Annotated in this window: 114 protein-coding genes, 3 tRNA genes and 1 other RNA gene (2 of these 118 only partly in view); 69 read left to right on the top strand and 49 right to left on the bottom strand. The window is 69.5% G+C overall.

The features are described from left to right. From ABD798_RS32530 to ABD798_RS32515, 4 genes are all read left to right on the top strand, one after another. A protein-coding gene (locus ABD798_RS32530; RefSeq protein WP_344883722.1) for a WhiB family transcriptional regulator crosses the window boundary here: on the top strand, positions 1–45 show its end. Its footprint begins 285 nt before the window's first position; the window shows 45 of its 330 coding nt (coding positions 286–330); its start codon lies beyond the left edge, outside the window; it ends in the stop codon at positions 43–45. A 95-nt stretch (positions 46–140) separates the two neighbouring features. Beyond that, the gene (locus ABD798_RS32525) at positions 141–266 is read left to right on the top strand and encodes a hypothetical protein (protein ID WP_344883557.1); all 126 of its coding nucleotides are present in this window, start codon (positions 141–143) and stop codon (positions 264–266) included. 440 nt (positions 267–706) lie between these two features. After that, positions 707–1,591, top strand: coding sequence for a class I SAM-dependent methyltransferase (locus tag ABD798_RS32520; RefSeq protein ID WP_344883554.1), 885 nt, complete (start codon positions 707–709; stop codon positions 1,589–1,591). Between the two features lie 9 nt (positions 1,592–1,600). Next, the gene (locus ABD798_RS32515; RefSeq protein ID WP_344883551.1) at positions 1,601–1,783 is read left to right on the top strand and encodes a hypothetical protein; all 183 of its coding nucleotides are present in this window, start codon (positions 1,601–1,603) and stop codon (positions 1,781–1,783) included. A 20-nt stretch (positions 1,784–1,803) separates the two neighbouring features. Here ABD798_RS32515 and ABD798_RS32510 read toward each other — a convergent pair whose 3' ends face one another. From ABD798_RS32510 to ABD798_RS32500, 3 genes are all read right to left on the bottom strand, one after another. After that, positions 1,804–3,120 (bottom strand): ABC1 kinase family protein, encoded by a 1,317-nt coding sequence (locus ABD798_RS32510; protein WP_344883548.1) that lies wholly within the window; start codon positions 3,118–3,120, stop codon positions 1,804–1,806. 97 nt (positions 3,121–3,217) lie between these two features. Then, positions 3,218–4,240, bottom strand: coding sequence for a hypothetical protein (locus ABD798_RS32505; protein WP_344883545.1), 1,023 nt, complete (start codon positions 4,238–4,240; stop codon positions 3,218–3,220). A 173-nt stretch (positions 4,241–4,413) separates the two neighbouring features. Further along, entirely contained in the window at positions 4,414–4,566 is a 153-nt protein-coding gene (locus ABD798_RS32500; protein ID WP_246843059.1) for a DUF5679 domain-containing protein, read from the bottom strand. A 202-nt stretch (positions 4,567–4,768) separates the two neighbouring features. Between ABD798_RS32500 and ABD798_RS32495 the strand changes: the two genes are divergently transcribed. Continuing rightward, positions 4,769–5,299 carry a M48 metallopeptidase family protein gene (locus ABD798_RS32495; protein ID WP_344883543.1) on the top strand — a complete coding sequence of 177 codons (531 nt, stop codon included), beginning with the start codon at positions 4,769–4,771 and terminating at the stop codon, positions 5,297–5,299. A 33-nt stretch (positions 5,300–5,332) separates the two neighbouring features. Here ABD798_RS32495 and ABD798_RS32490 read toward each other — a convergent pair whose 3' ends face one another. Both ABD798_RS32490 and ABD798_RS32485 read right to left on the bottom strand, forming a co-directional pair. Then, positions 5,333–6,625, bottom strand: coding sequence for a glycoside hydrolase 5 family protein (locus ABD798_RS32490; RefSeq protein ID WP_344883541.1), 1,293 nt, complete (start codon positions 6,623–6,625; stop codon positions 5,333–5,335). Between the two features lie 200 nt (positions 6,626–6,825). Further along, on the bottom strand, positions 6,826–8,214 hold the full coding sequence (locus ABD798_RS32485) for a zinc-dependent metalloprotease (RefSeq protein ID WP_344883539.1): 1,389 nt from the start codon (positions 8,212–8,214) through the stop codon (positions 6,826–6,828). A gap of 72 nt (positions 8,215–8,286) precedes the next feature. Between ABD798_RS32485 and ABD798_RS32480 the strand changes: the two genes are divergently transcribed. Then, complete coding sequence (locus tag ABD798_RS32480) at positions 8,287–9,324, top strand: YlbL family protein (protein ID WP_344883537.1); 1,038 nt, start codon at positions 8,287–8,289, stop codon at positions 9,322–9,324. 18 nt (positions 9,325–9,342) lie between these two features. Here ABD798_RS32480 and ABD798_RS32475 read toward each other — a convergent pair whose 3' ends face one another. Beyond that, positions 9,343–9,894, bottom strand: a complete 552-nt coding sequence (locus ABD798_RS32475; protein WP_344883535.1) for a PPA1309 family protein — start codon at positions 9,892–9,894, stop codon at positions 9,343–9,345. 161 nt (positions 9,895–10,055) lie between these two features. On the opposite strand from ABD798_RS32475, the gene ABD798_RS32470 reads away from it, so the two are divergent. The 3 genes from ABD798_RS32470 to ABD798_RS32460 all read left to right on the top strand — a co-directional run bounded on the left by ABD798_RS32470 (position 10,056) and on the right by ABD798_RS32460 (position 13,694). Then, complete coding sequence (locus ABD798_RS32470) at positions 10,056–12,992, top strand: UPF0182 family protein (protein WP_344883720.1); 2,937 nt, start codon at positions 10,056–10,058, stop codon at positions 12,990–12,992. Between the two features lie 67 nt (positions 12,993–13,059). Then, positions 13,060–13,136, top strand: a tRNA-Met gene (locus tag ABD798_RS32465). Between the two features lie 481 nt (positions 13,137–13,617). Then, positions 13,618–13,694, top strand: a tRNA-Met gene (locus ABD798_RS32460). 50 nt (positions 13,695–13,744) lie between these two features. Here the strand turns inward: ABD798_RS32460 and ABD798_RS32455 are convergent. After that, entirely contained in the window at positions 13,745–13,987 is a 243-nt protein-coding gene (locus tag ABD798_RS32455) for a hypothetical protein (RefSeq protein ID WP_344883533.1), read from the bottom strand. 214 nt (positions 13,988–14,201) lie between these two features. Here ABD798_RS32455 and ABD798_RS32450 point away from each other — a divergent pair, with 214 nt between their 5' ends. Further along, the gene (locus ABD798_RS32450; protein ID WP_344883531.1) at positions 14,202–14,759 is read left to right on the top strand and encodes a DUF2087 domain-containing protein; all 558 of its coding nucleotides are present in this window, start codon (positions 14,202–14,204) and stop codon (positions 14,757–14,759) included. Between the two features lie 6 nt (positions 14,760–14,765). Here ABD798_RS32450 and ABD798_RS32445 read toward each other — a convergent pair whose 3' ends face one another. The 5 genes from ABD798_RS32445 to ABD798_RS32425 all read right to left on the bottom strand — a co-directional run bounded on the left by ABD798_RS32445 (position 14,766) and on the right by ABD798_RS32425 (position 21,749). Further along, positions 14,766–15,701 (bottom strand): DUF3592 domain-containing protein, encoded by a 936-nt coding sequence (locus ABD798_RS32445; protein ID WP_344883529.1) that lies wholly within the window; start codon positions 15,699–15,701, stop codon positions 14,766–14,768. Positions 15,702–15,774: 73 nt separating this feature from the next. Then, positions 15,775–17,430, bottom strand: coding sequence for an ABC transporter family substrate-binding protein (locus ABD798_RS32440; protein WP_344883526.1), 1,656 nt, complete (start codon positions 17,428–17,430; stop codon positions 15,775–15,777). Positions 17,431–17,592: 162 nt separating this feature from the next. After that, positions 17,593–19,719: a dipeptide ABC transporter ATP-binding protein gene (locus ABD798_RS32435; RefSeq protein WP_344883523.1), complete on the bottom strand. Its 2,127-nt coding sequence runs from the start codon at positions 19,717–19,719 to the stop codon at positions 17,593–17,595. Then, the gene (locus ABD798_RS32430; protein ID WP_344883520.1) at positions 19,716–20,756 is read right to left on the bottom strand and encodes an ABC transporter permease; all 1,041 of its coding nucleotides are present in this window, start codon (positions 20,754–20,756) and stop codon (positions 19,716–19,718) included. Before ABD798_RS32430 ends, ABD798_RS32435 begins: the two co-directional genes overlap by 4 nt. A 15-nt stretch (positions 20,757–20,771) precedes the next feature. After that, entirely contained in the window at positions 20,772–21,749 is a 978-nt protein-coding gene (locus tag ABD798_RS32425; protein ID WP_344883517.1) for an ABC transporter permease, read from the bottom strand. A gap of 496 nt (positions 21,750–22,245) precedes the next feature. Here ABD798_RS32425 and ABD798_RS32420 point away from each other — a divergent pair, with 496 nt between their 5' ends. From ABD798_RS32420 to ABD798_RS32390, 7 genes are all read left to right on the top strand, one after another. Further along, positions 22,246–22,746, top strand: a complete 501-nt coding sequence (locus ABD798_RS32420; protein WP_344883514.1) for a helix-turn-helix transcriptional regulator — start codon at positions 22,246–22,248, stop codon at positions 22,744–22,746. A gap of 122 nt (positions 22,747–22,868) precedes the next feature. Beyond that, complete coding sequence (gene prfB, locus ABD798_RS32415) at positions 22,869–23,981, top strand: peptide chain release factor 2 (protein ID WP_344883511.1); 1,113 nt, start codon at positions 22,869–22,871, stop codon at positions 23,979–23,981. A gap of 174 nt (positions 23,982–24,155) precedes the next feature. Next, entirely contained in the window at positions 24,156–24,845 is a 690-nt protein-coding gene (gene ftsE, locus ABD798_RS32410) for a cell division ATP-binding protein FtsE (RefSeq protein ID WP_086821413.1), read from the top strand. A gap of 58 nt (positions 24,846–24,903) precedes the next feature. After that, entirely contained in the window at positions 24,904–25,806 is a 903-nt protein-coding gene (ftsX, locus tag ABD798_RS32405) for a permease-like cell division protein FtsX (protein ID WP_344883506.1), read from the top strand. A 31-nt stretch (positions 25,807–25,837) separates the two neighbouring features. Continuing rightward, on the top strand, positions 25,838–26,317 hold the full coding sequence (smpB, locus tag ABD798_RS32400) for an SsrA-binding protein SmpB (protein WP_086821415.1): 480 nt from the start codon (positions 25,838–25,840) through the stop codon (positions 26,315–26,317). After that, positions 26,317–27,213, top strand: coding sequence for an amidohydrolase family protein (locus ABD798_RS32395; RefSeq protein WP_344883503.1), 897 nt, complete (start codon positions 26,317–26,319; stop codon positions 27,211–27,213). The genes smpB and ABD798_RS32395 overlap by 1 nt, the downstream gene beginning before the upstream one ends. Positions 27,214–27,231: 18 nt before the next feature. Further along, positions 27,232–27,606, top strand: coding sequence for a hypothetical protein (locus ABD798_RS32390; RefSeq protein ID WP_344883500.1), 375 nt, complete (start codon positions 27,232–27,234; stop codon positions 27,604–27,606). Here the strand turns inward: ABD798_RS32390 and ABD798_RS32385 are convergent. After that, the gene (locus ABD798_RS32385) at positions 27,603–29,387 is read right to left on the bottom strand and encodes an AfsR/SARP family transcriptional regulator (protein WP_344883497.1); all 1,785 of its coding nucleotides are present in this window, start codon (positions 29,385–29,387) and stop codon (positions 27,603–27,605) included. The two genes, ABD798_RS32390 and ABD798_RS32385, sit on opposite strands and share 4 nt — an antisense overlap. Before the next feature lie 180 nt (positions 29,388–29,567). Between ABD798_RS32385 and ABD798_RS32380 the strand changes: the two genes are divergently transcribed. The 3 genes from ABD798_RS32380 (at position 29,568) to ABD798_RS32370 (ending at position 30,967) form a co-directional block, all read left to right on the top strand. Then, a complete protein-coding gene (locus ABD798_RS32380) occupies positions 29,568–29,957 on the top strand; it encodes a hypothetical protein (protein ID WP_344883494.1) in 390 nt (129 codons plus the stop codon). 104 nt (positions 29,958–30,061) lie between these two features. Further along, positions 30,062–30,435, top strand: a transfer-messenger RNA (tmRNA) gene (gene ssrA / locus ABD798_RS32375). A 337-nt stretch (positions 30,436–30,772) separates the two neighbouring features. Next, the gene (locus tag ABD798_RS32370; protein ID WP_344883491.1) at positions 30,773–30,967 is read left to right on the top strand and encodes a DUF1918 domain-containing protein; all 195 of its coding nucleotides are present in this window, start codon (positions 30,773–30,775) and stop codon (positions 30,965–30,967) included. Positions 30,968–31,020: 53 nt separating this feature from the next. Here ABD798_RS32370 and ABD798_RS32365 read toward each other — a convergent pair whose 3' ends face one another. Both ABD798_RS32365 and ABD798_RS32360 read right to left on the bottom strand, forming a co-directional pair. After that, positions 31,021–31,671, bottom strand: coding sequence for a response regulator (locus tag ABD798_RS32365; RefSeq protein ID WP_344883488.1), 651 nt, complete (start codon positions 31,669–31,671; stop codon positions 31,021–31,023). 1 nt (position 31,672) lies between these two features. Continuing rightward, positions 31,673–32,914, bottom strand: a complete 1,242-nt coding sequence (locus tag ABD798_RS32360; RefSeq protein WP_344883486.1) for a sensor histidine kinase — start codon at positions 32,912–32,914, stop codon at positions 31,673–31,675. A gap of 280 nt (positions 32,915–33,194) precedes the next feature. Here ABD798_RS32360 and ABD798_RS32355 point away from each other — a divergent pair, with 280 nt between their 5' ends. Together ABD798_RS32355 and ABD798_RS32350 are read left to right on the top strand one after the other, a co-directional pair. Continuing rightward, positions 33,195–34,631, top strand: coding sequence for a glycosyltransferase family 39 protein (locus tag ABD798_RS32355; RefSeq protein ID WP_344883483.1), 1,437 nt, complete (start codon positions 33,195–33,197; stop codon positions 34,629–34,631). Positions 34,632–35,047: 416 nt separating this feature from the next. After that, positions 35,048–36,661, top strand: coding sequence for a diguanylate cyclase domain-containing protein (locus ABD798_RS32350; protein WP_344883480.1), 1,614 nt, complete (start codon positions 35,048–35,050; stop codon positions 36,659–36,661). A gap of 574 nt (positions 36,662–37,235) precedes the next feature. Here the strand turns inward: ABD798_RS32350 and ABD798_RS32345 are convergent. The 3 genes from ABD798_RS32345 to ABD798_RS32335 form a co-directional block, all read right to left on the bottom strand. Beyond that, on the bottom strand, positions 37,236–38,129 hold the full coding sequence (locus ABD798_RS32345; RefSeq protein WP_344883477.1) for a hypothetical protein: 894 nt from the start codon (positions 38,127–38,129) through the stop codon (positions 37,236–37,238). 108 nt (positions 38,130–38,237) lie between these two features. After that, positions 38,238–39,194, bottom strand: coding sequence for a DUF6528 family protein (locus tag ABD798_RS32340; protein WP_344883474.1), 957 nt, complete (start codon positions 39,192–39,194; stop codon positions 38,238–38,240). 86 nt (positions 39,195–39,280) lie between these two features. Then, positions 39,281–39,919 carry a TetR/AcrR family transcriptional regulator gene (locus ABD798_RS32335; RefSeq protein WP_344883471.1) on the bottom strand — a complete coding sequence of 213 codons (639 nt, stop codon included), beginning with the start codon at positions 39,917–39,919 and terminating at the stop codon, positions 39,281–39,283. A 95-nt stretch (positions 39,920–40,014) separates the two neighbouring features. On the opposite strand from ABD798_RS32335, the gene ABD798_RS32330 reads away from it, so the two are divergent. From ABD798_RS32330 to ABD798_RS32310, 5 genes are all read left to right on the top strand, one after another. Further along, a complete protein-coding gene (locus ABD798_RS32330; RefSeq protein WP_344883468.1) occupies positions 40,015–40,740 on the top strand; it encodes a response regulator transcription factor in 726 nt (241 codons plus the stop codon). Continuing rightward, positions 40,737–42,164: a sensor histidine kinase gene (locus tag ABD798_RS32325; RefSeq protein ID WP_344883465.1), complete on the top strand. Its 1,428-nt coding sequence runs from the start codon at positions 40,737–40,739 to the stop codon at positions 42,162–42,164. Before ABD798_RS32330 ends, ABD798_RS32325 begins: the two co-directional genes overlap by 4 nt. Positions 42,165–42,255: 91 nt before the next feature. After that, complete coding sequence (locus tag ABD798_RS32320; protein ID WP_344883462.1) at positions 42,256–43,452, top strand: cytochrome P450; 1,197 nt, start codon at positions 42,256–42,258, stop codon at positions 43,450–43,452. 36 nt (positions 43,453–43,488) lie between these two features. Beyond that, positions 43,489–43,686 (top strand): ferredoxin, encoded by a 198-nt coding sequence (locus ABD798_RS32315; RefSeq protein WP_344883459.1) that lies wholly within the window; start codon positions 43,489–43,491, stop codon positions 43,684–43,686. A 5-nt stretch (positions 43,687–43,691) separates the two neighbouring features. After that, a complete protein-coding gene (locus ABD798_RS32310; protein WP_344883456.1) occupies positions 43,692–44,849 on the top strand; it encodes an NAD(P)/FAD-dependent oxidoreductase in 1,158 nt (385 codons plus the stop codon). A gap of 6 nt (positions 44,850–44,855) precedes the next feature. Here the strand turns inward: ABD798_RS32310 and ABD798_RS32305 are convergent, their stop codons facing one another. Together ABD798_RS32305 and hrpB are read right to left on the bottom strand one after the other, a co-directional pair. After that, positions 44,856–45,245: a VOC family protein gene (locus tag ABD798_RS32305; protein ID WP_344883453.1), complete on the bottom strand. Its 390-nt coding sequence runs from the start codon at positions 45,243–45,245 to the stop codon at positions 44,856–44,858. A gap of 1 nt (position 45,246) precedes the next feature. Next, positions 45,247–47,649 (bottom strand): ATP-dependent helicase HrpB, encoded by a 2,403-nt coding sequence (hrpB, locus tag ABD798_RS32300; protein WP_344883718.1) that lies wholly within the window; start codon positions 47,647–47,649, stop codon positions 45,247–45,249. Between the two features lie 46 nt (positions 47,650–47,695). Between hrpB and ABD798_RS32295 the strand changes: the two genes are divergently transcribed. Both ABD798_RS32295 and ABD798_RS32290 read left to right on the top strand, forming a co-directional pair. After that, positions 47,696–48,916: a glycosyltransferase family 2 protein gene (locus ABD798_RS32295; RefSeq protein WP_344883450.1), complete on the top strand. Its 1,221-nt coding sequence runs from the start codon at positions 47,696–47,698 to the stop codon at positions 48,914–48,916. An 84-nt stretch (positions 48,917–49,000) separates the two neighbouring features. Further along, positions 49,001–50,326 (top strand): MFS transporter, encoded by a 1,326-nt coding sequence (locus tag ABD798_RS32290; RefSeq protein WP_344883447.1) that lies wholly within the window; start codon positions 49,001–49,003, stop codon positions 50,324–50,326. Here ABD798_RS32290 and ABD798_RS32285 read toward each other — a convergent pair. Next, a complete protein-coding gene (locus ABD798_RS32285; protein WP_344883444.1) occupies positions 50,323–51,018 on the bottom strand; it encodes a VIT1/CCC1 transporter family protein in 696 nt (231 codons plus the stop codon). The two genes, ABD798_RS32290 and ABD798_RS32285, sit on opposite strands and share 4 nt — an antisense overlap. A 175-nt stretch (positions 51,019–51,193) precedes the next feature. Here ABD798_RS32285 and ABD798_RS32280 point away from each other — a divergent pair, with 175 nt between their 5' ends. Next, positions 51,194–51,955, top strand: a complete 762-nt coding sequence (locus ABD798_RS32280; protein ID WP_344883441.1) for a DsbA family protein — start codon at positions 51,194–51,196, stop codon at positions 51,953–51,955. A 132-nt stretch (positions 51,956–52,087) separates the two neighbouring features. After that, positions 52,088–52,160, top strand: a tRNA-Ala gene (locus ABD798_RS32275). On the opposite strand, the gene ABD798_RS32270 is transcribed toward ABD798_RS32275, so the two are convergent. Beyond that, complete coding sequence (locus ABD798_RS32270; protein WP_344883438.1) at positions 52,152–52,451, bottom strand: hypothetical protein; 300 nt, start codon at positions 52,449–52,451, stop codon at positions 52,152–52,154. The two genes, ABD798_RS32275 and ABD798_RS32270, sit on opposite strands and share 9 nt — an antisense overlap. Positions 52,452–52,514: 63 nt before the next feature. On the opposite strand from ABD798_RS32270, the gene ABD798_RS32265 reads away from it, so the two are divergent. From ABD798_RS32265 to ABD798_RS32240, 6 genes are all read left to right on the top strand, one after another. Further along, positions 52,515–53,138, top strand: coding sequence for a TetR/AcrR family transcriptional regulator (locus ABD798_RS32265; RefSeq protein ID WP_344883435.1), 624 nt, complete (start codon positions 52,515–52,517; stop codon positions 53,136–53,138). A gap of 105 nt (positions 53,139–53,243) precedes the next feature. Further along, on the top strand, positions 53,244–54,128 hold the full coding sequence (locus ABD798_RS32260) for an SGNH/GDSL hydrolase family protein (protein WP_344883432.1): 885 nt from the start codon (positions 53,244–53,246) through the stop codon (positions 54,126–54,128). Between the two features lie 56 nt (positions 54,129–54,184). Next, positions 54,185–54,673, top strand: coding sequence for a hypothetical protein (locus ABD798_RS32255; protein WP_344883429.1), 489 nt, complete (start codon positions 54,185–54,187; stop codon positions 54,671–54,673). A gap of 186 nt (positions 54,674–54,859) precedes the next feature. Next, the gene (locus ABD798_RS32250) at positions 54,860–55,540 is read left to right on the top strand and encodes a hypothetical protein (RefSeq protein ID WP_344883426.1); all 681 of its coding nucleotides are present in this window, start codon (positions 54,860–54,862) and stop codon (positions 55,538–55,540) included. A gap of 232 nt (positions 55,541–55,772) precedes the next feature. Continuing rightward, positions 55,773–56,357, top strand: a complete 585-nt coding sequence (locus tag ABD798_RS32245) for a molybdopterin-dependent oxidoreductase (protein WP_344883422.1) — start codon at positions 55,773–55,775, stop codon at positions 56,355–56,357. Further along, positions 56,354–56,971 carry a DUF2867 domain-containing protein gene (locus ABD798_RS32240; RefSeq protein WP_344883419.1) on the top strand — a complete coding sequence of 206 codons (618 nt, stop codon included), beginning with the start codon at positions 56,354–56,356 and terminating at the stop codon, positions 56,969–56,971. Before ABD798_RS32245 ends, ABD798_RS32240 begins: the two co-directional genes overlap by 4 nt. Here ABD798_RS32240 and ABD798_RS32235 read toward each other — a convergent pair. The 4 genes from ABD798_RS32235 to ABD798_RS32220 form a co-directional block, all read right to left on the bottom strand. Next, entirely contained in the window at positions 56,968–57,885 is a 918-nt protein-coding gene (locus ABD798_RS32235) for a phosphotransferase (RefSeq protein WP_344883416.1), read from the bottom strand. The genes ABD798_RS32240 and ABD798_RS32235 overlap by 4 nt on opposite strands. Positions 57,886–57,939: 54 nt before the next feature. Next, positions 57,940–58,299 carry a DUF6355 family natural product biosynthesis protein gene (locus ABD798_RS32230; protein WP_344883413.1) on the bottom strand — a complete coding sequence of 120 codons (360 nt, stop codon included), beginning with the start codon at positions 58,297–58,299 and terminating at the stop codon, positions 57,940–57,942. A 98-nt stretch (positions 58,300–58,397) separates the two neighbouring features. Next, positions 58,398–58,985 carry a LuxR C-terminal-related transcriptional regulator gene (locus ABD798_RS32225; protein ID WP_425549311.1) on the bottom strand — a complete coding sequence of 196 codons (588 nt, stop codon included), beginning with the start codon at positions 58,983–58,985 and terminating at the stop codon, positions 58,398–58,400. Positions 58,986–59,029: 44 nt separating this feature from the next. Further along, entirely contained in the window at positions 59,030–60,256 is a 1,227-nt protein-coding gene (locus tag ABD798_RS32220; protein WP_344883407.1) for a sensor histidine kinase, read from the bottom strand. Positions 60,257–60,364: 108 nt separating this feature from the next. Between ABD798_RS32220 and ABD798_RS32215 the strand changes: the two genes are divergently transcribed. Further along, positions 60,365–61,135 carry an ABC transporter ATP-binding protein gene (locus tag ABD798_RS32215; RefSeq protein ID WP_344883404.1) on the top strand — a complete coding sequence of 257 codons (771 nt, stop codon included), beginning with the start codon at positions 60,365–60,367 and terminating at the stop codon, positions 61,133–61,135. After that, positions 61,135–63,507, top strand: a complete 2,373-nt coding sequence (locus ABD798_RS32210) for an ABC transporter permease (protein ID WP_344883402.1) — start codon at positions 61,135–61,137, stop codon at positions 63,505–63,507. Before ABD798_RS32215 ends, ABD798_RS32210 begins: the two co-directional genes overlap by 1 nt. A gap of 47 nt (positions 63,508–63,554) precedes the next feature. Here the strand turns inward: ABD798_RS32210 and ABD798_RS32205 are convergent, their stop codons facing one another. The 3 genes from ABD798_RS32205 to ABD798_RS32195 form a co-directional block, all read right to left on the bottom strand. Further along, a complete protein-coding gene (locus ABD798_RS32205) occupies positions 63,555–63,812 on the bottom strand; it encodes a DUF7660 family protein (protein ID WP_344883399.1) in 258 nt (85 codons plus the stop codon). A 92-nt stretch (positions 63,813–63,904) separates the two neighbouring features. Beyond that, a complete protein-coding gene (locus ABD798_RS32200; protein WP_344883396.1) occupies positions 63,905–64,954 on the bottom strand; it encodes an alpha/beta hydrolase in 1,050 nt (349 codons plus the stop codon). Positions 64,955–64,981: 27 nt separating this feature from the next. Then, positions 64,982–66,298: a cytochrome P450 gene (locus ABD798_RS32195; protein ID WP_344883393.1), complete on the bottom strand. Its 1,317-nt coding sequence runs from the start codon at positions 66,296–66,298 to the stop codon at positions 64,982–64,984. 189 nt (positions 66,299–66,487) lie between these two features. Here ABD798_RS32195 and ABD798_RS32190 point away from each other — a divergent pair, with 189 nt between their 5' ends. After that, positions 66,488–67,303 carry an SAM-dependent methyltransferase gene (locus tag ABD798_RS32190; protein ID WP_425549303.1) on the top strand — a complete coding sequence of 272 codons (816 nt, stop codon included), beginning with the start codon at positions 66,488–66,490 and terminating at the stop codon, positions 67,301–67,303. 4 nt (positions 67,304–67,307) lie between these two features. Then, positions 67,308–69,440, top strand: coding sequence for a putative bifunctional diguanylate cyclase/phosphodiesterase (locus ABD798_RS32185; RefSeq protein ID WP_344883387.1), 2,133 nt, complete (start codon positions 67,308–67,310; stop codon positions 69,438–69,440). A gap of 78 nt (positions 69,441–69,518) precedes the next feature. On the opposite strand, the gene ABD798_RS32180 is transcribed toward ABD798_RS32185, so the two are convergent. Next, entirely contained in the window at positions 69,519–70,400 is an 882-nt protein-coding gene (locus ABD798_RS32180; protein WP_344883385.1) for a LysR family transcriptional regulator, read from the bottom strand. A 42-nt stretch (positions 70,401–70,442) separates the two neighbouring features. On the opposite strand from ABD798_RS32180, the gene ABD798_RS32175 reads away from it, so the two are divergent. Then, the gene (locus tag ABD798_RS32175; RefSeq protein WP_344883382.1) at positions 70,443–71,672 is read left to right on the top strand and encodes an MFS transporter; all 1,230 of its coding nucleotides are present in this window, start codon (positions 70,443–70,445) and stop codon (positions 71,670–71,672) included. On the opposite strand, the gene ABD798_RS32170 is transcribed toward ABD798_RS32175, so the two are convergent. The 3 genes from ABD798_RS32170 to ABD798_RS32160 form a co-directional block, all read right to left on the bottom strand. Beyond that, positions 71,653–72,327, bottom strand: coding sequence for a class I SAM-dependent methyltransferase (locus tag ABD798_RS32170; protein WP_344883715.1), 675 nt, complete (start codon positions 72,325–72,327; stop codon positions 71,653–71,655). The two genes, ABD798_RS32175 and ABD798_RS32170, sit on opposite strands and share 20 nt — an antisense overlap. A gap of 136 nt (positions 72,328–72,463) precedes the next feature. After that, on the bottom strand, positions 72,464–73,057 hold the full coding sequence (locus tag ABD798_RS32165; RefSeq protein WP_344883379.1) for a GNAT family N-acetyltransferase: 594 nt from the start codon (positions 73,055–73,057) through the stop codon (positions 72,464–72,466). Further along, positions 73,054–74,166 (bottom strand): ThiF family adenylyltransferase, encoded by a 1,113-nt coding sequence (locus ABD798_RS32160; protein WP_344883376.1) that lies wholly within the window; start codon positions 74,164–74,166, stop codon positions 73,054–73,056. Before ABD798_RS32160 ends, ABD798_RS32165 begins: the two co-directional genes overlap by 4 nt. Positions 74,167–74,342: 176 nt before the next feature. On the opposite strand from ABD798_RS32160, the gene ABD798_RS32155 reads away from it, so the two are divergent. The 4 genes from ABD798_RS32155 to ABD798_RS32140 are packed head-to-tail and all read left to right on the top strand — an operon-like array spanning position 74,343 to position 77,929. Next, positions 74,343–75,563 (top strand): serine hydrolase domain-containing protein, encoded by a 1,221-nt coding sequence (locus ABD798_RS32155; protein ID WP_344883373.1) that lies wholly within the window; start codon positions 74,343–74,345, stop codon positions 75,561–75,563. A 30-nt stretch (positions 75,564–75,593) separates the two neighbouring features. Next, the gene (locus ABD798_RS32150; protein WP_344883370.1) at positions 75,594–76,145 is read left to right on the top strand and encodes a VanZ family protein; all 552 of its coding nucleotides are present in this window, start codon (positions 75,594–75,596) and stop codon (positions 76,143–76,145) included. Between the two features lie 9 nt (positions 76,146–76,154). Then, positions 76,155–76,841, top strand: a complete 687-nt coding sequence (locus ABD798_RS32145) for a response regulator transcription factor (RefSeq protein WP_344883367.1) — start codon at positions 76,155–76,157, stop codon at positions 76,839–76,841. Next, positions 76,838–77,929, top strand: a complete 1,092-nt coding sequence (locus tag ABD798_RS32140; protein WP_344883364.1) for a sensor histidine kinase — start codon at positions 76,838–76,840, stop codon at positions 77,927–77,929. The genes ABD798_RS32145 and ABD798_RS32140 overlap by 4 nt, the downstream gene beginning before the upstream one ends. Before the next feature lie 2 nt (positions 77,930–77,931). On the opposite strand, the gene ABD798_RS32135 is transcribed toward ABD798_RS32140, so the two are convergent. The 3 genes from ABD798_RS32135 to ABD798_RS32125 form a co-directional block, all read right to left on the bottom strand. Continuing rightward, entirely contained in the window at positions 77,932–78,507 is a 576-nt protein-coding gene (locus ABD798_RS32135; protein ID WP_344883361.1) for a TIGR03086 family metal-binding protein, read from the bottom strand. Positions 78,508–78,529: 22 nt separating this feature from the next. Then, positions 78,530–79,648 (bottom strand): epoxide hydrolase family protein, encoded by a 1,119-nt coding sequence (locus ABD798_RS32130; RefSeq protein ID WP_344883359.1) that lies wholly within the window; start codon positions 79,646–79,648, stop codon positions 78,530–78,532. Positions 79,649–79,838: 190 nt separating this feature from the next. Beyond that, entirely contained in the window at positions 79,839–80,468 is a 630-nt protein-coding gene (locus ABD798_RS32125) for a hypothetical protein (RefSeq protein ID WP_344883356.1), read from the bottom strand. A gap of 191 nt (positions 80,469–80,659) precedes the next feature. On the opposite strand from ABD798_RS32125, the gene ABD798_RS32120 reads away from it, so the two are divergent. Both ABD798_RS32120 and ABD798_RS32115 read left to right on the top strand, forming a co-directional pair. Next, complete coding sequence (locus tag ABD798_RS32120; RefSeq protein ID WP_344883353.1) at positions 80,660–81,037, top strand: hypothetical protein; 378 nt, start codon at positions 80,660–80,662, stop codon at positions 81,035–81,037. Positions 81,038–81,138: 101 nt separating this feature from the next. Beyond that, positions 81,139–83,775: a glycoside hydrolase family 172 protein gene (locus ABD798_RS32115; RefSeq protein WP_344883351.1), complete on the top strand. Its 2,637-nt coding sequence runs from the start codon at positions 81,139–81,141 to the stop codon at positions 83,773–83,775. On the opposite strand, the gene ABD798_RS32110 is transcribed toward ABD798_RS32115, so the two are convergent. Further along, the gene (locus ABD798_RS32110) at positions 83,772–84,662 is read right to left on the bottom strand and encodes an endonuclease/exonuclease/phosphatase family protein (protein ID WP_344883348.1); all 891 of its coding nucleotides are present in this window, start codon (positions 84,660–84,662) and stop codon (positions 83,772–83,774) included. The two genes, ABD798_RS32115 and ABD798_RS32110, sit on opposite strands and share 4 nt — an antisense overlap. A 104-nt stretch (positions 84,663–84,766) precedes the next feature. Between ABD798_RS32110 and ABD798_RS32105 the strand changes: the two genes are divergently transcribed. Next, positions 84,767–86,254: a M1 family metallopeptidase gene (locus tag ABD798_RS32105; protein ID WP_344883345.1), complete on the top strand. Its 1,488-nt coding sequence runs from the start codon at positions 84,767–84,769 to the stop codon at positions 86,252–86,254. 7 nt (positions 86,255–86,261) lie between these two features. Here the strand turns inward: ABD798_RS32105 and ABD798_RS32100 are convergent, their stop codons facing one another. From ABD798_RS32100 to ABD798_RS32090, 3 genes are read right to left on the bottom strand one after another with little or no spacing between them, the layout of a single operon-like run. Then, entirely contained in the window at positions 86,262–87,002 is a 741-nt protein-coding gene (locus ABD798_RS32100) for a WbqC family protein (protein ID WP_344883341.1), read from the bottom strand. Positions 87,003–87,020: 18 nt separating this feature from the next. Then, positions 87,021–87,692 (bottom strand): YdcF family protein, encoded by a 672-nt coding sequence (locus ABD798_RS32095; protein WP_344883339.1) that lies wholly within the window; start codon positions 87,690–87,692, stop codon positions 87,021–87,023. A 13-nt stretch (positions 87,693–87,705) separates the two neighbouring features. Continuing rightward, positions 87,706–88,755: a helix-turn-helix domain-containing protein gene (locus ABD798_RS32090; RefSeq protein WP_344883336.1), complete on the bottom strand. Its 1,050-nt coding sequence runs from the start codon at positions 88,753–88,755 to the stop codon at positions 87,706–87,708. A 184-nt stretch (positions 88,756–88,939) separates the two neighbouring features. Between ABD798_RS32090 and ABD798_RS32085 the strand changes: the two genes are divergently transcribed. The 7 genes from ABD798_RS32085 (at position 88,940) to ABD798_RS32055 (ending at position 94,896) form a co-directional block, all read left to right on the top strand. Beyond that, positions 88,940–89,401: a glycine-rich domain-containing protein gene (locus ABD798_RS32085; RefSeq protein ID WP_344883333.1), complete on the top strand. Its 462-nt coding sequence runs from the start codon at positions 88,940–88,942 to the stop codon at positions 89,399–89,401. Positions 89,402–89,439: 38 nt separating this feature from the next. Next, the gene (locus tag ABD798_RS32080) at positions 89,440–90,339 is read left to right on the top strand and encodes a phosphotransferase family protein (protein ID WP_344883330.1); all 900 of its coding nucleotides are present in this window, start codon (positions 89,440–89,442) and stop codon (positions 90,337–90,339) included. Positions 90,340–90,400: 61 nt separating this feature from the next. After that, entirely contained in the window at positions 90,401–92,608 is a 2,208-nt protein-coding gene (locus ABD798_RS32075; protein WP_344883327.1) for a hypothetical protein, read from the top strand. Positions 92,609–92,733: 125 nt separating this feature from the next. Next, the gene (locus ABD798_RS32070) at positions 92,734–93,045 is read left to right on the top strand and encodes a hypothetical protein (RefSeq protein ID WP_344883324.1); all 312 of its coding nucleotides are present in this window, start codon (positions 92,734–92,736) and stop codon (positions 93,043–93,045) included. A 26-nt stretch (positions 93,046–93,071) separates the two neighbouring features. Then, the gene (locus ABD798_RS32065) at positions 93,072–93,371 is read left to right on the top strand and encodes a hypothetical protein (RefSeq protein WP_344883321.1); all 300 of its coding nucleotides are present in this window, start codon (positions 93,072–93,074) and stop codon (positions 93,369–93,371) included. Between the two features lie 87 nt (positions 93,372–93,458). After that, a complete protein-coding gene (locus ABD798_RS32060) occupies positions 93,459–94,043 on the top strand; it encodes a dihydrofolate reductase family protein (RefSeq protein ID WP_344883318.1) in 585 nt (194 codons plus the stop codon). 40 nt (positions 94,044–94,083) lie between these two features. Then, positions 94,084–94,896 (top strand): hypothetical protein, encoded by an 813-nt coding sequence (locus ABD798_RS32055; protein WP_344883314.1) that lies wholly within the window; start codon positions 94,084–94,086, stop codon positions 94,894–94,896. On the opposite strand, the gene ABD798_RS32050 is transcribed toward ABD798_RS32055, so the two are convergent. Continuing rightward, on the bottom strand, positions 94,886–95,848 hold the full coding sequence (locus tag ABD798_RS32050; RefSeq protein WP_344883311.1) for an LLM class flavin-dependent oxidoreductase: 963 nt from the start codon (positions 95,846–95,848) through the stop codon (positions 94,886–94,888). The genes ABD798_RS32055 and ABD798_RS32050 overlap by 11 nt on opposite strands. Positions 95,849–95,943: 95 nt before the next feature. On the opposite strand from ABD798_RS32050, the gene ABD798_RS32045 reads away from it, so the two are divergent. Beyond that, positions 95,944–97,986: a tetratricopeptide repeat protein gene (locus tag ABD798_RS32045; protein ID WP_344883307.1), complete on the top strand. Its 2,043-nt coding sequence runs from the start codon at positions 95,944–95,946 to the stop codon at positions 97,984–97,986. A 35-nt stretch (positions 97,987–98,021) separates the two neighbouring features. On the opposite strand, the gene ABD798_RS32040 is transcribed toward ABD798_RS32045, so the two are convergent. The 3 genes from ABD798_RS32040 to ABD798_RS32030 all read right to left on the bottom strand — a co-directional run bounded on the left by ABD798_RS32040 (position 98,022) and on the right by ABD798_RS32030 (position 100,799). Next, the gene (locus tag ABD798_RS32040) at positions 98,022–99,128 is read right to left on the bottom strand and encodes a cobalamin-independent methionine synthase II family protein (protein ID WP_344883304.1); all 1,107 of its coding nucleotides are present in this window, start codon (positions 99,126–99,128) and stop codon (positions 98,022–98,024) included. A 65-nt stretch (positions 99,129–99,193) separates the two neighbouring features. Further along, positions 99,194–100,447 carry an RNA polymerase sigma factor gene (locus ABD798_RS32035; RefSeq protein WP_344883301.1) on the bottom strand — a complete coding sequence of 418 codons (1,254 nt, stop codon included), beginning with the start codon at positions 100,445–100,447 and terminating at the stop codon, positions 99,194–99,196. A gap of 1 nt (position 100,448) precedes the next feature. Further along, positions 100,449–100,799: a YciI family protein gene (locus tag ABD798_RS32030; RefSeq protein ID WP_344883712.1), complete on the bottom strand. Its 351-nt coding sequence runs from the start codon at positions 100,797–100,799 to the stop codon at positions 100,449–100,451. A gap of 164 nt (positions 100,800–100,963) precedes the next feature. On the opposite strand from ABD798_RS32030, the gene ABD798_RS32025 reads away from it, so the two are divergent. After that, positions 100,964–101,389, top strand: coding sequence for a pyridoxamine 5'-phosphate oxidase family protein (locus ABD798_RS32025; RefSeq protein WP_344883298.1), 426 nt, complete (start codon positions 100,964–100,966; stop codon positions 101,387–101,389). Here ABD798_RS32025 and ABD798_RS32020 read toward each other — a convergent pair. Further along, positions 101,371–101,976 (bottom strand): phosphatase PAP2 family protein, encoded by a 606-nt coding sequence (locus ABD798_RS32020; protein WP_344883295.1) that lies wholly within the window; start codon positions 101,974–101,976, stop codon positions 101,371–101,373. The two genes, ABD798_RS32025 and ABD798_RS32020, sit on opposite strands and share 19 nt — an antisense overlap. Before the next feature lie 60 nt (positions 101,977–102,036). After that, positions 102,037–102,543 carry a hypothetical protein gene (locus ABD798_RS32015; protein ID WP_344883292.1) on the bottom strand — a complete coding sequence of 169 codons (507 nt, stop codon included), beginning with the start codon at positions 102,541–102,543 and terminating at the stop codon, positions 102,037–102,039. A 157-nt stretch (positions 102,544–102,700) separates the two neighbouring features. Here ABD798_RS32015 and ABD798_RS32010 point away from each other — a divergent pair, with 157 nt between their 5' ends. Both ABD798_RS32010 and ABD798_RS32005 read left to right on the top strand, forming a co-directional pair. Next, the gene (locus tag ABD798_RS32010; RefSeq protein ID WP_344883289.1) at positions 102,701–103,255 is read left to right on the top strand and encodes a GNAT family N-acetyltransferase; all 555 of its coding nucleotides are present in this window, start codon (positions 102,701–102,703) and stop codon (positions 103,253–103,255) included. Beyond that, positions 103,252–103,992 (top strand): aminoglycoside adenylyltransferase domain-containing protein, encoded by a 741-nt coding sequence (locus ABD798_RS32005; RefSeq protein WP_344883286.1) that lies wholly within the window; start codon positions 103,252–103,254, stop codon positions 103,990–103,992. The genes ABD798_RS32010 and ABD798_RS32005 overlap by 4 nt, the downstream gene beginning before the upstream one ends. On the opposite strand, the gene ABD798_RS32000 is transcribed toward ABD798_RS32005, so the two are convergent. After that, complete coding sequence (locus ABD798_RS32000) at positions 103,982–105,148, bottom strand: M20 family metallopeptidase (protein WP_344883283.1); 1,167 nt, start codon at positions 105,146–105,148, stop codon at positions 103,982–103,984. The two genes, ABD798_RS32005 and ABD798_RS32000, sit on opposite strands and share 11 nt — an antisense overlap. 117 nt (positions 105,149–105,265) lie before the next feature. On the opposite strand from ABD798_RS32000, the gene ABD798_RS31995 reads away from it, so the two are divergent. The 9 genes from ABD798_RS31995 to ABD798_RS31955 all read left to right on the top strand — a co-directional run bounded on the left by ABD798_RS31995 (position 105,266) and on the right by ABD798_RS31955 (position 112,172). Further along, a complete protein-coding gene (locus ABD798_RS31995) occupies positions 105,266–105,586 on the top strand; it encodes a hypothetical protein (RefSeq protein WP_344883280.1) in 321 nt (106 codons plus the stop codon). Positions 105,587–105,724: 138 nt separating this feature from the next. Beyond that, on the top strand, positions 105,725–106,006 hold the full coding sequence (locus ABD798_RS31990; protein WP_344883277.1) for a metal-sensitive transcriptional regulator: 282 nt from the start codon (positions 105,725–105,727) through the stop codon (positions 106,004–106,006). Between the two features lie 17 nt (positions 106,007–106,023). Next, the gene (locus tag ABD798_RS31985; RefSeq protein WP_344883273.1) at positions 106,024–106,233 is read left to right on the top strand and encodes a heavy-metal-associated domain-containing protein; all 210 of its coding nucleotides are present in this window, start codon (positions 106,024–106,026) and stop codon (positions 106,231–106,233) included. Between the two features lie 249 nt (positions 106,234–106,482). After that, positions 106,483–107,439, top strand: a complete 957-nt coding sequence (locus ABD798_RS31980) for a hypothetical protein (protein WP_344883270.1) — start codon at positions 106,483–106,485, stop codon at positions 107,437–107,439. Further along, complete coding sequence (locus tag ABD798_RS31975; protein ID WP_344883267.1) at positions 107,429–109,702, top strand: heavy metal translocating P-type ATPase; 2,274 nt, start codon at positions 107,429–107,431, stop codon at positions 109,700–109,702. The genes ABD798_RS31980 and ABD798_RS31975 overlap by 11 nt, the downstream gene beginning before the upstream one ends. 227 nt (positions 109,703–109,929) lie before the next feature. Continuing rightward, positions 109,930–110,064 carry a hypothetical protein gene (locus ABD798_RS31970; RefSeq protein WP_344883264.1) on the top strand — a complete coding sequence of 45 codons (135 nt, stop codon included), beginning with the start codon at positions 109,930–109,932 and terminating at the stop codon, positions 110,062–110,064. Positions 110,065–110,138: 74 nt separating this feature from the next. Further along, positions 110,139–110,312 (top strand): hypothetical protein, encoded by a 174-nt coding sequence (locus ABD798_RS31965; protein ID WP_344883261.1) that lies wholly within the window; start codon positions 110,139–110,141, stop codon positions 110,310–110,312. A gap of 322 nt (positions 110,313–110,634) precedes the next feature. After that, entirely contained in the window at positions 110,635–111,288 is a 654-nt protein-coding gene (locus ABD798_RS31960; protein ID WP_344883259.1) for a CatB-related O-acetyltransferase, read from the top strand. Continuing rightward, positions 111,288–112,172 carry a Vgb family protein gene (locus ABD798_RS31955; protein ID WP_344883256.1) on the top strand — a complete coding sequence of 295 codons (885 nt, stop codon included), beginning with the start codon at positions 111,288–111,290 and terminating at the stop codon, positions 112,170–112,172. Before ABD798_RS31960 ends, ABD798_RS31955 begins: the two co-directional genes overlap by 1 nt. On the opposite strand, the gene ABD798_RS31950 is transcribed toward ABD798_RS31955, so the two are convergent. Beyond that, on the bottom strand, positions 112,159–112,998 hold the full coding sequence (locus ABD798_RS31950; protein WP_344883253.1) for a DUF7192 family protein: 840 nt from the start codon (positions 112,996–112,998) through the stop codon (positions 112,159–112,161). The genes ABD798_RS31955 and ABD798_RS31950 overlap by 14 nt on opposite strands. A gap of 4 nt (positions 112,999–113,002) precedes the next feature. After that, positions 113,003–113,015 carry the 3' portion of an AAA family ATPase gene (locus ABD798_RS31945; protein ID WP_344883251.1) on the bottom strand. 1,313 nt of this gene lie beyond the right edge of the window, so only the last 13 of its 1,326 coding nucleotides appear in the window; its start codon lies beyond the right edge, outside the window — the gene reads right to left on this strand; it ends in the stop codon at positions 113,003–113,005.

Below are 113,015 nucleotides of genomic sequence, written 5' to 3'. Positions count from 1 at the left end.
GTCGGCGCCGCCGGCGTCACCGTGAAGCAGGAGGCAGCCGCATGAACGACCACATCTACTTCGACGCGATGACCAACAACGATCTTCACCAAAGGGTGGCTTCGAACATGTTTCTTCATGAGCATCTAACCCGTCAACGAATGCGGGAGGCGGAGCACTCCGCCGCGCACGAGCGACAAGCCCGCCGCATGTCCGCCGCGCAGCGGTGGCAGTGGCTGGCCTCGGTGGCCAACCGCAGGGCGGACCGCCACCGGTCCTCGCTCTGATCCCGCGTTGGGGCGGGAACCCTTCCGCCCCAACAAGATCCACTTCACTGCGATGAACACCAGATGACGGGCGTCGTCCTCCCAGGACGGCGCCCGTCGCCGTTGCGCCCCCGCCCACCACGCTCTCGCTCACCACGCTCTCGCCGACCACACGCTTGCCGACCACGCGGAAACATCGCCGATCCGCGCCCCGCACGCCATCGGTTCGCCGGTCTTCAAGTACCCCCAACCCCTGCCCCAGCTGTCTCCAACGACGGCAAACCCTCGGGCCGCGACAGAGGGTGTGCGGCGGTTGACGATGATCGAAAGAGGGGTTCGCTGGTCTTGAAGACACTCCAACCCCGGCGGCTCCGGCACCGGAGTCCTCGGCTCGACCACTTGCGGGGCAACGGGTTGGCCGAGCCGGGCAAGCCGCTCGCGCGCGTCGGTACGGTCAGCCCATGGGCTCCCACGCGCACGCGCACGACAACATCGACTGGCCGAGCCGGCTCACCGAGCTGCGCAGGGCGGACCTGCTGACCGCGACGGCGCGCGCCGAAGTCGCCGCGCGCCTCGTCGACGACAGCGTTCGCACGGTGATCGACATGGGCTCCGGCTCCGGTGGTTGGGCGAGCTCCTTCGCTGGGGCGTTGCGCGCGGCCGGAAAGCCCGGCGCCACCGTGGTGCTGGTCGACGCCGTACCGGAGCTGCTCGCCGCCGCCGAGGAGAGCGTCCGCGCGGTGGCGGGCTCCGACGTCGAGGTGGTCGCCGTGCACGGCGATGCCGCCGACCCCGAGCTGGCCCGGCGGCTGCCCGCCGCTGACCTCATCTGGGCCTCGCACGTCGTGCACCACCTGCCCGACGAACGGCAGGGCGTACGCAACCTCGCCGCCGCCCTCGCTCCCGGCGGTCGGCTGGCGCTGGCGGAGGGCGGCCTGCCCGCGCGCTTCCTCGCCAACGACCTCGGGGCGGGCGAACCGGGGCTGCAACAGCGGTTGGACGTCGCGAACACCCAGTGGTTCAAGGCGATGCGCGCCGACATGACCGGTTCGGTCCCGCTGACCGAGGGCTGGAGCAGCGTGCTCCGCGGCGTCGGCCTCGTCGACGTGACCGCGTTCAGCTACCTCTTCGACCGCCCGGCCCCGCTGAGCGAGGCCGACCGAACGACCGTGATCGATCGTGTCCGCTGGTTGCGGAGCACCACCCAGGGCTGGTGCTCCGCCGAGGACACCGCGCTGCTCGACCGCATGCTCGATCCCGGCGACCAGCTCAGCCTCGCCGACCGCGAGGACCTGTTCTGGTTGCAGGCCAACACGGTCCACCTCGGCCGCAGGCCGCTCGCGTAGCCTCCAGCCATGAGCGAGCCCGTCGCCTGCCACCGCTGCGGCACCGTCCGCGACCTCGACGGCGATCCGACCGCGGCGCTGGCCTGGGTCAGCGACCGCGACAGCGGCCGTACCCGCTGGCTGTGCCCCGACTGCGCGCGGACGCACGTGCGCGACATCGAGAGCAAGCTGCCCAGCGAGTGGTGGGCCTGACCCGTCCCGGTGCTGGAACCTCAGTTCTCGTCGGCGAACCCGGGCTGCCAGCGCGTGACGATCTCGCGCGCGGGCACCTCGGCGTCCAGCTGGCACAGGATGCCGATGGAGCCCATCGTCACCCGGTGGATCAGCAGGTAGCTCGGCGGCAGGTTCAGGAACCGCCCGGTGCGGAAGTCCGCGCCGCGCAGGTTGCTGATCCGCTCCGCCTGGCGCTGCAACCAGCTCCTGGTGAAGCGGAACCGCTCCGCACCCATCGGCTCGACGAACGGCGCCAGGTAGCTGAGCACGTCCTGGGCGTCCAGGTCGGTGTCCCTGCCGAGGAAGCGCTCGGTGCGCAGCAGCTCCATCAGGTCCTCGGACCTGCCCTGCAACGCCAGCCTGGTCAGCACGCCGAGCGTGTGCGGCAGCCCCTCCGGCAACCGCGCGACCGCGCCGAAGTCGATCACGCACAGCCTGCCGTCCGGCAGCACCATGAAGTTGCCGGGGTGCGGGTCGGCGTGCAGCAGACCGGTGCGCTCGGGTGCCGAGAAGTGGAACAGCGACAGCAGGTAGCCCGCGGCGTCGCGCTCCTCCCGCGTGCCGTCCTTGATCGTCGCTGACAGCGGTGTGCCCTCGACCCACTCCGAGACCATGACCTTGGGCGCGCTGGCCACCACCCTGGGCACCACGATGTGCTCATCGTCGACGAAGCCCTTGGCGAAGGCCCGCTGGTTGTCGGCCTCGATGCGGTAGTCCAGCTCCTCCACCATCCGCTCGCGCAGCTCCGCGAGCAGCGGCTTCACCTCCAGGCCGGGGATCAGCGCCCGGAACAACCGGGAGAACCGCTCCAGCTGCCGGAGGTCGGCGAGCAGAGCCTCGTCCGCGCCGGGGTACTGCACCTTCACCGCGACCTCGCGGCCGTCGTGCCACGTCGCCCGGTGCACCTGGCCGATGCTCGCCGCGGCGGCGGGCACGTCGTCGAAGGAGGAGAACCGCTGCTCCCAGGACCGGCCGAGCTGCTCGGCGAGCACCCGGTGCACCGTCTTCGCGGGCAGCGCGGGCGCGGCCGACTGGAGCTTGGTGAGCGCCTCGCGGTAGGGCGCCGCCATCTCCTCAGGAACGGCGGCCTCGAACACGCTCAGGGCCTGGCCGAACTTCATGGCCCCGCCCTTGAGCTGGCCGAGGACGGCGAACACCTGCTCGGCCGTCTTGGCCGAGAACTCGGCGCTGACCTCGTCGGAGCTGCGCCCGACCAGTCGCTTGCCCCACCCCGCGGCGACCCGCCCCGCGGCACCGAGCGGCAGGCTGGCGAGCTTCGCGGTGCGGTGCACGGCGCGGCGCGGGATCTCTGTCACTGGTCGATTCTCTCCCGAGAGGTCCGCCCGACGCAGCCGTTTCCCGGGGCTCGGCGGGCACGCGTCCAGGTGGCCCGAGCGGTGGTGGGTTGCTTGCCTACATGTAAGCAGACCTCCCTTCGGCCCCGCCACAGGCGCAGCCGCGGTGCGGCGGCAGGTGGCGCAGGAAGGTCTTGCCCCGCACGGGGTCGAGCTCGATCGCCGCGTTCCACGTCGGCGGCAGCCCGTTCGCCCCGCCGGGGTGGGACAGCATCAGCAGCAGCTGGCCGGTCGCCACGGCGGCCGCCGCGTGGGCGCAGACCAGCTCCTCGGCGGAGGGCAGGGCCCCGAGCTGGCTGGACACCAGGCCCCATCCCGGATCTCGATCGCTGCGCCACAGGTCGACGCAGGTCAGGCAGCTCGTTCGGCCCGGGACGACGAACGGCCCCACGAGCGCGCTGGTCTCGTGCAGCTCGACGGCCAGGTGCGGGATGCCGTTGGACATCAGCTCCGCCCTCAGCTCCTGGTCGCGCACGACCGAGCCGGTCAGCACCACGAAGTCAGGGGTCGAGCGGGCACGGGTGGCGATGCGGCGCACGTTGCCGAGCCCGGCCGAGCGCAGCAGTGCCGCCATCGCGTCGGCGGTCCTGCCCGAGCCGTGCACGTGAACCGTGGTCCTGTCCCGCTCGGCCAGGATGTCGCCGCAGGCGCGTCCGAGCCGGAGGGCCCAGGCACCCGCGTCGGTCATCAGGCCTGGTGGGGGCTCCCGCTGCCGGGCCGCGGGGAGGTCGGTGGCGTCCTGGTCCAGCACGCCCGCGTGGTCGAGGGCGATCAGCAGCCCGGCGAGTTCGGACTGGGTCCCGACCTCGTCGTCGTCCCGGAGGCCGAGCAGGTGCCGGAGGGTGTGCCTGCCGTCGAGTTCGCGCAGCGCGCGGGCCATGTCCGGCGAGAGCTCGTCGACCACCACGGCGCGGCGCGGATCGACGCCGATCTGCACCGTGCTGTCGCCGCGCCAGAGGACGGGCAGACCCGGGAGCAGGCGGGGCCGCCGGGGCAGGGGCCGTCTCGGCGGGAGGTTCTTCTTCCGGGCGATCGCCGGGAAGGAAGGGACCGGGGTTGTGGGGGAGGGGGTGGACGCCATGTATCCGACGGTGGCACCGGTTGTCCAGCCCGGCAAACGGTTGTCCACAGGGAAGGGGAGTTGTCCACAGGCTGCGGGTGACTCTTGACGGGCCGGTCGGCGCGTCGGACTGATTACGGAGAGTGGCCTCCGGGTCGCGTCGACCCCAAGGCCACCCCCGAGGAAACCCCGCGCTACGACGCCTTGCCGAGGATCCGGGTCATCTTCGTACCGCACGTCGGACAGAGGCCCTTCGCCATCCTCCGACCGTTCTTTTCCTCGACTTCTCCCTGGAAGTCCCGCTTTTCGCGGCACTTGACGCAGTAGCCGTTGTACGACTCCGCCACGGCTTCCCTCCCTTGCTCGGACTGCCCCCGCGGTGAGACGGGAGCACCGTGAGCACGTCTCACCGTCCGTGCTCGCGACTCGGCGTCACGCTACCTGTGCATCTATGTAGATGCGCGCATGACACGTCCAACGTGTGATTGCGCCGACGAGGTGTGGACAAACAGGAGCACGCTGTCGGTGCCTCGTCGTAGCGTTCTCCTCGTGACACAGGCGGAAGTTGAAGTCCGTCGAAGCACGCGACGACGGCGCACGGTCACCGCGTACCGAGACGGGGACAAGGTCATCGTGCTCATCCCGGCGAGGATGAGCAGGTCCGAGGAAGAGCACTGGGTGGCCGAGATGCTGGCCAGGCTCCAGCGCAGCGAGACGAAACGGCGCTCGCCCGCGCGGGAGTCCGATGAGGCGCTGCTCCTGCGCTGCGCCAACCTCTCCGCCCGCTACCTGGGCGGGAAGGCGCACCCGGCGAGCGTCCGCTGGGTGCCACCGATGCGCACCCGCTGGGCGTCCTGCACGCCGAGCGACCGCACCATCAGGATCAGCGAGCGGCTGCGCGACGTGCCGCCGTGGGTCCTCGACTACGTGCTGGTGCACGAGCTGACGCACCTGCTCGTGCCCGGCCACGGGCCGAGGTTCTGGGAGCTGGTGCACAACTACCCGCGCACCGAGCGCGCGGTCGGTTACCTGGAGGGGCTGTCGGCCGCGGCGGGCTGGGGGATCGAGGTGGAGGACTAGCCGAACCGGCCCGGTGCGATCGGGGCGAGAGGCTCAGGGCACGACCAGCCGGTCGATCCGGCGGGCCGAGAGGTACCACGCGTCGGTGCTGCGGCTCTGCCGGACGATCGCCGGTCGAACGCCCTGGTCCACCAGCTTCGCCCAGGCCACCAGGAAGGAGAGATCGGGTACGGCGCCCTCGGGCAGCACCAGCGCGACCGGGCGCGGCAGCACCTGCGGAGGGTGGCGGTCGAACTCGGCGGCCAGGCGGGCGATGACGGAACCGATCGGCTTGCGGGCACCGCGCGGGTCGATGAGGCCGAGGTCGTACTCCAGCGGGTTGAAACCGGCCAGCCCCGGGTTCAGGTCGTGCGAGCACCACCAGGTGATGCCGAACAGCTCGCCGCAGCCGGCCATGTTGCGGATGGAGCGCTCGGTCCACTCCGGGATCACCGCGGCGTCCATCCACTTCGTGGACACCCCGGTCTCCTCGATCCACACCGGGCGGCGCAGGTCGGTGTGGAAGGCCTTGAGCAGTTCGACGAAGTACTCCGAGTAGTGCAGGGAGGGGGTGGAGAGCGGGCCGTAGCGCTGGATGACGTTGGTCCAGCCCGCCCACGTGTGGCACGCGGTCGCCGTGCCGCTGGTGGCGAGGCCCTCGCGGGTGAAGTAGGCGTTGTTGAGCCACGGGTAGTGGTCGATCCCGGAGACGTGCAGCCTGCCCGGCGCCACGCGTTCGCAGGTGGCGAACAGGGCGGAGTGCCAGGCGTCGCCCTGCTGCGGGGTGATGGCCATGCCCAGCGGCTGGGCGAACCAGTTCACCTCGTTGGACAGGTCGAAGCCGAGGAAGCGGCGGTGCGTGCCGATCCGCGCGGCGATCGCCTCCAGCAGCGCGTGCTGCGCGGCGAGCGCGGTCGGGTCGGTGAACATGTTGCGGGCCTTGCCGGTGCTGTTGTCCAGCAACCACGGCGGCACGAAGAGGAACCCGCTCAGCGCGCCGTTGAACACGGTGACCTCGACGTCCAGCCGGACCGCGTCGGCGAGGTCGAGCAGCTCGGCGAGCCGGTCGAGCATCTCGCCGCGCACGTGCCCGGTGTTGGGCTGGAAGTCCGGCCAGAGACACATGATCCGGATGTGGTCCATGCCCAGCCCGGCGATGGCGGCGAGGTCGCGGACCAGTGACCGGCGGTCCCAGTCCGACCAGCTGAACCACCAGTTCCGGCTGGGCACGTAGTTGACGCCGAGCCGGACGCGGCGCTTCGGCGCGCTCGCCGCCGCCGTCCCGGTGAAGGACGCTCCCGCGACGGGCGCGGCCGCCATCCCGCGCAGCACCGTTCGTCTGTCCACAGTGGACTCCCTGAGGCTGACATCGTTGTCGCGGCGGCGAAACCAGCCTCGCCCGCTTCGAGCACCTCGGTCAACCGCCGATCGGAGCGGGCCGCATCCCCCGTACCGGGACAGCCCTGCCCTGAAACCAGTGAACCCAATGCGGCATTGGTGACCTCTGGCGCAACCAATGCCACATTGGGTTCACGAGTGGGGCTGGGTCAGGAGCCGGGGGAGCCCTCCTCGGGGGCCTCGCCCTCGGTGCGCTTGAGCTCGGCGATCGGGTCGAGCGAGGACTCGCCCCAGCGCTCGGCGAACTCCAACGGGTCGTCGAGGTCGGCGGAGGTGGGGATGAAGTCGGGGTGGTCCCAGACCGAGTCGCGGCCGGTGATCCCGTGCTTGTCCGTCATCAGCCGCCACAGCCCGGCCGCCGCGCGCAACCGCCTCGGCCGCAGCTCCAGGCCGACGAGGGTGGCGAAGGTCTGCTCGGCGGGGCCGCCGCTGGCACGCCTGCGGCGCAACGTCTCCCGCAGCGCGTCGGCACCGGGCAACCGGTCGCCGACGGCCTCGGCGACCACGACGTCCACCCAGCCCTCGACGAGCGCGAGCAGGGTCTCCAGGCGGACGAGCGCGGCCTGCTGCTCCGGGGTGTTCTGCGGCTGGAGCATGCCGGAGGACATCATCTCCTCCAGCGCCTGCGGGTGGGACGGGTCGAACTGCCCGGCGAGGCCCTCCAGCGCGGAGGTGTCGACCTTGATGCCCTTGGCGTACTCCTCGACCGTGCTCATCAGGCGCTGGCGCAGCCACGGCACGTGCGCGAACAGGCGGTGGTGCGCGGCCTCGCGGGCGGCGAGGAACACCATCACCTCGTGGGCTGGCCTGCCGAGGCCCTCGGTGAACTTCTCCACGTTCGCGGGCAGCAGCGCCGCCACGCCCTCGCTGCCCAGCGGCAGGCCGACCTCGGTGGAGGTCAGCACCTCGGAGCCGAGCTGCGCGAGGCTGCCGCCCAGCTGCGAGCCGAACGCGAATCCGCCCATCTGGCCGATCATCGCCAGCAGCGGTCCCGCCGCCTGCTTGGCCTCCTCCGGCATCGCGTCCACCCACGCACCGGACATCTGCCTGGCGACCGGGTCGCACAGCCGCTGCCAGCTCGGCAGCGTGCCCTCGACCCAGTCGCTCGCCGACCACGCCACCGCCTTGCGCGCGCCCGCGGGCAGCGACGTCGCGGGGTCCAGCCACAGCTCGGCGAGGCGCACCGCGTCGGCCACCGCGCTCGCCTGCTGCGCGGTCGGCTTCGTGGTGCCGCCGGAGGTGCCCAGCTGCTGCACGGCCAGCTGCTTGGCGAGGTCGTAGTTGACGGGGCCGCTCGACGTGCTCGCCTGGCTCAGCACCTGACCGAGCTGGCTGAGCATCTGGCCGAGCTGGTTCATGTCGAAACCACCGGCGCCGCCGGCACCGGCGAAGGGGTTCTGACCGCCGGGCGGAACGCCCTGGCCGAAGCCGAACCCGAACCCCTGGTTGTGATCCTGGGGCCCCTGGTTGTCCTTTCCCTTGCGCTCCGGGTCCTTGTCCGGATCGGAGCTGCTGAACCCGAAGGGCAGATCGCTCATGCATTCCACGGTACGCGGCACGCGGGTCCCGCACCCGGGCGCGGGGTGGCCGGACCCGTACCCTGTGCGCTTGTGACCCGCCGCACCTGGACCCTGTTGCTGAGCATCGTGCTCGTGCTCGCGCTCGGCCTGGTCGGAGGCTTCGTGAGGGTGCCGTACGTGGCGCTCGGCCCCGGCCCGACCTACGACACCCTCAGCAAGGTCGGCGGGGTTCCCGTCGTCGAGCTGGCCGGTCACGAGTCCTCGGACTTCGGCGGCCACCTGACGATGACCACGGTCGGCGTGACCGACGGCGTGACCGTCTTCGGCGCGCTCGGGCTGTGGGCCGGGGGCAGGTTCGCGCTGGTCCCGCGCGAGGAGGTGTTCCCGCCGGAGAAGACCAAGCAGCAGGTCGACGCCGAGAACACCAGGGCCTTCCAGCTCTCCCAGACCAACGCCGAGGTGGCCGCGCTGCGGTACCTGAAGTACCCGGACAAGGTGGTCGTCACCTCGGTCACCGCGGACGGTCCGTCCACCAAGGTGATCCAGCCGGGGGACCGCATCGTCGCGATCAACGGCCAGCCCGTGAGCACAGCCGACGAGGTGCGCGCCGCGCTCGTGCGGACCAAGCCCGGGGACCAGGTCGCCGTTCGCTACCAGCGCAACGACGTGCCCGAGACGACCGCGCAGGTGACCCTCGGCGAGCGCCCGGAGAAGGGGCCGGACCGCCCGGCCTACGGCTTCCTCGGCGTCACCCCCGCCGACCGCCCCGCGCCGGACTTCCAGATCAAGATCAGCCTCAAGGAGGTCGGCGGGCCGTCGGCCGGGCTGATGTTCGCGCTGGCCATCGTGGACAAGCTGACGCCGGGCAAGCTCAACGGCGGGCTGTCGGTCGCGGGCACCGGTGAGATCGACATCGAGGGCAAGGTCGGTGCCATCGGCGGCATCCCGTTCAAGATGCGGGCCGCCCGCGAGCAGGGTGCCACGGTGTTCCTCACCCCGGCGGAGAACTGCGTCGAGGCCCGGCAGCGCGTTCCCGAGGGACTGCGCCTGATCAAGGTCGAGAACCTCGCGGGCGCGGTGGACGCGCTCCAGGCCGTGCAGGAGGGCAAGCCGACCCCCGGTTGCTGAACCGGGGGCCCGCGCCCGTCAGCCGTGCTGGAAGGTCGAGCGCAGCGCCTCGACCAGGTTCGGTGCCAGGTCGGGGTGCTCGACCAGCTCGTCGGCCGACTCCTCGGAGCCGTCGCCCTTCACCCGCAGCAGGCAGATCCCCGTCTCCTGTCCGCGCAGCACACCCGCGACCAGCCTGGCCTCACGGCGCAGCGGGTGCTCGGCGATGAACTTCTCCGCGGCGGCCGGGTCGGCCTCCTCGTCCGGCAGGTCGGCCTCGGCCTCCGGCGGGAGCATGAGGATCTCCTGCGTCAGCACGCAGCCCGCGACCGCGTCCGGCCAGACGATCCTGGCCAGCGTCGTGCCGAGGTCGTCGTCGGGCAGCGAGTCCTGGGCGATCGGGGTCAGCATCGCCTCAGGGTCGATGCGTTCGGCCAGCCCGGGCTCGCGCTCGACCAGTTCGGCGGTCGGCACCAGGGCGAACAGTTGCGGTGGCTGGTCCCAGCCCGCGGAGGAGACGAAGTCCTCGACCTCGCGCACCGCCGCGGGCAGCGCGACGGAGAAGGTTCCGGATTCGGATGGAGATCCCATGTGACCATGGTTTCATCCCCCCACGTGAAGGCCGTCACGGGAACCCGGAAGCGGCCTCGTAGAGTTGGACATATCGGGACGCGTGTCGGCGTCGTCGAACCTTCGCGCTCGCGTGCTCCCGTCGCCTGAGGAAACCTCTCCTAGGAGCGTGCCACGTGGCCATGCGGCCCCCGGTCGGAATACCGAAGCTGTCCAAGCGCAGCCGGATCATGCTCATCATCGGCGCGGTGCTGCTGGCAGTGATCGTGGCCGCCTCCCGCCTGCTCGGCACGTACGTGAACTGGCTGTGGTTCGGCGAGGTGGGCTTCAGCACGGTGTTCAACACCGTGCTGTTCACCCAGATCGGCCTGTTCGTCGTCATGGGCCTGATCGTCGCGGGCCTGCTGATGCTGAACCTGGCCATCGCCTACCGCGCCCGCCCGGTCTTCGTCCCGGTCAGCGGGCCGGACGACCCGGTGTCCAAGTACCGCTCGGCGATCATCCAGCGGCTGCGGCTCGTCGGGTTCGCCATCCCCGTCGTCGCGTTCATCGCCGCGGGTGTCGCGGCCTCGTCGGACTGGCAGATCGTCCAGACGTTCTTCAACGGTGAGCGCTTCGGCGTCACCGACCCGGAGTTCGGCATCGACATCGGCTTCTACGCCTTCGGCCTGCCGTTCTACACCTGGCTGATCTCGTGGGGCTTCGTGATCGTGGCGGCGTCCTTCGTCGGCGCGCTGGTCACGCACTACATCTTCGGCGGCATCCGGCTCGCCGGTCGCGGCGGCCAGCTCTCCGCGCCCGCGCGGATCCAGCTCGCCGTGCTCGCCGGTCTGTTCGTGCTGCTGTACGCGGCCTCGTACTTCTTCGACCGCTACGAGCTGCTGTTCTCCAACAGGAACAGCAACTTCTTCGGCGCCACCTACACCGACCTGCACGCGGTGCTCCCGGCGAAGCTCATCCTCTCCATCATCGCGATCTTCTGCGCCTTCGCGTTCTTCGCGGCCGCGTTCCTGCGCGACCTGAAGATCCCGGCCATCGCCACCGTGCTGCTGGTGCTCTCCAGCCTGCTCGTCGGCGCGGCCTGGCCCGCGCTGCTGGAGCAGTTCTCGGTGCGCCCCAACGCGATCCAGAAGGAATCGCAGTCCATCGAGCGCGCCATCGGGGCCACCCGCGACGCGTACGGGCTGACCCCGGACAAGGTGACCTTCACCGACTACCCGGGCCGCTCCGAGTCCACCCCGCAGGAGATCCGCACCAACTCCAACAACCAGGGCACGATCTCCAACGTGCGGCTGCTCGACCCGAACGTGCTCGCCCGCACCTTCACCCAGCAGCAGCAGCGCAAGAACTTCTACGGCTTCGGCGACAAGCTCGACGTCGACCGCTACATGGTCAACGGCCAGCTGCGCGACTACATCGTCGCCGCCCGTGAGATCGACCCGAAGAACCTCGCCGAGAACCAGCAGAACTGGATCAACCGGCACCTGGTGTACACGCACGGCAACGGCTTCGTCGCCGCGCCCGCCAACACCGTGAACTCCGCGCTGCAGGACACCAGCGGCCAGGGCGGCTACCCCGTCTACACGGTCAGCGACACCAGCGGCCAGGGTGACATCAAGGTCGACCAGCCCCGGATCTACTACGGCGAGCTCGCCACCGACTACGCCATCGTGGGCGGTCAGGACAACGGCAAGGACCGCGAGTACGACAGCGACACGGCCGCCTACCGCTACACCGGCGCCGGCGGTGTCTCGCTCGGGAACCTGTTCAACCGCCTGGTGTTCTCCGCCGCTTACGGCGAGCGCAACATCCTGTTCTCCGGTTCCATCGGCAACGAGTCGAAGATCCTCTACAACCGGGACCCCAAGACCCGGGTGAAGATGACCGCGCCGTGGCTGACGCTGGACAGCGACCCGTACCCCGCCGTCATCGACGGCAAGGTCAAGTGGATCGTCGACGGCTACACCACGCTGGAGAACTACCCGTACGCGCACCGGACGCAGCTGAGCCAGGCGACGCAGACCTCCCAGGGGGTCCGCCAGCCCGCGCAGCAGTTCAGCTACATCCGCAACTCCGTCAAGGCCACCGTCGACGCCTACGACGGCTCCGTGACGCTGTTCGCGATCGACGAGAAGGACCCGGTCCTCAAGACGTGGTCCAAGGTCTTCCCCGGCACCGTGAAGCCCTCCAGCGAGATCCCGATGTCGCTGCGCGAGCACTTCCGCTACCCGGAGGACCTGTTCAAGGTCCAGCGCGAACTGCTCGCCAAGTACCACGTGAACCGGCCGGACGTCTTCTACTCGCAGAACGAGTTCTGGGACGTCCCGGACGACCCCACCGACGAGCAGCAGCCCAACGTCCAGCAGCCGCAGCCCCAGCAGCCGGGCGCCCCGACCCCGCAGAGCACGCAGGGCGGCAAGCTGCCCCCGTACTACGTGATCGCCCAGGCTCCCGGTCAGACCAAGCCGACCTTCCAGATCACCAGCGCGCTCACGGGTCTGCGCAGGGAGTTCCTCTCCGCGTGGGTCTCGGCCTCCTCCGACCCCGCCGACTACGGGAAGATGACGGTCCTGCAGTTGCCCACCACGACCCAGACCATGGGTCCGGGGCAGATGCAGAACCAGTTCTTCTCCGCCTCCAAGGTCACCGAGGCCAGGACGCTGTTCCAGAACCCCAACGCCAACGCGGTCAACGGCAACCTGCTGACGCTGCCGGTCGCGGGCGGACTGCTCTACGTCGAACCGATCTACATCCAGCGCAAGGACCCCAACGCCTTCCCGCAGCTCGCCAGGGTCCTGGTCGGCTTCGGCGGGCGCGTCGGGTTCTCCGAGACCCTCGCGGGCGCACTGGAAGAGGTCTTCGGCAGGGGCGCCGGTGAAGGCACCACCCCGCCCAACCCCGGCGGTGGCGCAACCCCGCCGGAGAACCCCGGCGGCGGTGGCACCCCGCCGCCCAACCCGGGCGGACAGCAGATCACCGCCGAGCAGGCCAAGGCGATCCAGGACATCGGAGCCGCCATCAACCGCCTCCGCACGGCAACGCAGTCCGGCGACTTCGCCGCGATCGGCCAGGCCCAGAAGGACCTGGAAGACGCGACCAAGCGCTTCAACCAGAAGTAGTGGCTCGGCCGGTGGCGTCACCCGATTTGCCTTCGGAGGACGCCACCGGCTAGGGTTAGGACAACAACGCGGGGTGGAGCAGTTCGGTAGCTCGCTGGGCTCATAATCCAGAGGTCGCAGGTTCAAATCCTGTCCCCGCTACCAATTGGGCAATCCCCGTCCGCAGAATGCGCGGACGGGGATTGTTCGCATTTGCGCCACGGGGGGCCGAGCCCCCCGGACCCCCACGGTGCGAGCTCCTCGCCTTTTCTGCGTGGATGTGTTTCGGGTCACCAGCGGGCGCGTCCGCTGCGCGCACGCCGGGGCCTCGGCCTGCGGCCATTGGTCCCGTAGGGCCAGCGTTGGGTGTGCGTATCGGGGTTTGGGGCATTGGGGCGGGCGAGCCTGATGAGTGCCTATGACGTGCAAAAGTGAGCTGGCTGGGAAGTGAGACAAAGTCGGCTTTACCTGGGGTGCGCGTGCCATACGCTTGCTGGCGTGGGCCGGGGATTCATCACCGTGCCCGTCCGGCCCACTTCGGCACGCGCAAGGGGCCCCAGGTCAAGTCGACACTGACGCAACCAAAAGGGCGCTGGCCAGCCGATTTGCATAATCGGGGCGGGGTGGGTTAAGGTTTACTCATCGACGCGGGGTGGAGCAGTTCGGTAGCTCGCTGGGCTCATAATCCAGAGGTCGCAGGTTCAAATCCTGTCCCCGCTACCATGTGAAAGATCCCCCCGGCCAGCTGGCCGGGGGGATCTTTGCGTGTGGGGTTATTTGAGGTCGCGGACCCAGGCGTGGGCGCAGGCCGGAGAGCAGACGCGGCCGTCACCGGAGATCGCGGTCGACCGCTTCAGCGACTTCCCGCACACCATGCACTTGTCCATCGACTCGGGCTTCTTCGTGAGCTGGGTCGGGACGAGAGACTTCGCCCGCTGCTTGACACCCTCCTTGACCTTGCTCGTGACCTGCTCTCGCTTCTCGACCAACTTCGTCCGGAACCAACTACGGTGCACGGTCGACCTCCCTGCTTCCCTGGCCGATCGGTGGGGCGCGCACGCCTGCAGGCGAGCCCCAGTGCGGCCGATCTTCGGGCCTCGGCCGCCGCACTCGATAGCCCAGAAGGGGCAAGACCACCGGGATGGAGCGCGAAAACCCACGTAACGGTCAGTGCCGATCGCACAGAGTAAACAGCTGCCCGCCTGACTCAGGCGCGCTAGGTTGCGGAGCGTGACTCCCGAGACAGTGGTGGGGCTGCTGGCCGGCCCCGAGCGGCTCCGCGTCGTCGCCGCCCTCGTGCTGGGCGCGACCTCGATCACCGAACTGAGCGAGGCGACCGGACTGGACCCCAAGACCGTCGGCAAGGCCCTCAGGAAGCTGGAGGACGGCGGCCTCGTCGAACCGGGGTACCGCCTGCGCAGCGAAGCACTGACGGAACTGGCGAAGGCGTCAGCCCCCGCGGAGCGCGTCGACGACCACGGCTACGGCGACTCCGACCCGACGACGGAAGCGCTGCTGCGCACCTTCGTCAAGGACGGGCGGCTCATCGGGATGCCGGCCCAGCGCGGACGCCGACGCCTGCTGCTGGAACACCTGGTGCAGTCCTTCGAACCCGGCGTGCGCTACCCGGAGAAGGAGGTCAACGTCATCGTCCGCGCGTGGTGCGAGGGCGGGGCGGCCGACCACGTCTCCGTGCGCCGCTACCTCATCGACGAAGGCCTGCTGACCCGGGGCGAAGGGCAGTACTGGCGCTCCGGCGGCTGGCTCGACGTGCTGCCGCAGAACTAGCCGGGGCTAGGACGGGTCGGAACCGCGCACGGCCGCCCACCACAGCGCGATCGCGGCGGTGATGAGGGTGGCACCGAGCCACACGGGGAAACCGCCCGCGTCCAAGTAAGCCCAGAACAGGCCGACCAACGGCGCGGGCATGATCAGCGCGGCGTCGGCGCGGAACTGGCGCAGCGCGCTGCTGGACGCGGCTGTGCGCTCCTCGATGTCCTCACCGGGGCGCACGGGGTTGTCAGTGCGGCGGCCCTGCGGCTCAGTGCGAACCGTGGCGCCCGAGGAGTACAGAACCGTGCCCGCGTAGTCCACCGCGAGCAGGCGGTCGGTGCGCGGATCGCCGTGCACGGACACCTCGACCGGCGACGGCATGCCGACGAGCACGGGGTCGTAGTACACGGGAATCCAGCGCTGCGGCCCGGATTCCGTCTCCAACCAGGATCGCGCGATCAGTCCTTTTTGGACACGAACGCGGCGGACGACGACCTTGCGGGCCGGGCGGTTGGTGAGGCGGAGGCGCCTCACCACAAGAGCGAGGAACACCGCCACCGAGGCGAGCGCGATGACCGCGCTGAAGGACATACCGCTCGCCGCGCGGTCGAGCTCGGCGAGCAGGACGGCCCCGGGGATCGCGGCGTGCTGCGGGTTGCTCGGCTCGTAGGCGACCTCGGAGCGGGTGCCCGCGGGCGGGGGAGTCACGGCCAGCTCGACGGACGCGGTCACCTGGGCGCCGTTGGGCAGCGGCCAGCGCACATCGACCACGTAGTCGCGCACTGCGGTGATCTCGCCGACGGCGCGGGCGCTGAGGCTGCCCATCCGCGACTGCGCCGAGTTGTAGGACAGCAACGACATCGTGCCGATGGTGCCGCACACCAGCAGCACCAGCACCGTGGTCACCAGACCGTGCCGGAAAGCGCGGACGCGCAACGGTGACAGATTCGTCTTCAACCGCGGAATTCCTGACTGTGAAGCGGAAAGGGCCCGCGAGACGAACTCGCGGGCCCTTCCGGAAACTACCGGCCTACTTGACGAAGCCGATCTTCTCGTACTCGTAGTCGGCGAAGCCGAACGCGCCGTAGTTGGCGATGTTCGACTTGATGCCGATGGCGTTGGGGCGCTGGTAGAGCAGCAGCGAGTGGCCGGTCTTCCAGATCTCCTCGTCCGCCTTGTTGGCCAGCTCGGCGCGCTTGACGTCGTCCAGCTCGGCGTTGGCGTCGGTCATCAGCTTGTTGATGGTGTCGTTGCCGATGCGGCCGTAGTTCTGGTTGACCGCGACCGGGTCGAGCCGGTAGATCGACCCCTTGGAGCTGGTCGGGGTCGGCGTGCCGATCCAGGCGAAGTGCGTGATGTCGAAGTTGTTCTTGTACACGTACTCCTTGAAGAACAGCTCGGACGGCACGGTCTGGATGTCCACCTTGACGCCGATCGCGGCGAGCATCTGCTGGACCTGCTTGGCCTCGTTGGCGCTGGTCTCGACGGCGGTGGGGATCACGTCGCGGATGACGAGTTCCTTGCCGTCCTTCTTGCGGGTGGCGCCTTCCAGCTTCCAGCCCAGCTCGTCGAGCTCCTTCGCGGCCTGGTCCTTGTTGAAGGCCACCAGCTGCGCCTGGTCCTTGTAGTCCTTCAGACCCTCGACGTAGATGTGGTTGTTCAGCGGCTTGGCGTCCGGGATGATCGCGCCGACCTGGGACTTGGCGATCGTGGTCCGGTCGACGGCCTTCTGGATCGCCAGACGGACCTTCGAGTCCTCCAGGATCGAGCCCTTGGCGCCGTTGAAGGTGATGTGCCGGAAGTCGGGCGCGAGCGCCTTGCGGACGACCGCCCCCTGCACCGGAACGACCTGCTGGAAGGTGCTCACGCTCGGGCCGATGTCGATGAAGTCGATGTCGTTGGCCGCGAAGGCCTGCGCCTGCGAGTCGACGCTGATCTGGCGGTAGATGATCTTCGAAAGCTTCGGCTTCTCGCCCCACCACTTGTCGTTGGGCACGAGGGTGAGGATCTTGGCGCCGCGGTCGACCGAGTCGAACTTGAACGGACCGGCGCTGTCGAGCGGCTTCTCCTTCCAGCCGTCGTTGAACACCTTCGGGTCGGTGTTCGTCGACGCCGGGTAGAGCATCGCGAACAGGGTGCGCCAGTCACCGAACTTCTTCTTCATGGTGACCTTGACGTCCTGCTCGGTCGCGCCCTTCTCGACCTTCTCGATGTCCTCGTAACCGGTGGTGCTGGAGGTCACGAACGCCTTGTTCGCGCCGCTGCGCGCCTTGAACTGGGCGTCGAAGTCCTTCCAGGACAGCTGGGTGCCGTTCTGCCAGACCGCCTTCGGGTTCAGCTTGTACTCGATGATCTGCGGATCGGTCGAGGTCAGCTTCGCCGACTCCACGTAGTCCTTGTTCTCCGACAGCACGCCCTGGGCGTCCGCCTTGAACATGGACGGGATCAACGCCTCCATGATGCGCGCGCTGTCGGCCAGCGTGCCGTTGATGTGGCTGTAGTTGAACTGGGTGGAGAGCTCGCTGACCGGCCAGCGGAAGTCGCCGCCGTCCTTCAGTTCGCTCGCGGGCTTCACGTTGATGTCGTTGGCGTTGACCTTGCCCTGAAGGTTGTTCGCCGGGTTGTTGCCGCCGCCACCGCACGCCGTGAGCACGAGTGCCCCGGCCGTCAGGGCGGCAATCAACACCGCTGGTTGCCGTCGCCCTAGCATCACGCCAGTCCTCCACTGCTTACCTAGTCGCCCGCGTTGGTTATTCGGGGCGTTGATTCAGGTGGACACTACGTCGAACTTTTTCAACTCGCCCAGCACGGACGTATAACACCACATCCGCACTTATTCAGTTTGGTGTTACACGACCTCGCGGACCTCGGCGTAGTGGCACGCCACCTCGTGGTCGTCGCCGCGCCTCAGCCGAGGGGGGTGTTCGTCCAGGCACGCCCGCTGCTTGTCCTCCGGCAGCGCGGCGAACTTGAAGCACCGGGTGCGGAAGCGGCAGCCGCTCGGCGGGTTCGCCGGGCTCGGCAGGTCACCGGTGAGGATGATCCGCTCGCGCTGCCGTTCCTTGATCGGGTCCGGGATCGGGATCGCCGACAGCAGCGCCTGCGTGTACGGGTGCTCCGGCCTGCCGAAGACCGTGTCCACGTCGCCGATCTCGACGATCTTGCCCAGGTACATGACCGCGACCCGGTCGGCGATGTGCCGCACCACCGACAGGTCGTGCGCGACGAACAGGTACGACAGGCCCATCTTGGCCTTGAGCTCGTCGAGCAGGTTGATCACGCCGGCCTGGATGGAGACGTCCAGCGCGGAGACCGGCTCGTCCAGCACGACGAGCTTGGGCTCCAGCGCAAGCGCGCGGGCGATGCCGATGCGCTGCCGCTGGCCACCGGAGAACTCCGCCGGGTAGCGCGCGGCGTGCTCCGCCCGCAGACCCACCAGGCTGAGCAGCTCCGGCACTCGCTTCTGGATCTCGGCCTTGGCGAAGCCGTGCACCAGCATCGGTTCGGCGATGATGTCGGAGACCGGCATCCTCGGGTCGAGCGAGGCCATCGGGTCCTGGAAGACCACCTGCATGTCGCGGCGGATGGCCTTCTTGTCCTTGGCCGGGATCTTGCCGACGTTGCGGCCCAGCACCGAGATGCTGCCCGAGGTCGGCTTCTCCAGGCCGAGGATCTCCATCAGCGTGGTGGTCTTGCCGCAGCCGGACTCGCCGACCAGGCCGAGCGTCTCGCCCTCGCGGATGTCGAAGGTGATGCCGTCCACCGCGTGCACGGTGCCGACCTTGCGGCGCATCACCACGCCCTTGGTCACGGTGAACTGCTTGACCACCTCGTCGACGGAGAGCACGACCTCGCGCTGCTCGCGGGGGATCGAGGCCACCTTCGGCGGTTCGACCACCTCGGCTCCGAAGACCTCGGCCGGGTCGGCGTCGGTCGCGGAGATCTCCGAGCTGCGGATGCACGCGGCGCGGTGCGGATCCGCCGAGCCCGCGTTTCCGTCCACAATGGACAGAGCGGGCTCCGCGGCGTCGCACGCGGCGACGTGCATCGGGCAGCGCGGGCCGAACGGGCAGCCCGGCGGCAGCGCCACCAGTGACGGCGGCTGGCCGACGATGGGCACGAGCGGCTGCTTCTCCTCGGCGTCCAGCCGGGGGATCGAGCCGAGCAGGCCCAGCGTGTAGGGCATCCGGGGCGCGGCGTAGATCTCCTCGACCACCCCGGACTCCACCGCGCGGCCCGCGTACATCACCAGCAGCTTGTCGGCGAAGCCCGCGACGACACCGAGGTCGTGGGTGATGATCACGATGCCCGCGCCGGTGACCTCCTGCGCGGTCTTCATCACCTCCAGAACCTGGGCCTGCACCGTCACGTCCAGCGCCGTCGTCGGCTCGTCCGCGATGATCAGGTCGGGGTCGTTGGCGATGCCCATGGCGATCATCGCGCGCTGGCGCATACCGCCGGAGAACTCGTGCGGGAACGCCTTGGCGCGCTGCTGCGCGTGCGGGATGCCGACCAGGTCCAGCAGCTCCACCGCGCGGTTGGCTGCGGCCTGCTTGGTGACCTTTCCCTTGCCGTGCACCAGGATCGTCTCCGCGATCTGGTCGCCGACGGTGTACACCGGCGTCAGCGCGGAGAGCGGGTCCTGGAAGATCATCGCGATCTTCCTGCCCCGGATGCGCGAGAGCTCGCGGTCGGAGCGGCCGAGCAGTTCCCTGCCCTGGAAGCGGATCGAGCCGGTGATCTTCGCCTGCTGCGGCAGCAGACCCATCACCGCGAGCGAGGACACCGACTTGCCGGAGCCGGACTCCCCGACGATGCCGAGCACCTCGCCGGGACTGACCTGGTAGCTCAGGCCGCGCACCGCGCGCACCCTGCCGTCCTCGCTGGGGAACGACACGTCCAGGTCGGAGACCTCCAGCAGCGGACCGCCGGGAGTCGTGGTGCTCTCGTCGAACTGGATCTCAGCAGTGGTCATCGGTCGTCGTCCTCACGCTTGCGCGCACCGGCCTCAGCGGCGGCGGGCTGCTCCTGCGCCTCGTCCCGCTCGGCGCGCCGCTTCTTCTTCTCCTTGGCCCTGCCCTTCTTCGAGCTCGGGTCGAGCGCGTCGCGCAGACCGTCACCGACGAAGTTCACCGCGAGCACGGCGAGCACGAGCAGGCCGCCGGAGAAGACGAACAGCCAGGGGAAGGTCAGCGACGCGCGCGTTCCGTCGCGGATCAGCGTGCCGAGCGAGACGTCCGGCGGCTGCACGCCGAGGCCGAAGAAGCTCAGGCCGGTCTCGGCGAGCACCGCGCTGCCGACGTTGATGGTGCCGTCGATGATCAGCAGCGACGCCATGTTGGGCAGGATGTGCTTGCTGATGATCTTCCAGGGCTTCTCGCCCATGAACCTGGCGGCCTTGACGAACTCCCGCTCCTTCAGCGTCAGCGTCATGCCCCTGACGATGCGCGCGGTGATCATCCAGTTGAACGCGGCCAGCAGCAGCACGAACCAGAGCCAGTTCTCCCCGCGCAGCGACGGGCTGATGATCGCGATGATCAGGAACGACGGCAGCACCAGCAGCAGGTCCACGATCCACATCAGCGTGCGGTCGGACCACTTGCCGAAGTAACCGGCGGCCGAGCCGACGACGGCGGCGACGAAGGTGGAGATCAGCGCCACCAGCAGACCGATCGTCAGCGACTTCTGCAGACCGTGCATGGTCTGGGTGAAGACGTCCTCACCGATCTGCGTCGTGCCGAACCAGTGACTGGGGCTCGGCGGCTGCAGGAAGGCGCCGTAGTCCTGGAACTTGTAGTCGTACGGGGAGAACAGCGGGGAGATGAACGCGACGGCGTACAGCAGCAGGATCGCGATCAGCCCGCTGATGGCGAGCTTGTTGCGCAGGAACCTGCGCACGATCAGCGCGCCGCGCCCGGTGGCCTTGCTCGGCTCCACCGCTGCGTCGACGGGGCCGCCGCCCGCGGCTCCGGTGGTGCCGCTGGAGTCGCCCTCGTTGAGGTTGACGGTCATGGTTCTCCTCCTCCCCTAGACCCGGACGCGCGGATCGAGCGCGGCGTAGAGCACGTCGGACAGCCAGCCGGAGACCAGCACCAGCACGGCGGTGAACAGCGTCACCGTTGCCACGATGTTGGTGTCCTGCTCGTTGATCCCGGTCAGCAGCCAGTCACCCATGCCGTACCAGGTGAACAGCCGCTCGGTGAACACACCGCCGGTGATCAGCAGGCCGAAGCCGAAGGCGAACAGCGTCGCCATCGGGATCAGCGCGGTGCGCAGGCCGTGCTTGAACAGCGCCTTGCTCCTGGAGAGGCCCTTCGCCTGCGCGGTGCGCAGGAAGTCCGAGCCGAGCACGTCCAGCATCGCGCTGCGCTGGTAGCGGCTGTAGAAGGCGATCTGGCCGAGCGCGATGGTCAGGGTCGGCAGGACCAGGTGGTGCAGCCGGTCCAGCAGCATCGCCCACCAGCTGCCCTCGAAGCCCGGTGTGTACTCGCCGGTGAACTTCAGGACCGTGACGCCCGTGGCGTTGTTGAGTTGCAGCGCGCCGTACTTGAGCAACGTGCCGAGCAGGAACACCGGGGTGGACAGGATTATGAACGAGTACAGGGTCGCGAAGTAGTCGCTGAACTTGTACTGCCGGATCGCGCTGACCACACCGAGCAGGACCCCGAGCAGCACACCGACCAGTGTTCCCAGGAGGAACAGCCGCAGGCTGATGCCCATGCGCCTGCCGAGTTCCTCGGTGATGGGCGCGCCGACGATCGTCTCGCCGAAGTTCCCCTCGGTGACGACTCCGCTGAACCAGGTGAAAAAGCGTTGGGGAATCGGCTGATCGAGGTGCAGACTCTGCTCCACCGCGGCGATGGCCGACGGCGGAGGTGGTGGGTTGAGCTCGCGCAGCTTCGTGATGGGGTCGAACGTCAGTGACGCGAGACTGAACGCGAGGAATGTCGCGACCAGGCACAGCACCACGTAGTTCACCAGCCGGCGCAGCAGGAATCCGATCACCTGCCATGTCCTTTCCCGGACGACGCACTCCCCGCGGTCCCCCTTGACCGCGCGGGAGTGTTTCGAGCCCTTGTCGAGCCGTGACGATAACGCGCACGTCCAGAGTGGTCAGGGCACCGACGCGGGCCACTGTCCGTGCTGACACGTGCGTATTCAGTGAGCTGAACCGGATCGACCTGCGGAACTGCGACGGGCCGTTATTGATACGTGATGATCTGTCGCGCTCTCGGGCCGGATCCGGTGGTCAATACGGTGAATAACTGAACGTGAACCGTTTAGCACATGCGCCCCCGGGCCACCTGTTCGCAGCCTTGATCACAGCGCGCGGTCGCCGCCCCCGCGGGCGTTCCGGGGCCGAACGGGTGATCGACGATCACGTTCGTCCCAGTGCCGCGGCGGCCCTCGGCGGGGCTTCGGCGAGCCGACGACTAGCCACAGTGGACAGATGTGCAGACCACTGTGGACAGCGGGGGAAAGCCGTGGCACCGTTGACAAGGTGACTGAACTGAACGCAACCGCGGCAGCGCTGCTCGGCCTGCTGCACGACGGTCCGAAGACGGGCGGCCAACTGGTCGCGTCCGCTGGGGAGCGCTTCGGTGCGTTCTTCAGTGTCACGCGCAGCCAGGTGTACCGCGAACTCCCCGCGCTCGCCGCGGCCGGGCTGCTGAAGCTCGGCAAACAGGGTCCGCGCTCCAGCCAGCAGTACGTCATCACGCCCTCCGGCAAGAAGGCGTTCAAGACGTGGCTGGCCACCGAGCCCGGCCCCGACCACCTGCGCAGCCCGCTGATCCTGCGGCTGGTGCACGCGGGATCGCTCGCGGGCAAGCAGCGCGTCGCGATGGTCGACGCGGCGAAGCAGGCCTACAACGCCAAGCTGGAGGAGCTGAAGACGCAGGCCAAGTCCGCGGAGGATCCCTTCGCGAAGGCCGCGGCCGATTTCGCCGTCTCCCACACCAAGGCCGTGCTCAAGCTGCTCGAGGCGGTTCCGACTTCCTGATCTTGCAGCAGGAATTCGACGGGGCCGTCCGCGCAGCGCGGGCGGCCCCGTCGCTTTCCACCGAACTTCTCCCGCGCATACCGGCGCACGCGGCCGCCGCGAAGTCAGTACGATTTCCCGACGTGAACCCCGATGTCGCTGCCGACCTGAAGGACCTCTCCGCAACGCTCGCCGGTGTCGAGGCGGTGATGGACCTCGAGAAGCTGCGCGCGGACGTGGACGAGCTGGAGGAACAGGCCGGTCGGCCGGACCTCTGGGACGACCAGGAGCGGGCCCAGCAGGTGACCAGCCAGCTCGCCTACAAGCAGGCCGATCTGCGCAAGGTCACCGATCTGCGCCAGCGCGTCGAGGACATCGAGGTGCTCTACGAGCTGATGGCCGAGGAGGAGGGCTCCGAGGAGGAGCTCGCCGAGGCCGACGCCGACCGCGCCAAGCTGCGCGAGCAGATCGCCTCGCTGGAGGTCCGCACCCTGCTCTCCGGCGAGTACGACGAGCGCGAGGCGCTGGTGACCATCCGCGCCGAGGCCGGTGGCGTCGACGCCGCCGACTTCGCCGAGATGCTGATGCGGATGTACCTGCGCTGGGCCGAGCGGCACGGCTACCCGACCGAGGTCTACGACACCTCCTACGCGGAGGAGGCGGGCATCAAGTCCGCGACCTTCCGCATCCGCAGCCCCTTCGCCTACGGCACCCTCTCCGTCGAGCAGGGCACCCACCGCCTGGTGCGCATCTCGCCCTTCGACAACCAGGGCCGCCGGCAGACCTCCTTCGCCGGGGTCGAGGTCGTTCCCGTCGTCGAGCAGACCGACCACATCGAGATCGACGAGAAGGAGCTGCGGATCGACGTCTACCGCTCCTCCGGTCCCGGCGGTCAGGGCGTCAACACCACCGACTCCGCAGTCCGGATCACGCACATGCCCAGCGGCATCGTGGTCTCCTGCCAGAACGAGCGCTCCCAGCTGCAGAACAAGGCCACCGCGATGGGCGTGCTGATGGCGAAGCTGCTGGAGCGCAAGCGCCAGGAGGAGCGGGCCAAGATGGACTCGCTCAAGGGCGACGGCGGCTCCAGCTGGGGCAACCAGATGCGCTCCTACGTGCTGCACCCGTACCAGATGGTCAAGGACCTGCGCACCGAGCACGAGGTCGGCAACCCCGGCAACGTCCTCGACGGCGAGATCGACGACTTCCTGGAGGCGGGCATCCGCTGGCGCCGCCAGTCCGCCGACGCGTCCTGATCCCCGCGTCCTGATCGCCGCGCACAAGCGCACGCCCGCGCGGCCGCGTCCCCCTCCCGGGCTACGCGGCCGTGCGTGTTCAAACACGCCGTCACCAGGCGCGACACGCCGACTACCCGTTTGTCGGCTTGCGGCGAACACCCGTCACACACCCGATGGGTAAACTCGCGCCTCGTGATCCGGCTCGAACACGTGTCCAAGGTCTACAAGACCTCGACCCGACCCGCGCTCGACGATGTCTCGGTGAACGTGGACAAGGGCGAGTTCGTGTTCCTCATCGGACCGTCAGGCTCCGGCAAGTCCACGTTCCTGCGCCTGCTGCTGCGCGAGGAGGTGCCCTCCAAGGGCACCCTCGTCGTCGCGGACTGGAACGTCGGGCGGCTCTCCCGGCGGCGCGTGCCCCGGCTGCGCCAGCGCATCGGCTGCGTCTTCCAGGACTTCCGCCTGCTGTCCAACAAGACGGTCGCCGAGAACGTCGCCTTCGCGCTGGAGGTGATCGGCAAGCCGCGCCACACCATCAAGAAGGTGGTGCCCGAGGTGCTGGAGCTGGTCGGCCTCGAGGGCAAGGCGGACCGGATGCCGCACGAGCTCTCCGGTGGTGAGCAGCAGCGCGTCGCCATCGCGCGCGCCTTCGTCAACCGGCCGCTGCTGCTGCTGGCCGACGAGCCGACGGGAAACCTGGACCCCGACACCAGCCAGGACATCATGCTGCTGCTGGAGCGGATCAACCGCACCGGCACGACCGTGCTGATGGCCACGCACGACCACTCCATCGTCGACGCGATGCGCAGGCGGGTCGTCGAGCTGCACCTCGGCAAGGTCGTCCGCGACGACGCCAGGGGCGTGTACGGGGTCGGTCGCTGACCGGCCCGGTCCCCACCAGCCCTCCCAACGCCCGCCACCACTAGGAGCACCACTCCCGATGCGCGCCAGTTTCGTGTTCAGCGAGGTCATCACCGGTCTACGCCGGAACATCACGATGACCATCGCGATGATCCTCACGACCGCGATCTCGCTCGGCCTGCTCGGCGGTGGCCTGCTCATCGTGCGGCTGATCGACAACACCGAGAAGCTCTACTACGACAAGGTCGAGGTCTCGGTCTTCCTCACCAACGACGTCAGCGCCTCGGACGGGCAGTGCCAGCAGCAGATCTGCTCGGGCCTGCGGCAGTCCCTGGACAACAACGCGATCGTCGAGGACGTCGTCTACCAGAACCGCGACGAGGCCTACGCGCGGTTCAAGGAGATCTTCGCGGCGCAGCCGGAGCTGGTGAAGCTGACCCGCCCCGAATCGCTGCCCGCCTCCTTCCGGGTCAAGCTCAAGGACCCGCAGCGCTTCGACGCGATCTCCAAGGAGTACACGGGCAAGGTCGGCGTGCTCCGCGTCGTCGACCAGGACGTGCTGCTGAACCAGCTCTTCGAGTTCTTCGGCAGCTTCCGCAACGCCACCTTCGCCGTCGCGCTCGTGCAGGCGCTCGCCGCGCTGCTGCTGATCTCCAACACCATCCAGGTCTCCGCGTTCACCAGGCGGACCGAGGTGGGGATCATGCGGCTGGTCGGCGCGACGCGGTGGTACACCCAGCTGCCCTTCCTCATCGAGGCGGTGGTCGCCGGTCTCACCGGTGCGATCCTCGCGCTCGCCGGCCTGTTCTTCGCCAAGGGCACCTTCGTCGACGACGTGCTCAAGGCGCCGATCGAGGCCAACATCATCGCGCCGCTGGGCTACGCGGACGTCTTCCAGGTCTCGCTGCTGCTGTTCCCGATCGGCGCGGTCATCTCGGCGATCACCGGCTACGTGACCCTGCGCCTCTACGTGCGCCTGTAACCGCTTCCCCCGGCCACGTAGCATTGTCGTCATGGCCAAGGAACGCGGCGAGAAGGTGATCGCGCAGAACCGCAGGGCGCGGCACAACTACACCGTCCTCGACACCTACGAGGCCGGCGTCGCCCTGGTGGGCACCGAGGTCAAGAGCCTGCGCGCGGGCAAGGCCTCGCTCGTCGACGCCTACGCCTCCGTGGACGACGGCGAGGTGTGGCTGCGCAACGTCCACATCGCCGAGTACCACTGGGGCACGTGGACCAACCACGAGCCGCGCCGCAAGCGGAAGCTGTTGCTGCACAGGGCCGAGATCGAGCGGCTGATCGGCAAGACCAAGGAGAGCGGCCTCTCACTGGTGCCGATGTCGATGTACTTCAAGGACGGCAAGGTCAAGGTCGAGCTGGCGCTCGCGCGCGGCAACAAGGCGCACGACAAGCGGCACATCCTCGCCAAGAAGACCGCCGACCGCGAGATGGCGAAGGCGATCGGCCGCGCCCGCAAGGGATACCGCGACTGATGCCGCCCGGCTCGGACGCCGAGGTCGCCGCCTGGGTGCGCGACCTCGGACTGCCCGGCCTGGTCGACCTGCACGTCCACTTCCTGCCGGAGCGCGTGCTTGCCAAGGTCTGGGCGTACTTCGACCACGCCAGCGCGAACTACGGCGTGAACTGGCCGATCCACTACCGCACGAGCGAGCCGGAGCGCGTGGAGTCGTTGCGCGCTTTGGGGGTTCGCGCGTTCGCGCCGCTGGTCTACCCGCACAAGCCCGGGATGGCCGCGTGGCTCAACGACTGGGTCCGGCAGTTCGCCGCCGAGGTTCCGGAAGCCGTCACCACCGCGACGTTCTTCCCGGAGCCCGAGGCGAAAACCTATGTGCGCCAAGCGATCGAGGCCGGAGCGCGCTGTTTCAAATCGCACGTGCAGGTCGGCGACTTCGATCCGCGCGAGGAGCTGCTGAGGCCGGTCTGGGGCCAGCTCGCCGACGCTGGTCTGCCCGTGGTCGTCCACTGTGGACACGGTCCGCTTCCCGGCACGCACACGGGACTCGACGTCTTCGAGGCGGTGCTGCGCGAACACCCGAGTCTCGTCGCGGTCATCGCGCACGCGGGCATGCCGGAGTACGACCACGCGCTGCGGCTGGTGGAGAGCTGGCCCGGCGTGCACCTGGACACCACGATGGTCGGCGTCGAGTTCACGAGCGCGCTCAGCCCGCTGCCGAAGGACTGGACGGCTCGGCTCGCCGCGCTGCCCGGCCGCATCGCGCTGGGCACCGACTTCCCGAACATCCCGTACTCCTACGCCGAGCAGCTGCGCGCGATCGTCGGGTGGGCGGAGTCCGATGACCGGCTCGGCGCCGACTTCCTCCGCGCCGTCCTGCACGACACCCCCGCGCGCCTGCTGGGGCTGTCCTGACGCGTGGTTAGGAGTGCCGTGTCCAACGCCAGGGCTTTCTTCGACGCCGGATCAGGTGCGCTCTTGTGGTGCTCCTGTGAGGGCTGGGATGACTGGGGGCAGCCGGTCGACCTGGAACTCCTGCCGATCAGCCAGGCTCTCCGCGACGAGCTGGACAGGCTGATATCGCGCTACGACACGTCGCTGAACTGGGACTACCCGCCCGATCCTGGACCGTGGCGGGAAGCGGAGTGCCTGGAGTTCAACGAGGCGGTGCGCAGCGCGATCACCCAGCTTCGCGCCGAACTCGGGCCGACGTGGCAGATCCGCGACCACACCGGAGAGCAGCACGAGGACCCGGACCTGGACCGCTATCAAGCCGACCCGGCCGGATTCCGCCGCGACCAGCCCTAGGAGACCCTCGGCAGTGCGGGGTCCTCGGCCAGTCCGGCCGCGAAGTGGTGGGTCAGCTTGGGCAGGGCGAAGCGCAGGGGGTTCCCGTCGTCGTCGATCCTGCGGGCCAGGTGCCGGTCGAGCAGCAGGTCCAGGCTGCGCTCCGCGTGCCCGTTCGACGTGCCGAGCAAGGCGGCCAGCGTCGCGACGGTGAATTCGGGTGACTCCAGGGTGCCGAGGCGGTCCAGCGCCGTCCTGCCGATCAGGTCGAGCTCGGCGTAGCAGGAGCTGAGCCGGGCACGCACGGATTCGTCGCCCGCGACCAACTCCTCCAGCGGGTCGGCCGTCGAGACCAGCCGCCGCGCGACCTCTTGGAGCGCTCTACCGTTCGCGCGCACGGCCGCGATCCGCACGGCGAGCGGGAGGTGGTCGCAGGCGTCGGCGATGAACTCCGCGTACTGGGCGGCGTCCGGCTCCTCGACCGCGTTCGCGCGCCCGAGCAGCATCCGGGCGCTCTCGCCAGACCGGAAGCCACCCAGCTCGACCAGCTCGGCCGAGTCCAGCCCGAGCAGCCTGCTCCGAGCCGTCACGACCATTGCTGACGTGGGCGAACCCGGGAGCAGTGACCGAACCTGCGACTCGTTCGCTGCATTGTCCAGCACGATCAGCACCGACCGGTCCGCGACGAGCGTGCGGTAGAGCGCCCGCCGCTCGCACGGATCGGTCGGCTGCTCCGCCGGGCCGCGGCCGAGCGCGCTGAGGAGGTGGCCGAGCGCGTGCTCGCCGTTGTGCTCGGCTAGGTCGAGGTAGAGCTGGCCGTCGGGGAAGTTCTCGGCGGCCAGGTGCGCGGCCCGGATCGCGAGCGCGCTCTTGCCGACCCCCGCGGCCCCGGTCACCACCAACAGTGGCCAGCCGCCCGTCGCGGCCCTGGCCAGTCCGGCGGCGATCGTGCTCAGCTGGGCCTGCCTGCCGACGAAGTCGGTGACGCCCCGTGGGAGCTGGCGCGGGACGGTCCGCCGCGCGAGCTCGGGCCGGGGGCGGACGGCGGCGGGGAAGTCGGGTGCCTTGCCGGAGAGCACCGCCTGGTGCGCCCGCCTCAGGTTGGCGCCGGGGGCGATGCCCAGTTCGGAGGCGAGCAGCTGCCTGCCGTGGTCGTAGACCGCGAGCGCCTCGGTCTTGCGCTCGCCGAGCAGCAGCGCGGTCATCAGCTGCGCGCGGAACTGCTCGTGCAGCGGGTGCGCGCGGACCAGGCAGAACAGTTCGTCGACCACCTCGGCGTGCCTGCCGCCGAGCAGGTCGGCCTCGATCCTGGCCTCCTCCGCGGCCAGCCGCCGCTCGCGCCAGGCCTCCGCCTGCCGGTTCAGGAACTCGACATCAGGAAGATCGATGAATGGCTCACCCCGCCATAGCGACAGGGAATCGCGCAGCGTCCGCGCGGCGCGTTCGGTGTCACCCGCTGTCAATTCCGTTCGACCCCTGGCGAAAAGAACATTGAATCGATCGATGTCCAGCTCGCCCGGATTCACGGTGAGGCGGTATCCGGCTCGTTCCAGGTGGAGGCGGTCGGGTGCGCCGACGGCGGCAAAGGCTTTGCGGACCTGGTAGACGTAAACCTGAATATTTTTTCTCGCGGAGCGTGGCGGGTTGTCTCCCCAGAGTGCGGACACCAGCGCGTCGGCCGAGAACGCCTGGCCAGCGCGACACAGCAGCAGCGCGACGAGTGCGCGCTGCTTGGGCGCGCCAAGATCGACCCGTCCATCCGGACCGATGATCTCCAGTGCCCCCAGCACCCGGAAGTCCATCACTTGCACCATTCAGTTGTGATCCGGAAGAGTTAATGCCCCACCAACAAGTTAACCGTCTTGTGAACACCTTGCAAGCAGGGCGTTATAGCGAATCCATACCCGGCCTTAACCGGGTGAACGCAAGCTCTTTCGTGTTAGCTCGGATGAGCTGAACGTCACTACTGGAGGAGCCTGAACATGGGGTCTTTGACGTTCTTCAAGCGTGCCGCGGCGGTGCTGGCGATCACCCTGACGGTCTTCGGTACCGCGGCCGGGGCCGCCAGTGCCGCCCCCTCCGCGCTCGCCGACCAGGCGAGTGTCACCAGCGAAGGCCAGGCGCGGGCCTCCTGGTCGCACAAGTTCAGCAAGAACACCACCCAGGGCCTCTACGCCTCGGTCATCACCGGCGGCGCCCTCGCGGGCAACGGCGCGTGCATGAAGGTCGCCCCCGGGTTCCTCAAGCTCGCGTGCCCCGTCTTCGGCGCTTTCGTCGCCAACTACTTCGTCAACAACCCGCCAGCCGGCCGGTGCTTGCAGGTCAGCCTCACCACCAGGCCCTCGGCCAACGCCGAGTACGTCACCTGCTGAGCGCGCTCGACCCCGGTCCACCCTGCACGGGCCGGGGTCGAACAGGTGCGAGGAAGAACCCACTGGCGCGAGGCGGTAAACTTCGAGGAGTTCCCGCCAAGCCAGGGGGTGAACGGTTTCGACTCTGGACGATGACTCAGGGGAAGCGTGCAGGTGCAGGCGAGAGACCACCTCAAGCGTCGCCGCAAACCAACAAGCGCCGAGGCTAAGAGCCAGCGCGACTTCGCCCTCGCTGCCTAAGTAGCGGGGCAAGTCTGTCGGCCCGGGGATGTCTCCGACCCGGTTCCCGGCATCAGCTAGGGGACTCACCGTCACGGCCGGTCGCGGGTCGTGGCGGAACACCAAACAGCGACTGGGCCCGTCACACCGGACTTGTCCGCGAGACCGGTGGGGCCAAGCAGAGGCACAGCGGACTGCGCACGGAGAAGTCCTGATGAACCGGCAGAGGACCCGGGTTCGATTCCCGGCACCTCCACAATGCTGTTCAGAGCCCCCCAGCTTCGCTGGGGGGCTCTTCCCGTTTTTCCGCGTGTCCGCCGGGGGGAGCGACTCCCCCCGAACCCCCCTACGGTGCGGGCTCCTGCTGGTTCAGCGTGGTCCTGTTGTGGGTTGACCAGCTTGGATGTGTGGGTGCCGCGGGGTGGCCAGTTTGGTTGTGGGTGGCTGTTTGTGGGCTTCGCGGGGTGGCTGTGGGTGGGGGTGCTGGTCTGACTAGGGGCCGTTCGGGGGGTGGGCGTGGATCACTTCTGGCGGTGTTGAGCGGGCAGGGGGAGCGGCAGACTGGGGTGACTTGGGTCACGGTGTGGGGAGTGGTTATGCGGGCTTCGGTGGGGGACCGGATACGGATTCACTCGCGGAGTGTGGGGGCGGTGGACCGCGCGGGGGACATCCTCGAAGTGCGGGGAGCGGACGGGGCACCGCCGTACGTGGTGCGCTTCGGGGACGGGCACGAGAGCCTGGTCTTCCCGGGGCCGGACTGCCTGATCGAACCGAGGGCAGCGGAGGACTGAGGACGGCCTCGGAGCACCTCGGGCGATGACGGCGCGGTGGTTCGCCGCGGCGCTCAGCGGGTGACGAGTCCGGCGTCGTAGGCGAGCAGGCCCGCCTGGGTGCGGTTGGCGCAGTCGAGCTTGACGAGCAGGCGCGAGACGTAGCCCTTCACGGTGGCCTCGCTCAGGTGCAGCTTGGACGCGATGTTGGCGTTGGACAGGCCCTCGCCGAGGCAGGTCAGCACCTCGGACTCGCGCTCGGTCAGCGCCTTCACCAGTGCGAGGGCCTTGTCGCGCGCGGCCTGCTCGTCGGAGGAGGCGGCGACGAGGCGCTTCGCGGCGGCGGGGGAGAGGACCATGTGACCGTCGGCGGCGACGCGGACCAGGCCGATGAGGTCCTCGGGCGGAGTGGACTTCACCAGGAAACCCGACGCGCCGGCGCGCAGCGCCCTGATCACGTACTGGTCGGCGTCGAAGGTGGTCAGCGCGACGACGGTGGGCGGGGACGGCAGCCGGTTGATCCGCTCGATCGCGGTGAGACCGTCCACACCGGGCATGCGCAGGTCCATCAGCACGACGTCGGGGCGGTTCCGGACGACGGACTCGACAGCGGCGGCGCCGTCGTGGGCCTGGTCGACGACGTCGATGTCCTCGGCCGAACCGAGGATGGTGCGCAGGTGCGCGCAGACCATCGGCTCGTCGTCGACGACCAGAACTTTGATCACGTCACGGTTCATCGTGTGGGCCCTCGACCGTCGGGACGTAGGCGGGAAGTATCGCATCGACCTCGAAACCGCCACTGTCCGTCGGGCCCGCGCGGAGCCTGCCGTGCACCAGCTCCACCCGCTGCCGGAGGCCGAGCAACCCCGACCCGGAACCGCTGCCGCTCAGGCTCGGGTCCAGCGGAGCCTTGGCCGCCGAACTCCGGATGATCAGCCGCAGCCGGTCGCCGCTGTAGCGCACGTAGACCCGCACCCACGCCCCGGGCGCGTGCTTGCGCGCGTTGGTCAGCGCCTCCTGCACCACCCGGTATGCGGTCCGGCCGACCACGGGCGAAGCCTGGAGCGGGTTGCCGTCCTCGATCAGCTCGATCTCGACCCCGACCGACCTGGACTCCTCGATCAGCTCGGTGAGGTCCAGCGTCGTCGAGCTGGAGCCGTCCTCCGGGATCACCTCGTCGGTTCTCGGCCCCGAGCGCAGCACGCCGACGAGGTCCCGCAGTTCCTCCAGGGCCTGGCAGCCCGCGGCGCGCAGTTCCTCGGCCGAGTCGCGGGTGCTCTCGTCCTCGGCGGTGATCCGCAGTGCGCCCGCCTGGAGCACCATCAGGCTGATCCGGTGGGTGACCACGTCGTGCATCTCGGTCGCCAGCTTGACCCGCTCGTCGGCGCGGGCCTGTTCGGCGAGCAGGTCCTGCTCCCGCTCGGCGCGTTCCGCGCGTTCGGTCAGCGCCTGGATCAAGCGGCGGCGGGCGCCGTTGTAGAGACCGAGCACGGCGGGCAGGATCGTGTAGAGAACCGCGGACGGACGCACGTCGAAGACCGGCGACATCATCGGGATGGTCTCCCACGGCCGCCAGGCGATCACGAGCAGCACGACGGTCATCACCCACGACAGCGACTTGCGGTCGGAGTACTTCATCGCCGAGTAGATCGCGAACGGCGTGCCGAGCGACAACCACGGCCGCGCGGGGTCGAGCGGGGAGATCATCATCCCGGGCGAGATCAGCTCTCCGCCGACCACGAGCAGGGCGGCGCCGGTGGTCACCGCGAGGCAGAGCTCCGGGGCGGTGCGCCGCCAGAGCAGCAGCGCCACGCAGACGAGCAGGTCGAGCGCGACGGTGTACCAGAGCACGTACCCGAGCGGGATGCCCGCGAGCGCGATGACGGAGGTCGTCAGGCTCACCACGGCGGCCAAGGGCGCGACGTCGAAGGCGAACTCGCGCCAGTTCGACCACTGTGGACGTTTCACACCGGCGACGTTACTGGCGCGCGACGCGCCCTGAGCGGCGTCGATCCCTTTGGTGGCAGCAGGAACCTACGAAAGTAGCCCCCACCCGCGCCCACCGGGACTTTGGTCGAGCGGAGTGCACACCTTGCACGCTGTCGGCGCGGTTTCGCGAACGGTCGAATTGTGCGACGCCGTTCGAAGGGGAAACGACATGACGAGGACTTCCGTGCGAGGGGGGAACGCGACCGAGGGGGTGCCGGCGAGGGAGGGAGCCGGCGTCCCCTCGGTCGCATGGGGACCGGTGCTCGCGGTCACGGCCGCGTTCGGTCTGGTGATGCTGCTGTTCAGCGGTCGCTACGGGTTCTTCGGCGACGAGCTGTACTTCATCGCCGCGGGGCGGGAGCTGGACTGGGGCTACGCGGACCAGCCACCGATGCTGCCGTTGCTGGCCCTGCTGATGGACAACCTGTTCCCGGGTTCGGTCGTGGGGCTGAGGTTGCCCGCGACGCTGATCACCACCTCGGGGGCGATCGTCGCTGCGCTGCTCGCGCGTGAGTTCGGGGGCGGTCGTGGAGCACAGGTGGCGACGGCGGGCGCCTACGCGTTCTCCGGCCTCGCGCTCGGCAGGATGCTCGCGACGTCCACCGTGGACCCGGTGCTGTGGGCCGTCGTGCTGCTGCTGGTCGTCCGCTGGGTGCGCACGCGCAACGACAACCTGCTGGTGTGGTCCGGCCTCGCCACGGCCGCCGCGCTCCAGACGAAGTTCCTCATCCCCGTGCTCTGGGTTGTGCTCGGCGTCAGCGTCCTGCTGATGGGGCCGCGCGATCTGCTGCGGCGCCCGAAGCTCTGGGTCGGTGCACTGCTCGCGGTGCTGATCACGGTGCCGACCCTGCTGTGGCAGGCGGCCAACGGCTGGCCCCAGCTGGAGATGAGCTCGGTGGTCGCCGGGGAGACGGAGCTGTTCGGCGGGGCGTGGATGTACCTGCCGGGCACCATCCTGGTCGCTGGGATCGGCGTGGGCACCACGTTCTTCTTCTACGGTCTGTGGCGGCTGTTCCGCTCGCCCGAGCTGCGTGCGTACCGCTTCCTCGGGCTGACCGTGGTCGGCGTGGTCGCGGTGTTCGGGCTGACCGGCGGGCGGATCTACTACGCGAGCGGCCTGTACCCGGTGCTGTTCGCGGTGGCCGCGGTCGAGTTCCAGCGCCGTCGCACCGGCACGTGGCTGCCCTGGGTGGCCTGGCCCGCGTTCGCGCTGTCGGCGTTGATGGCCGCGCAGATGCTGCCGTTGAAGGCGGAGTCGGAGCTGGACTACCCGAACATCGGCGTCAAGTGGCAGAACTTCACCGAGAGCGGTCAGTTCGGTTGGCCGGAGCTGGGTGACGCGGTCGCGAAGGTCTATCACGATCTTCCGGCGGAGAAGCGGCGGGACACGGCCATCGTCAGCAACTCCTACTGGTGGGCGAGCGCTCTCGCCTACTACGGCCCGGAACGCGGATTGCCCACCTCGTACAGCCCGCACCGCGGTTTCTCCTACTTCGGCGCGCCGGGGGAGAACGTGAAGAACGTCGTCTATTCCGGCGGCGACCCCGGGCCATTGCGTTCTCATTTTGCATCGTGCACGCAACGTGGAGCGGTGTCGAGCAAGCTGGGACTCGTCGACGGAAGTCCGGTCTGGAGCTGCGAGGGCTTCACCGGCCGCTGGGCCGAGGTGTGGCCGACGTTGCGCAGGATGGCCTGATGTGAAGGGTTCTCCCCTGTCGGAGAGTCGGGGAGAACTCGCGGGTACCATCCGCTCGGGTGACGTTGCCCACCCGTGATCGCAGGAAACCGACCGTTCGTCGAGTGACCATGCGCATTGCAACGTACGGGTGAGGTCGCGCTAATCGAGTGAGAGACCCCCTTGATCGTGGATCAAGCAATTACCGGCGGTGAGAATCGGCCCCCTGTCAGAAGGCGCTGGTGGGGGGCTGTCCGGCGAGTAAATCCGCATGTTGCACGCGGTGCCGGTCACGGGGGTGCCGGACGCCCCGATCGATCTAATTCCATAACCTTGATGTGATGGTCGGTTCCGCGTCGAATTGGTCGACAGTCGGACCTGGCGATTACTACAGTGAGTTGTCCGTGTTCGGTCCTTTACCGACTGTGACTGGGGTTATGGACAGGAAACGATTCGCCATGGTCGCCGCGACGGCGATGTCTTCGGCGTTCGTTGTCGTCGTCCTGGCGGGCTTCAAGCTCCTGCCCCCCGTTCCCGTGCTCGCGCTGGACAACCTGGCCCAGCTCTCCGCCGGAACGGCGGGCACGCTCTGCTGCTTCTGGTCCGCGCGCGGCAGGCACGGCAGCGACCGCAAGTGGCGCCTGCTCATGGGCGTCGGCTGGGGGATCTGGACGCTCGGGCAGATCGTCTGGACCTGGTACCACGTCGTGCTGCGCGCCCAGCCGCCACAGCCCTCGCTCGCCGACGTCGGCTTCCTGGCGATGACGGTGTTCGTGCTGGTCGCCCTGCTCGTCTTCAGCGACCACCGCCAGCCCGGCTCCGTGGTGCTGCCGATGGACCGCAGGCTCACCAGGGCCAGGGTCGTGCTCGTGCTGGACGGCCTGATCGTCGTCGGCTCGCTGTTCATCCTGACCTGGACCACGGTGATGGAGTCCATGGTCAGGGCCAGCTCGCCGTCCCCGCTGGCCTTCGCGGTCGCGATCGCCTACCCGCTGATCGACATCGTGCTGCTGGTCATCGTCGTCATGCTGGCGACCATCCGGCTGGTCGGGCGGCGGCTCCCGCTCGCCTTCATCGGCCTCGGCATGATCACGCTGTTCATCTCCGACTGCGTCTTCGCCTACCTGATCAGCGCGGGCGTCAAGGAGATCCCGCCGCTGGCGAACTTCGGCTACATCACCGCGCCGGTGCTCTTCGCGCTCGCCGCGCTCGCCCCGGCCAGCGCCGTCCCGGTGGCCATGTACGCGGCGCCGCCCCGCCGCGCGGACGGCAGGCTGCCGGTCGTGGAGTGGGTGCACGTGCTCATGCCGTACCTGCCGCTGGTGCTGACCGGCTCGCTGATCCTGGTCCGCACGGCCTTCGGCAGCGCCCCCGGCCCGCTGGAGATCTACCTCGGCCTGGTGGTGATCGCCCTGGTGGTGGTGCGCCAGCTGGTCACGCTGGTGGAGAACATGTGGCTGCTGGACCGCATCCGGCAGAGCCAGCGCCAGCTGGAGCACCAGGCCTTCCACGACTCGCTGACCGGGCTCGCCAACCGCGTGCTCTTCCGCGACCGGCTCGACCACGCCATACACCTCAGCGCCCGGCGCGGTCACCCCGTGACGCTGCTCTTCGCCGACCTGGACGACTTCAAGATCGTCAACGACGGCCTCGGGCACGCGGCCGGAGACGCGCTGCTGCGGGCCATCGCGGACCGGTTGCGCTCCTGCGTGCGCTCCACGGACACGGTCGCGCGGCTCGGCGGCGACGAGTTCGGCATCCTGCTGGACGAGGCCGAGCGCGCCGACAAGATCGCCGAGCGCCTGCTGGAGGCGCTGCGCGTGCCGTTCGTGATCAGCGGCGAGCAGCACCTCGTGCGTGCCAGCATCGGCCTGGTCCACGCCGACCCCCACGAGCGCGGCCTCACCGCCGACGTCCTGCTCGGCCGGGCGGACATCGCGATGTACAGCGCCAAGCGGCACGGCAAGGGCACCCTCGTCACCTACGAGCCCGCCCTCGGCGTCACTCCGTCCGTGGTCGCCCCGCGCCTGGCCGGGTCCACCCCAGCCTGAGATGCGGGCCTGAGGCACGGGGTCTGGGACACGGACTGCTTGAGCCATGGGCTGCCAAGCGCTGTCCTGCAAGTGGTTGAGCTGTGCGTTCCGGTCATGGGTGTCGCTGGGGTTGGGGTGTCTTCAAGACCGGCAAACCCTGCTGCTGATCATCGCTAACCGCCCCAAACCCCCGCGGTCTTGCGGGGTTTGCTGTCGTTGGAGACGGTGAGGGTGGGGGTTGGGTGGTCTTGAAGACCGGCGAACCTGATGACTTGCGGGACAGGCCGTGAGCGACGCGGGGCTTGGGGCATGGGCCTCATGAGTCATGGGCCGCTTGAGCCACTGGACTATTGAGCTACTGAACGGTTGCGTCACGGAGTTTTGGGGGCGCGAGACGCACACCTGAGTCACGGGGGCAGCTGGGTCGCAGGCGCCTGAGCGATGGGGCAGCGGCGTCGCGGGCAGTTGAGTCACGGCCAGCGAGTCATTGGGTGCCTGAGTCACGGCCAGCGGCGTCAGGGGGCGGCGGAGTCGTGGACAGAGCCATGGACCAGGGTCACGGGGCGGCCAGCGGAGTCGCGGGGTGGCGGAGTCACGAGGGAGCGGACCTGGCGTAGCGTCCCCACGCCGCGGGTGCGGTGGGGCTGGTGTGGCGGACCGCGCGGTGGATCCTCGCGAGGGCCTCGGCCGCGGTGGTGCCGGGCACCACGATGACCACCTGCCAGTCCGCCATGGTCAGCAGGTTGAGGCGGTGGCGGACGTCGTCGGTGGGCTCGTCCACCAGCACGACGGCCACGCGCTCCCGCTCGAAGCCGAGGGCGACCGTGGCGATGGGGCGCTCCCGTTCGTGGACCACCAGGCGCGGGGTCGGGTACAGGCCCTCCAGGTTGAGCAGGACCCGCAGCTCGGACTCGCGCGGTGATGCCGCCCTCGGGTCGACGAGATCGAGTGCTCGGCGAGCATGAACGGAGCCGTGGTCGCTGCGCGGTTTCACGTAGCGGTGCAGCTCGGCGACAGTGGTCAGCCCCGCGCGCAGGCACGCGTCTGCCGCGCTGACGGCCGCCGGCAGTGGTGGAGTCCGGAGCAGGTCGTGGAGCAGCCGCTCGGGGCTCGCCAGGCGGACGCCGTGCCAGGGCGTCGAATCCGCCTCGGCGACCTTGGCGATGCGGACCGTGAGGCCGTCGACGGGGCACAGCCGGTTGGTCAGCGGGACGAGCAGGTCGACGGGGTCGTCCGGACCGGCGAGCGGGACGCCGCGCAGGGTCGCCGCCGACGCGCCGGTGATCACCGAAGCCGGGTGGGCGAACAGCGCGACTGCCCGGCAGCGCAGCTCGTGCGTCCTCGGCGCCCACCGCGTCGCGTAGACGTTGCGGAACAGTCGGACGAAGCGGGGGCTGCGCAGCTCGTTGGCGGTCACCAGACCGTCGGCGACGGCCTCGGAGCCTCGGAAGACGGGGGGTGTTGTGGGCATGCGTGTCGTGGGCATGTCCTCAGGATGCGTCGAGATCCCGGAACGCATGGCCAGGTGCGGCCGAGTTGTCCCCAGCGCCGGAGTTGTCCCCAGATTTCCTTGCGGCCCTTGACGTTCAGCCGATCACTGATATGCGGCGTACCAGAAGCGGGCCTTGTAGAACTCCGCTCCTGAGCGCGTGCGCTTGGCGTCGGCACTGAAGAAGTCGATGGTGTCCGTGCACCACGTGGTGCGGCAGCCCGCCTTCGGCTTCGCCTCGATCAGCTGGCCCGTCTGCGGGTGGTTGCCGACTGCCTTCACGCCCGAGCGGTTCGCCGACGCCGCGTGCGCGTAGTCGGTCTTGAACGCGCCGCTGGACTTGCTGAACTGGTAGACCTTCGAGCCCGTCGTGACCCACAGGCGGTCCTTGTCGCCGTACACCGGCTGGAGGTCGTGGCCGCCCTTCGTGGGCAACGCGACCTTGTGCGCCTCGGTCAGCGTCGGGCTCGCGGCGGTGCCACCGACCTTCAACGCCACCAGGTGGTTGTCGCCGAGCGCCCACAGCACGTTGCCCTGCGGGTCCCACAGCACGCCGTGGCCGCCGGGCAGGTTGTACTGCGCGTGCTTGGTGGCGCTCGCGCCCTGAGAAGCGGCATAAAGCCGAATCCAACCGCCGTGGCTCGCCGCGGCCGCCACATTGCCGTCTGGCAGCACTTCGGCCGCGTGCGGGTTGTCGGCGCCAGGGACCGCGACGGACCACTTGCGCTTACCGGCGGGGAACGAAGCCACGCCGAGGAAACCGCCCGATGCGGCCGTCACGAGGACCTGGCCGCCGTGCTGCGCATTCGCGCGCAGGCGCGCGTCTGAGGGGTTGGACCAGCCTGCGGAGGAGAAACCGTTCGCGGACGTCGGCGACCACGACCACTTCGTCGCGCCGGAGCCACCCCAGCTCGCGACCGCTGGGTCGAAGACCATGATCTTCTTGCTCGCCTGCTCGGTGGTGACCACGTCGACGGAAGCGGCATCAGCGACGGCAGGGGCGGCGAGCGCGCTGGCGCCCAGCACCGCACTGAGAACCACTCCGGTGAACCTGGCGAGCACGGCGGCCCCTTCCGATCGGCGACGAGGCAAGGTCTACCAGGCGTTTCGCGCCATCAACCACCGTTCGGGGCAGGAGGCAAACCACTTTACGAAAGCGGCACGGTCTCGGGCGCGTCGAAGTGGCGCAGTCCCCGCGCGGTCACTTCGACGGCACGGAGCAGCGCCGCGCGCACCTGCTCGGGGTCGTCGTGCTCGGCCACGGTGAGCCGCAGCGCGCCGAGGATGCCGCCGACCGCCGAGCCGACCATGACGGCGGCGTCGTAGGGCGTGAGCCGGTCCGGGTACGCCGCGCACAGCGCGTCGGCCAGCTGTTGCTCGACCTCCAGCATGCGGTGCAACGCGCGCGCCTGGAGCGCGGGCACGGTCTTCAGCAGTTTGAGTCGCAGTGCCGCCGCGCCGAGCGCGATGTCCTGGTTCCACACGGTGGAGAGCAGGTTCTCCTTGAGCACGCGCACCAGCAGATCGCTCGGGTGCTCACTGCCGTCGCACTCCTCGATCGTGCGCATCACCAGCTCGGTGCGCACCTCCGAGTGCATGAAGAGGACGTCTTCCTTGGTCGGGAAGTGGTCGAAGAAGGTCCGTGTGGAAACGTCGGCGGCAGCGGCGATCTGGGCCACGGTCGTCTGCTCGTAGCCGTGCTCCGAGAACAGCGCGATCGCGGCCTTCACCAGTGCGGTCCTGGTGCGCTGCTTCTTCCGCTCCCGCAGACCCGGCTCCGTCGTCACGGCGGGCATGTTACTTCACTCGCTGCGAAAGTGCACTCGTTGCAAGGATGCAGTGAATGCAGTGTAATGGCGGGGTGGTCGGTGCTGGAGGGGACATGCGGGTGGCGGAGCCGGACGCGCCCGCGACGGTGCGCGCCCGCGTTCTGGTGGTGGACGACGAACCGCACATCGTGGAGCTGCTCGCGACGACGCTCGGGCTGGCCGGGCACGAGGTGCTCACGGCGCGCAGCGGGCGGGAGGCGTTGCGGCTCATCGAGCGCGAGCGCCTCGAACTGGTGATCCTCGACGTGATGCTGCCGGACGGCGACGGCTTCGAGCTGTGCTGCCGGTTGCGGCGCAGCAGTCCTGGGCTGTCGGTGCTGTTCCTGACCGCGCGCGACTCCACCGAGGACAAGGTGCGCGGACTGGGGATGGGTGGGGACGACTACGTCACCAAGCCGTTCAGCGTCGCCGAGGTGCTGGCCCGCGTGCAGGCGGTGCTGCGCAGGCGGGGTGGCGAGGGCGCTGCCGAGGAGCACGTTTTCAGCTGCGCCGACCTGGTGCTGGACGAGACCACGTGCGAGGTGCGGCGCGCGGGCGAGTACGTGGAGCTGTCGCCGACGGAGTTCAAGCTGCTGCGCTACCTGCTGGTCAACGCCGGGCGGGTGCTGTCGAAGGCGCAGATCCTCGACCACGTGTGGCGCTACGACTTCGGCGGGGACGGGTCGGTGGTGGAGAAGTTCATCTCCCGGCTCCGCCACAAGATCGACACGGCGGGGCGGGAACGGTTGCTGCACACGGTGCGCGGCTTCGGTTACAGCCTCCGGCCGCCGCGCGCGTGAGGCGCCACTGCTACCGGATCGGCTCCCTCCGAGGGCGCCTGCTGGGCACGATCCTGGTGCTGACCACGCTGAGCATCGTCGCCGTGGACATCGCGGCACTGCTCAGCATGCGCGCCTACCTCCAGTCGCGCGTGGACACCGTGCTGACCTCGCTCGACCACCGCGTGCGCGAGCTGGACGCGCGGAACCCGCCGCCTGCCTCGGAATCGTTGCGCACGCTGAGGTCGTTGGGCCCCAGCGGGAACTACGTCGCGCTGATCGGGCGCGGCGGCGTGGTGCTGGACTCCGCGCCCGCCGACGGACCGTCCGGTGCGCCTGAGCCCGCGCCGGTGCTGTCGAAAGAACTGCTCTCCGGTTCCGCGCTCGTCACGGTGCCGTCGATCGCCGAGCACGGTCCCGGCTACCGCGTGCGCGTGACGCCGCTGGCGGAGCCGGTTCACTTGTGGGGCAAGGAAGATCCGCGCGAGCTGTCGGCGGTGGTGATCGCGACGTCCTTGCGCGCCAACGAAGACGCGCTCGCCAAGCTGGCGGCCTTCATCGCGCTCGCCACGCTCGTCGCCGTGGTCGCTGTCGGAGCGATTTCCCTCGCGGCATTGCGACTCGGGCTGAAACCTTTGCGCGACATGGCAACCACGGCCAGCGCCATTGCCACCGGGGACACCGCTCGGCGCGTCGAGCTGAAGGATGCCGGGCGCGAGGTCGAGCAGCTGGCCGATGCCATCAACCGTGCTTTCGACGCGCGGGAGCGCTCCGAGCAGCGGCTGCGCTCCTTCGTCGCCGACGCCTCGCACGAGCTGCGCACGCCGTTGACCACGATCAGGGGCTGGGCGGAGCTGTACCTCCAGGACATCGACGACCCGGCGCTGCTGGAGCTGGCGATGTCGCGGATCAGTGACGAGTCGCTGCGGATGCACGCACTGGTGGAGGAACTGCTCCTGCTGGCGCGGCTGGACCAGGGCAGGCCGTTCGACCGGGAGCTGGTCGACCTCTCCCGGCTGGCCGCCGAGGCCGTCGCCGACACGCGGATCATCGCTCCGGCGAGGAACATCTCGCTCGATCTGTCCACAGTGGACGCGATCGTGCCCGGTGACGCGGACCGGCTCCGCCAGGTGCTGCGCAACCTGCTGGGCAACGCGATCCAGCACACGCCGGACGGCGAGCCCGTGCACGTCAGCGTGCGGCCGGTCGGTGACACCGCCGTCGCGCTGTCGGTCTCCGACGAGGGGCCGGGGCTGGACCCCGCGCTGGCGAGCCGCGTCTTCGAGCGGTTCTACCGGGGCGACCGCTCGCGCGGGCCCGGCGGCTCCGGGCTCGGGCTCAGCATCGTCAAGGCGATCACCGAGGCGCACGGCGGCTCCGCGCGGGTGGAGTCGGTTCCCGGCGCGGGTGCGACGTTCGTGGTGACGCTGCCGAGACGGTCCTGACGGGTTGTCAGCAAGACGTCAGCTTCCGTGCGGGTTCGCGTCAGCCCGCACTGGTGTTCTGGGGGAACACCACGAGAAGAGGGGGTCCATCGTGAGCTGTCCCGTCTCCCACCAGGCGATGCCCGTCGAGCGCGTCGACCCGTTGATGCCGCCGCCCGGGTACGCGCAGCTGCTCGCCGAGGCGCCGGTCACCAAGGTCCTCGACCTCATCGGCCTGCAGACCTGGCTGGTCACCCGCTACGCCGACGTCCGGGCCGTGCTCGGCGACCCGCGCTTCTCCTCCGACTTCGTCGCGCCGGAGCTCAAGGGCCTGCGGGAGGAGGAGGACTTCGTCAAGCCGTTCATCCGGCTCGACCCGCCCGAGCACACCCGCTTCCGCCGCGCGCTGACCGGCGAGTTCACCGTCCGGCAGATCCGGCTGCTCGAACCGGGCATCCGCCAGCTCGTCGAGGACCAGCTCGACCAGCTGGAGAAGGCGGGCAAGGGCGCCGACCTGGTCGAGCACTTCGCGTTGCCGATCCCCTCTCTGGTGATCTGCCAGCTGCTCGGCGTGCCCTACACCGACCACGACCGGTTCCAGAGCGACAGCAAGCTGCTGCTGACCAGGGAACTGGCACCGGAGGACCGGATGCGCGCGGCGAACCAGCTGCGTGACTTCATGCTGGAACTGGTGCACCTCAAGCGGCGCGAGCCCGACGCGGCGCTGATGACCAGGCTGATCGAGCGCTCGGCCGAGATGGAGCAGCCGTTCAGCGACCTCGAACTGGCCTCGATCGGCATGCTGCTGCTCGTCGCCGGGCACGAGACCACGGCGAACATGATCGCGCTGACCACGGTCGCGCTGCTGCGCCAGCCGGAGAAGATCGAGGCCCTGCGCGCCGACCCCGGCAAGGTGGACGCCTACGTCGAGGAGGCGTTGCGGCTGCTCACGATCGTCCAGCACGGCGTTCGCCGCCTGGCCACCGAGGACATCGAGGTCGGCGGTGAGGTGATCCGCGAGGGCGAGTGGGTGATCGCCTCGCTGGCCGCGGGCAACCGCGACCCCGGCGTCTACCCCGAGCCCGACGAGCTCGACGCCGACCGCAAGCGCGTCTCGCACCTGTCCTTCGGCTTCGGCCCGCACCAGTGCCTCGGCCAGCAGCTGGCCAGGGTCGAGCTGCAGATCGCGCTCGCCGCGCTGTTCCGCCGGTTTCCCGGTCTGCGGGTCGAGCTACCCGAAGGCGAGGAGATTCCCTACAAGCACGACATGTTGATTTATGGCGTGCACAGCCTGCCCGTCGCTTGGTAGAGGATGGAACGGGTAGGGACGGACGAGGAGCGTGTGATGCGAGTCGAGATCGACCAGGACAAGTGCTGCGGTGCCGGATCGTGCGTGCTCTCCGCGCCGGAGGTCTTCGACCAGCGGGAGAGCGACGGCATCGTCGTCCTGCTGGAGGAGGAGCCGGGAGATGAGCTGCGCGACGCCGTCGAGGAGGCCGCCGAGCGCTGCCCCGCCGCCGCGATCACCGTCCTGGAGCAGTGACGGCCGTGCGCAGGATCGTTGTCGTCGGCGCTTCGGCGGCGGGTCTCGGCACCGCCGAAGCGCTGCGCAGGCGCGGTTACGACGGTGAGCTGGTGCTGGTCGGCGCGGAGGCGCACCTCCCGTACGACCGGCCACCGCTGTCCAAGCAGGTCCTCGCGGGGGCGTGGGAGCCGGAGCGCGTTCAGCTGCGCACCGATGAGAAGCTCGCTGACCTGCGGCTCGACCTGCGCCTGGCCACCCGGGCCACCGGTGTGTCCGGTCGGCAGGTGTTGCTCGACGGCGGCGACCGGCTCGACTTCGACGGGCTGGTGATCGCCACCGGAGTGGTGCCGCGAACGCTGCCCGGTGTCGAGGGCGTCGGCGGGGTGCACGTGCTGCGGACCCTCGACGACGCGTTGTCGCTGCGCGTCGAGCTGCTCGCGGGTCCTCGGCTGGTCGTGGTCGGCGCCGGGCTGATCGGCTGCGAGGTCGCCGCGACCGCGCGCAAGCTCGGCCTCGACGTGACCCTGGTCGATCCGCTTCCCGTGCCGATGAGCCGCCAGATCGGGCCCGAACTGGGCGAACTGGTCGCGAACATGCACGGGGAGAACGGTGTCCACCTGCGTTTCGGGGTCGGCGTCGCCTCGGTGCGGTCGGAGGCGGGCCGCGTCACCGGCGTGGTGCTCACCGACGGCACCGAGGTTGCGGCCGACGCGATGCTGGTCGGCATCGGCTCCACCGCCGTCACCGATTGGCTTGAGGGCAGCGGCATTCCCGTGGACTCGACGGGTGTGCTGTGCGACGCGCGCTGCTCGGCGGCGCCCGGGGTGTACGCGGTGGGCGACGTGGCTTCGTGGGAGCACCCCGTGCTCGGCCGGATTCGCCTTGAGCACCGCACCAACGCCACTGAGCAAGCGATGTCGGTGGCGGTGAACCTCCTTGGTGCACAACAGGAATACCGGCCGCTGCCGTACTTCTGGTCAGATCAGTACGACACCAAGCTCCAGATGTTCGGCTGGCCGCTGCCCGGCGACGACCTGGAGGTCGTGGAGGGCACACCGGCGGACGGCTCGTTCATCGCGACCTACCGGCGCGGCGGGGAGCTGACCGGCGTGCTCGGGTGGAACTCGGTGCGCGGCCTGCGTCCCTTCCGGCAGGAGCTGATGAAGGCGATGGCTGGCTGAAACCGTTCAGGGGCAACGAGTTGAGAGGACGCAGAACTCGTTGCCCTCGGGATCGGCGAGCGTCACCCAGCTCTCTTCGCCGGTCTGGCCGACGTCGGCGTGACGCGCGCCCAGGTCGAGCAGGCGTTGCACTTCTTCGGCCTGCTCCCGATCGGTCGCGTTCACGTCGATGTGCAGACGGTTCTTGATGGTCTTGCCTTCGGGCACGCGCGCGAACGTCAGCGTCGGCGGCACCGGCCCGGGGCGGTCTCTGCCTTCGGGGACCGCGGGTGAACCGATGGTGACGATCTCGTCGTCCTCGTCGCGCACCTCGTAGTCCAGTACCGCGCACCAGAACCGGGCGAGGGCGTGGTGGTCGGCGCAGTCGATCGCCAGCTCGGTGAACTTGCTCGCCATGTCAGGGCCTCTTCTCTTCGTTGAGTGGATCTTCCGGCCAGCGGTGCTTGGGATAGCGGCCCCGGAGTTCGGCTCGCACCAGCGGATAACCGTTGCGCCAGAACGAAGCCAGGTCTCGCGTGACCGCCGTGGGCCGCCCGGCGGGGGAGAGCAGGTGCAGCAGCACGGTCACCTTCCCACCCGCGATCCTGGGCGTGTCCGTCCAGCCGAACGCGTGCTGCACCTTCACCGGGAGCACCGGCTCCGCGTTGGAGTAGTCCACTTTTACCTTGGTGCCGTTGGGCAAGGCGATGCGCTCCGGCGCGAACTCGTCGAGCTTGCTCGCGAGGGACCACGGCAGCAACCGGCGCAGAGCTTGCCCGGCGTCGATCTTCGCGAGGTCGGCGCGCCGTCTCGCCTTCGACAGGTCGAGCCAACTGTCTACTGTGGACAGAAGGCTCTCCTCGTCCACCTTCGGCCACTCGCCTCCGATGGCCTCGTTGAGGAATGCCAGGCGTTGGCGGAGCCGTTGCGCGTCCTCCGGCCACTTGAGCAGGCCGGTTCCCTCCTTGCGGAGTCCTTCCAGCAGCGCGTCGTGCAGTGCCGTTCTGTTCGGAGTGGACAGTGGTTTTTCGTGCAGCACAATGGCTCCGAGCTTGCGGACTCGGCGTGCTACGACGTCGCCGTCCTGCCAGCTCACCTCGTCGGCTTCGGCCAGGAGGGTCTTGCCCGCTTCGACCGCCAGTGCTTCGTCGGCCACGGCCGCCAGGCGAATGCGTCCGTGCCGCTTGCCGGGTTCCCGGTCGGCGACGGCGACGGCCAGCCATTCCGCGTCGCTGAGGGCGCTTCCGGACGGCAGCTCCACCGCTGTGCCGCTCGCCATCAGGTACACCGGGCCCCCGCCGGGTCGACGCTTCGCCAGGCGTTCGGGATGCGCGAGCGCCACGACGAGCGCGGGATCGGGAGTGCGCTCCTTGCCGCTGACCTGCGCGCGCAGGCGATCGGCCTCGCGCCGCCACCGTTGAGTCGCGGGTGTGCCAGACCTCAAGCGCTGCAAGGAAGTCTTGATGTCCACATCGGACGCGAGCGTGTCGTCGTCGAGGAGCACCACGACTTCGGCGGCTGCTCGGGGACCGACCAGTTCCGCTCCGTCGACGAGCGCGCGGGCGAGCCGGGGGTGCAGCCCGACGTCTGCCAAGCCGCGACCACGCTCGGTCAGTTCGCCGCGTTCGTCCAGTGCTCCCAAAGCATGCAGCACTTCGCGTCCCGCGTTCAGCGCGCCTGTTGGGGGAGCGTCCCACCACGAGAGCGCCGAGCCGTCCGGAGTGCCCCAGCTCGCGAGCTCCAGGGCCAGCCGGGTGAGGTCGACCGTGCGGATCTCCGGCTCCGGTTGGCGCGGCAGCGTGCTGTGCTCGTGCTCCGGCCAGCACCGGTAGACCACGCCCGGGGCCTCTCGTCCGGCTCGGCCCGCGCGTTGTTCCGCGACCGATGCGGAGACGCGAACCGTTGCCAGTCCTGCCATTCCGCGCCTGTGGTCCACTTTGGACACTCGTGACAGGCCGGAGTCGACGACCACCCTGACACCGGGGACCGTGAGGCTCGACTCCGCGACGGCCGTGGACAGGATCACTCTGCGCTGGTCGCCTTGCCGCAGCGCCGCGTCCTGCTCCGCTGCGGGAAGGCGGCCGTGCAGCGGGCGCACAACGACGTCGGAGAGGCCGCTGAGCGCGCTCGCGACGCGCCGGATCTCCGCTGCGCCAGGCAGGAACACCAATACGTCGCCGTCGCAGTCCGCCAGCGCCGCGTGGACCGCGCGCGAGACCGTGCCCTCGATCCGTTCGCTGTTGGCGGGCGCCACGTAGCGGGTCTCGACGGGGAAGGTCACCGAGGGCACGCGCAGCACGGGGGCGGCGCCGAGGAGCGCGGAGACCTCCTCGGCCGCGACGGTCGCCGAGGTCGCGAGCAGCCGGAGGTCCTCGCGCAGTCCGGCTCGGGCATCCACGAGCAACGTCAGCAGGAGGTCGGCGTCGAGGTGCCGCTCGTGGATCTCGTCGAGCACCACCGTGCCGACCCCGGCCAGCTCCGGGTCCGCCTGCAACCGCCTGACCAGCAGGCCGGAGGTGACGACCTCGATCCGCGTCGCGGCGGAGACCTTGCGGTCGCCGCGCACGGAGTAGCCGACGGTCTCGCCGACCCGCTCCCCGAGCAGCGCCGCCATCCGCGCCGCTGCCGCCCTCGCCGCGAGCCGCCTGGGCTCGGCGACGACCACCCGGGTGTTCTCCGATGCCAGAGCGAGCGGGACCAGCGTGGTCTTGCCGGTGCCCGGCGGCGCGACCAGCACCGCTGCTCCGTGCTCGGCCAGCAGTCCGACGACCTCGCCGAGGACCGCGCGAACGGGCAGATCGGGCAGCGCGTGCCAATTCATTGCGATTGCGACCACAAACGGGGAGCCTGCCAGGCAGACTTCGAGCATGCCTCGTTCCACCCGCGAGTCCGGCCGCCCTCTGCGCCGCGCGGCGACCTTCGTCGCCGCCGCCTCGGTCCTGCGCACGGCGTACACCCTGGTCAACCTGCGTCGACAGCGGCCGATCGCCGCCGAGCCGCTGCGCGAGCAGCCCACCGTCTCGGTGATCGTCCCCGCCAGGGACGAGGCGGCGACCATCGACGCGTGCCTGACCGCGCTGCGCGCTCAGACGCACACGGCGCTGCGCATCCTGGTGGTCGACGACGGCTCCACCGACGACACCGCCGCCATCGTCGACCGGCACGCCGAGGAGGACCCCAGGGTCCGCGTGGTCGAGAGCGACGGCCCGCCGGACGGCTGGGCGGGCAAGGTGCACGCCATGCACGTCGGCGTGATCGCGGCCGACTCCGCGCCGGACTGGCCGGACGCCTCGGGGCCGACCGACTGGCTGCTGTTCTTCGACGCCGACACCACGGCCCACCCGGAGCTGATCGGGCGGCTGCTCACCACGGCGCTCGCCCGTGAAGCCGACCTGGTCTCCACGCCCGGCGTGACCGACCGGACGCGGCTGGAGCACTGGACCGTCATGCCCTCGGCCGTCGCGATGATCTTGGAGAGCGCAGGTCCTGACGGCCGTGGGCTGCTCGCGCTCGCTTATGGGCACTGCATGCTGTTCCGCCGCGACGCCTATGAGCAGATCGGCGGCTGGCCCGCCGTCGCGGGCTCGCGCGGGGAGGACGTCGCGATGGCGACGCTGCTGCGCGATCAGGGCGCGCGGACGCTGTGCGTGGACAGCCAGGGCCTTTTCGGCAACTCCGGCTTCGACGGCTTCGGCGTGATGTGGCGGTCGCTGCGGAAGAGCTTCGTCGCGGGCAACAACGGCGATGTGCGCGTGCTCGGTGCCGGAGCAGCTTCGCAGGGGCTGTTCAGCATCGTTCCCGTGCTCGCGCTGACGAAGGGGCTCCGCCGCCGGAACAAACGCCTGATCGCCATGGGCGCGGTCGCGTGGGGCGCTCAGGCGGTCAGCCACGGTGCCGTCGCGCGCACGCTCAACCAGCCTGCTGCGACCGGTGTGGTCGGCCCACTGGCTGGTGTCGCGTTCGCTGCGCTGCTCGGCGATGCCGTTCGCGTGACCATGGGCAAATCCACCACCTGGCGCGGTCGCCCCGTGGTGGCGAAGGGCGGAGAACCGCTGCTGCGTGTTGGTAGACGTCACACGAACTTGTGACGGGCGAATACCGAACGAGTCACAAAACGTTTGCGTGATGGCCTAACCTTAGCTCTGCTAACGAGAGCAGTAGGAGGCGCAAGGGTGAGCACGTCCGCCGATCCCGCACCGACGACGGAGAAGCTCCCCGACCGCCTCCCCAACGAGGTGTGGGTGCTGGTCGCGGCGAGCTTCGTGATCGCGATCGGGTTCGGCATCGTCGCGCCCGCCCTGCCCGGTTTCGCGGCGAGCTTCGACGTCGGCGTCACCGCCTCCTCGATCGTGATCAGCGCCTTCGCCTTCACGCGGCTGGCGTTCGCCCCCGCTAGCGGCAAGCTGGTGGCCAAGTTCGGTGAGCGCCCGATCTACGTCTGGGGACTGCTCATCGTGGCGGTCTCCACCGGCGCGTGCGCCTTCGCCGGTGACTACTGGCAGCTGCTGGTCCTGCGTGCGCTCGGCGGTACGGGCTCCACGATGTTCACCGTCTCCGCGGTCGCCCTGCTGATCCGGCTCAGCCCGCCGCACCTGCGCGGCCGGGCATCGGGGGTGTGGGCGACGGGCTTCCTGCTCGGCAACATCGCCGGGCCGATCGTGGGCGGCGGCCTGGTCGGCATCTCGATGAAGCTGCCGTTCCTCACCTACGCGGTCGCACTGATGATCGCGGCCTTCGTCGCCTGGTTCTTCCTGCGCAACTCGTCGCTGGCCTCGGCTGACCGCGATGACGCCCGTCCGCTGTTCACCGTGCGCGAGGCGTTCGGCCACGGCGCCTACCGCGCCTCGCTCGCCTCCAACTTCGCGACCGGCTGGACCGTCTACGGCGTCCGCATGGCGCTGATCCCGCTGTTCGTCACGCAGGCGCTGCGCGAGAACGAGGCGTGGGCGGGCATCTCGCTGTCGGTCTTCGCCGGGGGCAACGCGCTCGTCCTGCTCTTCTCCGGCAAGCTCGCCGACACCAAGGGCCGCAAACCGCTCGCCGTCGCCGGGTTGGTGCTCGCGGGCGCGTCGATGATCTGGCTCGGCTTCACCGACTCGATCCCGGCGTTCCTGGTCGCATCGGTTGTCGCGGGCTTCGGTGCCGGTCTGCTCACCCCTGCTCAGGGCGCCGCGGTCGCCGACGTGGTCGGCAACGAGAAGCGCGGCGGTCCGGTGCTCGCGGGCTTCCAGATGGCGGCCGACGTGGGCACGATCCTCGGGCCGCTGCTCGGTGGCCTGATGGCGGAGAACCTGTCCTTCGAGACGGCTTTCGCGGTCACCGGCTTCACGATGCTGCTTGCGCTCGTGCCGTGGCTGATGGCTCCCGAGACGCTGCCGAAGCGGCCCGGCGAGCACACCGCCTCCGACGTCGCTGCGGAGAGCGCCTGCATCGACGAAGGCCCTGAGCTGCCGATCGGGGAGCGCGTCGCGGGCAAGCCGCAGCAGCCCCAGCCCTAGCTGACTCCCACGCCGATCAGCGTGCCGACCACGTAGGTGGCTCCGGCCGCGATCGCGCCGAACAGCAGCTGGCGCAGGCCGTTGTACCACCAGGACCGCGTGGTGAAGCGGGAAACCAGGGCTCCCGCGGCGAACAGGCCCACGGCTCCGACGAGGAGGCCGAGCAGCAGCGATTCGGAGCCGAGCAGGAACGGGACCAGCGGGAACAGGGCTCCGACCGCGAAGCACAGGAACGAAGAGACCCCGGCCACCACCGGCGACGGCTGCTCCTGCGGGTCGACGCCCAGCTCCTGGGTGATGTGCACGCGGACCGCGAGTTCGGGGTTGGCGTGCACCTCCGCCGCGGCCTTCTCGGCCGTCTCGCGGCTGAGGCCCATCTCCACGTACATGTCCACCAGCTCCGCCTGCTCGGCGCGGGGGTTCGTGCGCAGCTCACGGCGCTCCGTCGCCACCTCGGCACTGATCGCGTTGTTCTGCGTCTCCACCGAGGCGTACTCGCCCAACGCCATCGAGAACGCGCCCGCCACCAGGCCCGCCATCCCCGAGAGCACGATCACCGTGCTGCTCGCCCCACCCCCGCCGACCCCGGCGACCAGCGCGATGTTGGTCACCAGGCCGTCCATCGCGCCGAACACCGCGGGCCGCAGCCAGCCCCCGGACACGTCCGCGTGCGTGTGCCCGATCTCGTCCATGAGCCGACCGTAGGTCCTCCTTCACAGATGAGGACAGCCTTGGCCTGCTCCGACGCCCCTCGCAGTACCCTCGCCACACGGTGGTGTCACCCCGTGCCGTGTTGGCTGTCCGGCGAGCGGGTGCGCTCAGCAGAATCCGGCTCGACCGGAGAACGATTTTGGGGAGGATGCCGACGTGGGCGGAGCCCAGCGGAACGCGCGCAACAAGAAGAAGCAGGCCAGTGCGGTCGCGGCGGCGCGTGGAACGAGCAGTGACCGGAACAAGGTCATCATCGGCGTTGTCTTCGTCGTGCTGCTCGCGGTCGGTGTGATCGGCGGCGTGCTCCTGACGAACCAGGCGGCCGGGGCCATCCCCGTCGTGGACGCGAAGTCCGACTACCCGGTGCAGCGCCAGGAAGGCACGGTCGTCGCGGGCAAGGACACCGCCAAGACCACCATCGACGTCTACGCCGACTTCCTCTGCCCGGCCTGCGGCCAGTTCGAGAAGCTCTACGGCGAGAAGATCAACGACAAGGTCAGCGCAGGCCAGCTCAAGGTCCGCTACCACCTGATGCCGTTCCTGAACTCCATGTCCAACCCCGCCGGCTACTCCGCCGACGCCGCCAACGCCGCGCTCTGCTCGGCCGACAGCGGCAAGTTCCCCACCTACTTCGCCAGCCTCTTCGGCAAGCAGCCTGCTGAGCGCGGCAAGGGCTACGACGACAACCGCCTCATCGAGCTCGGCACCGCCGTCGGCACCGGCCCCGACTTCGAGCAGTGCGTGCGCTCCAAGCGCTACGTCCCCCAGGGCGAGGCCGAGCTGAAGGCGTTCACCGACAACCAGGCGCTCGTGGGCTCGCAGGGCACCCACGGCACCCCCACCGTCGCCATGAGCGGCAAGCGCGTGGACATCGCAGGCGGCGGGTGGCTCGACCAGCTCATCGGCTCCGCCGGCTGAGCCGAAAGCCATGCAGGTCACTTGCCTGCGGGAGGATCTTGGACCCCCCGATTTCGTGGTTCGCGGAGCCGTCGTATATGGTGTGCAAGCACGCGAACGAGAGATCGGAAGCGAGCGAAAGATCCTCCTCACGGGGCTGTAGCGCAGTTGGTAGCGCACCACACTGGCAGTGTGGGGGTCAGGGGTTCGAATCCCCTCAGCTCCACTTTGGAGAGTGAAACCGGGTGATCCGCTCAGGCGGGTCACCCGGTTTCTTTGTGTCCTCTGTGGACTGTCCTATGTAGACGATCGTGCGCCGGGTCGGCTCATGCCTTGACGGGCTTGGCTTGGCGGTGCGGTGGAGGTCCTTGGAGCCACGGTCGTCGGAGACGAACTCGGCGCCCACGTACACGGAGTCGCCCTTCTTCGCCGTTTGCTCGCGCTCGCCTTCCGCGACCTGTTTCCCGCCGAGCTTCTCGCCGAAGACGTCGGGGGCACGGCCGAAGAAGTGGTTCACATCGGGTGCTGGCCATCCCCGCCGCCATATTGCAATACAGAGCTGTGCTGTATTGTAGGTGGCATGGGTACCGACGATCGCGCTGCTGGCCGGCCGCGGAGCAGGGAAGCCGATGTCGCCATCCTGGACGCCGCGCTCGACCTGTTCATCGAGCGCGGCGCGGAGGCGACCAGCGTCGAGCAGGTGGCGCGGCGTGCCGGAGTCACCCGGGCCACCGTCTACCGGCGTTATCCGGACAAGATCCGGCTCCTGGTCGCCACGATCGAGGCGGCCTACGCCGAACCCCTGCCAACGCCGGAGATCGACGATGTCGAGCACATGCTCACCGGCTGGGTGACCGTCCTGTCCGACCCGCGCCAGCGGCGACTCCTGCGCCGCCTTTACGGGGCGATCGAGGACTATCCCGAACTCGTTCACGCGTACCAGCGACTGTTCGGCCAGCAGCGCGCCCAGGTTCGCCGCAGCGTGCTCGAACGGGCCCGCGACCGCGGCCAGTTCCCCGCGGACACCGTCCCGGATGTGGTGCTGAACCTGATCATCGGCGCGGGCTGGCAGCACCTGGCCATCCATGCGGACTCCTGCACGGCCGCGGAAGCCGAGAAGTTCCTGCGCGCCGTGCTCCACCAGCTCGGATACCGGCCCGATGGCCACCATCACCAGCCTTTCGAACCTCCGGTCAAACAGTGATGGCAGTCGAGCGCGGCGTGCTGTGACGACTCACGGACGAACCAGACATCCCTCGCGGTGTGAGCGAGAACCGCTCGCACCCTGTGCCCGGTAATGGAGAAGAAGTTGAGAAAGCACATCCTTCCCATCGCGGTCGTGGCCGCCACGTTCATCGTCTGCGGGCTCGCCGTGGCCGCCTCGGCAGCACCGGCCAAGCCGGTGAACATGGTGGTGCTGGGTGACTCGACCGCATCGGGAACCGGGGCCGGTAACTACCACCGCGGCACCCACGGCACCTGCTGGCGCAGTTCCAACTCCTACTCCGAGGTCGCCGCCGCGACGCTGCGCTCCGCCGGTCGCGCCGTGGAGTACCGCAGCGCCGCGTGCAGCGGAGCGAGCATCGACGACCTGCGCAAGCCGTTCAAGGGTGAGCCCGCCCAGCTGGACGCGCTGAAGCCGGACACGAACGCGGTGCTGCTGACGTTGGGCGCCAACGACGTCGGCTATGTGGAGTTCGGCGGCCTGTGCATGCAGGGCGACTGCTCCAAGGCGGGCAAGACGGTCACCGACCAGCTGCCCGCCATGAGCAAGAAGCTGCTCGGACTGCTCGGCGAGATCAAGGCCAAGAGCCCCAAGGCCAAGGTCGTCGTCGTCGGCTACGGCCGTCAGCTCACCAACGGCGCCAACGCGCTCACCGCGATCGATCCGATCTGCGCGCCCACCGTGTTCTCCGCCGAGGAGCGCGCCGAGGGCAGCAAGGTCGTCAGCGCGCTCGACCTGACGCTGCGGACCACCGCCAAGGCGGCCGGTGCGGTGTTCGTCAGCCCGTACGTCGACTCGGTGAAGCTCGGCAAGGAGTTCGCCGGGCACTCGCAGTGCGAGGCGGGTGCGCCGTACTACCGCGGCTTCGACGCGCTGGCTCCCGGCCAGGAAGGTCAGGAAGCCGTGCTGCACCTGAACAAGGCCGGGCAGGGCGCGCTCGCCGGGCTCGTCGCCGCGCAGCTGCGCTAGCGGATCCGGGCAGAGTCGAAGGACCCCCTCACAATGTCGGACGGAAGGGTAGTGCCGTGACTGAGACGACGCGCCGGATCGCCCTGGTGACCACGGCCTCCGTGGTGCTGTCACTGGCCGGTGCCAGCACCAGCGCTGTTGCCGCCCCGGCCGTGGTGAAGTGCAAGCACAGCAGCGAGTTCGACCTGAGATCAAAGGAAGACTCTGGCGGGAACGTCCGTGCCCGTGCCAAGGGCACCATGAAATGGGGCTGCTCCGACGGGAAGTTCCACGTGTCCGGGAAGCTGTACGACCCGGACCTGAACGACTCCAAGGGCGCTTACGTGTGGGCGCAAGCGTGTGGCTACTACCACGGCGACGATTACCCGGGGAAGTGCCGGAACAAGAAGGACAAGAAGCACTCTTCCCGCCAGGGAAAGGCTTTTGACCTTGTTGTGTCCCCGAGGGCCAAGTCGGAGGGGCCGACCGGGGCCTGGCTGATCGGCGTCAAGTCAGTCAGCCGCTGGGACGACTCGCAAGAGGTGTACAAGGTGGTCAAGGCTTAGACCCTCACTGGCCACTGCGGAGAAAGAAACCGGGTGATCTGCTCAACGGCAGGTCACCCGGTTTCTGTTTGCCCGTCGTGGACTGCCCTTTCGGGCCCGGTTCGGGAAATTTCTGCCGATGGGCAGCAGGGTTCTCCTGCTGGATATCGGTCGGCTGATCGCGGGTCTTGGGGCATCCTGTGGTGCATGGAGTGGAACCGGCAGCTGGTCGACCAGGTGGACCTCGCGTTCAACGAGTCGACGGTGTGCGGGCTGTTCTTCGACGAATCGGCGGCCGAGGCTCGCCTGCTGGTCGAGGTTCTGGCACTTCCCGAAGTCGGTCCTATCGATCGCGATCCGCGCAGGGTTGTCGTGTTCTCCGGGGTTTCCTCCGTCGAGGTCATCCTCCGCGCGGATCTTCCCGACGCACTCGGGCCGGTCCAGCCGCTCGAATCGATGGACGCGCTGGAGGCGTTCTTCGCCAGCCTCGAGCAGGCGGAGGCGATGTACGGCTGGTCCTTCGTCGACGTTGACGACGTGGGAGACGACTGGAACGTGACGCCGAGCCTCGGCAAGCGCACCGGGCGACAGGTTGCCGCGCACACGTTCCACTGGTTCACGGAATGCGGCCGACCCGGTTCCGGTGACGGCCGGGAACGTTACTGCTTGCAAGGCGTGATCAATTTCGACGCGCTTCGTGTTGAGCGAGCTGACTCGCAGCTTGTGCCGCTGGAGACGTTCGTGGCAGACGCGCGGAGGTGGTGGGACGCGCTTGAGAGACGAGACGCGCGGTTGTCCGCTGCATCTCAGCGGGACGCCCAGGCCGGTGCGGCCAGGTGGCGGGCCTGGGGTGGAGAGTCGGTGATGGTGCCGGGCAAGGCACCCTGATCTCAGCCCGTGCCCTTGCGCCGCGCCGACGTGCAGCACGAGGAAGTCGAACTCATCACTTCGGTGGAGCGGGTGACGACCTTCAGGCGAGGATTCGCGTCGGTTCCGGGCACAGCCTGAGTGCATGCCACTCAGCGATACGCGGCTTCCTCCTGGGCAGCGTCGCGTCGACGGATTCCCGCGTTTCGGAACGCACCTGCATCGGCCTCCGCCTCAGGTGCCGGACGATCCCGTGATCGCTGTGAGCGGCGCGGTGCGCAAGCGCTCGGAGGTGCGGCTGGCGGACCTGTCCGCGCTGCCGCGGCGCGACGTGGTTGCCGACTTTCACTGCGTTGCTGGCTGGACCGCGACCGGCCTGCGGTGGTCAGGTGTGCGGTTCGCGGACTTCTACCGCGTGTTCGTCGAACCCGAACTGGAGTCCGGGACCACCGTCACCCACCTGGCGTTCGAAGGGCTGGACGGGGTGGCGTCCGTGGTCGAGTTGCGGGACGCCCTCGCTGACGACGTCCTTCTCGCTGACCAGCTGAACGGACAACCTCTCGGCGGTGACCACGGGGCTCCGATACGGCTGGTCTCGCCGAAGCAGTACGGCTACATGAGCACCAAGCACCTCTGCGTCGTCGAAGTGTGCTCCGCACTGCCGACGCACCGTCTCGGTACCGGCTTTCTCGACCGGATGATCGAGGGGCATTCGCGGGCTCGCGTGTGGCACGAGGAGCGTCACGCCCGCGTCGCCGGCCGACTGGTTCGGCCTTTCTACCGCGCCCTCATCCGGCCGATCCGCTATCTCAGCTCGAAAGGAGCGCAAGGCGCATGAGGGTCCCCAACAACGTGCTGAAAACCCAGCGATGGATCATCACCGACGTCGTCCACGACTTCGACACCGAGGACGTCTGGGCCCTTCCCATCACGGGCGGGCGCGACGACTTTGAAACCGTCATCGACCTCATGCACTCAATCGACTTTCCCGGATCGGCATCGCTGCCAGCGCGCTTGTTGTGGAAAATCCGGGACCTGCTCGGCAGCGTGTTCGGACTGGGGCGCATCTCGACGTCGGCGGAGGATTCCGGAACCTGGCCTCCTGTCCCCGGAACGGACGAGCTGTCGTTGATCGGCCGAGTGCCGGAGGAACTCCGCAACACCGCGACGGACTCGCATCTCAAGGACAAGCCGTTTCGCGGGCTGTACGTCTCCGATTTCGAGTTCGCCGAAGAGATGTCGAACCGGACGATGTACGGCGTGATGCACCTGGGCTGGGTTGATCAAGGTGACGGCCGGTATCAAGCCCAGATGACGGTCTACGTCAAGCCGCGCGGCGCGGTCGGCAAGGCGTACATGGCTCTCATCAAGCCGTTTCGCTACGCGATCGTCTACCCGGCGCTCATGCGGTACCTCGAACGAATCTGGACCGAACGGCGCGGTGCGCGCTAGCAGGACGCTCGGCGGAGGCGCTCGCGGGCGTCGTGCTCGGACAGCGAGGTGATGGTGTGCCCGGTCGTGTGTTGGTATTTGGCGTCGTAGGCCCTGGTCCACACACCGGCAGCCCATGAACGCTCGCGTTCGTCGGTGCTGAATTCCCGGCCACGAGCTTGGCAGTACGCGTCGAGGAAATGCTGAGTGTCCTCGACGGTGGCCAGCTGGTCCACATCGACGGTGGAATAGAGCGCTGCGGCGAAGCCGACTAGGACGGCTTCGCTGTCCATGATCATGCTGTCCCAGTCGTGCACCACCAGCAGCGTGTCGCCGTTCCAGCGGAGGTTGCCCGCGAGCCAGTCGCAGTGACCGATCACGGCTTCGGAGTCGCTGGCGCGCAACCGGTCACGGGCGCGGCGGCCGGTGTCGTCGATCCACTCCGGGCTGGCCACGTTGTTGAGGTCCGTGTCGGCGTCTTCGGGACGCGGCCAGAGACCGTCCTCGGTGTGCTTCCAGTCCGCCCACGACGGCGCTGGGTCGAGCGTGGACACCTCGGCCGGTCGCGGAGCCAGCTCGATCAGCCGCGCGAACGCTTCCGCGAAGCCCCGGGCGGCGTTGTCCGCGCGCGGGAGCGCGGTGCCGCCCGGGACGTGGGACTCCGCAGTGGCTACGTCCTCGCCGAAGGGAACGGCGCCGGTGAGCGGCTCAGGGCACGGATAACCGGCCAGGAACATGCGGCGTTGGATTTCGATGCACGCCGCCATTCGTGGCGAGGCCGGACGAATCTTGACCACGACCTCGCGGCCGTCAGCCAGCCGGAGCCCCACGACGGTGGAGAGGTGCCCGGACCTGAAAATCTCCTCGGCTGGCGGACTGCCGAGATGCTCCACACACCACTGAGCAAGCTCTCCTGTGCGCGCGTGAGGTGACATCTGAACATCCTCACACGCGGTGGCGGCGCCGGGTGATCGGGGAAGAATTATCTGTTACAGCCACCTGCAGTCGCTGACATTGGTGTTCACGTACTCGGAATCGCGAATATTGATCGTAGGCCCGAGTTCGGTGTCGGTGTACGGTCTCACGCATCCTTCGTAGTATGTGCCGCTCGTGGTGAACACGCGAATCCTGACAGAAGTTGATCTGCAGTTCTCGTAATAGGCAGAACTGCCTTTGGTGTGGTGTCCGCAAGCAGCGTCTGCGGCCGCGAACTGCGCTTGTGGTGTGGCGCTCGCCGTTGTGGCCAGAACCGTTCCTGCGGCGATGGTGGTCGCGATCGTGGCGGCGATTCGGAGGTTTCCGCGCATGAAATTCTGCCTTCCGGCTGGTGGTTTCATGTCGGACGGCACGCTATAGATGATCTTGAAGTGATTGCAGTGAATTCACGCCTGCCTGAAATTGCTTTCCGTCAGATGAAATGTGAATTGAGTTCACCGGGGAAACGTGGTCAGGCGCGCAGGAACGCCAGCACCGCGAGCACCCTTCGGTGATCGTCGCCAGCGACCGGCAGGTCGAGCTTGGTGAAGATGTTGCTGATGTGCTTGTTGACCGCGGCCTCGGTGACCGTGAGGTGCCGGGCGATCGCGGCGTTCGACCGGCCCTCGGCCATCTGTGCGAGCACCTCGCGTTCGCGCGCGCTGATCCGACTGAGCGGATCATGCCTGCGCCGCAGCAGTTGTCGCACGACTTCGGGGTCGACCACGGTGCCGCCACCCGCGACCTGAACAGCGGCGGCGACGAAGTCGGTGATGGCGCCGATGCGGTCCTTGAGCAGGTACCCGACGCCGACACCGCCATCGGAGTCGAGCAGTTTGGCCGCGTAGGACTGCTCGACGTGCTGGCTGAGCACCAGTACGGGCAGTCGCCGGTAACGCGACCGCAGTGCGACAGCGGCGCGCAGTCCGTCGTCGGAGTTGCCGGGCGGCATGCGGACGTCGGTGATGACGAGGTCGGGCTGATCGGCGTCGACGGCGTCGACCAGCTCGTCGGCACCGGGGACAGCGGCGATCACGTCGTGGCCGAAGCGCGTCAGCATGTTCACGAGCCCGTCCCTGAGCAGGAGCGAGTCCTCTGCGACGACTATGCGAAGCGACACGGGATCTCCACGTGGATCAAGGTCGGGCCACCGGCGGGACTGGAGACGCGCAGTCGTCCGTCGACGACGGCGACGCGGTCGGCGAGACCGGTCAGGCCAGTGCCCGCAGCCGGGTCCGCGCCGCCGATGCCGTCGTCGGTGATCTCCAGCACGAGCATGTCGGTCACCAGCCTGCCCCGGATCGCGGCGCGCGCGGCCCGGCTGTGCTTGGCGATGTTGGCCAGCGCCTCGGTGATCAGGAAGTACGCGGTCAGCTCGATGTGCTGGGGCAGCCTGCCCGCCATCTGGAGATCGACTTCGACGGGCACCGAGGACCGGGTGGAGACGTCCTCCACCGCCGCCGCCAAGCCGCTGTCCGCCAGCACCTGCGGGTGCACGCCGCGGATCAGGTCGCGCAGCTCGCGCAGGGTCAGCGCAACCTGCTCCTGAGCCTGTTCGAGCTGCTGGTCGAGCTCCGAGCCGGGCGGGACGTCGAGCCTCGTCATGCCCAGCGACATGCTCAGCGCCACGAGCCGCTGCTGAGCGCCGTCGTGCAGGTCGCGTTCGATGCGGGCGCGCTCCACCTCGAACGCGTCGACCAGCCGCGCGCGTGACTGGGTGACCTCGGTGAGCCGATCGCCGAGTTCTTCATCGCGCGGGGCGAGGATCGCCCGTGTGAGGGCCGCGCGGGCGCCCGCCCACGCGGTGATCAAGTACGGAGCAGCTGGCACCAGTGCGACTCCGACGATGACCCACGGCCAAGCCGATGGATCGTCCAAAGGCGACACAGCGGTCAGCACGGGCGCGCCGAGCGCGAAGAGCAGCACGCCGAGGTCGAGCCACCACAACGCGATCAGCGACAGCATCGTGAAGCCGAGTTCGCGCCACGTGACGGGCTCGCGCAACCGCGTGATCAGCCAGGCGCGCGGGCTCGGTCGTTCCAGCCGCCTGTGCGGGTCCGGCGCGGGATCGAGATCGACCAGCCGAAGTCGCCACCGCTCGAACCGCGCGATGTAGATGCCGGACAGCGCCACGCCGAGCAGTACGAGCACTCCGATGACGACGATCAGCAGAACCGCGCCCGCAGCCGCGCCCGCCGCGTAGACGCCGAGCGTGACCGCGCCCAGCACGACACCCGACAGCAGGTACATCAGCGAGCGCCACGGCCACGACGAGGCGAGGAACCTCAACGGGCGCTGGGCAAGCGCCTGCCAGGCGGTACGAGCACGCACCTGCCGACCGTAGGTCATGGCGGCGACGGACGCGGTAGTGCTGGCACTACCTGATCACTAGCGCCCACGCGAGTGATCGAGGGCAGTGATTCCGGTGGAGTTCTTCCCATGACGACCACCACTCAAGCGCCCGCTGCCGAAGCGGTTCAGCTCTGGTCGGCGCGCAAGGTCCACGGCGCTGGGGACCAGGCCGTCACCGCGCTCGACGACGTGTCCATCGGGTTCCCGCGCGGCACCTTCACCGCGATCATGGGACCGTCCGGCTCCGGCAAGTCCACCCTCTTGCAATGCGCGGCGGGACTCGACACCGCCACCGCGGGCAAGGTCGTGGTCGCCGGTGTCGACCTCGGCGAGCTCGACGAGAACGACCGCACGACGCTGCGCCGCGACAAGATCGGGTTCGTGTTCCAGGCGTTCAACCTGGTCGCTTCCCTGACCGCCGCGCAGAACGTCGAGCTGCCGGTGCGCTTCGCGGGCAAGCGCGTCAGCCCGGCGGAGGTCAAGGCCGCGCTGGGCGAGGTCGGTCTCGCCGAGCGCGCCCACCACCGGCCGGGCGAGCTCTCCGGAGGCCAGCAGCAGCGCGTCGCTCTGGCGCGGGCGCTGATCACCCGCCCGGAGGTGCTGTTCGCCGACGAGCCCACCGGCGCTCTCGACACGACCACTTCCCGAGAGGTGCTGCTGATGCTGCGCGGGATCGTCGACCGGCACGCCCAGACCGTGATCATGGTGACGCACGACCCGGTCGCGGCTTCGTATGCGGACCGCGTCGTGTTCCTCAAGGACGGCCGGATCGCCGACCAGATCGCGCTGAGCCCGCACCAGCGGCACGCGCACCCCTCGCTCATCGCGAGCCACATGGCGAAGCTGGAGGCGTCCTGATGATCGCCGCAGCCAACATCAAGCAGCGCTGGTCGAGCTTCCTCGGCGCGTTCAGCGCGATCGCACTGGGCGTCGCGCTCATCACGACCACGTTGCTGGTCCACGAGTCCTCGTCGCCAAGAGTGCCGGCGCGCATCGCTGGCGCGCCGGTGATCGCGGTGGCACCCGCCGCCGTCAACGTCAACGGTTCGCCCAGTGATCGGATGCCGTGGAGCGAGGACGTCGCGCGTCGCTTCGCGGACAAACTGGGCAAGGTGCCCGGCGTCGCCAGCGCGGTGATCGACCGCAACTTCTACGCACAGGCCGTGATCGACGGGAAGCCCGTCGCCGACCCCAACGCCGAGGCGGCGGGCCACGGTTGGTCCAGCGCTTCGCTCGCGCCCTACGCGCTCACGTCGGGCAAGGCACCCGCCGCGAGCAACGAGGTCGTCGTGGACGCCTCGCTGAGTATCCCGACCGGTTCCACGTTCTCGCTGCTGACCGCGTCCGGGACGAAGGACGTGAAGGTCGCGGGCACTGTGGACGGTCCGGGCTTCTACTTGCAGGACAAGGCGGCCGCTGACCTGATGGCCGGTGTCCGAGCCATCGGACTGGTGCTGAAGGACGGCACATCCGCGGCGGGGGTTCGGGTTGCCGCTGAGGAAATCGTCGCGGGCAACGGCGAGATCGTCAGTGGTGACAGCCGTTCCGTGCTTGAGCCGCACCACGTCCGGCACACGCGCTGGCTGGGCACGCAGCTCATCGCCGCCATGGCGTTTCTCGGCGTCTTCGTCACGATCTTCGTTGTCGCGTCGACCTTCGCGCTCAGCGCCGCGCAACGCAGGCGCGAGATCGGCCTGCTGCGCACCATCGGCGCCGCGCCAAAGCAGGTGCGGCGGATGATCCTCGGCGAGGCCGCACTCATCGGCGTGGTCGGAGCGATCACGGGCGCGGTGCTGGGCGCGCTGCTGGCACCCGCGATGGGCTGGCTGCTGCTGACGATCGGCGTCTCCAGCAAGGACTTCGTCGTGGAGATGACCGCGAGGCCGATCGTCGTCGCCGTGCTCGTCGGTGTCGGCGTCGCGCTGCTCGGTGCCTGGTCGGCGAGCCACCGCGCGTCGAAGACCGTGCCGATGGAGGCGCTGCGCGACGCGCAGGTCGAGAAGCACGCGATGACCAGGGGCCGCTGGATCCTCGGCGGCGGCTCGCTCGCCATCGGTGTGCTGCTGGCGATCCTCACGGCGACCGCGTCGGCCGACGACCGCGTCACCATGGCGCTGTCGACCGCGATGGTGCTCACCGTGGCGGCGGCGATGCTCGCGCCGGTCGTCATCGGACCGGCCGTCCGGCTGGTGACGTGGCCCGCGAGGTCGGCGAAGGGGGCGGGACCGGTGCTGGTCCGTGCCGAGCTGCTGGCGGCCAAGCGCCGAACCGCGTCCATCGCGGCGCCGATCATCGCGACCGTCGGCTTCGCCGTGCTGCTCAGCGGCATGGTGGCGACGATGCAGGCCGCCTATCCGGCCGGGGAGACCGCGAAGCTGCGGGGCCTGGCGATCGTGGTCCCCGATGGTGCGCCTGGCTTGAGCGACGAGACGGTCGCGGCAGTGGGGGTCGGTCGTTCGCCTTTGCCGACAAGGCTGTTCCTCGACCGTGCGGAGTTCGGCAAGACCGTGATCGACGGTGTCGGCAGCGCGGACTCCGACCGCAGCGGCGTGGTCCTGTCCACCTCCATGGCGAAGCGTTTCGGCTTGGAGCAAGGCGAGTCCGTGTCGGTCGGCTTCGTGGACGGCCGGTTCGAGACGCTGAAGGTGACCTCGGTGCTGCCGGACGACCCTGCGCGCGGTGACTTCGTGCTGAACAGGGATCTGGTCCGCGGTCACGACGGTTCCGCGTTGACCGACACCATCTTCATCCCGCAGGCCAAGGCACCGTCGTCGGTGGGCGCGGGCGCGGCGGTCCACGACGGGGAGACCTTCGCCGCGGCCAAGTACGAGAAGGAGAACCGCCTGCTGCTCCAGTTCTCGCTCGTGCTGATCTGCGTGGCGGTCGGCTACACCGGTATCGCGGTGGCCAACACCATGGCTATGGCGGCACAGAGCAGGACTGCGTCCTTCGCGGTGCTGAAGTCCACTGGTGCCACCGTCCGCCAGGTGGTGCGCCTGGTGATGGGGGAGACCGCCTTGGTCGTCGTTGTCGGAGTGGCGCTGGGCCTGCTCGTCACAGTGCCTCCGTTGGCAGCCATGGCATCCGGCCTCACCGAGGCCACTGCCACCGCGGTGTCGCTGCGGATGGACTGGCCGATCGTGGTGTTCGTCCCCGTCGCCTGCCTCGCGCTTGCGGTCGTGGCGAGCGTGCTCATGACGTGGCGGTCGATCCGGTACCGCGCCGCTTAGAAAGCGAAGGAGCCCTCCGAACGTTCCGGAGGGCTCCTGATCGCTGTCTATTCGTGGTCCGTCGCCGCCGACAACATCCAGGCGACGAGTTCCCAGGTCGGTTGCTCGGGCACTGGCTCGCCCTTGACGTTCTGGTAGGCGCCGTCGGCGTCGTTCAGCCAGCCGCTCATCCCGTCGAGGTACTCCGGCAACGTCCGGTTGCGCCAGCCGTAGCTGGTGCCGGTCTCGAACTCCTCGGCGAGGTCGGTGATGAAGTCGAAGAGGTCTTCGCGACTGCGCACCTCGTCCGGACGCTTGGCCACCACGCAATCTCCTCGCTGAGCACGCTCGCTCGATGTCCGACCGGGGACGGCCATGTGGGTGACCGTCCCCAGTGGACACTACTGAGCGGATCGCGTTACTTGCCGACCATCTCGGTGGCCCAGCCGTTCACCGCGTTGTGCAGCAGCGGCGCGTTGGGCGCGTAGTTGATCGAGTGGCCGTAGTTCGGCAGCACGAACGTGCGCAGCTTCGCTTCGGGCGAGTAGTAGAAGTCCTCGCCCTGGCGCAGGCCAGCTGCGCTTGAGCAGTCGCTGGCGAGCAGGCCGCAGAACACGCTGTCCTTCTCGCCCATCGCGAGCAGCACGGGCACGTTGATCCGCCTGCTGTAGGGCAGGACAAGACCGATCAGGACGGCGTCGACCATCTCGCCGGGAGCGATCACGTCCTTGGTCGCCTCGTCGGCTTCGAGCGCCCTCTGGTCGAGCGGGCCCGGGGTGTGGAACGCGGTGTACCGCAGGCCGCTGCCGGTGGTCAGGTACGCCGGGTCCAGCCCGATGGCGCCGAGCTTCTGGTCCAGCAGCGCCGGCCTGAGCGAGGCCACGGTGGGCACGGCCGTCAGCGCGGCCAGCCGGTGGGTGAACCCGGTGATGACCACGCCGTCGACGTCGCGGAACGTGGCTGCCTCGATGAGGGTGGTCGCCGACCCGAGCGAGTGCCCGACGAGAATGATCTTGTCGAACTTGGGGCCCAGCGTGCCCTTCCGCATCGCCTTGATGGCGTGGTGCACCGCGTTGGCCTGAGCGCTCGCGGTCAGCAGCAGGCTCAGCGGCTTGGAACTGCGCCCGGTACCGATGCGGTCCACCGCGAGGGTGGCGTAGCCGGCCTTGTTCGCGGCCTTGCGGAAGGACAGCTTCTCCGACAGGCCGGGCGGGTCGTAGTAGGTCGAGTTGTACGTGCCTCCGGGCACCAGCACCTGGAGGGTGCGGCTGCCGCCCGCCGGGACGCACAGCCTGCCGTACATGGTCTGGTCGTCGAGCCCGAGCAGTGGCACGTCCACCAGTGACACGGGGATGTTCAGGTCCTGGCAGGCCGCCTCGGTGGCGGACGCCTGCGCTGGGGCGAGCACCGCGCCGGCGCTCAGCAGGGCCACCGCCGCGGCGGCGGCGCGGCGCAAGAGCAAACGCACGAAAACCTCCGGATTCCGTTGTGGGAGTTACTGATCCCGAGGGCGTACCGTCATCGGCATGCCGCGCGGGTAAGCGATGGTGGTATACCGCACCCGGACCGGGCCGGTGGGCTCCAGGGACCACCGCGCGAAGATCGTGGCCACTCCGATGACGACCTCGGCTCGTGCGAACAGGTGGCCGATGCACTGTCGGCTGCCGTCGCCGAACGGGAGGAACACGCCGGGCGGCAACGTTTTCACTCGATCAGTGGACCAACGGTCGGGATCGAACACGTCCGGGTGATCCCAGTAGCGGGGGTCGGTGTGCAGGGCGAGCGGGCTGAACATCACCTCGTCGCCGGGGCGCAGCCGCACCGGGCCGAGGTCGACCTCCTGTTCGGTGCGGCGCATCAGCAGCCACAGCGCGTACATCCGCAGCACCTCGCTGACCACCTGCCCGGTGTAGACCAGCGCGGCCACGTCGTCGAAGGTCACCGGGCGCCCGCCGAGCACCTGGTCCACCTCGGCCCGCACGCGCTCCGCGACGGCGGGGTCGCGCCCCAGTTCGTGGCAGGTCCAGGCCAGGATCAGCGCGGTGGTCTCGGTGCCCGCGGTGAGCACGGTCATCACCTCGTCGTGCACCTGCTCCCGGGTCATCCGCTCCCCGGTCTCGGCGTCCTCGGCCAGCAGCAGGGTGGACAGCAGGTCGCCGTGGTCGACGTCCGGGTCGCGGCCCTCCAGCAGCCCGTGCACGACGGACTTCATCCGCGCGGTGGCCTGGTCGAAGCGCCGGTTGAACGGCAGCGGCAGCTTCTCCACGAAGCCCGGCGAGAGCACCCGGTACATGCCCAGCTGGATGACAAGGGGGATCGAGCGGCGGGCCTCGTTGATCGCCTCCTCGCCGAGTTCGGTGCCGAACAGCGTCTCGCCCACGTTGGTCATGGCCAGCGCCTGCATGTCCGCGTCGATCTGGCGCACCTCGCCCGGCCGCCAGGACTCGACGAGCGCGGTGGTCGCCCGGACCCAGAGTTCGGCGTAGCGGCGCAGGTTCTGCCTGCCGAAGGCGGGCAGCATCAGCTTGCGCTGCCTGCGGTGGAACGGGCCGTCGGACAGGGCGAGGCCGTTGCCCGCGTACGGGCGGAACTTGCGGAACATGATTCCGGTGCCGAAGCTCGATCCGTCGCTCACCATCACGCGGTGGACGAGCTCCGGATTTGTCAGGAAATACGTCTGGAGAGGCCCCATCGACAGCTTGACCACGTCACCGTGTTCCCGCAGTCCGGCGGTGAAGTGGACGCGACGGCGGAGCAGTGCGGGCGTGTGTCCCAGCAAGGGCCACCGGCCGGGAGCCACCCGGACGGGCATGAGAACTCCTTGGCGTGGGCGGGAATCGGGAAGAGCGCCACGCTAGAGGCGATTCAGTTCTGCCGACAGCACCCGATTGGGTAGGACGCGACCGCGATCAGATGTATGGGCAATTGCCCTATTGCGGGGTAAAGGGATCGCTTTCGAAATCGGTATGCTCCTCGACCTCCCGAACGGATGAGGTGCGCGATGGTGAGCACACCGGACTGGGTTGCGGCCGGAGTGGACACGACGACGCCGAACGTCGCCCGGATCTACGACTACTGGCTGGGTGGCGGCCACAACTTCGAGACGGACCGCGCCACCGCGGACCACCTCGAACGGAAGCTGCCGTGGGTCCGGCAGTCGGTGCGGCTCAACCGCGCCTTCCTCGGGCGCTCGGTGCGCTTCATGCTCACGCAGGGCATCCGCCAGTTCCTCGATCTGGGCGCGGGCATCCCCACCGTGGGCAACGTCCACGAGATCGCTCAGCGGGAGCTCCCCGAGGCCCGGGTGGTCTACGTCGACAAGGAGGCGGTGGCGGTCGCGCACAGCGAGCTGCTGCTGGCGGGCAACGACCGCACGGCGGTCCTGCACGCGGACGTGCGCGACGTGGCCGGGGTGCTGGAGAGCCCGCAGGTCCGGCGACTGATCGACTTCTCCGAGCCCGTCGGACTGCTGTGCATGCTGCTGCTGCACTGGATCCCGGACGAGGACGACCCGGCCGGGCTGGTGCACGCCTACCAGGCTCCCTTGGCCCCGGGCAGCATGCTCGCCTTCACCCACATCACCGCGGACTTGCGGCCGGAGTCCCTCACCGCGGCCACCGACGAGATGGCCGCGCGGCGCGGCGACGTGCCGCACACCCGTTCCCGCGAACAGGTCCTGGGTCTGCTCGGCGATCTGGAACTGGTCGAGCCGGGCATGGTGGGGTGCGGCAACTGGCGACCGGCGGGACCGAGCGACATCGCCGAGGACGCGGTGTGGAACGAGCTGCTCTACGCGGGCGTCGCGCGGAAGCTCTGAGTCAGTGACCGACCCCGGCCTCCACCCGATCCCGGAGCAGCCCGAAGACGGGCGCCGCGATCTGCTCGCGCGCAAGTGGGCCTACCTGCTGGGCGGGACCGTCTACGTGCCGCTGGTGCACGCCGACTTCGAGGTCGAGCTGGCAGCGCTGCTGGAGGACGTGTGCGCCGAGGTGCGCGGGAGCGACCGCGCCCGTCCGCTGCTGGCCGCGGGTGCGCGGCTGGTCGAGCTGAACTGCGCGAGCGGGCAGGCGCTCACCATCACCATGGACGTCCTGGGCAAGGGTCTGCTCGCGCTGCCCGAACTCCAGTCCGTCGAGGAGCTCGCCGAACGCGTCGTGAGCGCGCTCGGCGCGCTGGCCGCGAGCGTGGTGGTGGCCGCGCAGAACGCCACGCTGGCCCAGCAGGAGAGCCTGAAGATGTCCCTGCTCAAGGCCGTGCGGGACGCGAAGTACAACCTTCAGGCAGCGCAGGCGCGCTTCGACGAGGTCGCCACGTCCTCGGCCAGCGGCATCCTGGTCGCGGACCTGGACGGCACGCTGGTCACGGTGAACGCCGCGGCGGGCGTGATGCTCGGGCACGCGCCGGACGAGCTGACCGGCCGCGACCTGTTCGAACTGGTGCACCCCGACTACGCGCCGGTGCTGCGGGAGGACTACCGCGCGCTGCTGGCCGGTGGGGTCGAGCGGATCAAGCAGTCCCAACGGTTGCTGCACCGCGACGGCGAGCCGGTGAGGGTGTCGCTGACCGCCTCGCTGCTGCGCGGAGCCGGGGACGAGCCCAGTCACTTCGTCACCGTGGTCGAGGACGGCACCGAGCTCGTGCTGCTGCAGAACGAGCTCAACCGGCAGGCCCTGCACGACGTGCTCACCGGCCTGCCCAACCAGCAGTGCTTCAGCACGCGGATGGAGACCGCGCTGGGCAGGGCCGACCCGGAGCTGGGCGTGACGCTCCTGCGATTGGAGCTGGACGCCTTCGCGGTGGTGCGCGACGGCCTCGGCGAGCGTGCGGCCGAACAGCTTCTGGTCACCGTGGCACAGCGGCTGAAGTCCGTGCTGGCAGGGGAGAAGGCCTTGCTGGCCCGGTTCGGAGGCGCGGAGTTCGCGGTGCTGGTGGAGAACTCGCCTGGCACCCCGGACCCGGCGCACTTGGTGCGGGAACTGCTCCACGAGCTGACCGAGCCGACCTATGTGGACGGTCACGGGCTCGCCCTGTCGATCAGCGTCGGCGTGGTCGACCGGCCCGCCTTGGACCGCGAGGTCGCTGAGCTGTTGCGCGAAGCCCACCAGGCACTGCGCCGGGCCAAGGCCAACGGGCGCGGGCAGTGGGAGCTCTCGCACCCCGAGCGGAACCGGCTGGACCGCGAGACCGACGCGGTGGCCGCGGTCATGCCGGGTGCCTTCGAGAACGGGGACGTGCAGGCGCGGTACCGGCCGCTGGTGCGGCTGGCCGACGGCGCGGTGCACGGGGTGGAGGTGCTGCTCAGCTGGGATCCGCCCGAGGTGGGCGAGCTGTCCGATCAGCAGTGCCGCCGCCTGGCCGAGACCACCGGGCTGATGCTGCCGCTGGGCGAGTGGCTGCTGCGCACCTGCTGCCAGCAGGTGCGCTGGTTGCGGCAACGGCTGGGGCGCGACCTGCGTCTGCTGGTCAGTCTGAGCCCGCACCAGGCCGCCGACGCGGATCTGCTCACCCGGGTGGCTCGCGTGCTGGAGGAAACGCGGTTCCCGGCGGAGCGGTTGCTGGTCGAGCTGCCCACGCCGGGCCTGGTCGCCGACCTCGGCAAGACCAGGGACAACCTGCGCGCGTTGGCTTCGCTGGGCGTGCGACCGGTGATCAGCGACTGCGGGTTGGGCGGCGGAGCGCTGGCCACGGTGACCGATCTGCCGGTGCGCGGCGTGCGGCTGGACGGTGGTCTCCTGGACGGGGCCTCGCCGGTGGTCGACCTGCTGCGGGAGCTGCCGGGGCTGGTGCACCGGGCGGGTGCGGAGGTGCTCGTGGACGGCGTGACCACCGCCGAGCGGGCGCGGTTCTGGGTGGAGGCAGGGGCCGAGCTGGCGCTGGGCGAGCACTGCGGAGCGCCCTGCCGTCCGGAGGATCTGGCCGCCGCCCTCGACGACGCCGGTTGGCGGACTCCGTAGACGGCGTCCCGCACGTCGCGCGCTATCGAACAGGTGTTCGAAGTTGTCCACAGGTTGTCCCCAGCTGGGGACAACCGCTCAGGCGAGCTGCTCGGCGAAGGCGCGGGCCTGGGGAGTGCCGTGTTCGGCGTGCCAGATGACGCCGAGCGCGGACTCGGGGAGGCCGGTGACGGGGACGAAGACGACGGAGTTCCGCGTGCCCTGGTGCCGGGCTGTTGAGCGGCACACGAGCATTCCGCCTCGGCCTGCGGCGGCCAGGCCCATGCCCTCCTGGAGGGTGCTGGCGGTGGAGCCGCGCCGGATGTGGTGGCCGTCGGGGGTGGTGTCGGGGGCCTGGGCGCGGCGCCAGTACGCGGGTGCGGCGCCGCGGATTCCGATCAGGGGGTGCTCGGCCAGCTCTTCGGCGGTGACGGAGTCCTTGTCGGCGAAGGGGTGCCGGGGCGAGACGGCGAGCACCTGGGGCTGGTGCGAGAAGGTGGCGCCGAGCACGAGATCGGGTTCCTCCACGGGGAGCAGCACGACGGCGGCGTCGACCTCGCGGCGGCGGAGGGGGCCGAAGGGGTCGGCGAGCGGGATCTCGGTGAGTTCGACCGCGTGGTCGGGGCACCGTTGCTCGAATCCGGCAATGGCGGTGGCGAGGGAGTCGTCGATGACGCCTTGGAAGCCGATGCGCAGCACGCCGCCGGAGCCTCGTGCGGCGGTGCGCGCGCGATCGACGGCGGCGCGAAGTGCTCCGTAGGCGGGACGGAGTTCGGCGAGGAACTCCTCTCCGAACGGGGTCAGTCGCGCGCGGCGGCTCGTGCGTTCGACCAGTGGCGCGCCGATGCGGCCCTCCAACGAGCGGAGCAGTTGGCTGACACGGCTCTGCGACACGTAGAGGCGTTCTCCGGCGCGACCGAAGTGCAGCTCGTCGGCGAGCACGAGGAACGCTTCCAGCTCGCGGATCTCCAGGCCGCTCATGCGTGTCCTCCTCCGCGATCCAGTAGTCCCGCTCATAGAAGGATGAGAGATCGGCCGTTGTTCCCGGCCGTGCGCGGCGGTTGCCTTGAGCACATGGTGCAGACGGAGACAACGAGCAGGTCAGGCGGCTGGGTGGCGGTGAGCGCGGTCGCGGGGGCGACCTTCACAGCGGTCACCTCGGAGATGCTGCCGGTGGGGCTGCTGACGCCGATCAGTCACGGCCTGGAGGTCAGCGAAGGCGCGGCCGGCCTGACGTTGACGGTGACCGGCGTTGTCGCGGCGGTGTCCGCGCCGCTGTTGGTCCCGGCTCTGGGCAAGTTCGACCGGCGGAGCGTGCTGTGCGCGCTGACGGCTGTGATGGCGGCGGGGAACCTGCTGGCTGCTTGGTCGCCCGCCTTCTCCGTGATGCTCCTCGCGCGGGTGCTGGTGGGGATCGGCATGGGCGGGGTGTGGGCGGTCGCGGCGAGCCTGGCGGTGCGGCTCGTCCCGCCGAAGTCCGTCGGCTCGGCGACTTCGCTGATCTTCAGCGGTATCGCGGTCGCATCGGTACTGGGTGTCCCTGCGGGCGCCTACCTCGGGGAGCTGGCCGGGTGGCGGGCCGCTTTCGTCGCAGCCGGTGGGGTGTCGCTGGTGGTGCTGGCCGCGCTGGCGATGTCGTTGCCACCGTTGCCCGCCGAAGGGACCGTCCGGTTGAGCGCGATGGCGCGGCTGGCCGTCGCGCCGCGCATGCGCACGGGGCTGATCGTGGTGGCGCTCTTGGTGATCGGGCACTTCGCCGCGTACACCTACGTCCGGCCGGTGCTGGAGGAAGTGGCGGGGGTGGGCGCCGGGCTGATCGGGACGCTCCTGCTGGTCTACGGGCTGTTCGGGATCTTGGGCAACTTCGTCGCGGGTCTCGGAGCGGCGCGGTCGCCTTGGAGGACGCTGCTGGCGCTCGGCGCGATGCTGGCGGTGACGATGGCGCTGGTTCCGGTGCTGGGGTTGACCGCGCTGGCTGCTGCGGCGCTGCTGGTGGTCTGGGGGCTGGCGTACGGCGGGGTCTCGGTGGCCTCGCAGTCGTGGATGATGGCGTCCGCGCCGCAAGCGCCGGAGGCGGCTTCGGCCCTGTTCGCGGGGGTCTTCAACGCGGCGATCGCGCTCGGAGCGCTGACCGGCGGCCTGGTCGCCGACACGGTCGGGACCACGGCGGTGATGTGGCTCGGCGGGGTGTTCGCGGCCGCAGCGGTGCTGGTGCTCGGGGCCGCTGGGCGCGTCAGTTCTGCGCCACGATGAGGCGGAAGCCCGCGTCCCACTCGTCGAGCGCGAGCAGGTCCTGGTGCGTTTCGTGCCACCAGCCGCTTTCGAGGTCCTGGCGCAGGCGCTGGATGCCGCGTTCGACGGCGTCGGGGTTGGTCTGGGCGAGCGCGGAACAGGCGCGGCGGACGCGAGGATCGAGGTAGGCGTCCGGGCGCCGCCAGTGAGCTGGGAACACGCCGTCGGTGAAGTCCCAGGCCAACGGCATGGGAATGACGTCGTCGGTGCCCAGCTCGTCCGCGATGTGCGGCGCGGAGGGGCGGGTGAGCTCCAGCTCGGCGATCTCGGGCACGTACTCGCGGACGAACCAGAAGTCGGCGTGCAGACGGGTGTCGTAGGCGAGGACGACCTGGCGCGGGGCGACCCGGCGGAGTTCGGCGAGCCCGGCGCGCCAGTCGGTCCAGTGGTGGACGGTGAGCACGGCCATCGCGACGTCGACGGCGTTGTCGCGCAGCGGAAGGGCTTCGGCGACGGCGCGAACGGCGGGGCTCGCGTGCGGCGGTCGCTGGCGGATCATCCTGGAGGACGGTTCGAGGGGGAGCACCGTGCGATCGCGCGGCTCGTACGAGCCGGTGCCCGCGCCGACGTTCACGACGGAACGGGCGGTGCCGAGCGCGGCCAGGATGGGCGTCATCCAGCGCGGATCGGTACGCCGTCCCAACGAGTACCCGGTGCCGATGCGGTCGTAGAGCTCGGTTCCCGCCACTCTTCCTCCCCAGTGGACCAGCCTGTTAGCAGGCTAACGACCACCGGGCGTGAATAGGTGTGATTCACACGGCGACGAAACCGTCGAGCATGGCCACCTCGCGGGGCGAGGCGCTCTCCCTCCACTTCGCGGAGAGCGCGGCGTAGGTGGTGACGTCGTGCCAGCGTCCCTGGGTCTGGAACAGCTCGTGCAGCGTGGCTTCCGGCAGCAGATCCGCGCCGTCCATGACCCTGCGCATGTGGACGTGGTCGCTGCGGTGCCCGGCCCACACCCGGTGCAGCCCGAGGTGCCCGAACGCGTAGACGAGCACCAGCCGCCCGGCTTCGATGGCGTGACCGCGCAGGGGTGAGCTGGGGATGACGACCAAGCCGGTGATCATCGCGTTGCTGCCGTAGCCCTCGACGAGCAGCCCGATCATGCCGTGCATGGAGTCGTCGTCGTTCAGGGTGAGCGCGAAGGTGTGCCGCGGGTTGTCCTCGCCGGGACGCGGGATGTGCTTGTGGAACAGGGCGGCGGCGTCCTCGCGGGTCATCCGGTCCACACCGAGGTACCGGGTGAGTGCCGCGCTGGTGTAGATCCTGACGAACACGTCGCGGTCGCGCTCCGCCAAGGGGCGCAACGTGATGTGCTCACCGACGAGGGTTGGCCGCGTGCTCATCCGCCCGCTCCGGTGATGATGGCCTCCGGGTCGACGTAGTAGCGGCCGGAGGGCACCGGGTGGCCCAGCAGGATGCGGCGGGCGGTGTCGGTGACCAGCGCGCCGCCGAGCACGACCCCGGACGCGAGTTGCGGCCAGCTGCTCAGGGTGTGGCCGATCCTGGCGATGGCCTCGGTCATCGCGGAGCTGAGCTGCGACTCGTCGACCATGTCGAGCAGCAGGCGGATCAGGCGCGGGCGGTCGAGGTCGCTGAGGTCCTCGGACCGGGTCGCGCCGAGCCTGCCGTGCAGCAGCGGGCGGTCGGGTTCGACGTCGAAGCGCTCCACGTCGAGCATGCCCCGGTCGTTGGTGTCCATCAGCACCGGGATTCCCAGGCGGCGGGCGTGCTCCCTGGCCGCGATCTTCACCCAGGGCGTGTCGCACTCCTCGACCAGCAGGTCCAGTGGGCCGCCGTCGAAGAAGTGCCCGATCGTCTCCTCGGTGACACCGCCCCGGTGGATCTCGATGTCCAGGTAGGGGTCGATCTCGGCCATTTGGCGGGCGCAGAGCACCGTCTTCTCCACGCCGAGGTCGCTGACGCCCGCGCGCAGGCGGTTGAGGTTGGACAGGCCGAGCCGGTCGTGGTCGGCCAGCCGGAACGCGCCGCCGACGCCCTCCATCGCGCAGGTCAGCGCGGCGCTGTTGCCCACGGAGAGGCCGATCACCGCGATCCGCCGCTCCAGCAGCCGCGCCTGGTCGGCCCTGGTGATCTTGTCGCGGTTGCGATCGGTGCGCACCAGGCGGAACTGCTCGCGGGGCAGCACGTGCACCAGGCGCGCCGACCACGGGTACCAGACCCAGTTGCCGTACCGCCAGCGCGGAGCGCCGTCGCACGCCTCGTCCTTGGCGGAGTCCCATTCGCGGGCCGTCCGGCGCCGCCCGGGGTTGGTGCACGCGATCAGCTCTTCCAGCTGGTCGTCGATCCGGTCGTGCACGGCCACGACCTGGCCGGAGGTCAGCAACGCGGCCAGCGCCGCGGCGTCGGACGGGTCGGAGGGCGAGAACACCCTCGGCCGCCAGGTCTCGTTCTGGCTCCGCTCGGCGAGCAGCTCGGGTAACTCGTTCGGCACGGCGCGAGACGGTAAGCGCCCCACAGGCCTTTTAGGCAATTGCAGAGAAATCATTCATCTTCTCGTCTTGACGCGTCTGACCAGGACTCTGTGTATCGCGGGCGTATCGAAAAACGCATACGTCGCCGCAACACGCACCCGTCTTCCATGGTCATCGACTGGGGGAGGGACGGAACATGAACGCGGATTCTGTGCGCGGGGTCGGTCGGAGGCAGCTGCTCGGATGGGGCGGCCTGGCGGCGGCGGGCGCGTCGGTGGTGGGGGTTGGCCGCGCTCACGCGGACACCGGTGAGGGCATCCCGCCGGACGCCTTGCCGGGCGGGGCGTACGACAGGTTCGTCGCGAAGCTGGCGAAAGAGGACAAGTTCTCCGGCACGGTGCTGCTCTCGTACCGGGGGCGAACGGTGCTGTCGCGCAGCTATGGCATGGCGGACAAGGAAAAGGGCGTCCGCAACCACGAGGGTACGGCGGTCAACCTCGGCTCGGCGGCGAAGCCGTTCGCGGCGGTGGCGATCCTCCAGCTGGTGCAGCAGGACAAGGTCCGCCTCTGGGAGACCGTGGGCAAGTACCTGAAGGGCTTCGCCGCGGACATCTCGGAGAAGGTCACCGTCCACCACATGCTCAGCGGCACCACGGGTCTGGTCCACCCGGAGCACGACCTGCGGCGCGTCTTCCACAGCAAGGACGAGGTGCACGCCTACCTGGAGCAGTGGACCCGGAAGGGGAAGCTGGAGCAGCCCCCCGGTGCGGGCGAGGACTCGACGAGCGGTGGCCTCCTGATCGCGGCGCAGATCGTGGAGGCGGTGACCGGCATGACGTACTGGGACTACGTGCACGAGCACGTCTTCAAGCGCGCGGGAATGACCGGGTCGGGCTTCTTCACCCGGCCGCAGTGGCTCACCGACCCGGACATCGCGCACTCCTACATGCGCCAGGCGGACGGCAGCCGGGTGGACATCGTGCGCAATCTCGACAAGGGCAGCCCGGGGCAGCACGAACCCGGCAAGAACAACGCGCGGAACTTCATCGACCACGCAGGGGACGGCGGATTCGTCTCAGCGCGGGATCTGGCCCGGTTCGCGCAGGGGCTGCGCGACGGCACGGTGCTGAAGAAGCCGTTCGCGGATCTGCTCCTCCAGCCGAAGCTCCCGATCGGCAAGGGCAAGTTCGGCGGCCCGCCGCCCCCGTACCCGGCGTTCACCAACTACACGATGCCGATCTCGCTGCACGGCGAGCAGTGGCTGACCGGGCGCGGCGGCGTCAACCCGGGCAGCTGCGTCAACTGGAACCTGTACCTGGACAGCGGCTGGGTCGGCGTTCTCACCAGCAACTACGACGATTTCCCGCTCGGGGAGATCCTGGAGCAGGAGCAGCTCGCGATCATGGGATCGCGCTGAGCCTGCCGGAGCGACGGAAGCGGAGCGCGGGTGCTCGACAAGTGGCAGGACTGGGTCGGCACGGAGACCGGCATCGTGGCGAGCACGGTGTTCGGGCTGCCGGTGGCGGGTCTGGTGGTGTGCGGATTGGCGTACCTCCGGCGCGGCAGCGGAGACGCGTGGCGCAGGTCGCTGGCGCAGGTGGGCTTGGTCTACGGGACGGTGCCGTTCGTCTGGCTGACCCTGATGCCGGGCAGCCGCGCGGGGAAGGTGCCGGGGCGGACGAGCCTCGTGCCGTTCCAGGACCTGCTCGACGTGGACGCGGGGCAGATCATCGGCAACCTGCTGGTGTTCGCGGCGCTGGGGTGTTTCGGGCCGCTGGTGTTCGCGGAGCTGGGATCGCTGTCGAGGGTCCTGGCGCTGGCGGCGGCATGCTCGATCTCCATCGAGGTCGCGCAGTACGTGTTCCAGCTGGACCGGGTGTCCTCTGTGGACGATGTGCTGCTCAACACCGTGGGCGCCGGGCTGGCGGCACTGGTCTCGCGCCGGTGGTGGCTCGCCAGGACGGGTTCGCGTATGCCGGCGATATCCAGTGCTGCCTAGGCTGCGGGGATGCGCGTGCTGATCGTGGAGGACGAGCCCTACCTTGCCGAAGCCGTTCGCGACGGCCTCCGGTTGGAAGCGATCGCCGCCGACGTCGCCCGCGACGGTGACGCCGCGTTGGAGCTGCTCAGCGTCAACTCCTACGACCTGGCCGTGCTCGACCGCGACATCCCCGGCCCCTCCGGCGACGAGGTCGCGCGGCGGATCGTGGCCTCGGGCAGCGGCATCCCGATCCTCATGCTCACCGCGGCCGACCGGATCGACGACAAGGCCTCCGGCTTCGAGCTGGGCGCCGACGACTACCTCACCAAACCGTTCGAGCTGCGGGAGCTGGTCATGCGGCTGAGGGCGCTGGATCGCAGGCGCGCGCACGCCCGCCCGCCGGTGCGCGAGATCGCGGGCCTGCGGGTGGACCCGTTCCGGCGCGAGGTCTTCCGCGACGGCCGCCACGTGGCGCTCACCAGGAAGCAGTTCGCCGTGCTGGAGGTCCTGGTCGCGGCGGAGGGCGGTGTCGTGAGCGCGGAGGAGCTGCTGGAGCGGGCCTGGGACGAGAACGCCGACCCCTTCACCAACGCCGTGCGGATCACGATCTCCGCGCTGCGCAAGCGACTCGGCGAGCCGTGGCTGATCGCGACCGTGCCCGGCGTCGGCTACCGGATCGACTCAGACCGGATAGATCCGGGCGTGAGCCCGTGATCAGGCGCAAGGGGCTCAGCGTCCGGCTGAAGCTGACCCTCAGCTACGCCGGGGTCGTGCTCGTCGTCGGTGCCGTCCTGATCGCCGTGGCGTGGCTGTACCTGCTGCGCTACGTGCCTGACAAGGACCAGGGACTGCTCGGGATCAGCCCCAACCGCTACCTCCTGTCGCGCACCTTCGGCTGGGCCGCGATCAAGGCCATGGCCGTCCTGCTCGTGGTGGGCCTGGTGGGCGGGTGGTTCCTGGCGGGCCGGATGCTCGCGCCGCTGCACCGGGTCGCGGACGCGGCGCGGTTGGCCGCGCAGGGATCGCTGGCGCACCGGATCCGCCTCGACGGGCCCAAGGACGAGTTCCGCGAGCTGGCCGACGTCTTCGACACGATGCTCGAACAGCTCGAATCGCACGTCGCCGAGCAGCAGCGCTTCGCCGCCAACGCCTCTCACGAGCTGCGCACCCCGCTGGCGATCTCGCAGACGCTGCTCGATGTCGCCCGCAGCGATCCGGAGCGCGACCAGGAGGAGCTGATCGAGCGCCTGCGCTCGGTCAACCGGCGGGCGATCGACCTGACCGAGGCCCTGCTGCTGCTCAGCCGCAGCGATCGCCGGACCTTCACCCGCGAGCCCGTGGACCTCTCCCTCGTCGCGGAGGAGGCCGTCGAAACGCTGCTACCCCTCGCGGAGCAGCGGGGGATCTCGCTGGCGGTCACCGGCGGGACGACGCACGTCTCCGGCTCCGCGGCACTCGTCCTGCGAGTGGTGACCAACCTCGTCCAGAACGCGATCGTGCACAACCTCCCGGCGGGCGGGAGCGTGCGGATCCACACCGAGCCGTGGCTCGGTTCGGGCGTGCTGCGGGTCGAGAACACGGGACACCCGGTCCCGCCGGAGTTGGTGCCGACGCTCGTCGAACCGTTCCAGCGCGGAACCGTTCGCGCCCGCGCCGACGGTTACGCGGGGGTCGGCCTGGGCCTGGCCATCGTGCACAGCATCGTCCGGGCCCACGACGGGACGATCGACCTGGCACCGCGCCCCGACGGCGGCCTGGTGGTGACGATCAGGCTGCCTGACGCGGTGCTGTCGGAGCAGTGAGGTCAGCGGCTCCAGTGGGGGTCGCGGCCGAGGTAGCGCAGCAGCACGGCGACGTCGTCGTCACCGTCCTGGCCGGGCAGCGCGGGCGCGTAGGCGCCGTAGTTGCGCAGCGGCTCCACGATCTGCTGCGCGACGGGGAGCAGCTCCCGCGCGAGCGAGGCGGACAGCGGCGACGGGGCTCCGGCGGCCTTGGCGATGTCCCAGGCGTGCACGGCGGCGTCGAGTGCGCACGCGCCGACGCCGAGCGCGGCGGGCATGGAGTTCGGCGGCACCGGAACGGCCACGTTCTCGGCGTCAGCGGCGACACCGGCCCACGCGGTCGAGGACAGCTTCATCGCGTGCTCTGCGACGTTGCCGGGGGTGTCCGACAGCGAGCCCGACGGCGAGAACGGGTCCTCGGAGGGGCCGTCACCGCCGGTCAGGAACGCGGCGAAGGCGATCTGGTCGCCCGCGGCGTGCTGCAGGACCTGGGTGGCGTTCCACTGCGAGCACGGAGTCGCGGCCTCCCAGTCGGTGGTGGCCCCGACGGCGGTGCGCAGTGCCTCGTGGGACTCGGTGAGGATCGGCCAGCTGGTCATGGTGGTGCTCCTTCGGGATGGGTCAGATCAGGGAGGTGAAGAAGGTGCGGATGTCCTCGACGAGGAGGTCGGGGGCGTCGTGCGCGGCCCAGTGCCCGCCGCGGTCGTGCTCGACCCAGAAGACGATGTTCTTGTGGTCGCGCTCGGCGAAGCGGCGGATCGGCCGGAAGTCGTGGGCGAAGCTGGACAGCCCGATCGGGAAGGTCGTCGGCTCGGCGGAGTGCTCCATCCGGCCGTTCTCGAAGTAGAAGCGGGCCGAGGAAGCACCGGTGTTGGTGAACCAGTAGATCGAGGCGATGGTGAGCACGTCCTCGGGCGTCAGCGCGTCACCGAGCAGCTGCCCGATCCACGCCAGCTGCCCCGCTGGGGAGTCGGCGAGCGCGTGCGACAGGGTCTGCGGCTGCGCCTGCTGGGCCTTGTCGTGGATGGCGTGCGCCACGAAGGACTGCAGGAACCCGAGGTACTCGATGTCGGCCTGGGCCAGCCCGGCGAACTCGGCGGGGTCTCCGGAGGGGAAGGAGAAGATCTGGTTCACGTGCACCCCGATCACCTCGGCCTCCGCGATCCGCCCCAGGATCGGCGCGATGATCGCCCCGGCGTCGTTGCCGTGCACGCCGTATCGCTCGTAGCCCAGCCCGCGCATCAGCGTCGACCACGCCCGCGCGACCCGCTCCGCGTTCCAGCCGCGCTCGGCGGTGTGACCGGAGAAGCCGTAGCCGGGGATGGACGGGATCACCACGTGGAAGTTCTCGGACAGCTCCCTGGCGATGCCGAGGTACTCCACGAAGGTGTTCGGCCAGCCGTGCGTGAGGATCAGCGCCGTGGCGTCGGGGTTGGCCGAGCGCAGGTGCACGAAGTGGATCAGCTGGCCGTCGATCTCGGTGGTGAACTGGGGGAACTCGTTGAGCTTGCGCTCCTGCTCGCGCCAGTCGAAGTCCTCGCGCCACGTCCGGACGAGCTTCTCGACGTAGGACAGCGGTACGCCGTACTGCCAGCCCTCGGGGACGGGACCGGACGCCGGGACGCCCGCGATCTCGGCCGAAGGCAGTTCGTTCGCCCACCGAGTCCTGGTGAGCCGGTCCCGCAGATCATCTACTTCCTGCTGCGGGATGTTGATCGAAAAGGGTTGGATGGTGAGCATGGCGAGAGTTTTCATCGCCAGACCCGAAAAAAGATGTCGATAGACGCATTCGTTATTTACTGGGCCGCATAGGTGTTTCATGTGGGACTGAAATGCCACTTCAGGTGGCATTTCGGTGGACAAGTTTCCGTTGATCAATGCTTCTCGTGTGGAACTCCCGTGCGCTGTCGGCTCATTCCTGGATAAGTGATCACGGCGCGCCCTCGTCGCGGTGGGTGCTCATGTAGGGCAGTGCCTCGTGCTCGCGCCACCACTCGCGGGCCGCATCGACGCCCGGCCGCACGGCGGGAACCCAGCCCTCCGGGATGCCCCAGCCGAAGGGGAAGGCGTTGGTGCGCGTCATGTCCAGCAGGTGGTCGACGAAGGCGTCGTCGTCGGCCAGGCGCACCGGCCGGTCCTGGCCGCGTTCGACGACGTGGATGATCCAGGCGCCGGAGTGCTCCTCCTTCTCGGCGCTGATCTGCGGATCGCTGTCGAGCAGGCCGAAGAACGTCGTGCTCCGGCTGGGGACGCGGTCCGGGGTGAGCAGGCGGACGGCCTTCATCGCCGCGATCAGCGTGACCGGGGTCCACGGCGCCGGGAACCGGCTGAGCGCGGCCACGGTGAGCACCGTCGCGCAGGGGTACGGCGGTCCGCAGTCGGCGCAGCCGCCGGTCGCCGGGTGTGGCGCGTGCCGGGCGAGCGCGTGGGTGAGCAGGAACGCGTGCAGCGACACCGGCTCGCCGGGGGTCTTCACCTCGCGGAGGAAGAGCTGGAGCAGCCCGTGGAACCGTCTGGCGGAATCGAAGTCGGCGAATGGCGGCGTGGGAATCTCGGTCACGGCTCGATCGTAGTCCGAATGCGGATCTTCGGCAGCGCGAAATTCCGTGAGCAAACGTTGGTTCGGCGCTTCGGCGGAGAAGCTCATTCACTCGGGAATGAAACTCGAATGGCGGCCTTGTGTGGATCGTGGAAGCGGTCCTGATAATTGAAAGGGCGGCAACAATCTTGGCGAGAAAGGTCTGGGCTGACATGACTCTTCGTTCGCTGCGAGCCATTGCTGTAGTCGCGTTCACCGTCGCGGGTGTGGCGACGACGGTCACGGGGGCGCAGGCCGTCCCGGTGATCGACTGTCCCCATGACGCGATCGGGTGCTTGTACGACGGCGATCTGGGAACCGGTGACCGCTACGTCATTCGTCGCTGCGGGGTCTACGACCTGCCCTACGAGTGGTGGGACAAGGCGAATTCTTTTTACATTACCGATCGCGCGTACCTCAGGGGCTGGAACTACGGGCGCAAGCCCGGTGACAGCAGTACCCCGACCATGCGCTACGCGAGAAGCTACGACTTCGACAACATCGACAACAGGAATGCCACGGACTGGATCCACGTGCAGTGCGCGGTCTGACATTTCGTTTCTGAGTGAAATGTCGTGAAACCGGACAACCTTCCCCTGGTTGCCCCGTCATAAGCGACGTAGTTTCCGGACAGGCAACACAAGGGGGAGCCGTGCGCGGTATCCGTCGGCCCGGCCACGCTCGCTGGCGAGCGGCCTGGGCTTTGATCGCGGCGGCTGCCGTGGCAGTGGCAACGGCGCCGGTGGCGTCGTCGCAGGCGGCGGCCCCGCCGGCGGGGGACAAGGGCCCCCTCGGCTGGGCCGCCTACCGCCAGTTCGACGGCATGGCCGCACTGCGCGGGGCCACCGAGACGCGGCAGTTCTCCAGCTACGACCGGGAGGGCCGCAACAACGACGGCTTCAACGGCACGTACTCCTGCCTGCGGACGGTCGCGACCAACTGCGTGATCGCCGAGCGCGCCGGGGCCGGGGAGATCGAGTCGATCTGGTTCACCCGTGACGAGGGCGTGGTCACCAAGACCGGCTGGATCAAGGTCGAGCTCGACGGCAAGACCGTGCTGAAGGCGCCGCTGCAGGACGTCGTGGACGGCAAGCTCGGCGCGCCGTACGTGTGGCCGCTGGTCGGCAACCGCGACGACACCTCCGGCGGCGTGGTGATCAAGGTCCCGATGCCGTTCCGGCAGTCGATGCGCGTCACGACGCAGAACAACCCGCTGTTCCACCACGTGGTCTACCGCACCTTCGCCGACGCGGACGGGGTGCCCGCCTTCGACCCGAAGGACAAGGCGGCCGACGTGATCACCCGGCTGCGGGCCTCCGGCCTCGCCGACCCGAAGCCGCAGGCGCGCGGCGCGAGCACGCAGAAGTCCACTGTGGACATCCAGGCGGGCGCGGCGGCCAAGGTGGCGCAGCTCTCCGGGCCCGCGCAGATCAGCCAGCTGCGCGTGCGACTGCCCCAGGTGGTGCCCAGCCCCACGGTCGTCGACGACGGCAGGGCCTACGGCAAGGACGGCGGCAGCAGCTTCACCGTCGCCGTGCACCCGAAGAACACGGGGGTGCGGCTGACCAGGCGCTATGACCCCGAGGTGGAGAACCAGCTGGCGAACGTGCTGGTGGACGGCGTGCTCGCCGGGCAGTGGCGGCACAAGTCCCGCCTCGGCCCGCTGACCTGGGCCGAGCAGAGCATGGCGATCGCCCCCGCGCTCACCTCGGGCAAGTCGAAGATCACCGTCCGGAACCAGTTCGTCTCCTCCGACGTGGACTTCAACGAGTTCCGCTACGACGTGCACAGTCTCGTCGACGGCTCGTGGGTGCGCACCGACGTCATGGACCCCGGCCCGCACCGCCCCGGCGAGGAGCTCGCGCACGGCTACAAGGTCGAGAAGCAGACCTGGCAGGGCCGCCGCTCCTCGTACTACCCCTCCGACGCCGGTCAGGTCGCCGCGTCGGACGCCGTGCTGACCGGGACGCGCCTGCGGATCAGCTTCGACGGGGTGACCACCGTGGACGCCCCGATCGGCGAGTTCTTCGGCTCCGGCCTCGGCGAGTTCGACGTGCGGTCGCTGATGTTCTCCATGGACCCGGGCGAGGGCGGCTGGTACACCGCGTGGTGGCCGATGCCGTTCGCGCGCAACGCGGTCGTCGAGCTCGTCAACAGCAGCTCGACCACCGTCAAGGGAGCTTCGGTCGAGGTCACCTCCGCGCCGGACAGCACCGTGGCGGACCGCTTGGGCGCCAAGGGTTCCCTGGGCTACTTCCACGCGAAGCACCGCAGCGGCGCCGCTGAGCGCGACAAGGACTGGCTCGCCGTGGAGACCACGGGCCGGGGCGTGTACTACGGCATGACGCACTCGATGCGCGGCAAGCTCCCCCTCGGCACCGACGTCCCCCGGCTGTACCTGGAGGGTGACGAGCGGATCTACTCCGACGGAGTGCTCACGCCGCTGCAGTACGGCACCGGCACGGAGGACTTCTACGAGTCCGGTTGGTACTTCCGCACCGGCACCTTCGCCATGCCCGCGGCCGGTTACCCGGCGCACGAGGTCGGCGGCGACGGCTGCCAGTTCGACTGCACGGGCGCCTACCGGCTGATGCTGACGGACGCGATCCCGTTCAGCAGTGCCTTCCGCTTCGGCATCGAGTCCGGTCCGCTCGCCGACGTCGCGGCCGACTACAGCGCCACGTCCTACTGGTACGGCAAGTCGCAGACCACGCTGCGCAACACCGACCGGATCGACCTCGCCAACGCCAAGGAGCGCGAGCAGCACTCCTACCGCGTGGAGTCGGAGACCACGGCCAAGCTGAACTCCAGCTTCGAGGGCGACGACGACCACGACGCCGCCACGGGCACGGTCACCTCCACCACCGGCAAGGTCAGCTTCACCGTCGCGGTGGACCAGGCGAACACCGGCGTGCAGCTCGTCCGCACCGCCGACCACGCCCGCCCGTACCAGGAGGTCAAGGTCCTCGTGGACGGCAAGGAGGCCGGAACCTGGCTCCAGGTGACGGGCAACGCCTCGCAGCGCTGGCTCCAGGACACCTTCACGATCCCGGCGAAGTTCACCTCCGGCAAGAAGCAGCTCGCGATCACGTTGGAGCCCGCGAAGAACTCGGCGCCGTGGACGGCGAGCGACTACACCGTCCGCTCCTACGTCGGACCGTACGACGCGGGCGCTGCGCGCTCGGCGGCACAGCGGCTCGACCCGGCGGCGCTCGACTGGCGGGCAGCCGATCGCGGACCGCTCGTCCGTGACTCGCGCGACCCGATCTCGGTTCGTCCGGGCCGCTAGGGCTTGATCGTCAACAACGCCTGCACGGGAAGGTGGTCAGATGGGAACTGGCCACCTCTCGTGTAGGCGTTGATGCCCGCCGCGTCCACCGTCACAGCGCCCCGGGTGAGAATCCAGTCGATCCGATCCCCGTTCGGCACTAGCGGGCGGTAGCCGTGGAAGGTCGCGTACAGCGGAGTTCGGCGCTGCGCGGCGGCGGGCCAGCTGTCCGTCATGCGCGCGCCGTTCACCAAGGTGTCGTAAGTCGGCGTGCCACCGGCCTTGGTGTTGAAATCGCCCGTGAGCACCACGGGAAGCCCTGGGGCGAGCGCGTTGATCCGGTCCCGCACGAGTTCCGCGCTGCGCTGGCGGGCGTTCTCCGACTGGTGGTCGAAGTGGGTGTTCACGAGGACGAACTCCGCGCCGGTGCGCTTGTCGGAGAACCGGACCCACGTGACCATGCGCGTGATGGTGTTCCCCCACGACTTCGAGCCGATCACGTTCGGCGTGTCCGACAGCCAGTAGTGGTCGAACTCCAACGGCTCCAACCGCCGCGTGTCGTAGTAGACCGCCATGAATTCGTCGCGGCTGCCGCCAGCGCGGCCGACGCCGATCCAGTCGTAGTGCTGCGGCAGATCGCGCTGGATGTCCTTCAGCTGCCCGTAAAGCCCTTCCTGCGTGCCGAGCACTGTCGGCTGCTCCCGGCGCAGCAGTTCCGTGAGGACCGGCCGCCGCGCTGTCCACGAGTTCGGCTCCGCGGTCGAGGCGAAGCGCAGGTTGAACGACATCACGTGCAGCGCGTCACCGCGGGCCGGTCCGATCACCGGGCGCTCGGCTGACTGCGCGGCCGGTGCCAGGCTCAGCAGCAGCGCGCAGATCAGCCCCAAGCGGCTCACTCGTCGGGACATGCGTTCCTCCAGGTCGTCTCGTGGACCGAAAACCGGGGACAAAGCGCTTCAGAGCGGTCTTCCGTGGCTACGGTGCGATCTTCTCTCGGAGAGGATTCACCGGCATGAGTACACGTCAGGGTGTGGTGACCGCATCGGCCGTCCTGCTGGTCGCGCTGTTCGTCACCGCGGCGGGTGCCGCGCCGTCACCGGGAGCTCCTGGGCTCGGCGATCCGATCTACCCGTTGGCGGGCAACGGCGGCTACGACGTCCAGCACTACGACATCGACCTGCGGTACCAGCCCGCCACCGACGAGCTGTCGGGCACGACGACGATCCGGGCGACGGCGACGCAGGACCTCTCCCAGTTCAACCTCGACTTCGCGCTCAAGGTCAAGTCCGTGCGCGTCGGTGGTGAGCCCGCCGCGTTCCGGGTCGACGCCAAGGACAAGACCGAGCTGATCGTCACGCCGCGCCGCCCCGTTGGCAAACACCGGCCGCTGGTCGTCGCCGTCGAGTACGCCGACGTGCCGTCACAGGTCCTGGTCGACGGCATCCAGGTGTGGCACCGCACCGAGACCGGTGGAGTGTCGATCGGTCAGCCGCGCAGCGCCGAGACCTGGTTCCCCTCCAACGACCACCCGTCCGACAAGGCCACCTACACCGTGTCCGCGACCGTGCCCGACGGCACCACCGCGCTGTCCAACGGCATCCTGACCGGCAGGACGCAGTTGTCGGGGTGGACGAAGTGGAGCTGGCGGGCCGACGAGCCGATGGTCAGCTACCTGCCCTTCCTCGCGCTGGGGCAGTTCGAGTTCAACGCGGGCACCACCGGGCGCGGCCTGCCGTACTACACCGCCTACGACGTGTCGCTGCGCGAGCTCCTGCCCGCCGCGAAGGCCAACATCGAGCGCACGCCGGAGATCACCGACTTCCTCGCGTCGAAGTTCGGCCCGTACCCGTTCAGCTCCCTCGGCGGCATCGCCACCAGCGGGTGGGAGGCGGCCATCGAGAACCAGACCCGCCCCGTGTACGGGAACTCGTTCTGGAGCGGCACGTCGCAGGAGTGGATCGTGGTCCACGAGCAGGCGCACCAGTGGTTCGGCGACTCCGTCTCGCTGAAGGACTGGTCGAACATGTGGCTCAACGAGGGCTTCGCGACCTACGCCGAGTGGCTGTGGGGTGAGCACAAGGGCCAGACCACCGCCAAGGACGTGGCCGACGCCTTCTACTCCATTTTCAAGGCGGACGACCCGTTCTGGAAGGTCGTCCTCTCGCCGGGCACGCGCCTGTTCGACTCCGCCATCTACAAGCGCGGTGCCATGGCACTGCACGCGCTCCGGGTCACCGTCGGCGACGACGTGTTCTTCCGGATCATGCGCGGCTACTTCGCCAAGCACCGGGGCGGCCACGTCACCACCGCCGACTTCACCGCGTTCGCCGAGCAGGTGTCCGGCAGGAAGCTCGACGCGCTGTTCACGACGTGGCTGTCCACTCCGTCGAAGCCGCCCGTCGGCCCGAACGGCACGCCGGTCACCGCCACTCCGCAGAGCCTGCGCCTGGCCACGGACATGCTTGCCGCACACGAGAAACCGCACCAGCACCCGCGCTGAGACTTGTCTACTGTGGACAGTCAACGTGCTGGTGATCCACGAACCTCGCGACTTCGCCGCGCAGCCCACCGGGCCCGAGCCGGGCCAGCGCCCACATCGTGCTGACGCGGTGGGCGCAGGACCAGATCGCTCGGATTCCGTGGGGTTCTGGCGGAGGTTCGACCTGCCGCACCGTGATCCCGGCGGAGAAGAACTGCGCGCGGTCGAGGTAGGAGGCTCCGGCGGAGCCGCAGAGGTAGCGGGTACCGCTGACAGCCGCAGTGAGATCGAGAAGCCTGCCGGTTCGGTCGGAACGCGCGGTGTGCTCACTGCTCCGGGTGATCGTCGCTGACCACCCGAGCAGGTCGAGCAGGAGCCGCGTGGACTCCTCGGCGACGTCGACGAGGCTGTCAGTCGTGGCCAAGACGCCGCGCAGGGCCGCGCTGATGTCGGCAATGACCGGGTAGTGGGGGCTGGTCCGGTAGTACGCGGCCAAGAGCGCGTCGATACGGCGCCCGGTCCTTTCGGGATCGACGAGACGGACATGGTCGAGGCGTGTGGCTCGACCGTCGGGGCGGTGCACCGGCAGGCTCAACCACGTGCGTCGCTCGGGTGCGTCAACAGCCGCGAGGGCGGCGCGGTGCTGGTAGTCGCGTTGGCAGAACTGGACGTTGTCGAGACTCACCCAGACGTCGGCGGAGGCTATTTTCGCCAAGGTCGACAAGCGGAGCAGGAAGTTCGGTTGCTGGATCGCCACGGAGGTCCTCACCCGTGCCTCCAGTTGCGATCAGGTCGACAGGAGCCTGCTGGTGAACCCTTCACGCACCAAGCGGTCGTAGGCCGCAGCCACCTCGGCGGGGACGTCCTGGGCGATCGCGAAGCCCTCGCTCGGGTAGACCTGAATGCGTTGCAGGTCCCCGATGAGCATGTCGACGACCAGACGCGGATCACCGATCGCGGAGACGTAGTCCTTCAGGGTCATGGGCTCCGAGGCGCACACGACCTCGATCTCCGGCCAGAGCTTGCGGGTCGTGGCGTAGGCGCGGCGCTGCATGTAGGGCTTGGAGATCAGCATGACCGTGGTCGGGGCGATGCCGTTCTGGGCGAGGACCTCGCGCGAGTAGGTGATGTTCTGTCCGGTGTTGGACGCGTGAGGCTCGACCAGGATCGCCTCGGGCGGGACGCCGTGGGCGAGTGCGTGTTCGCGGTAGTGGACCGCTTCTCCACGTGGGAACCGGGCGCGGGTGGTGGCACTGTTGCCGCCGGAGAACACGACCAGGGGAAACGATCCGGCTTCGTAGAAGGAGACGGCGGCGTTCGCGACACCGAGGTCGTGGGAGCCGAGCCCGATCGCGACGTCGCAGGCTCGCTGCTCGTGGCCCAACTGGTGGTAGGACCAGACCAGTTCGGCGTCGTACCACTGCTGGTCGGTGATCGTGGTGGCGTGCGGGGCGGGCACTCGACCTCCAGGTTCAGGATGCGGTGGCGCGGATCGCGGCGATCGAGCGGCGCTGGTGGGCCAAGCCGAACTTCTCGGCCGCGGACGTGGCCGAGTCGAGCGTAACGAGTCCCTCCTCGTGGGTGGCGCGGTCGGAGAGCAGGAGGTGACCGCGTGCCGTCGACAGCCGAACGCGTTGCAGCGGGGTTTCCAGCACGCCGCTCTGCTCCGCCAGTCCGAGGTGCCAGAGCGCTCGGTCCTGATCACCAACTCCGCGACGGGTCAGCGCCAGCTTCTGCTGTGCGGTGGCCCAGTCCTCGGGTTCGTCGAGGTCCAGGAACGCTTCCGCGGCGTCGGCGATGAACGGTTCAGCCTGGTGGTGCAGCCCTGCCTTCGACAGGGCGGTGCCGATCCACAGACGAGCACGGGCGCGATCCCTGGCATCGAGCCGCTCGTCCTCGGCGAACACGCGGTAGTGGCGGGCTGCGACCGTCAGGTTGCCGAGCATCTCGCTGACCACGGTGAGCAGCAGTTCCACCTGCGCGAGGCGGCGCGACATGCCGAGGCCGCTGAACAGCGTGGCGGCGGCACGGTAGGTCTCTCGTGCTCCACCCGGTCCGGTGAGTTGTCCCTGATCTCGCAACAGGTCACCGAGCAGCACCAGCGTCCGGCCGCGCAGGCGTCTGCCGACATCGGTCACGTGCTCTTCCGGGTGACGGCTCAACCACCGGTCGAGCAGGCCGCGCGCGGTGCGGAACTGTTGTCGGCCAAGGCAGATCATCGCTCGGTCGATGTCGTCCTCCCAGCTGTCGAGATCACCGGGAGCCGCCGCTGCCTCGCTCGCCGTCGAGGAGCGCAACGACGTGAGGAAACGACGCTTCGCCGCTGAGTCTGCTCGCTCCAACGCTGTGTCGAGCACCTGTTGGATCTCCTGTACCGGAGTGATGTCCGCCCCGCGTCGATCCCACTCGGCAACCGAACGATGAGCGACACCAAGAAACGCTGCGAAGTCGCGACCGGAGAGCCGCAGCGCGTCCCGCAGCGCCCTCGTTTCCTGACCTGTCCACCTGTGCACGGTCACCATGACGGCCTCCTTGCTCCGCCATTCATGGAAACACCCGTGGGAACGGGCCGCACAACTCCTGCTACGACGCTGCAACACCGCGGGCTCCCGCAGAGCTGCCCGTCCGATGCAGCCTTGGTCGTGCCCGATTCGCCAGAGGCCAACAGGCGCAAGGCGAACGTGGACCTGCTGAGGAGGAACTGCCATGACGTCGTGCCTTGCCGCTGCGGTGCCCGGACGGACACTGCTCGACCCCCGCTCGTTCTCCCGCTTTTCTCGACGGCTCGCCGCCGAACACCGTCTGACCCACGATGACGCCGAGGCGATCATGTCGGACGCGTTGGCGTTTCTCGCCGCCTGTGCGACCAACACGGGGACGCCGCTCTCGCCCAGTCCTCGCGTGGACTGGGGATGGCACCTGTTCTTGCTCCACACGCACGACTACGCGGAGTTCTGTCAGCGCATTGCTGGGCGGTTCCTCCACCACGTCCCCACCGAGAACGCCGATGACGGCATCGACGCGTCGGTGGCGTTGGCGCGGACGGTCGCGGCGATTCACGCTGCCGGATACACCACAGACCGGGCTTTGTGGTCTGCTCCCGCGATGGCTTGCTCGGGTTGTCAGAACGGCTGCCACGATGATCCGCCGCCGGACTCGGTGATGTGAGTCCTTTCGCTGACCGTCACTCGATCCGAGGAGAAGCTGTGGCCCGGCTGGAATGGGAAGGACTTCCGTTGACCGTGCGGCGTGCGGTCAGCGCGCACACCGGAACGGTCAGCGGGGCCCACTCCCCTCCAGCCGGGCGCGGGAGCGACCTCGCCACCACTCTGCACACCGCGACCGGGCTGCTGTTCTGCAAAGGAATCCGGGTCGACGAGCCGACAACGTGGACGCATCGCGCGGAGGCCGCGCTCAACCCCCACCTGCCCGACGTCGTTCCGCGTCTGCTGTGGACAGTTGAGGTGGCGGGATGGCTGTTGCTCGGTTTCGAGCACATCGCCGGGCGCCACGCCGACCTCGGCCCTGACTCGCCGGATCTACCGATGGTCGCGGACGCGGTCACCGTTCTTCAACGAGAGAACCGAGCGGCACGCGAGGTCTCGTTGCGGCGCTTCGCTGATCGCCTGACGACGATCGCGCCGTGGACGCGTCTGAGGGATGACCCTCCGCTCGATCTCCCGACGTGGCAACGCGAGCGGCTGGACGAGTTCGTCGACGCCCAGGCGGCAGCGGCTCGTGCGACGGACGGAGAGTCGGTGATCCACGCCGATCTGCACCCGCTCAACATCCTCGTGGCCGACAAGGCCCGCGTCGTCGACTGGGCATGGGCGAGCCGGGCTGCGCGTTGGGTCGATCTGGAGTTGCTGGGCATCCGCCTTGTCGTCGCCGGGCACACGCCCGCTGCGGCCCGCGCATGGCTGACTGAAAAGTTCAGTGCGCCTGTCGACCCGGGAATCCGATGGGCCTTCGCGATCACGATGTGCGGTCTGTGGGAGTACCGGTCGAGATCGGCTCCGGCAGGGCACTGGCCGTTCCTGGTCGCTGCCGCCCGTGCCTGGGCCCGGCACCACGACCCGTCCGCGAGGTCCACAGTGGACGGTTGATGCGTCGAGAATCGGCGAAACGTGGTGGGTGTGGCGCGGCGGGTGGGCATACTCCGCTGATGTGAGAAGGATGTTCGCGGTTGCGGTGGTCGTGCTCTCCGTTGTGCTGGCGCCACTGCCGGCGACGGCGCGGGCCGGGACGACGTACTACATCGACAACCGCGCGGGGTCGAACTGCGCCAACGGCGGGGCGGGGACCTCGCCGAGCGCGCCGTGGTGCGACTTCGGGCCGGTGGAGCCGAAGATCTTCGACCCGGGCGACCGCGTGCTGCTGGCCAGGGGAGCGACCTGGAACCAGATGCTCTACCTGCGCGGCACGGGAACGGCGGCGGCGCCGATCGTGCTGGACGCCTACGGGAGCGGGCCTCGGCCGCACATCCGCCGCGACGGCAAGCCGTTGGACCGCGCGGTGCTGATGCTGAACCCGACGCACTGGCGAGTGTCCAATGTGGACATCAGCAACGCGGGGACCGGGCTCATGGTCTTCTACAACACGTTGGGCAACGAGGGGCTGACGCTGACCGACATCTCGGTGCGCGACATCCGGGGCATCCACCACACCGACACGGCGTGGCCCGGGCCCGCGCAGCCGATCGACTGCGGTCGCACCAACCACGTGTACAACTCGGCGGGCATCGAGGTGACCGGCGACTTCGCGCACAAGTTCGGTACGGACAAGTACGCGGTGAAAGGTGTGCTGCTGCGCAACATCGAGGCGACGGGCAGCCTCGCGGGCGTCTCGTTCGACTGGTGCAACGGGCTTGCCGCGCAGCACGTACTGGGCGGAGACGGCAGCACGCTCGTGCGCGAGGTCGTGATGGACGGGCTCAACCTGCACGACAACGGTGGCCCCGCGCGGGGCTGTGACGACACGCTGCGGTTGGTGAACCTGCGCGATGCGCTGATCATGAACTCGGTGGTCCGAGCGGGGGCGGCGTGCCGGTCGGAAACGGGGACGGCAGGGGTCTTCATCGGCAGGGTGGCCGATCTCCAGGTGGTCAACTCGATCTTCGCGGACACTCCTCGCACCGGGTCGGTCGACGAGACGGGCTTCGACTACGAGACCGCGACCGAGCGCGTGCACCTGCGCAACAGCCTGATCTCCGGCAACTCCGGTCCCGGTGTGAGCGTCCTGGCGCACCACGGCACGGACGACCGCAGCCTCGACCACCAGATCACCGGGAACCTGTTCGTGGACAACGGTCGTGGCAACGACCGGGTGCACAAGGGCGGCATCGCGAGGCTCGTCAGCAACCACAAGCCGACCGGGGTGATCGCGGGGAACCTGCACGCCGAGCCGACCGGATTCCTGCACGCGGAGAGCGGCGGCAACTTCGACGGCTTCCGCATCAGCGGCAACCGCCAGCTCAACTCCACGGCGGAAGCGACCTACGCGGCGGCGGCCTTCGGTGTTCCGGGGAGCCCTTGGGGTCACCAGCACAGCGCGGACGGGAAGCAGTGGCAGGACCTGCGTTATGACGCCGCTGCCAAGGAGTTCCGCGCGGGCACGGCGCCGCGCCCGGTGATCAAGCAGTTCACGCAGACGGCCGAGGAAGGTTCGGCGTGGAGCGCCAGGACGTGGACCGCGCCCAAGGACGGCTCCGTGCACCTGCGGGGCCGGGTGCTGAAGACGGAACTCGGCGGTGACGGGGTGGTCGTGCGGATCACCCGCAACGGTCAGGTGATCGGCGGACCGCTGGACATCGGCCCGCGCGAGCGTGACGGCGTGGACGTCAACCTCGACGACGTGCCGGTGCGGCGCGGCGACGTGCTGCGGTTCGAGTTGGGCAGCAAGGGCGACGCGGCGAACGACTCGGTGAGCTGGGTGCCCGCGGTGGGCTACGCGCCAGGGCCGGAGGTCCGCTGGGACTTCACCAACGGACGCGACGGCTGGGACGAAGCCGTTCAGCTGACCGGAAAAGCCGAAGGCGGCGAACTTCGGCTCGAAGCCACGGGCGACGACCCGGCCGTGTACTCGCCGGACGGTCTCGGGGTGGACACGCGCGCGCTGCGCTTCGTCGAGGTGCGCATGCGCAACGAGACGGCCGGAACCGGGATGCAGGTGTACTTCACCACTGACGCCGATCAGAAGTGGGCCGACGACAAGCAGATCGGAGCCGCCGCGGTCGCGCGGGACGCGTACTGCACGACCTATCGCATCGACGTCGGCGCGCACCCGAAGTGGACCGGCACGCTCAAGCGGTTCCGCGTCGATCCCGCCAACGCGCCCGGCCCGGTGAAGATCGATTCGATCAGGCTGGTGGGCTGACGCGAACAACTCCCACGTTCGATCCTTTGTGGACTGAAGCGGTCACAGGTGGCCGGTGCGTGACCTGGTGGCGGTCACCCCCGCGCGGCAACGATCTGGGGACTGCTCGAACGAAGGGAACCAGGATGAAGAGCCAGCTGGCCGTCGCCGCGATGATGTTCGTGGCGACGTGGGGGATGACCGGGCAGGCCGAGGCGGCGCCGTCGGCGGGGTGCCACGACGTGCGGCTCCTGACAGGTGGTGAAGGACATCGGGGAGCGTCGGCGCGGTGCGCTTTCGACAACAGCACTCACTTCAGGGCGTTCATCGGCTGCAAGCGTCGGGACAACGGCCACAAGTACACCCACATCGGAAACCGGGTCCCGAACGGTGCTTGGTCGACGGCGTGGTGCGACCGGAACTCTGATCTCGAACTCTGGGGCGGCTACAGCGACTGACGATTCCGACCACACGGGAGGCTGGAATGACGAAGTTGTTGGCTGGAGCCGTTGCCGCCGCCGCGCTCACGATGGGATTGGCTGCGGGCCAAGCTGCTGCGTCGGCGGGGTGCCAGGGGCAGCACGTGACCGGTTCTCAAGGGCACAAGGGAGTTTCCGTTTCCTGTGCGCACGGCGGGTTCTTCGTGGCGATGGTCCACTGCAAACGGCGGGACAACGGCACCACCTACGCCCACTACGGCCCGCGCACTCCGGACGGCGGCTGGTCGACGGCGTGGTGCGCCGCCGGCGCCGACGTCCTCGGCTGGGGTGCCAACCACGCGTGACGCCGTCGTGAACGGCGCGCTGTCGAATCCGGCGCGCGCCGTTCAACGCGTCGGTGACGGACGAGGTCGAGAACTCGGGAGGACGACGTGGGCGTAGCTGTGCTGGACATGTCGATGTCGCTGGACGGTTTCATCGCGGGCCCGAACGACGGGCCGGAAAACCCCGGTGGAGACGGCTTTTCCCGGCTGCACGCGTGGGGGCTCACCCCGGACGGCGAGTTCCGCACCGGCGGGGCGGCGGGGGACCTGCTCGACGAGCTGAGGACCATCGGAGCGGTCCTCGCGGGCAGGCGGACCGCCGAACAGGTCGGCCACTGGGGCGGCGACCACCACGGCAGCGGCGTGCCGATCTTCGTGCCGAGCAACCGCCCGCCAGGGCCGTCCGTGGCGGACTACCCGCTGGTGACCTACGTGCACGACGGGATCACCAGCGCGATGCGCCGGGCCAAGCGCGCCGCTCGGCACCGACGCGTGCACGTGCTCGGCGCGAACACCGGACGGCGGGCGATCGCGGCGGGCGTGCTCGACGAGGTGCAGATCCACACCGTCCCGGTGCTGCTCGGACGGGGCCGCCGCCTCTTCGACGTGCTGCCGGCGAGCGTCGAGCTGAAGATCATCCGCGTGGTGAACACGCCGGAGGCCACGCACGTCCGCTACCGGATCTGTCGCTGAGAGTGCTTTGAGGTTCGGCCTGTCAGGGTTCCGCGCTGTGATGAACGGGCTGACGAACGGACTTCTGAGCGCGCGGCTGCCGAGGCGGATCCAGTCGGCGCACGAGCTGACCAACGCGTGGATCCCCGGCCGCGTCCTCGGTGGGCTGGCGCTGGTGCTGGGGCCGGTGGTGTGGCTCGTGGCGCTGGTCGTGCGCCACGTGGCCCGCGAGATCGTGGTCTTCACACCGCAGGAGCAAGCCTGGTTCGACCGGCAGACCTTCGACGCGCCGGAGCAGCTGGCCGCCTACGAGCAGCACCCCTGGCTGGTCACCGCCGGGTTCGCCCTCTACGCCGTCGGCGCCGTCCTGATGGTCCCGGCCGTGCTCACCCTCGGGCGGGTGGTCGCCGCGAGGTCCGCGCGCCTGGCGTTCTGGGGAACCGTGCTCGTCATTTCGTCGCTGTTCGCCAAGGGGTACTTCGCGGGAATCAACCAGACCGCGTTCCAACTCGTCGACAAGCTCGGTCTGGAGCAGGCGACGACGTTCGTGCTGGATTCCTACGTGGACCTCTCGTACGGCATGTGGAGGGTCCCGGTGTGGGTCACCTTCCTCGGATTGGTGGGCATGGCGCTGCTGGCGGTCGGCGCTTATCGCGTGGGAGCGCTCGGGCTCGTCCGCTGCGGCCTGCTGGTGATCCCGGGGATCGCCCACGGCATCCTCAAGGAGAGCGCCCTGCTCGACGTCGCCATCGCGGTGATCCCGTGCCTGGTGCTCGTCCCGCTGGGGATCAGCGTGCTGCGCGAGCGCGTTCCGGAACTGGCCACCGCGAAGCGGCTCGTCGATCGGCAGCCGCCGCGCGTCCTCAGCTGGTGAGCCGGCCCCGCACGTGCTCCGCGAGCAGTTCGTGGGAGCGGCGCCGGTCAGCGTGGTGGAAGACGGGCGTGGTGATCATCAGCTCGCTGACGCCGGTCTCGTCGAGCACCGCTTGGAGCTTCTGCACCACCGTTTCCGGCGACCCGACGAGAACGCTGCCGGAGCGCGCCGCGATCTCCGCTCGGTCGCCGTCGGTGTAGGCCCGCGCCGCCGCGTCCTCCGGGCTCGGCAGGCGGATGCGGTGTCCGCGCACACGGCTGAGGACTTTCAACCGCGTCGAGCCCGCGAGCCACTCGGCGCGCTCATCGGTGTCCGCGACGATGGCGGAGACGCTGACCAGCGCCGGCGTGGTGACGCGCGCGGCCTCGGCGGCGCCTGCCGGGTTGAGGTGGTGCGCGAACGCGTGGGGAAGGCCGCGCGCGCTGGCGATCCGCGCACTGGCCGCCGAGGAGCCGAGCAGGTAGATCGGCGGCGTGTTGCCGAGCGCGGGGATCGCCTTGACCCGCGCGTCCTCGGCCGGGGCGAAGTGGGCGAGCAGTTCGTCCAACTGCTCTTCGAAGGGCTTCTCCGTGCGCCCGCCGCGCACGGCTTCGACGGCTGGAGCGGCTCCGCCGGGCGCGCGGCCGATGCCGAGGTCGATCCGTCCCGGGTGCAGAGCTTCGAGTGTCCCGAACTGCTCGGCGACCACGATCGGCGCGTGGTTGGGCAGCAGCACCCCGCCCGCGCCGACGCGGATCGTGCCGGTGGCGTTCGCGAGATGGGCGATGAGCACGGCGGGCGCGGAGCTGGCCACCCCGCGCATCCCGTGGTGCTCGGGCACCCAGTACCGGTGGAAGCCCAGCTCATCGGCCAGTCCGGCCAGGTCGACGGTGTTGCGCAGAGCCTGCCGCGCGGTGGCGCCCTGCACGATCGGCGAGGTGTCCAGCACCGACAGGCGCACCGTTCTCGTCATCCGCCACCTCCACTGTCCATTGTGGACGAAATGGTTGAGGTGCCTCCAAGGGCACCGCTAGCGTAGGTGGCGGTCGATCCGAGTTGGGGGGCGCGGTGAGCGATGTTCCGCCGCAGGTGAGCAATGCGACGGGCGCGGTGTCGGGGTCCTTGGTGCAGGCCGGGACCATCCACGGCGGTGTCCACTTCCACCGCGTGCCCGCCGAGATCGCCAAGCCCAGGCAGCTCCCGTTGCCGCCCGCGCACTTCACCGGCCGCGTGCCCGAGCTCGAAGCGCTCTCGCGCGCGGTCGGTGGGCGTGCGCTGGTCGTGATCACCGGCGCCGGAGGCATCGGCAAGACCAGTCTCGCGCTGCGCTGGCTGAGCCAGGTGCCGGAGCTCGGCCGGGACGGCCAGCTGTTCGCGAACCTCGGCGCCTTCGACCCCTCAGGCCCCGTCCGCCCGGCCGATGCGCTCGGGCAGTTCCTGCGCGCACTGGGCGTCGCGCCCGAGAAGGTTCCCGCATCCCTTGCTGAGCAACAAGCTCTGTACCGCACGATGACGGCCGACAAGTCGCTGGCCGTGTTGCTGGACAACGCCTCCTCCGCCGACCAGGTGCGCCAGCTGCTGCCCGGGGGCACCGACGGCGTGGTCGTGGTGACCAGCAGGCGAAGGCTCAGTGCGCTCGCCGCCGACGGAGCGCGGTGGGTGGACGCCGCGCCGATGGACACCGAGACGTCCTTGGTGTTGCTGTCCAACGTGATCGGGGCCGAGCGGGTCGCGGCCGAACCGGACGCGGCAGCACGGATCGTCGCGGCGTGCGCAGGCCTGCCGATCGCGCTCGCCGTCATCGCCGCGCGCCTCGTGGCACGGCCGAAATGGTCCCTGGCAAGGGTTCTCGGCGAACTGGAGAACGAGAGGACCCGGCTCAAGGGCTTGTCGAAGCACGAAGACCTGTCCGTGAGCGCGGTTTTCGACATGTCCTACTCGCAGCTCTCCGACGAAGCCGCACAGCTCTACCGCCGTCTGTCTGCGCATCCAGGCCCCCAGTTCAGCACCGACGCGGCAGCGTGCCTGACGACCGAAGCCGCCGAACATGCGTTGGAAGAGCTGGTGGACACCAACATGCTGGAAGAGGTTCGCGAGGACCGCTTCCAGTTCCACGACCTCCTCCGGCTGCACGCCGCACAGCGCGCCACGGAGCAGGAGACCGAGCAGGCGCGGCGCGTGTGCTGGGAGTGGTACCTCGTGAGCGCGATGGCGGCGGACAGGGCAGCGACGCCGAACCGACGACGCCTTCCACACGCGTTCACCTCGTTGGGGCACAAGGACTTCGACGGCGCGCGCGATGCGGTCGACTGGCTTGAGGAAGAACGCGGAAACCTCCGTGCGGTTGCGCGGCAAGGGGTTCCCGAGATCTCGTGGCGCGTGGTGGACGCCATGTGGCCGTTGTTCCTGCATCGCCGGTACAACCAGGACCGCGAGGAGCTGGAGGAGCTCGCGGTCGAAGCGGCGCGGGCGTGCGGTGACGAGGTCGCCGAAGGACGCATGCTCTTCCAAGCCGGAATGGGCTGCAAGGCGAGGGGTGATCACGCGAAGGCCCGACGCTGCTTCGCCCGGGCGCAGGCGGTGAACGAGCGCACCCGCGACGGGTGGAACACCGGCAACGTCGAGGACGGCCTCGGCTCAGCGTGCTTGGCAGACGGTGATGCGGGGCAGGCCGTCGAGCACTTCCGGCGCGCGGCGGAGGTCTGGGGCGAGGTGGCCGGAGCGGAGCGCAAGGTCGCGATCTCCATGCTCAACCTGGGCCGGGCCCACGTCGCCGTCGACCGGGCCGCGACCGCGCTGCCGTTGCTGATCGAGGCCAAGGCCCGGCTGACCGCCCTCGGCGACGTCGATCCCTACCACCACGCACGCCACGACGTCTTCTTCGCCGAGGCCTACCTCAAGGACGGTCAGCACGAGCTGGCCGAGCAGCACGCGAGCAAAGCCTTGTCCGCCATGGCATCGCTGAACTCCGCGTTCGGGCAGGGGCTGGCGCTGGAGATCCTCAGCACGCTGGCGCAGCGCACCGACCCCGAGCGCGCGGAGGAGCTGCGGGGCCGGGCGCTGGCCCTGTTCGAGCTGGTCGACGCTCCGGACGCGGACCGCCTGCGCTGATCTTCCGCGCCTCGGCGCGGCAACGGCGAGCGCGGTCAGGACGCGAGAGAGCGACCGATCTCGCCGACGAGTTCGAGCTTGGCGCGCTGCGTGGCCTCCGACAGCGGGTTGCCCTGCATGGCCGACGCGAAGCCGCACTGCGGGGAGATCGCCAGCTTCTCCAGCGGGTGGAAGCGGGCGGCCTCCTCGATGCGGCGCTCGACGTCCGCGCGGGACTCGACGACATCGGTCTTGGTGGAGATCAGCCCGAGCACCACGACCTTGTCGTCGGGGACCTCCGCGAGCGGTTCGAACCCGCCGGAGCGCTCGTCGTCGTACTCCAGGAACACGAGGTCCGCGTTGTCCAGGCGCGGGAACACCTGCGCGGCGATCGCGCCGTAGCCGCCGGAGGTGTGCCACTGCCCCTGGTTGTTGCCACGGCAGACGTGCGTGGAGAACGTGACACCGGGCTCGGTCATGACGCTGTTCAGCAGCTCGACGCTCTTCGCCAGGAACCGGTCCCGGTCGAGCCCCGCCGCCTCGTAGAAGAACTTCGCCTCGTTGATGGGGAAGGTCAGGTCGGGCGCGTCCACCTGCACGTAGCGGCACCCGCGCGCGGCCAGCGCGGAGATCTCCTCGCGCAGCAGTTCGGCCACGTGGTCCATCGCCTCGGACACGTCGCGGTAGGCGGCGGTGGAGTGCTCGTCGGACCAGAACACCAGCGCGATGCTGCTCGGCGACGGCAGCGTCACCTTGAGCGGGTGCTTCGCGCGCTGGCTGGCGTACTCGAACTCTTGCAGCGCAAGCGATTCCCGGCGCGCGAGCCTGCCGGTGATGAGCAACTTCGCCTCAAGGTCGGCCAACTCGGTCGCCGACTCGTCGGTGTGCCAGGCGTCCGCGCCCACCATCTTGTCGAGCACCTCGCTCTGCCCGGGCAGCACCGGCGTGATGCCGTCGAGCACCCCGGCCAGCGAGTCGAAGTACACGCCGCGCCGCTGCTCGCCGTCGGTGATGACGTCGATCCCCGCCGCCTCCTGCAAGGCGATCGCCGCGTCCACGGCCTCGTTCTCCAGCTCCCGCAACCGTTCCGCGGAGACCTGGTGCTCCCGGGCGGCGAGCAGGGCCGGTGGGCGGAGCAGCGAACCGACGACGTGGCTCTTCATGGCGCTAGGTCACCACGAGATGTGCCTTGGGGCAAGGGACGTTTCGGCCTGAACCGATCTGTCCACTATGGATGGTCTTCGCTCAGCTTGCGCCGCAGGTTCGCCCGCTCCGGCTCGGTTCCGGCCAGCTCCAACGCCCGCCGGTAGGCGGCAGCGGCCTCCTCGTCGCGGCCGAGCCGGTGCAGCAGCTCGGCCCGCGCGGTCGGATAGGGGTGGTATCCGCGCAGCTGCGGCTCGTCGGCCAGCGCGTCGAGCAGCGCGAGCCCGGCTTCGGCACCGTCGCGCATGGCCACCGCGATGGCCCGGTTCACCGCGACGACCGGCGACGGCAGCAGCGCCAGCAACACCTCGTAGAGCGCCACGATCTGCGGCCAGTCGGTACTGTCGAGGTCAGCGGCCTCGTCGTGCAGCGCGGCGATCGCGGCCTGCACGCCGTACGGGCCCGGGCGCCCGCCGGTCAGCGCCACCTCCACGAGGCGGGTCCCCTCCTCGATCATCACGCGGTCCCACCGAGCGCGGTCCTGCTCCTCCAACAGCACCACCGCGCCGTCGGCCCCGCTGCGCGCCTCGCGGCGGGCGTGCACCAGCAGCATCAGCGCGAGCAGCCCGCGGACCTCGCGCTCGGCGGGCATCAGCGCGCACAGGATGCGGGCCAGCCGGATCGCTTCCTCGGCCAGGTCCAGGCGTTGCAGGTGCTCGCCGGAGCTGGCCGCGTAGCCCTCGGTGAAGATCGAGTACACGACCTGGAGCACGCCGGGCAGCCGCTCCGGCAGCTCATCGGCGCCGGGCACGCGGAACGGGATGCGCGCCTCACGGATCTTCTTCTTGGCCCTGGTGATCCGCTTGGCCATGGTCTCCACCGGCACCAGGAACGCCCGCGCCACCTCGGGCGTGGTCATCCCGGCGAGGCAGCGCAGCGTCAGCGCGAGGCGGTCCTCGGCGGGCAGCGCGGGGTGCGCGCAGGTGAAGAACAGCTGCAACCGGTCGTCCGGCAGGCCGTCCCCGTTCCCGATGTCGGCGGCGGGCGCGGGATCGGCACGCTCCGCCTCCACGCGCAGCACCGCCAGCCGCTCCGCGTAGGCCTTGTTCCGCCGCAACCGGTCGACCGCCCGGCGCCGCGCCGTGGTCATCAGCCACGCACCGGGCTTGGGCGGGACACCGTCGACCGGCCAGCGGGTGAGCGCGATCTCCATGGCCTCGGAGGCGACCTCCTCGGCCAGGTCCAGGTCACCGAAGCGGCGGACGAGCGCCGCCAGCAGCAGGCCGTGCTCCTCGCGGAACACGCCTTCCACAGATGCCAGCGACGCCTCGTCCGTCATGTCAGGCCCCGAAGTCGGCGATGGGCCGCACCACGATCGAGCCGCTGCCGCGCGCGCCGGGGCACCGGGCGGCCCAGTCCAGCGCGGCGTCCAGGTCCGGCACGTCGATCACGTAGAAGCCGCCGAGCACCTCGCGGCCCTCAGCGAACGGACCATCGGTGACCAGGCGCTTCCCGTCCTCGCCGACGTGCACGGTGGTGGCCGTGACCAGGTCGGCGAGCGACTCCCCGGACACCAGGACCCCGGCCTCCTTGACCTCCTTGTCGTAGGCCATCCAGTCCTCGACCGTGCACTCCGCGGCCCCGCCGTTCTCGTCGATCGAACCCGCGTTGATCAACAGCATGTACTTCATCTCGTGCTCCTCAGCGTTGGCGTCGTCACCACCACTACGAACGGGACGAGGCCGCATGGACACGCTTCCCGACATTTTTCTACCCGGGATGACGCAGACGCGCGCACATCCATCGCGGACGCGCTCACATGGCCCGCCGCCGCGCGGTGCCCTTCACTGGGGGCATGGCTGTGATGAGTGAGTCCAAGCGCGAGGAGTTCCTGGCGGGTGTGCACGTCGGCGTGATCAGCATCGCGCGCCGCGAAGGTCCGCCGCTGGCCGTTCCGGTCTGGTACGACTACGAGCCCGGCGGCGAGGTCCTCGTGCAGACCGCGCCCGAGTCGCTGAAGTTCCGCCTGCTCGACGCGGCGCGCGAGTTCACCCTGGTGGTACAGGACGAGAACCCGCCGTACCGCTACGTCAGCGTCTCCGGCCCGGTGGTGTCCGTCGACAACGAGACGCCGTGGCCGGAGTTGGAGGCGCTGGCCCGTCGCTACCTGGAGGGCGAGGCCGCGGAGGACTTCCTCAAGTCGATCGAGGGCGAGACGATCGCCACGTTCCGCATGCGCCCGAACCGTTGGTACTCAACGGACTACAGCATCAGCGGGTAGAGAACGGCGGGGAAGGCGATGCCGAGCGCGGTGCCGACGAGCACTTGCGCGAGGGTGTGGTCCTCCAGCTCGACGCGGGACCACCCCAACAGCACCACGAGCGGCCACAGCACGTGCCACACGGCGCCGTAGAGCACCACGACGATCACCGCGGTGGCGGCGCCGACGGCCGCGTGCACGCTGACCTTCCACTTGCCCAGCACGGTGATCACGCCGAGGACGACGATCAGCACGACCTCGCCGAGCCCGAGCGCGAACATGTGCGCGGGCGCTCCCGTGAGGCCCATGGCGACGGTCACCACGATGATCGACACGGTGATGATCACCAGCGGGATCAGGCGCCCCGCGCGGTCGTTGACGTGGTGGCCGTCCCACCGGCCGCGCCGGGCGCCGCGCACGATCGCGATGTAGGGGATGACGCAGCTGCCGAGCGTCAGCGCGGCGGCCCACCACAGCGCCTCCGCGCGCTGCGGCCCGGGAAGGGCTCCCGCCGTGAACGCCAGGACCGCCAGCACCACGTAGGGGCTCAGCACCTCGGTCACGGCCTTCGCGAGCCTCTTGGCGGCCGTCGGCGAATCAGTCGTCATGACCGCAGATCTTCCAAGACGGGTGCCGCGCACACGGCACCCGCCTCGCCGGAGGAGCTGTCAGCCCGCCGCGCAGTCGCGTGCGTTGACCGCCTGGAGCGCGAAGCCGACGACCTTGCCCTCCTTGGTGCCGAACAGGTAGCGGTTGGCCGGGTTCTGCGGCGTCGTGGTCGTGATGATCGCGACGCCGTTCTGCCAGCCGTCCACGGCCTTCGGGTAGGCCTTCTTCACCTCGGCGGCGGTCGAGCCGAGGCCGACGCCCTCCGGGGTGCGCGCGCCGGGCGCGGTGCCGGGGATCGAGTACACGCCGTGCGCCTTGGAGATCGTCAGCACCGGGCCGGGGGAGTACGCCCACTTGTAGCCGCGGCACAGGTCGTTGCCGCCGACCGGCTCGCCGACCTTGCCCGTCGCGAGCGCGTCGGCCAGGCTCATGCCGACCGTGATCGGGCCGAAGCCGTTCGGGCCGAGCACGGTCGCCGCGGAAGCCGTGGCCGGTCCGGTGGCGGCCAGTGCGATCGCCGAAGCGGCCAGCACGGCGGCGCCCGCGCGGGTGGGGGTGATGCGCATCCAGGTGTCCTTTCGAGACGGTTGTTCCGAGGTGGTGCGCCGACCTTGACGCCCTCCGCCAAGATCGGGTTGCACGGCGGGGAAATCGTTTCGGACTGAGCCGAATCACGTGTCAGAATCCTTGTGGCGCAATGGCTTTCGAATGCGGAGGACGTGCATGTACGCAACATCCCTCGGTGCTGACGGAGCGGTTCTGCGCCCGCTGGAGCCGTGGCGGGCCGGGGAGCTGCTCGCCAACGTCGATCGCGGCAGGGAGTTCATCGGCGAGCACATCGGGTTCGCCGACGCGGTGACCGATCTGGCGTCGAGCCGCGCGCTCCTGCAGGCCTACGCCGAGCGCGTGGCCGCCGACACCGGCCGCATCGACGGCATCTGGCTGGACGGCACGCTCGTCGGCGGCGTGCTGGTGCGGACGATGGACGTGCCGAGGGGTGTGGCCGAGGTCGGTTGCTGGCTGGAGCCCTCCGCCGTGGGCAAGGGACTCGTGACCAGGGCCGCGCGCCTGCTGATCGACTGGGTCGTCCACGAGCGCGGCGTCCACCGCGTCGAGTGGTGCGTGGCCAGCGAGAACACCTCCAGCATCGCGGTGGCGCGGCGGCTCGGCATGGTCAAGGACGGCGTGCTGCGCGAGAGCTACCCGCACCGGGGCGTGCGCAAGGACGTCGAGGTCTGGTCGGTGCTCGCGCCGGAGTGGCGAGCTGCGAAGCCGTGATCGACCAGGCTCGTGAGATCGCGCGGCTGGCCTGCGCGGTCCTCGGCGAGGAGGTGATCGGCGCCTACCTGCACGGCTCCGGCGTGCTCGGCGGCGTCAAACCGGCCAGCGACGTGGACGTTCTCGTGGTGACCCGGCGGAGCATGGACGACCGCGAGCGGCGGGCGCTGCTCGACGGCCTGCTCAGCGCTCGTGGCGCGCGTCCCGTCGAACTGACCGTCGTCGTCCAGTCCGGGATTCGGCCGTGGCGGTACCCGCCCGCCTGCGACTTCTTGTACGGCGAGTGGCTTCGCGCCGAGTTCGAGGCCGGTGCGCCGCCGCCCCGCGCGGTCCCGATGCCCGATCTCGCGGTCCTTCTTGCGGTCGCGCTGGACGGCGATCACGCCCTCGTCGGCCCGCCTCCGGCGCAGGTGCTCGACCGCGTTCCGCGAGCCGATGTCGTCCGCGCGAGCCTGGCGGGCGTCCCCGAGCTGCTCGCCGAGCTCGACGACGACACCCGCAACGTCGTGCTGACCCTGGCGCGCGTGTGGACCACGGTCGCCACCGGCGAGATCAGGTCGAAGGACGCCGCGGCGGACTGGGCGCTCGCCCAGCTCCCGCCCGAGCACCGCCCCGTTCTGCGCCACGCCAAGGAGCTCTACCTGCACCGCCACTACTCCGAGGAGCACTGGAGCGACGAGCTGAGAGCCCGGGTCCGCCCGCACGCCGAAGCGGTGCTCGACCGGCTCAGGAGCTGAACATCCGCGCGGCGTAGAGGGCGTACACGGCCGCGCACCGGCGCATCGCGGCTTCGTCGATGTATTCGTTCGGACCGTGCGCGACATCGAGCAGTCCGGCTCCGTAACCGAACGCGGGAATGCCCAGCTGGCTGTACCACCGCGTTTCCAGAATTCCCGCGCACATTTCGAAGCGCGCGTCACCTTCGACCTCGCGCACGACCTCCGCGAGCTTTGTTGCCGCCGAGTGCGTGGAATCCGTGCTCGCGGGAGGCTGTTGCTGCGTGACCTCCACCGAGACGTCCGCGCCGATCTCCGCCGCAGCCTCCTTGACGACGCCCGTCAAGTAGTCGCGTTCGCGGTCCAGGTCCACGTCCGGCTGGTAGCGCCCGTCCACGGTGAAGAAGGCCGATCCCGGCACCACGTTGAAGTTCGACCCGCCGCCGAAGAGCCCGCCCACCACGATCATCGAGCCCTTCGCGGTCATCTCCCGCGCGTGCTCCTCGACCGGTCGCGCGATGTGCAGCATGTGCTGGAAGGCGTTCACGCCCCGATCCGCGTGCCCCACGTGCGCCTCCACCCCGCGCACGTCCACGCGAAGCGAGAGTGCGCTCCGCGCGGAGTTCCAGATCGTCCCGCCGCTCGGCTCGGCCGTCACCATCGCCAGCGCGCGCGGGTCGATCAGGCCCGCGTCACGGAGGTGGCCCGCGCCCGTGACGCTGCCCGTCTCCTCGTCGCAGACCAGGTTCAGCACGATCCGCCCGTCGCCGAGCAGCCCCAGCTCCCGCGCGGCGGCCGCGCCGTAGAGCATGCTGACCACGCCGCCCTTCATGTCCGCGCTGCCCCGGCCGACGATCCTGCCGTCGCGCCGCTGAGCCGCGAACTGCGCGCGGTCCTGCGCCGGGACGACGTCGAAGTGCCCGTGGAAGTAGAGCGTCTTCCGGCCGCTGCCGACCGCGCCGCGCACGATGCTCGGCTCCTCCAGCGCCCGCGCCGGAGCGAGCTCGACGATCTCCGGGTCCATGTCGAGCGCGGTCATGGCGTCGCGGACGGCCCGCGCGCACCGGCCCAGCTCGCGGCCCGGCGGGTTCTCGGAGTCGATCGCGATCAGCGCCACCAGCAGTTCGGCCATCTCGTCGGCCTTCGGTTCCAGCCACGCCTGCACCTGGGAGAGCATCAGTCGATGTTAGAGCGGATTCCGTGTTTCAGGCAGAGGTGAAGCGGAATATGAAGCCGTCGCCATTTCACTAGCTTTCACGTCGTCCTGTCTCATAGTTTTTCAACTGGGGGAAATGTGTCCATTCTTGCCAAGAGTGCGGTTGTCGCACTTGCTCTGGCGCTCGTGCCCGTCGCGAACGCCGCCGCCGCGCCGCGGGTGCAGGACGAGTGCAACTCCTACTTCTGCTTCCGCCTGGTGGGTGACGCGAACAGCTGGACCGCCATCATCATCAAGACCTCCAGCGAGCTCACCAACATCGGCATCGAGGGGCCGAGGGGGCAGGGCGGCTCGTCGCGCGGGGACATTCTGAAGGTGAGCGGCAGCGGCGGGGGCGCCGTGAGCGGCATCGGTTTCCAGGGCTTCAAGCAGAAGGGATTCATCTCCTTCACCATCTGAGCGCTTGACGCTCGGTTGCGCTGACAACCGAACGACGGCCGGGCTCCCGATCGGGAGCCCGGCCGTTCTCGTGTGAGCGAGGGCATACCCCCTCCCCGTACCTTGACCACCCTACCCCCCTGGGGTATCAATGGGGGCATGCGGGGATACACCGAGGGCAAGGACGACTACCTCAAGCGCCTGCGCCGGGTCGAGGGCCAGATCCGCGGCCTGCAGCGCATGGTCGACAACGACGAGTACTGCATCGACGTGCTCACGCAGATCTCGGCGGCCACCAAGGCGTTGCAGGCGGTCTCCCTCGGTCTGCTCGACGAGCACCTCAAGCACTGCGTCAGCCACGCCATCGCCGAGGGCGGCGAGGGTGCTGACGCCAAGATCCGCGAGGCCAGCGAGGCGATCGCGCGCCTCGTCCGGTCCTGAACGAACGGGAGCCCTCCATGAGCGAGACCACCGCGACCTACACCGTCACCGGCATGACCTGCGGGCACTGCGTCGCGTCGGTCACCGAGGAGGTGGGCGCGATCGACGGCGTGACCGGCGTCGCCGTCGACCTCCCCACCGGCGCGGTCACCGTGACCAGCGCCGAGCCGGTCAGCGCCGACGCGGTGCGTGCCGCCGTCGACGAAGCCGGGTACTCCCTGGCCTAGCGCGCGTCCTGCAAGCGGCTGAGCCAAGCGCTCCGCCGCCGGCAGCACCGGGGTCAAACAGTCTTCAAGACCACCAAACCCCCTTGTTGATCATCGTTAACCGCCCCAAACCCGACGCCACCGGGTACTCCCCGGTCGGACCCAGCCGGGTAGGGGCGTCTTCAAGACCAGTGAACCCGCACGGGGTTCGGGGTACTTGAAGACCGGCGAACCAGCAGAATCAGCACGTTCGAGCACAGAGGACTCGACATGAACACAGCAGCGAAGCTCTCCGCCTACGGTGCGGCGCTCGCCCTGGTCGCCGCAGGCGCCTGGGCCGCCGGAACCGCTGTCGGTCCCTTCGCCGCCCCGGCCGGAGCGCATTCCGACGCGCCCGGCCCAGGCGGAGCGCCCGGCGGCGGGAACGCCGGGCACGGGGACGGTCACAGCGGCACTGTCGCGGAGGCCGCGCAAACCGACCAGCCCGGCGGGTTGGCGTCGTCCAGGGGCGGATACACCCTCGCGCCCACCTCCACGACGCTGCGCACCGGGACCACCCAGACCTTCTCCTTCCGCATCCTCGGCCCGGACGGCGCGGCGGTCACCCGCTTCGACGTCGAGCACGAGAAGCGGATGCACCTCATCGTGGTCCGCAGGGACACCGCCGGGTTCCAGCACGTCCACCCGGAGCTGGGCGAGGACGGCACCTGGCGCGTCCCGCTGACCCTGCCGCGCGCGGGCAGCTACCGCGTCTTCGCCGACTTCGCGCCGACCGGGGCGAAGGGGCTGACGCTCGGCACCGACGTGTCGGCGGCCGGGGACTACCAGCCAGAGACCTACAAGCCCGCCCGCAAGTCCACAGTGGACGGATACGAGGTGCGGCTGGACGGCGGCCTCGTTCCCGGACGCTCCTCCAAGGTGACGCTGACCGTCACGAAGGACGGCCGTGAGGTCTCCGATCTCCAGCCTTACCTTGGCGCGTACGGACATCTCGTCGCGCTGCGCGCGGGAGACCTCGCGTACCTGCACGTCCACCCCGACGGCGCGCCCGGCGACGGCAAGACCGCGCCAGGGCCGAAGATCACGTTCTTCGCCGAGGTCCCGACCGCCGGTTCCTACCGGCTGTTCCTGGACTTCCAGCACGCCGGGCAGGTCCGCACCGCCGAGTTCACCGTGAACACCGGTGCGTCGCAGTCGCACGAGGAGGCGGAACCCCATGGCCACTAACGAGGTCGAGCTCGCCATCTCCGGGATGACCTGCGCCTCGTGCGCCAACCGGATCGAGCGCAAGCTCAACAAGCTGGACGGCGTCACCGCGACCGTCAACTACGCCACCGAGAAGGCCAAGGTCGTCTTCCCGGAGGGCACCGGGACCGCCGCGCTCATCGAGCAGGTCGAAGCCGCCGGGTACTCCGCGTCCTTGCCGGAAACCGTTGCCGTGCAAGAAGAAGACGATCCGCTGAGGACGTTGCGGCAGCGGCTGACCGGTTCGATCGTGCTGTCCGTCCCGGTGGTCGCGATGGCCATGGTGCCCGCGTTGCAGTTCACCTACTGGCAGTGGATCTCGCTGACGCTCGCGGCTCCCGTGCTGGTGTGGGCGGCCTGGCCGTTCCACCGCGCGGCGTGGACGAACCTGCGCCACGGCGCCGCGACCATGGACACCCTGATCTCCATGGGAACCCTGTCCGCGTTCCTGTGGTCGTTGTACGCCTTGCTGTTCGGCACGGCGGGCACCCCCGGCATGACGCACCCCTTCGAGCTGACGATCGCTCCGAGCGACGGCGCGGGCAACATCTATCTCGAAGTCGCTGCGGGCGTGACGACGTTCATCCTCGCCGGTCGCTACTTCGAGGCGCGGTCCAAGCGGCGGGCAGGCGCGGCACTCCGCGCGCTCCTTGAGCTGGGCGCCAAGGACGTCGCGGTTCTGCGTGACGGCAAGGAGATCCGCATCCCCACGGCGCAGCTCGCGGTCGGCGACCGGTTCGTCGTCCGCCCCGGCGAGAAGATCGCCACGGACGGCGTTGTCGAGGAGGGCTCCTCGGCGGTCGACGCGAGCATGCTCACCGGCGAGTCCGTCCCGGTCGAGGTCGGCCCCGGCGACGCGGTGGTCGGCGCGACGGTGAACGCTGGCGGTCGCATCGTGGTGCGCGCCACCAGGATCGGCTCGGACACCCAGCTCTCGCAGATGGCCAAGCTCGTCGAGGACGCGCAGAACGGCAAGGCTCAGGCTCAGCGCCTCGCCGACCGGATCTCGGCGGTCTTCGTGCCGATCGTGATCGCGCTTTCCGTTGGCACACTTGCCTTCTGGCTCGGCGGCGGGGCCGAGGCTGGCGCCGCGTTCACCGCCGCCGTCGCGGTGCTGATCATCGCTTGCCCGTGCGCGCTCGGCCTCGCGACGCCAACCGCGCTGCTCGTGGGCACCGGCAGGGGAGCGCAGCTCGGCATCCTGATCAAGGGCCCGGAGGTGTTGGAGTCGACCCGCGCGGTGGACACCGTGGTGCTGGACAAGACCGGCACCGTCACCACCGGGCGGATGGCCCTGGTCGAGGTGCACACCGCCGGGGTCGACGAGGCCGAGGCGCTGCGCATGGCCGGAGCGCTGGAGAACGCCTCGGAGCACCCGATCGCCCAGGCGATCACCAGGGGAGCCCGTGAGCGCGTCGGCGAACTGCCGGAGGTCGAGGGCTTCACCAACGTCGAAGGCCTTGGTGTGCAAGGGATCGTGGACGGCCGCGCGGTGATCGCCGGGCGCACCGCGCTCCTGGAGGAGTGGAGCCAGCACCTGCCCGCTCCGCTCGCCGAAGCCAAGTCCGCCGCCGAGTCGGCCGGTCGCACCGCCATCGCGGTCGGCTGGGACGGCGAGGCCAGGGCCGTGCTCGTGGTCGCCGACACCGTCAAGGACACCTCCGCCGAGGCGATCCGGCAGCTCCGCGCGCTCGGCCTCACCCCGGTGCTGCTCACCGGCGACAACGAGGCCGTGGCGCGTTCTGTGGCCGCCGAGGTCGGCATCACCGAGGTGATCGCCGAGGTGCTGCCCAAGGACAAGGTCGACGTCGTCGCGCGGCTCCAGGCCGAAGGCAAGGTCGTCGCGATGGTCGGCGACGGCGTGAACGACGCCGCCGCGCTCGCGCGAGCCGATCTCGGGCTCGCCATGGGCACCGGGACCGACGCGGCGATCGAGGCAGGCGACATCACGTTGGTGCGCGGCGATCTCCGAGCTGCGGCTGACGCGATCAGGTTGGCGCGCAAGACGTTGAGCACCATCAAGACGAACCTGTTCTGGGCCTTCGCCTACAACGTCGCCGCGCTCCCGCTGGCGGCGGCCGGACTGCTCAACCCGATGATCGCCGGTGGTGCCATGGCGCTGTCGTCGGTGTTCGTGGTGACCAACAGCCTGCGCCTGCGCGGGTTCCGCAGCACCAACACCACGCCCGCCGCACGCTCCACCACGCCGACCACCGCACTCCGCAACCCCAGTCCGGTCGCCTAGTTCACCAGTCTTCAAGACCGGCAAACCCCCTCGCCAGCGGTCGCAAACGGCAGCAAACCCGGGCGAGGGGGTTTGCGAGACCCAGCACACGGCTTCACCAGGCAAGATCGTGAGTCGCGCTCATGACCGGGCGGGCTCGGTGTCGCAGGACACAAATGAGGCATTCCGGTCATGGCGCGCGGTTCGAAGATGCGACACTCCCCTCAAGGTCCCACGTATGGGTGACGATGAGTCGTGCATCGATCCGTCGCGGCCACCCGCCTCTCGCCTACGGAGCAACGTTGAAGAAGCACATCCTCCCCATCACCGTCGTGGTCACGATGTTCCTGGTGTGCGGCTTCGCGGTCATCGCGTCCTCGTAATCACGAGGTTCGGCAGATCCAGCTGAGGACTCTTCTCCTCCCTCATCGCGGGAATCGCGGTCGCGAAGACGGCCGTGACCGCCGCGTGCATGCGCTTCGGCGCGATCGCGCCCGTGATCGTCATCGCCCACGTCGGTGGTGTCGTCCGGCGCCGCTCCTGCACCCAGCTGACGTGCTCCGCTGACGTCCGCGCACGAGCGGTCAGCGCCGACGAGCAGGCCCAGTTTCGCGGTCGAGCCCGGCGGTAGCGCCGGTTGCGGCCCATCGAAGTTGATCGAGTTCGCGCAGTCCTGCCGCCCCGCGCACGCCAGCACCGCCGCGCTCCCGCCGAGGGAGTGACCCGCGAAAACGGTCCGCGCGTGCTCGGCGAGCTTGCCCCCGATCGCCGAGGCCAGCGGCCTGCTGCCGGATCAGCTCGCTGATCGCGGACTTCACCGACCGCGAGCCGAGTGAGGACCGGAGCCGCCACATCCTCTCCACGATCCTCATGCCGGAGTGACCGAAAATCCGATCTGTTCGCGCGGAGGGTGAGGCAGATTGGCATCCGCGAGCCCCACGAAAGGACACCCCGTGTCACCTGATCCGACGACCGTCCACCCGCTGGCGGCGCACGAGCGCGTCGTGTTCCTGAAGCCGCTGGTCAGCTCACCGAAGATCGTCGTCGGCGAGTACACCTACTACGACGACCCGGACGGGGCGACCGCGTTCGAGCAGCGCAACGTGCTCTACGGCTACGGGCCGGAGCGGCTGCTGATCGGCAAGTACTGCGCGATCGCATCCGGTACGCGGTTCCTGATGGCCGGGGCCGACCACCCCACGATGGGCGTGTCCACCTACCCGTTCACGATGTTCGGCGGCGAGTGGGCCGAGCGGACCCTCGACATCGTCACCGGCATGCCGAGCAGGGGCGACACCGTGGTCGGCAACGACGTCTGGTTCGGCTACCAGGCCGTGGTCATGCCCGGCATCCACATCGGCGACGGCGCGATCGTCGCGGCGGGGGCGGTCGTCACCGCCGACGTGCCGCCCTACACGATCGTCGGCGGGAACCCGGCCAAGCCGATCCGGCGGCGCTTCGACGAAGCCGACGTCGACCGCCTTCGCCGCGCCGCGTGGTGGGACTGGCCCGCCGAACTGGTCACCGCCAACGCCCGCACGATCATGGCCGGGACCCCGGCAGACATCGAACGCATCGCCGCAGAACACGGTCTGGAGCAGAGCTGATGAGTCAGATCCACATCGAAGAGCACGTCGTCGCGGGCCCGGACAGCGGCCCGTACGCGCTGACCAGCGGTCTCGACGGCGCGCTGTGGTTCACGCTGGTCCACAGCGGGCAGATCGGCCGCATGGAGCCCGGCGCCCAGCCGACGCTGCACCAACTGGACGCGAAATCCGGTCCAACCATCATCGCCGCAGGTCCGGACGGCGCTCTCTGGTTCACCGAGTACCAAGCTCACCGCATCGGCCGGATCACCACCAAGGGCGCCGTCACCGAGTTCCCCTTGCCCGAGGGGTGCGCGCCGTTCGGTATCGCGGCGGGCCCCGACGGGGCGCTGTGGTTCACCGAGACCGGCGCCGACCGGATCGGCAGGCTCACCGTGAAGGGCCAGCTCACCGAGTTCCCGCTCCCGGTCAGCGGCGCGTTCCCGTCCGTGATCACGGCGGGCGGCGACGGCGCGCTGTGGTTCGCGATGAACCAGGCCACCGCGATCGGCCGGATCGCGGTGGACGGCACGGTCACCGTCCACCCGCTGCCGACCGAGGCCGCCGCCCCGGTCGGCATCACCGCGGGCCCGGACGGCGCGCTCTGGTTCGTCGAGATCGCGGCAGGCCAGATCGGCCGGATCACCCTCGACGGCAAGATCGAGGAGTTCCCGCTGCCCGACCGCTCAGCCCGACCGCACGCGATCACCAGCGGCGCGGACGGCGCGCTCTGGTTCACCGAGTGGGGCGCGAACCGCGTCGGCCGCATCACCACGCGCGGCGAGATCCAGGTGCACGACCTGCCGACGCCCGGCTCCGAGCCGCACGGCATCGCCCTCGGCCCGGACCACGCGATCTGGACGGCACTGGAAACGGGGGCGCTCGCCCGCGTCACCCTTCGATGAGCCCCAGGTCGGCGAACATCCGGTGGCACCAGTCGAGCGCGGTTTCGAGGTCGTTCCACTGCGTGTCGTCCTCGGACAGGTAGGGGAAGACGTACGGGTCGGTGATGCCCTCGGGCAGGTCCTCCGCCTGGCACTCGAAAGGCGGCCAGCCGTACTCGGCCCCGCGCATCGCGAGCGCGATCTCCGGCGGCTGGGCGTCCCACAACCCCAGTGCCAGCCGACGGCACATCGCCGGGTGAGCGGTCGCGAAAATGAGCCTGCCCACGTCGAGCGGCTCACCGGCGGAGATCACCCGGACCATCGCGCGGTACCGCGTGCCCGGGTTCACCAGGCCCGCGTCACCTGACCAGATCTCCACGCTGTGCCCCGCCTCGATGATCGCGGCGCACAGCGTGGCCAGGGCCAGGCCGCGGTTGACGATGCACTCGTGCCGGACCTTCGACGAGTACGACATCGGGATCACGAAGGTGATCACCTTGCCCCGCCGCGAGACCTGCCTCGGCACCGCGTCCACCATGCACTCGGGCACCCCGGCGAGGTAGGCGCCGACGTCGACCTCGCTGCCGGTCACGTCCCACGAGGGCTCCAGGACCGTGATCGTGCTGCCCAGCCCGGCCCGCTCGCGCAGCTGCCCGACGGTGATGTCGGCCTCCTGCAACGCGACCGCCCAACCGTCCCGGCCGAGCCGCACGGCCTCCTCCCACGTCGCGCCCGCCCACTCGGTCGCGAAATCGCGGGCCTTGCCCCTGCTCGTCGACGGGGGAGCGGTCGCCGCGTCCAGGAACTCCTGCCACGACAGCATCGGCGCGAGCACGAAACCGCTCATCGCCCTAGTCCAGTTCC

The organism is Allokutzneria multivorans, from assembly GCF_039537405.1.
Taxonomy (GTDB): domain Bacteria; phylum Actinomycetota; class Actinomycetes; order Mycobacteriales; family Pseudonocardiaceae; genus Allokutzneria; species Allokutzneria multivorans.
The sequence above is the reverse complement of the archived record's forward strand: the minus strand, read 5'-3'. Positions and strand labels throughout refer to the sequence as shown.

Coding starts and splice junctions, on each gene's coding strand:
- ABD798_RS32525 (WP_344883557.1), top strand. CDS start 141: ATGCGGGAGGCGGAGCACTCCGCCGCGCACGAGCGACAAGCCCGCCGC.
- ABD798_RS32520 (WP_344883554.1), top strand. CDS start 707: ATGGGCTCCCACGCGCACGCGCACGACAACATCGACTGGCCGAGCCGG.
- ABD798_RS32515 (WP_344883551.1), top strand. CDS start 1,601: ATGAGCGAGCCCGTCGCCTGCCACCGCTGCGGCACCGTCCGCGACCTC.
- ABD798_RS32505 (WP_344883545.1), bottom strand. CDS start 4,240: ATGGCGTCCACCCCCTCCCCCACAACCCCGGTCCCTTCCTTCCCGGCG.
- ABD798_RS32485 (WP_344883539.1), bottom strand. CDS start 8,214: ATGAGCGATCTGCCCTTCGGGTTCAGCAGCTCCGATCCGGACAAGGAC.
- ABD798_RS32475 (WP_344883535.1), bottom strand. CDS start 9,894: ATGGGATCTCCATCCGAATCCGGAACCTTCTCCGTCGCGCTGCCCGCG.
- ABD798_RS32470 (WP_344883720.1), top strand. CDS start 10,056: ATGCGGCCCCCGGTCGGAATACCGAAGCTGTCCAAGCGCAGCCGGATC.
- ABD798_RS32435 (WP_344883523.1), bottom strand. CDS start 19,719: ATGACCACTGCTGAGATCCAGTTCGACGAGAGCACCACGACTCCCGGC.
- ABD798_RS32430 (WP_344883520.1), bottom strand. CDS start 20,756: ATGACCGTCAACCTCAACGAGGGCGACTCCAGCGGCACCACCGGAGCC.
- ftsX (WP_344883506.1), top strand. CDS start 24,904: ATGCGCGCCAGTTTCGTGTTCAGCGAGGTCATCACCGGTCTACGCCGG.
- smpB (WP_086821415.1), top strand. CDS start 25,838: ATGGCCAAGGAACGCGGCGAGAAGGTGATCGCGCAGAACCGCAGGGCG.
- ABD798_RS32395 (WP_344883503.1), top strand. CDS start 26,317: ATGCCGCCCGGCTCGGACGCCGAGGTCGCCGCCTGGGTGCGCGACCTC.
- ABD798_RS32385 (WP_344883497.1), bottom strand. CDS start 29,387: ATGGACTTCCGGGTGCTGGGGGCACTGGAGATCATCGGTCCGGATGGA.
- ABD798_RS32380 (WP_344883494.1), top strand. CDS start 29,568: ATGGGGTCTTTGACGTTCTTCAAGCGTGCCGCGGCGGTGCTGGCGATC.
- ABD798_RS32370 (WP_344883491.1), top strand. CDS start 30,773: ATGCGGGCTTCGGTGGGGGACCGGATACGGATTCACTCGCGGAGTGTG.
- ABD798_RS32350 (WP_344883480.1), top strand. CDS start 35,048: ATGGACAGGAAACGATTCGCCATGGTCGCCGCGACGGCGATGTCTTCG.
- ABD798_RS32345 (WP_344883477.1), bottom strand. CDS start 38,129: ATGCCCACGACACGCATGCCCACAACACCCCCCGTCTTCCGAGGCTCC.
- ABD798_RS32330 (WP_344883468.1), top strand. CDS start 40,015: ATGCGGGTGGCGGAGCCGGACGCGCCCGCGACGGTGCGCGCCCGCGTT.
- ABD798_RS32315 (WP_344883459.1), top strand. CDS start 43,489: ATGCGAGTCGAGATCGACCAGGACAAGTGCTGCGGTGCCGGATCGTGC.
- ABD798_RS32305 (WP_344883453.1), bottom strand. CDS start 45,245: ATGGCGAGCAAGTTCACCGAGCTGGCGATCGACTGCGCCGACCACCAC.
- hrpB (WP_344883718.1), bottom strand. CDS start 47,649: ATGAATTGGCACGCGCTGCCCGATCTGCCCGTTCGCGCGGTCCTCGGC.
- ABD798_RS32295 (WP_344883450.1), top strand. CDS start 47,696: ATGCCTCGTTCCACCCGCGAGTCCGGCCGCCCTCTGCGCCGCGCGGCG.
- ABD798_RS32285 (WP_344883444.1), bottom strand. CDS start 51,018: ATGGACGAGATCGGGCACACGCACGCGGACGTGTCCGGGGGCTGGCTG.
- ABD798_RS32265 (WP_344883435.1), top strand. CDS start 52,515: ATGGGTACCGACGATCGCGCTGCTGGCCGGCCGCGGAGCAGGGAAGCC.
- ABD798_RS32250 (WP_344883426.1), top strand. CDS start 54,860: ATGGAGTGGAACCGGCAGCTGGTCGACCAGGTGGACCTCGCGTTCAAC.
- ABD798_RS32240 (WP_344883419.1), top strand. CDS start 56,354: ATGAGGGTCCCCAACAACGTGCTGAAAACCCAGCGATGGATCATCACC.
- ABD798_RS32235 (WP_344883416.1), bottom strand. CDS start 57,885: ATGTCACCTCACGCGCGCACAGGAGAGCTTGCTCAGTGGTGTGTGGAG.
- ABD798_RS32225 (WP_425549311.1), bottom strand. CDS start 58,985: ATGCTGACGCGCTTCGGCCACGACGTGATCGCCGCTGTCCCCGGTGCC.
- ABD798_RS32215 (WP_344883404.1), top strand. CDS start 60,365: ATGACGACCACCACTCAAGCGCCCGCTGCCGAAGCGGTTCAGCTCTGG.
- ABD798_RS32210 (WP_344883402.1), top strand. CDS start 61,135: ATGATCGCCGCAGCCAACATCAAGCAGCGCTGGTCGAGCTTCCTCGGC.
- ABD798_RS32195 (WP_344883393.1), bottom strand. CDS start 66,298: ATGCCCGTCCGGGTGGCTCCCGGCCGGTGGCCCTTGCTGGGACACACG.
- ABD798_RS32190 (WP_425549303.1), top strand. CDS start 66,488: ATGGTGAGCACACCGGACTGGGTTGCGGCCGGAGTGGACACGACGACG.
- ABD798_RS32180 (WP_344883385.1), bottom strand. CDS start 70,400: ATGAGCGGCCTGGAGATCCGCGAGCTGGAAGCGTTCCTCGTGCTCGCC.
- ABD798_RS32175 (WP_344883382.1), top strand. CDS start 70,443: ATGAGAGATCGGCCGTTGTTCCCGGCCGTGCGCGGCGGTTGCCTTGAG.
- ABD798_RS32170 (WP_344883715.1), bottom strand. CDS start 72,327: ATGACGCCCATCCTGGCCGCGCTCGGCACCGCCCGTTCCGTCGTGAAC.
- ABD798_RS32165 (WP_344883379.1), bottom strand. CDS start 73,057: ATGAGCACGCGGCCAACCCTCGTCGGTGAGCACATCACGTTGCGCCCC.
- ABD798_RS32155 (WP_344883373.1), top strand. CDS start 74,343: ATGAACGCGGATTCTGTGCGCGGGGTCGGTCGGAGGCAGCTGCTCGGA.
- ABD798_RS32145 (WP_344883367.1), top strand. CDS start 76,155: ATGCGCGTGCTGATCGTGGAGGACGAGCCCTACCTTGCCGAAGCCGTT.
- ABD798_RS32135 (WP_344883361.1), bottom strand. CDS start 78,507: ATGACCAGCTGGCCGATCCTCACCGAGTCCCACGAGGCACTGCGCACC.
- ABD798_RS32130 (WP_344883359.1), bottom strand. CDS start 79,648: ATGCTCACCATCCAACCCTTTTCGATCAACATCCCGCAGCAGGAAGTA.
- ABD798_RS32120 (WP_344883353.1), top strand. CDS start 80,660: ATGACTCTTCGTTCGCTGCGAGCCATTGCTGTAGTCGCGTTCACCGTC.
- ABD798_RS32110 (WP_344883348.1), bottom strand. CDS start 84,662: ATGTCCCGACGAGTGAGCCGCTTGGGGCTGATCTGCGCGCTGCTGCTG.
- ABD798_RS32105 (WP_344883345.1), top strand. CDS start 84,767: ATGAGTACACGTCAGGGTGTGGTGACCGCATCGGCCGTCCTGCTGGTC.
- ABD798_RS32090 (WP_344883336.1), bottom strand. CDS start 88,755: ATGGTGACCGTGCACAGGTGGACAGGTCAGGAAACGAGGGCGCTGCGG.
- ABD798_RS32085 (WP_344883333.1), top strand. CDS start 88,940: ATGACGTCGTGCCTTGCCGCTGCGGTGCCCGGACGGACACTGCTCGAC.
- ABD798_RS32070 (WP_344883324.1), top strand. CDS start 92,734: ATGAAGAGCCAGCTGGCCGTCGCCGCGATGATGTTCGTGGCGACGTGG.
- ABD798_RS32065 (WP_344883321.1), top strand. CDS start 93,072: ATGACGAAGTTGTTGGCTGGAGCCGTTGCCGCCGCCGCGCTCACGATG.
- ABD798_RS32055 (WP_344883314.1), top strand. CDS start 94,084: ATGAACGGGCTGACGAACGGACTTCTGAGCGCGCGGCTGCCGAGGCGG.
- ABD798_RS32050 (WP_344883311.1), bottom strand. CDS start 95,848: ATGACGAGAACGGTGCGCCTGTCGGTGCTGGACACCTCGCCGATCGTG.
- ABD798_RS32040 (WP_344883304.1), bottom strand. CDS start 99,128: ATGAAGAGCCACGTCGTCGGTTCGCTGCTCCGCCCACCGGCCCTGCTC.
- ABD798_RS32035 (WP_344883301.1), bottom strand. CDS start 100,447: ATGACGGACGAGGCGTCGCTGGCATCTGTGGAAGGCGTGTTCCGCGAG.
- ABD798_RS32030 (WP_344883712.1), bottom strand. CDS start 100,799: ATGAAGTACATGCTGTTGATCAACGCGGGTTCGATCGACGAGAACGGC.
- ABD798_RS32025 (WP_344883298.1), top strand. CDS start 100,964: ATGGCTGTGATGAGTGAGTCCAAGCGCGAGGAGTTCCTGGCGGGTGTG.
- ABD798_RS32020 (WP_344883295.1), bottom strand. CDS start 101,976: ATGACGACTGATTCGCCGACGGCCGCCAAGAGGCTCGCGAAGGCCGTG.
- ABD798_RS32015 (WP_344883292.1), bottom strand. CDS start 102,543: ATGCGCATCACCCCCACCCGCGCGGGCGCCGCCGTGCTGGCCGCTTCG.
- ABD798_RS32010 (WP_344883289.1), top strand. CDS start 102,701: ATGTACGCAACATCCCTCGGTGCTGACGGAGCGGTTCTGCGCCCGCTG.
- ABD798_RS32000 (WP_344883283.1), bottom strand. CDS start 105,148: ATGCTCTCCCAGGTGCAGGCGTGGCTGGAACCGAAGGCCGACGAGATG.
- ABD798_RS31990 (WP_344883277.1), top strand. CDS start 105,725: ATGCGGGGATACACCGAGGGCAAGGACGACTACCTCAAGCGCCTGCGC.
- ABD798_RS31985 (WP_344883273.1), top strand. CDS start 106,024: ATGAGCGAGACCACCGCGACCTACACCGTCACCGGCATGACCTGCGGG.
- ABD798_RS31980 (WP_344883270.1), top strand. CDS start 106,483: ATGAACACAGCAGCGAAGCTCTCCGCCTACGGTGCGGCGCTCGCCCTG.
- ABD798_RS31975 (WP_344883267.1), top strand. CDS start 107,429: ATGGCCACTAACGAGGTCGAGCTCGCCATCTCCGGGATGACCTGCGCC.
- ABD798_RS31970 (WP_344883264.1), top strand. CDS start 109,930: ATGAGTCGTGCATCGATCCGTCGCGGCCACCCGCCTCTCGCCTACGGA.
- ABD798_RS31955 (WP_344883256.1), top strand. CDS start 111,288: ATGAGTCAGATCCACATCGAAGAGCACGTCGTCGCGGGCCCGGACAGC.
- ABD798_RS31950 (WP_344883253.1), bottom strand. CDS start 112,998: ATGAGCGGTTTCGTGCTCGCGCCGATGCTGTCGTGGCAGGAGTTCCTG.